Annotated in this window: 108 protein-coding genes and 1 tRNA gene (1 of these 109 running past the window's edge); 58 read left to right on the forward strand and 51 right to left on the reverse strand. The window is 64.7% G+C overall.

Annotated elements, in window-relative coordinates:
• The coding region (locus AC1DYS_RS16055; protein WP_477901900.1) for a polyprenyl synthetase family protein at positions 1 to 587 on the reverse strand (587 nt) is incomplete at its 3' end.
• 256 nt (positions 588 to 843) lie between these two features.
• Here AC1DYS_RS16055 and rplU point away from each other — a divergent pair.
• The 4 genes from rplU (at position 844) to proB (ending at position 3742) form a co-directional block, all read left to right on the forward strand.
• Complete coding sequence (gene rplU / locus AC1DYS_RS16060) at positions 844 to 1155, forward strand: 50S ribosomal protein L21 (RefSeq protein WP_047494682.1); 312 nt, start codon at positions 844 to 846, stop codon at positions 1153 to 1155.
• Positions 1156 to 1168: 13 nt separating this feature from the next.
• Positions 1169 to 1429, forward strand: coding sequence for a 50S ribosomal protein L27 (rpmA, locus tag AC1DYS_RS16065; RefSeq protein WP_047493471.1), 261 nt, complete (start codon positions 1169 to 1171; stop codon positions 1427 to 1429).
• Between the two features lie 118 nt (positions 1430 to 1547).
• On the forward strand, positions 1548 to 2627 hold the full coding sequence (gene cgtA / locus AC1DYS_RS16070; protein WP_477900861.1) for an Obg family GTPase CgtA: 1080 nt from the start codon (positions 1548 to 1550) through the stop codon (positions 2625 to 2627).
• Entirely contained in the window at positions 2624 to 3742 is a 1119-nt protein-coding gene (proB, locus tag AC1DYS_RS16075; RefSeq protein WP_477900863.1) for a glutamate 5-kinase, read from the forward strand. Before cgtA ends, proB begins: the two co-directional genes overlap by 4 nt.
• Before the next feature lie 11 nt (positions 3743 to 3753).
• Here the strand turns inward: proB and AC1DYS_RS16080 are convergent, their stop codons facing one another.
• Positions 3754 to 4350 carry an RNA pyrophosphohydrolase gene (locus AC1DYS_RS16080; RefSeq protein ID WP_477900865.1) on the reverse strand — a complete coding sequence of 199 codons (597 nt, stop codon included), beginning with the start codon at positions 4348 to 4350 and terminating at the stop codon, positions 3754 to 3756.
• A 115-nt stretch (positions 4351 to 4465) separates the two neighbouring features.
• Between AC1DYS_RS16080 and AC1DYS_RS16085 the strand changes: the two genes are divergently transcribed.
• Together AC1DYS_RS16085 and AC1DYS_RS16090 are read left to right on the forward strand one after the other, a co-directional pair.
• A complete protein-coding gene (locus AC1DYS_RS16085; protein ID WP_477900867.1) occupies positions 4466 to 6211 on the forward strand; it encodes a proline--tRNA ligase in 1746 nt (581 codons plus the stop codon).
• 71 nt (positions 6212 to 6282) lie between these two features.
• The gene (locus tag AC1DYS_RS16090; RefSeq protein WP_477900869.1) at positions 6283 to 6840 is read left to right on the forward strand and encodes a lytic transglycosylase domain-containing protein; all 558 of its coding nucleotides are present in this window, start codon (positions 6283 to 6285) and stop codon (positions 6838 to 6840) included.
• A gap of 6 nt (positions 6841 to 6846) precedes the next feature.
• On the opposite strand, the gene AC1DYS_RS16095 is transcribed toward AC1DYS_RS16090, so the two are convergent.
• The 6 genes from AC1DYS_RS16095 to hemA form a co-directional block, all read right to left on the reverse strand.
• Entirely contained in the window at positions 6847 to 7422 is a 576-nt protein-coding gene (locus AC1DYS_RS16095; RefSeq protein WP_477900871.1) for a UbiX family flavin prenyltransferase, read from the reverse strand.
• A 4-nt stretch (positions 7423 to 7426) separates the two neighbouring features.
• Complete coding sequence (gene grxD, locus AC1DYS_RS16100; RefSeq protein ID WP_477900873.1) at positions 7427 to 7744, reverse strand: Grx4 family monothiol glutaredoxin; 318 nt, start codon at positions 7742 to 7744, stop codon at positions 7427 to 7429.
• A 101-nt stretch (positions 7745 to 7845) separates the two neighbouring features.
• Positions 7846 to 8412, reverse strand: coding sequence for a hypothetical protein (locus AC1DYS_RS16105; RefSeq protein ID WP_477900875.1), 567 nt, complete (start codon positions 8410 to 8412; stop codon positions 7846 to 7848).
• Positions 8413 to 8564: 152 nt separating this feature from the next.
• A complete protein-coding gene (gene prmC / locus AC1DYS_RS16110; RefSeq protein ID WP_477900877.1) occupies positions 8565 to 9383 on the reverse strand; it encodes a peptide chain release factor N(5)-glutamine methyltransferase in 819 nt (272 codons plus the stop codon).
• The gene (prfA, locus tag AC1DYS_RS16115) at positions 9380 to 10465 is read right to left on the reverse strand and encodes a peptide chain release factor 1 (protein ID WP_477900879.1); all 1086 of its coding nucleotides are present in this window, start codon (positions 10463 to 10465) and stop codon (positions 9380 to 9382) included. The genes prmC and prfA overlap by 4 nt, the downstream gene beginning before the upstream one ends.
• 90 nt (positions 10466 to 10555) lie before the next feature.
• Positions 10556 to 11860, reverse strand: coding sequence for a glutamyl-tRNA reductase (gene hemA, locus AC1DYS_RS16120; protein ID WP_477900881.1), 1305 nt, complete (start codon positions 11858 to 11860; stop codon positions 10556 to 10558).
• Positions 11861 to 11930: 70 nt separating this feature from the next.
• Between hemA and AC1DYS_RS16125 the strand changes: the two genes are divergently transcribed.
• Entirely contained in the window at positions 11931 to 12212 is a 282-nt protein-coding gene (locus AC1DYS_RS16125) for a hypothetical protein (protein WP_477900883.1), read from the forward strand.
• A gap of 6 nt (positions 12213 to 12218) precedes the next feature.
• On the opposite strand, the gene miaB is transcribed toward AC1DYS_RS16125, so the two are convergent.
• The 3 genes from miaB to AC1DYS_RS16140 form a co-directional block, all read right to left on the reverse strand.
• Positions 12219 to 13574, reverse strand: coding sequence for a tRNA (N6-isopentenyl adenosine(37)-C2)-methylthiotransferase MiaB (miaB, locus tag AC1DYS_RS16130; RefSeq protein ID WP_477900885.1), 1356 nt, complete (start codon positions 13572 to 13574; stop codon positions 12219 to 12221).
• A 17-nt stretch (positions 13575 to 13591) separates the two neighbouring features.
• The gene (locus AC1DYS_RS16135; protein WP_477901902.1) at positions 13592 to 14008 is read right to left on the reverse strand and encodes a hypothetical protein; all 417 of its coding nucleotides are present in this window, start codon (positions 14006 to 14008) and stop codon (positions 13592 to 13594) included.
• A 52-nt stretch (positions 14009 to 14060) separates the two neighbouring features.
• A tRNA-Met gene (locus AC1DYS_RS16140) sits at positions 14061 to 14137 on the reverse strand.
• A gap of 71 nt (positions 14138 to 14208) precedes the next feature.
• On the opposite strand from AC1DYS_RS16140, the gene ftsY reads away from it, so the two are divergent.
• Entirely contained in the window at positions 14209 to 15240 is a 1032-nt protein-coding gene (gene ftsY / locus AC1DYS_RS16145) for a signal recognition particle-docking protein FtsY (RefSeq protein WP_477900887.1), read from the forward strand.
• Positions 15241 to 15265: 25 nt separating this feature from the next.
• Here the strand turns inward: ftsY and AC1DYS_RS16150 are convergent, their stop codons facing one another.
• Positions 15266 to 16030 (reverse strand): DUF2726 domain-containing protein, encoded by a 765-nt coding sequence (locus AC1DYS_RS16150; protein WP_477900889.1) that lies wholly within the window; start codon positions 16028 to 16030, stop codon positions 15266 to 15268.
• A gap of 81 nt (positions 16031 to 16111) precedes the next feature.
• Positions 16112 to 17500, reverse strand: coding sequence for a signal recognition particle protein (ffh, locus tag AC1DYS_RS16155; RefSeq protein ID WP_477900891.1), 1389 nt, complete (start codon positions 17498 to 17500; stop codon positions 16112 to 16114).
• Positions 17501 to 17596: 96 nt separating this feature from the next.
• Between ffh and AC1DYS_RS16160 the strand changes: the two genes are divergently transcribed.
• The 8 genes from AC1DYS_RS16160 (at position 17597) to AC1DYS_RS16195 (ending at position 28225) form a co-directional block, all read left to right on the forward strand.
• Positions 17597 to 18379 carry a cytochrome C assembly family protein gene (locus AC1DYS_RS16160; protein WP_477900893.1) on the forward strand — a complete coding sequence of 261 codons (783 nt, stop codon included), beginning with the start codon at positions 17597 to 17599 and terminating at the stop codon, positions 18377 to 18379.
• 10 nt (positions 18380 to 18389) lie between these two features.
• Entirely contained in the window at positions 18390 to 18635 is a 246-nt protein-coding gene (locus AC1DYS_RS16165) for a PP0621 family protein (RefSeq protein WP_477900895.1), read from the forward strand.
• Positions 18632 to 20554, forward strand: a complete 1923-nt coding sequence (locus tag AC1DYS_RS16170; protein WP_477900897.1) for an ATP-binding protein — start codon at positions 18632 to 18634, stop codon at positions 20552 to 20554. The genes AC1DYS_RS16165 and AC1DYS_RS16170 overlap by 4 nt, the downstream gene beginning before the upstream one ends.
• A gap of 70 nt (positions 20555 to 20624) precedes the next feature.
• Complete coding sequence (locus tag AC1DYS_RS16175; RefSeq protein WP_477900899.1) at positions 20625 to 22178, forward strand: sigma-54-dependent transcriptional regulator; 1554 nt, start codon at positions 20625 to 20627, stop codon at positions 22176 to 22178.
• A gap of 20 nt (positions 22179 to 22198) precedes the next feature.
• The gene (gene ampD, locus AC1DYS_RS16180) at positions 22199 to 22747 is read left to right on the forward strand and encodes a 1,6-anhydro-N-acetylmuramyl-L-alanine amidase AmpD (RefSeq protein ID WP_477900901.1); all 549 of its coding nucleotides are present in this window, start codon (positions 22199 to 22201) and stop codon (positions 22745 to 22747) included.
• 530 nt (positions 22748 to 23277) lie between these two features.
• Positions 23278 to 26190, forward strand: coding sequence for a ribonucleoside-diphosphate reductase subunit alpha (locus tag AC1DYS_RS16185; protein WP_477901904.1), 2913 nt, complete (start codon positions 23278 to 23280; stop codon positions 26188 to 26190).
• A gap of 148 nt (positions 26191 to 26338) precedes the next feature.
• Complete coding sequence (locus tag AC1DYS_RS16190) at positions 26339 to 27511, forward strand: ribonucleotide-diphosphate reductase subunit beta (protein WP_047493543.1); 1173 nt, start codon at positions 26339 to 26341, stop codon at positions 27509 to 27511.
• 219 nt (positions 27512 to 27730) lie between these two features.
• Positions 27731 to 28225, forward strand: a complete 495-nt coding sequence (locus AC1DYS_RS16195) for a histone H1-like DNA-binding protein (RefSeq protein ID WP_477900924.1) — start codon at positions 27731 to 27733, stop codon at positions 28223 to 28225.
• 78 nt (positions 28226 to 28303) lie between these two features.
• On the opposite strand, the gene AC1DYS_RS16200 is transcribed toward AC1DYS_RS16195, so the two are convergent.
• The 13 genes from AC1DYS_RS16200 to AC1DYS_RS16260 form a co-directional block, all read right to left on the reverse strand.
• Positions 28304 to 29212 carry a carbohydrate kinase family protein gene (locus AC1DYS_RS16200; RefSeq protein ID WP_477900925.1) on the reverse strand — a complete coding sequence of 303 codons (909 nt, stop codon included), beginning with the start codon at positions 29210 to 29212 and terminating at the stop codon, positions 28304 to 28306.
• Positions 29213 to 29274: 62 nt separating this feature from the next.
• Positions 29275 to 30297 (reverse strand): zinc-ribbon and DUF3426 domain-containing protein, encoded by a 1023-nt coding sequence (locus tag AC1DYS_RS16205; protein ID WP_477900926.1) that lies wholly within the window; start codon positions 30295 to 30297, stop codon positions 29275 to 29277.
• A 22-nt stretch (positions 30298 to 30319) separates the two neighbouring features.
• Positions 30320 to 31210: a 50S ribosomal protein L11 methyltransferase gene (prmA, locus tag AC1DYS_RS16210; RefSeq protein WP_477900927.1), complete on the reverse strand. Its 891-nt coding sequence runs from the start codon at positions 31208 to 31210 to the stop codon at positions 30320 to 30322.
• A 123-nt stretch (positions 31211 to 31333) separates the two neighbouring features.
• Positions 31334 to 32683: an acetyl-CoA carboxylase biotin carboxylase subunit gene (gene accC, locus AC1DYS_RS16215; protein ID WP_477900928.1), complete on the reverse strand. Its 1350-nt coding sequence runs from the start codon at positions 32681 to 32683 to the stop codon at positions 31334 to 31336.
• Between the two features lie 8 nt (positions 32684 to 32691).
• Positions 32692 to 33150, reverse strand: a complete 459-nt coding sequence (accB, locus tag AC1DYS_RS16220) for an acetyl-CoA carboxylase biotin carboxyl carrier protein (protein ID WP_477900929.1) — start codon at positions 33148 to 33150, stop codon at positions 32692 to 32694.
• 69 nt (positions 33151 to 33219) lie between these two features.
• Positions 33220 to 33678, reverse strand: a complete 459-nt coding sequence (gene aroQ, locus AC1DYS_RS16225) for a type II 3-dehydroquinate dehydratase (RefSeq protein WP_477900930.1) — start codon at positions 33676 to 33678, stop codon at positions 33220 to 33222.
• A gap of 73 nt (positions 33679 to 33751) precedes the next feature.
• Complete coding sequence (locus tag AC1DYS_RS16230) at positions 33752 to 34279, reverse strand: TlpA family protein disulfide reductase (RefSeq protein WP_477900931.1); 528 nt, start codon at positions 34277 to 34279, stop codon at positions 33752 to 33754.
• Entirely contained in the window at positions 34276 to 34872 is a 597-nt protein-coding gene (locus tag AC1DYS_RS16235; RefSeq protein WP_477900933.1) for a hypothetical protein, read from the reverse strand. Before AC1DYS_RS16235 ends, AC1DYS_RS16230 begins: the two co-directional genes overlap by 4 nt.
• A 59-nt stretch (positions 34873 to 34931) precedes the next feature.
• Positions 34932 to 35696, reverse strand: a complete 765-nt coding sequence (locus AC1DYS_RS16240) for a transglycosylase domain-containing protein (RefSeq protein ID WP_477901906.1) — start codon at positions 35694 to 35696, stop codon at positions 34932 to 34934.
• A 12-nt stretch (positions 35697 to 35708) separates the two neighbouring features.
• Positions 35709 to 36542, reverse strand: a complete 834-nt coding sequence (aroE, locus tag AC1DYS_RS16245) for a shikimate dehydrogenase (protein WP_477900934.1) — start codon at positions 36540 to 36542, stop codon at positions 35709 to 35711.
• A gap of 8 nt (positions 36543 to 36550) precedes the next feature.
• Positions 36551 to 37417 (reverse strand): energy transducer TonB, encoded by an 867-nt coding sequence (locus AC1DYS_RS16250; RefSeq protein WP_047493576.1) that lies wholly within the window; start codon positions 37415 to 37417, stop codon positions 36551 to 36553.
• Between the two features lie 7 nt (positions 37418 to 37424).
• Positions 37425 to 39476 carry a ribonuclease catalytic domain-containing protein gene (locus AC1DYS_RS16255; RefSeq protein ID WP_477900936.1) on the reverse strand — a complete coding sequence of 684 codons (2052 nt, stop codon included), beginning with the start codon at positions 39474 to 39476 and terminating at the stop codon, positions 37425 to 37427.
• Between the two features lie 32 nt (positions 39477 to 39508).
• Complete coding sequence (locus tag AC1DYS_RS16260; RefSeq protein ID WP_477900938.1) at positions 39509 to 40099, reverse strand: YqiA/YcfP family alpha/beta fold hydrolase; 591 nt, start codon at positions 40097 to 40099, stop codon at positions 39509 to 39511.
• Between the two features lie 165 nt (positions 40100 to 40264).
• Between AC1DYS_RS16260 and AC1DYS_RS16265 the strand changes: the two genes are divergently transcribed.
• A complete protein-coding gene (locus AC1DYS_RS16265; protein ID WP_477900940.1) occupies positions 40265 to 43027 on the forward strand; it encodes a zinc-dependent metalloprotease in 2763 nt (920 codons plus the stop codon).
• Between the two features lie 124 nt (positions 43028 to 43151).
• On the opposite strand, the gene mpl is transcribed toward AC1DYS_RS16265, so the two are convergent.
• Positions 43152 to 44534: a UDP-N-acetylmuramate:L-alanyl-gamma-D-glutamyl-meso-diaminopimelate ligase gene (gene mpl, locus AC1DYS_RS16270; protein WP_477900942.1), complete on the reverse strand. Its 1383-nt coding sequence runs from the start codon at positions 44532 to 44534 to the stop codon at positions 43152 to 43154.
• 35 nt (positions 44535 to 44569) lie between these two features.
• Between mpl and AC1DYS_RS16275 the strand changes: the two genes are divergently transcribed.
• Together AC1DYS_RS16275 and AC1DYS_RS16280 are read left to right on the forward strand one after the other, a co-directional pair.
• Positions 44570 to 44986, forward strand: a complete 417-nt coding sequence (locus AC1DYS_RS16275; RefSeq protein ID WP_477900944.1) for a hypothetical protein — start codon at positions 44570 to 44572, stop codon at positions 44984 to 44986.
• Positions 44987 to 44994: 8 nt separating this feature from the next.
• A complete protein-coding gene (locus AC1DYS_RS16280) occupies positions 44995 to 45465 on the forward strand; it encodes a DUF6152 family protein (RefSeq protein ID WP_477900946.1) in 471 nt (156 codons plus the stop codon).
• Here AC1DYS_RS16280 and hemL read toward each other — a convergent pair.
• Together hemL and thiD are read right to left on the reverse strand one after the other, a co-directional pair.
• The gene (gene hemL / locus AC1DYS_RS16285) at positions 45454 to 46767 is read right to left on the reverse strand and encodes a glutamate-1-semialdehyde 2,1-aminomutase (RefSeq protein WP_477900948.1); all 1314 of its coding nucleotides are present in this window, start codon (positions 46765 to 46767) and stop codon (positions 45454 to 45456) included. The genes AC1DYS_RS16280 and hemL overlap by 12 nt on opposite strands.
• Positions 46757 to 47683, reverse strand: a complete 927-nt coding sequence (thiD, locus tag AC1DYS_RS16290; RefSeq protein ID WP_477900950.1) for a bifunctional hydroxymethylpyrimidine kinase/phosphomethylpyrimidine kinase — start codon at positions 47681 to 47683, stop codon at positions 46757 to 46759. Before thiD ends, hemL begins: the two co-directional genes overlap by 11 nt.
• A 179-nt stretch (positions 47684 to 47862) precedes the next feature.
• Here thiD and AC1DYS_RS16295 point away from each other — a divergent pair, with 179 nt between their 5' ends.
• The 7 genes from AC1DYS_RS16295 to AC1DYS_RS16325 all read left to right on the forward strand — a co-directional run bounded on the left by AC1DYS_RS16295 (position 47863) and on the right by AC1DYS_RS16325 (position 59188).
• Positions 47863 to 48015 (forward strand): rubredoxin, encoded by a 153-nt coding sequence (locus AC1DYS_RS16295; RefSeq protein WP_047493600.1) that lies wholly within the window; start codon positions 47863 to 47865, stop codon positions 48013 to 48015.
• Positions 48016 to 48074: 59 nt separating this feature from the next.
• Positions 48075 to 48464, forward strand: coding sequence for a response regulator (locus tag AC1DYS_RS16300; protein ID WP_047493603.1), 390 nt, complete (start codon positions 48075 to 48077; stop codon positions 48462 to 48464).
• Positions 48465 to 48511: 47 nt separating this feature from the next.
• A complete protein-coding gene (locus tag AC1DYS_RS16305) occupies positions 48512 to 48877 on the forward strand; it encodes a response regulator transcription factor (protein ID WP_047493606.1) in 366 nt (121 codons plus the stop codon).
• A gap of 63 nt (positions 48878 to 48940) precedes the next feature.
• The gene (locus tag AC1DYS_RS16310) at positions 48941 to 49459 is read left to right on the forward strand and encodes a chemotaxis protein CheW (protein ID WP_047493609.1); all 519 of its coding nucleotides are present in this window, start codon (positions 48941 to 48943) and stop codon (positions 49457 to 49459) included.
• A gap of 60 nt (positions 49460 to 49519) precedes the next feature.
• Positions 49520 to 51838 carry a methyl-accepting chemotaxis protein gene (locus tag AC1DYS_RS16315; protein ID WP_047493613.1) on the forward strand — a complete coding sequence of 773 codons (2319 nt, stop codon included), beginning with the start codon at positions 49520 to 49522 and terminating at the stop codon, positions 51836 to 51838.
• Between the two features lie 60 nt (positions 51839 to 51898).
• Positions 51899 to 58123, forward strand: coding sequence for a hybrid sensor histidine kinase/response regulator (locus AC1DYS_RS16320; protein WP_477900954.1), 6225 nt, complete (start codon positions 51899 to 51901; stop codon positions 58121 to 58123).
• A gap of 33 nt (positions 58124 to 58156) precedes the next feature.
• On the forward strand, positions 58157 to 59188 hold the full coding sequence (locus AC1DYS_RS16325; RefSeq protein ID WP_047493619.1) for a GGDEF domain-containing protein: 1032 nt from the start codon (positions 58157 to 58159) through the stop codon (positions 59186 to 59188).
• A 143-nt stretch (positions 59189 to 59331) separates the two neighbouring features.
• On the opposite strand, the gene AC1DYS_RS16330 is transcribed toward AC1DYS_RS16325, so the two are convergent.
• Positions 59332 to 60798, reverse strand: a complete 1467-nt coding sequence (locus AC1DYS_RS16330) for a cryptochrome/photolyase family protein (protein ID WP_477901908.1) — start codon at positions 60796 to 60798, stop codon at positions 59332 to 59334.
• Positions 60799 to 60832: 34 nt separating this feature from the next.
• Here AC1DYS_RS16330 and AC1DYS_RS16335 point away from each other — a divergent pair, with 34 nt between their 5' ends.
• The 6 genes from AC1DYS_RS16335 to AC1DYS_RS16360 are packed head-to-tail and all read left to right on the forward strand — an operon-like array spanning position 60833 to position 65414.
• Entirely contained in the window at positions 60833 to 61420 is a 588-nt protein-coding gene (locus tag AC1DYS_RS16335; protein WP_477900956.1) for a YqgE/AlgH family protein, read from the forward strand.
• Positions 61421 to 61431: 11 nt separating this feature from the next.
• A complete protein-coding gene (gene ruvX, locus AC1DYS_RS16340; protein WP_477900958.1) occupies positions 61432 to 61833 on the forward strand; it encodes a Holliday junction resolvase RuvX in 402 nt (133 codons plus the stop codon).
• Positions 61830 to 62330, forward strand: coding sequence for a bifunctional pyr operon transcriptional regulator/uracil phosphoribosyltransferase PyrR (gene pyrR, locus AC1DYS_RS16345; protein ID WP_477900960.1), 501 nt, complete (start codon positions 61830 to 61832; stop codon positions 62328 to 62330). Before ruvX ends, pyrR begins: the two co-directional genes overlap by 4 nt.
• A gap of 51 nt (positions 62331 to 62381) precedes the next feature.
• Complete coding sequence (locus AC1DYS_RS16350) at positions 62382 to 63338, forward strand: aspartate carbamoyltransferase catalytic subunit (RefSeq protein ID WP_477900962.1); 957 nt, start codon at positions 62382 to 62384, stop codon at positions 63336 to 63338.
• A gap of 16 nt (positions 63339 to 63354) precedes the next feature.
• On the forward strand, positions 63355 to 64650 hold the full coding sequence (locus AC1DYS_RS16355; protein WP_477900964.1) for a dihydroorotase: 1296 nt from the start codon (positions 63355 to 63357) through the stop codon (positions 64648 to 64650).
• Positions 64647 to 65414, forward strand: coding sequence for a lysophospholipid acyltransferase family protein (locus AC1DYS_RS16360; RefSeq protein WP_477900966.1), 768 nt, complete (start codon positions 64647 to 64649; stop codon positions 65412 to 65414). The genes AC1DYS_RS16355 and AC1DYS_RS16360 overlap by 4 nt, the downstream gene beginning before the upstream one ends.
• Positions 65415 to 65418: 4 nt before the next feature.
• Here AC1DYS_RS16360 and AC1DYS_RS16365 read toward each other — a convergent pair whose 3' ends face one another.
• Complete coding sequence (locus AC1DYS_RS16365; protein WP_477900968.1) at positions 65419 to 65907, reverse strand: pilin; 489 nt, start codon at positions 65905 to 65907, stop codon at positions 65419 to 65421.
• A 115-nt stretch (positions 65908 to 66022) separates the two neighbouring features.
• On the opposite strand from AC1DYS_RS16365, the gene lhpI reads away from it, so the two are divergent.
• Positions 66023 to 66958 (forward strand): bifunctional Delta(1)-pyrroline-2-carboxylate/Delta(1)-piperideine-2-carboxylate reductase, encoded by a 936-nt coding sequence (gene lhpI / locus AC1DYS_RS16370; RefSeq protein WP_477900970.1) that lies wholly within the window; start codon positions 66023 to 66025, stop codon positions 66956 to 66958.
• 15 nt (positions 66959 to 66973) lie between these two features.
• On the opposite strand, the gene AC1DYS_RS16375 is transcribed toward lhpI, so the two are convergent.
• Both AC1DYS_RS16375 and AC1DYS_RS16380 read right to left on the reverse strand, forming a co-directional pair.
• The gene (locus AC1DYS_RS16375) at positions 66974 to 69562 is read right to left on the reverse strand and encodes a CHASE domain-containing protein (protein ID WP_477900972.1); all 2589 of its coding nucleotides are present in this window, start codon (positions 69560 to 69562) and stop codon (positions 66974 to 66976) included.
• Positions 69563 to 69581: 19 nt separating this feature from the next.
• Positions 69582 to 70370 (reverse strand): substrate-binding periplasmic protein, encoded by a 789-nt coding sequence (locus AC1DYS_RS16380; RefSeq protein WP_477900974.1) that lies wholly within the window; start codon positions 70368 to 70370, stop codon positions 69582 to 69584.
• 308 nt (positions 70371 to 70678) lie between these two features.
• Here AC1DYS_RS16380 and AC1DYS_RS16385 point away from each other — a divergent pair, with 308 nt between their 5' ends.
• Positions 70679 to 71983 (forward strand): MATE family efflux transporter, encoded by a 1305-nt coding sequence (locus tag AC1DYS_RS16385; protein WP_477900976.1) that lies wholly within the window; start codon positions 70679 to 70681, stop codon positions 71981 to 71983.
• A 10-nt stretch (positions 71984 to 71993) separates the two neighbouring features.
• Here AC1DYS_RS16385 and gpmA read toward each other — a convergent pair whose 3' ends face one another.
• Positions 71994 to 72740 carry a 2,3-diphosphoglycerate-dependent phosphoglycerate mutase gene (gene gpmA / locus AC1DYS_RS16390; protein ID WP_477900978.1) on the reverse strand — a complete coding sequence of 249 codons (747 nt, stop codon included), beginning with the start codon at positions 72738 to 72740 and terminating at the stop codon, positions 71994 to 71996.
• A gap of 86 nt (positions 72741 to 72826) precedes the next feature.
• Between gpmA and AC1DYS_RS16395 the strand changes: the two genes are divergently transcribed.
• From AC1DYS_RS16395 to AC1DYS_RS16410, 4 genes are all read left to right on the forward strand, one after another.
• Positions 72827 to 73237: a rhodanese-like domain-containing protein gene (locus tag AC1DYS_RS16395; protein WP_477900980.1), complete on the forward strand. Its 411-nt coding sequence runs from the start codon at positions 72827 to 72829 to the stop codon at positions 73235 to 73237.
• 27 nt (positions 73238 to 73264) lie between these two features.
• On the forward strand, positions 73265 to 73531 hold the full coding sequence (gene grxC, locus AC1DYS_RS16400; protein WP_477900982.1) for a glutaredoxin 3: 267 nt from the start codon (positions 73265 to 73267) through the stop codon (positions 73529 to 73531).
• Between the two features lie 131 nt (positions 73532 to 73662).
• Complete coding sequence (secB, locus tag AC1DYS_RS16405; RefSeq protein WP_047493660.1) at positions 73663 to 74130, forward strand: protein-export chaperone SecB; 468 nt, start codon at positions 73663 to 73665, stop codon at positions 74128 to 74130.
• A 16-nt stretch (positions 74131 to 74146) separates the two neighbouring features.
• Entirely contained in the window at positions 74147 to 75133 is a 987-nt protein-coding gene (locus AC1DYS_RS16410) for an NAD(P)H-dependent glycerol-3-phosphate dehydrogenase (protein ID WP_477900984.1), read from the forward strand.
• A gap of 4 nt (positions 75134 to 75137) precedes the next feature.
• On the opposite strand, the gene trmL is transcribed toward AC1DYS_RS16410, so the two are convergent.
• Together trmL and AC1DYS_RS16420 are read right to left on the reverse strand one after the other, a co-directional pair.
• A complete protein-coding gene (trmL, locus tag AC1DYS_RS16415) occupies positions 75138 to 75608 on the reverse strand; it encodes a tRNA (uridine(34)/cytosine(34)/5-carboxymethylaminomethyluridine(34)-2'-O)-methyltransferase TrmL (protein WP_477900986.1) in 471 nt (156 codons plus the stop codon).
• Positions 75609 to 75626: 18 nt separating this feature from the next.
• The gene (locus AC1DYS_RS16420) at positions 75627 to 76334 is read right to left on the reverse strand and encodes a ComFC family protein (RefSeq protein WP_477900988.1); all 708 of its coding nucleotides are present in this window, start codon (positions 76332 to 76334) and stop codon (positions 75627 to 75629) included.
• Positions 76335 to 76478: 144 nt separating this feature from the next.
• On the opposite strand from AC1DYS_RS16420, the gene AC1DYS_RS16425 reads away from it, so the two are divergent.
• The 8 genes from AC1DYS_RS16425 to AC1DYS_RS16460 all read left to right on the forward strand — a co-directional run bounded on the left by AC1DYS_RS16425 (position 76479) and on the right by AC1DYS_RS16460 (position 82733).
• Positions 76479 to 77270: a class I SAM-dependent methyltransferase gene (locus AC1DYS_RS16425; protein ID WP_477900990.1), complete on the forward strand. Its 792-nt coding sequence runs from the start codon at positions 76479 to 76481 to the stop codon at positions 77268 to 77270.
• Positions 77271 to 77415: 145 nt separating this feature from the next.
• Positions 77416 to 77973, forward strand: a complete 558-nt coding sequence (locus AC1DYS_RS16430) for a DUF2244 domain-containing protein (RefSeq protein ID WP_477900992.1) — start codon at positions 77416 to 77418, stop codon at positions 77971 to 77973.
• A gap of 24 nt (positions 77974 to 77997) precedes the next feature.
• Positions 77998 to 79182: a cytochrome c oxidase subunit II gene (gene coxB, locus AC1DYS_RS16435; RefSeq protein ID WP_477901910.1), complete on the forward strand. Its 1185-nt coding sequence runs from the start codon at positions 77998 to 78000 to the stop codon at positions 79180 to 79182.
• A gap of 23 nt (positions 79183 to 79205) precedes the next feature.
• A complete protein-coding gene (gene ctaD / locus AC1DYS_RS16440; protein WP_477900994.1) occupies positions 79206 to 80846 on the forward strand; it encodes a cytochrome c oxidase subunit I in 1641 nt (546 codons plus the stop codon).
• A 17-nt stretch (positions 80847 to 80863) separates the two neighbouring features.
• Positions 80864 to 80974 (forward strand): cytochrome oxidase small assembly protein, encoded by a 111-nt coding sequence (locus tag AC1DYS_RS16445; protein WP_477900996.1) that lies wholly within the window; start codon positions 80864 to 80866, stop codon positions 80972 to 80974.
• A gap of 10 nt (positions 80975 to 80984) precedes the next feature.
• The gene (locus AC1DYS_RS16450; protein WP_477900998.1) at positions 80985 to 81569 is read left to right on the forward strand and encodes a cytochrome c oxidase assembly protein; all 585 of its coding nucleotides are present in this window, start codon (positions 80985 to 80987) and stop codon (positions 81567 to 81569) included.
• Positions 81566 to 81796 carry a DUF2970 domain-containing protein gene (locus AC1DYS_RS16455; RefSeq protein ID WP_477901000.1) on the forward strand — a complete coding sequence of 77 codons (231 nt, stop codon included), beginning with the start codon at positions 81566 to 81568 and terminating at the stop codon, positions 81794 to 81796. Before AC1DYS_RS16450 ends, AC1DYS_RS16455 begins: the two co-directional genes overlap by 4 nt.
• A gap of 52 nt (positions 81797 to 81848) precedes the next feature.
• Positions 81849 to 82733: a cytochrome c oxidase subunit 3 gene (locus tag AC1DYS_RS16460; protein ID WP_477901002.1), complete on the forward strand. Its 885-nt coding sequence runs from the start codon at positions 81849 to 81851 to the stop codon at positions 82731 to 82733.
• A gap of 65 nt (positions 82734 to 82798) precedes the next feature.
• Here AC1DYS_RS16460 and AC1DYS_RS16465 read toward each other — a convergent pair whose 3' ends face one another.
• Positions 82799 to 83020, reverse strand: a complete 222-nt coding sequence (locus AC1DYS_RS16465; RefSeq protein ID WP_477901004.1) for a twin transmembrane helix small protein — start codon at positions 83018 to 83020, stop codon at positions 82799 to 82801.
• Between the two features lie 2 nt (positions 83021 to 83022).
• Between AC1DYS_RS16465 and AC1DYS_RS16470 the strand changes: the two genes are divergently transcribed.
• The 5 genes from AC1DYS_RS16470 to AC1DYS_RS16490 are packed head-to-tail and all read left to right on the forward strand — an operon-like array spanning position 83023 to position 87113.
• Positions 83023 to 83799: an SURF1 family protein gene (locus AC1DYS_RS16470; protein WP_477901006.1), complete on the forward strand. Its 777-nt coding sequence runs from the start codon at positions 83023 to 83025 to the stop codon at positions 83797 to 83799.
• Complete coding sequence (locus AC1DYS_RS16475) at positions 83753 to 84463, forward strand: redox-active disulfide-containing membrane protein (protein WP_477901008.1); 711 nt, start codon at positions 83753 to 83755, stop codon at positions 84461 to 84463. The genes AC1DYS_RS16470 and AC1DYS_RS16475 overlap by 47 nt, the downstream gene beginning before the upstream one ends.
• Positions 84464 to 84467: 4 nt before the next feature.
• Entirely contained in the window at positions 84468 to 85577 is a 1110-nt protein-coding gene (locus tag AC1DYS_RS16480) for a COX15/CtaA family protein (protein ID WP_477901010.1), read from the forward strand.
• Between the two features lies 1 nt (position 85578).
• Complete coding sequence (gene cyoE / locus AC1DYS_RS16485) at positions 85579 to 86511, forward strand: heme o synthase (protein WP_477901012.1); 933 nt, start codon at positions 85579 to 85581, stop codon at positions 86509 to 86511.
• On the forward strand, positions 86511 to 87113 hold the full coding sequence (locus AC1DYS_RS16490) for an SCO family protein (RefSeq protein ID WP_477901912.1): 603 nt from the start codon (positions 86511 to 86513) through the stop codon (positions 87111 to 87113). Before cyoE ends, AC1DYS_RS16490 begins: the two co-directional genes overlap by 1 nt.
• 64 nt (positions 87114 to 87177) lie before the next feature.
• Here the strand turns inward: AC1DYS_RS16490 and rpoH are convergent, their stop codons facing one another.
• The 4 genes from rpoH to AC1DYS_RS16510 form a co-directional block, all read right to left on the reverse strand.
• Positions 87178 to 88119 (reverse strand): RNA polymerase sigma factor RpoH, encoded by a 942-nt coding sequence (gene rpoH / locus AC1DYS_RS16495; RefSeq protein WP_477901014.1) that lies wholly within the window; start codon positions 88117 to 88119, stop codon positions 87178 to 87180.
• A gap of 109 nt (positions 88120 to 88228) precedes the next feature.
• Positions 88229 to 91420, reverse strand: a complete 3192-nt coding sequence (locus tag AC1DYS_RS16500; protein ID WP_477901016.1) for a CHASE domain-containing protein — start codon at positions 91418 to 91420, stop codon at positions 88229 to 88231.
• Between the two features lie 126 nt (positions 91421 to 91546).
• Complete coding sequence (gene ychF / locus AC1DYS_RS16505; protein WP_477901018.1) at positions 91547 to 92638, reverse strand: redox-regulated ATPase YchF; 1092 nt, start codon at positions 92636 to 92638, stop codon at positions 91547 to 91549.
• A 62-nt stretch (positions 92639 to 92700) separates the two neighbouring features.
• Complete coding sequence (locus AC1DYS_RS16510; protein ID WP_477901020.1) at positions 92701 to 94575, reverse strand: ATP-binding protein; 1875 nt, start codon at positions 94573 to 94575, stop codon at positions 92701 to 92703.
• A gap of 79 nt (positions 94576 to 94654) precedes the next feature.
• Between AC1DYS_RS16510 and AC1DYS_RS16515 the strand changes: the two genes are divergently transcribed.
• Positions 94655 to 95521, forward strand: a complete 867-nt coding sequence (locus AC1DYS_RS16515) for a pirin family protein (RefSeq protein WP_477901022.1) — start codon at positions 94655 to 94657, stop codon at positions 95519 to 95521.
• Between the two features lie 2 nt (positions 95522 to 95523).
• Here AC1DYS_RS16515 and AC1DYS_RS16520 read toward each other — a convergent pair whose 3' ends face one another.
• From AC1DYS_RS16520 to AC1DYS_RS16535, 4 genes are read right to left on the reverse strand one after another with little or no spacing between them, the layout of a single operon-like run.
• Positions 95524 to 96450 (reverse strand): FAD:protein FMN transferase, encoded by a 927-nt coding sequence (locus AC1DYS_RS16520; protein WP_477901024.1) that lies wholly within the window; start codon positions 96448 to 96450, stop codon positions 95524 to 95526.
• Positions 96447 to 97364 carry a DMT family transporter gene (locus AC1DYS_RS16525; RefSeq protein WP_477901026.1) on the reverse strand — a complete coding sequence of 306 codons (918 nt, stop codon included), beginning with the start codon at positions 97362 to 97364 and terminating at the stop codon, positions 96447 to 96449. Before AC1DYS_RS16525 ends, AC1DYS_RS16520 begins: the two co-directional genes overlap by 4 nt.
• A gap of 14 nt (positions 97365 to 97378) precedes the next feature.
• Positions 97379 to 98206, reverse strand: a complete 828-nt coding sequence (locus AC1DYS_RS16530; RefSeq protein WP_477901028.1) for an MOSC domain-containing protein — start codon at positions 98204 to 98206, stop codon at positions 97379 to 97381.
• Positions 98207 to 98235: 29 nt separating this feature from the next.
• A complete protein-coding gene (locus AC1DYS_RS16535) occupies positions 98236 to 100683 on the reverse strand; it encodes an AsmA family protein (RefSeq protein WP_477901030.1) in 2448 nt (815 codons plus the stop codon).
• 98 nt (positions 100684 to 100781) lie between these two features.
• Here AC1DYS_RS16535 and AC1DYS_RS16540 point away from each other — a divergent pair, with 98 nt between their 5' ends.
• The 5 genes from AC1DYS_RS16540 to AC1DYS_RS16560 all read left to right on the forward strand — a co-directional run bounded on the left by AC1DYS_RS16540 (position 100782) and on the right by AC1DYS_RS16560 (position 106367).
• The gene (locus AC1DYS_RS16540) at positions 100782 to 101888 is read left to right on the forward strand and encodes an FAD-dependent monooxygenase (protein ID WP_477901032.1); all 1107 of its coding nucleotides are present in this window, start codon (positions 100782 to 100784) and stop codon (positions 101886 to 101888) included.
• A gap of 8 nt (positions 101889 to 101896) precedes the next feature.
• Positions 101897 to 102661: a DsbC family protein gene (locus AC1DYS_RS16545; protein ID WP_477901034.1), complete on the forward strand. Its 765-nt coding sequence runs from the start codon at positions 101897 to 101899 to the stop codon at positions 102659 to 102661.
• A gap of 66 nt (positions 102662 to 102727) precedes the next feature.
• Positions 102728 to 104473 carry a M61 family metallopeptidase gene (locus AC1DYS_RS16550; protein ID WP_477901036.1) on the forward strand — a complete coding sequence of 582 codons (1746 nt, stop codon included), beginning with the start codon at positions 102728 to 102730 and terminating at the stop codon, positions 104471 to 104473.
• Entirely contained in the window at positions 104458 to 105594 is a 1137-nt protein-coding gene (locus tag AC1DYS_RS16555; RefSeq protein ID WP_477901038.1) for a DUF3108 domain-containing protein, read from the forward strand. The genes AC1DYS_RS16550 and AC1DYS_RS16555 overlap by 16 nt, the downstream gene beginning before the upstream one ends.
• Positions 105591 to 106367 carry an enoyl-CoA hydratase gene (locus AC1DYS_RS16560; protein WP_477901040.1) on the forward strand — a complete coding sequence of 259 codons (777 nt, stop codon included), beginning with the start codon at positions 105591 to 105593 and terminating at the stop codon, positions 106365 to 106367. Before AC1DYS_RS16555 ends, AC1DYS_RS16560 begins: the two co-directional genes overlap by 4 nt.
• A 695-nt stretch (positions 106368 to 107062) precedes the next feature.
• On the opposite strand, the gene ruvC is transcribed toward AC1DYS_RS16560, so the two are convergent.
• The 6 genes from ruvC to dusB are packed head-to-tail and all read right to left on the reverse strand — an operon-like array spanning position 107063 to position 112124.
• A complete protein-coding gene (gene ruvC, locus AC1DYS_RS16565; RefSeq protein ID WP_477901042.1) occupies positions 107063 to 107611 on the reverse strand; it encodes a crossover junction endodeoxyribonuclease RuvC in 549 nt (182 codons plus the stop codon).
• Positions 107608 to 108579 carry a phosphatidate cytidylyltransferase gene (locus tag AC1DYS_RS16570; RefSeq protein ID WP_477901044.1) on the reverse strand — a complete coding sequence of 324 codons (972 nt, stop codon included), beginning with the start codon at positions 108577 to 108579 and terminating at the stop codon, positions 107608 to 107610. Before AC1DYS_RS16570 ends, ruvC begins: the two co-directional genes overlap by 4 nt.
• Before the next feature lie 28 nt (positions 108580 to 108607).
• Positions 108608 to 109228: a lysophospholipid acyltransferase family protein gene (locus AC1DYS_RS16575; RefSeq protein ID WP_477901046.1), complete on the reverse strand. Its 621-nt coding sequence runs from the start codon at positions 109226 to 109228 to the stop codon at positions 108608 to 108610.
• Positions 109229 to 109270: 42 nt separating this feature from the next.
• Entirely contained in the window at positions 109271 to 110842 is a 1572-nt protein-coding gene (gene purH / locus AC1DYS_RS16580) for a bifunctional phosphoribosylaminoimidazolecarboxamide formyltransferase/IMP cyclohydrolase (RefSeq protein WP_477901048.1), read from the reverse strand.
• An 8-nt stretch (positions 110843 to 110850) separates the two neighbouring features.
• Positions 110851 to 111087 (reverse strand): Fis family transcriptional regulator, encoded by a 237-nt coding sequence (locus tag AC1DYS_RS16585; RefSeq protein ID WP_047493747.1) that lies wholly within the window; start codon positions 111085 to 111087, stop codon positions 110851 to 110853.
• Positions 111084 to 112124 (reverse strand): tRNA dihydrouridine synthase DusB, encoded by a 1041-nt coding sequence (gene dusB, locus AC1DYS_RS16590; RefSeq protein WP_477901051.1) that lies wholly within the window; start codon positions 112122 to 112124, stop codon positions 111084 to 111086. The genes AC1DYS_RS16585 and dusB overlap by 4 nt, the downstream gene beginning before the upstream one ends.
• Before the next feature lie 112 nt (positions 112125 to 112236).
• Here dusB and AC1DYS_RS16595 point away from each other — a divergent pair, with 112 nt between their 5' ends.
• A protein-coding gene (locus tag AC1DYS_RS16595; RefSeq protein ID WP_477901053.1) for a YqaA family protein crosses the window boundary here: on the forward strand, positions 112237 to 112355 show its 5' portion. 364 nt of this gene lie beyond the right edge of the window; 119 of the gene's 483 nt are visible here — the first part of the coding sequence; its start codon is at positions 112237 to 112239; its stop codon lies beyond the right edge, outside the window.

Consider the following 112355-nt stretch of genomic DNA (forward strand, 5'->3'; position numbering starts at 1 on the left):
GTTCCAAGTGAGCGGCCGTAGGCTGCACAGGCGTCTTCCACTGTTTGGCCGACGTCCGCCAGCACTGCGCCAAGTCTTGCGCTGGCTTCAAACAGCTTGGCGGTTTTGAATCGAATGACCTTCAGGTAGTCGTCGACCGCCAAATCGGGGTCGTGCATGTTCATCAGTTGCAGCACCTCACCTTCGGCGATCACGTTGGTGGCGTCAGCAAGCACGTCCAAGACTCGCATGCGATTGACGTACACCATCATCTGAAACGCGCGCGAGTAAAGAAAGTCACCGACGAGCACGCTCGCTGCATTGCCAAAAAGAGCGTTCGCTGTCTCTCGTCCGCGGCGCAGAGCCGATTCGTCAACGACGTCATCGTGCAGCAGCGTTGCCGTATGAATGAACTCGACGGTGGCCGCAAGTTCAAATCGCTCCTTGCCCTGAAACCCTAGCGCGTTCGCAAACAGCAACACTAGCATGGGGCGGATGCGCTTTCCGCCAGCGCTGATGATGTAGTGGGATATCTGATTGATCAGGGCTACATCGGAGGCCAAGCGATGCTGGATAACCGCATCGACTTCCCTCATTTCGGCTGCCATCAGCTGGATCGGGTCGGCGCTGCTGGTTGTGGGCACAGAGGGTGTCGGTTGCACGGGCGTTTCGGGTTGGTAGTCCAAATTATAGGAAGACCCTCGAGCGCTCTCTAACAAAGATGCCAGAGGGAAGCGATCGCTCGATGTGCCGAGATGAGTCGATTGTTTTGTTCGACGCCCGTGGTATACTAGAAGGCTCTGCGTTTTTCGCGGGGCTGCCAGGCCGATATCCTTGCCTGGCGGATTCATTGAAAGGGCTGATATGTACGCGGTCATAAAAACCGGCGGCAAGCAATACAAGGTTGCTGCGGGCGAAAAGATCAAAATAGAACAGATTGCTGCGGACGTTGGCCAAGAGATCACGATCGACCAGGTGTTGGCCATTGGTGCCGGCGCCGATCTGAAGGTCGGGACTCCCTTGGTATCCGGCGCGAGCGTTACCGCCACGGTTGTGGCACAAGGCAGGCATGACAAGGTGCGCATTTTCAAGATGCGCCGTCGCAAGCATTACCAAAAGCGGCAAGGTCATCGCCAAAACTTCACTGAGCTCGAAATTCGAGCAGTGAACGCCTGAAAGGAGTCAAACCATGGCACAGAAAAAAGGCGGCGGTTCCACACGGAATGGCCGCGACTCTCAACCCAAGATGCTCGGCGTGAAAGCGTTCGGCGGTCAACAGATCCCGGCCGGCTCGATCATCGTGCGCCAGCGTGGAACCAAGTTCCATGCCGGAACCAATGTCGGCATTGGCAAGGACCACACCTTGTTCGCGCTGGTCGATGGTGAAGTAAGTTTCGCTGTCAAAGGCCCGAAGAACCGCCAAACCGTCAGCGTAAAGGCGCAGGCTTAAGTCGTTTCGATTGATGCCTCGTTGCCCAAGCCCCGGCTCGCCGGGGCTTTCCTTTTTTTGCGTCCGGCGCGAGCCTGGGCTACCGTAGCGACCTGCGGCACAAAGTGAAGACATAGTCATGAAATTCGTTGACGAAGCCACCATCGACGTGGCGGCCGGAAATGGTGGCAACGGCTGCATGAGTTTTCGGCGCGAGAAGTTCATTCCCTTCGGTGGTCCGAATGGAGGCGACGGTGGCAAAGGCGGCAGTGTCTATGCCGTGGGCGATCGCAACTTGAACACGCTGATCGACTTCCGCTACGCCCGTCGGCACGAGGCACGCAACGGCGAAAACGGCCGTGGCTCCGATCAGTACGGTGCGGCTGCCGAAGACATCATCTTGCGCATGCCCATGGGCACGATCATCAAGGATGTTGAAACGGGCAACGTGATCGCCGAACTGCTGGTTCCCGACGAAAAGGTGCTGTTGGCCAAAGGCGGAGACGGCGGATTTGGCAACCTGCATTTCAAGACCAGTACCAATCGAGCGCCCCGGCAAAAGACCTCCGGGTGGCCGGGCGAGCAGCTCAAGCTCAAGCTCGAATTGCGCGTGTTAGCAGATGTGGGCCTGCTCGGAATGCCGAACGCCGGCAAGTCGACGCTGATCGCTGCGATCTCGAACGCGCGCCCGAAGATCGCCGATTACCCTTTCACTACCTTGCACCCGAATCTCGGCGTCGTGCGTGTTGCTGCTGAACAAAGCTTCGTCGTTGCTGACATCCCCGGCTTGATCGAAGGTGCGTCAGAAGGTGCTGGCTTGGGGCATCTCTTCTTGCGCCACTTGCAGCGCACACACCTCTTGCTGCACCTTGTCGACATGGCGCCGTTCGACGAAAGCGTCGACCCCGTGGCGCAGGCCAAAGCGATCGTCGGCGAACTTAAAAAGTACGACCAGGCGCTGCACGACAAGCCGCGTTGGCTGGTGTTGAACAAGCTCGACATGGTGCCGCTTGAAGAGCGCGAGAAGCGCGTCAAGGACTTCGTCAAGCGCTTCAAGTGGAAAGGGCCGGTGTTTCAGATTTCTGCCCTGACGCGTGAAGGTTGTGAGCACCTCGTTCATGCTATCTACAAGCATGTGTCCACGCTCAAGAACGTGATTCCTGACGATCCCGATCCGCGCTTCACCGACAGTCAGAACGACGCCATTTCTTCGACATGACAGACGCGCTGAAGAACGCCAAGCGGATTGTCGTCAAGGTCGGCTCAAGCCTCGTCACCGACGAAGGCCGTGGGCTGGATGCACAAGCCATCGGCACCTGGTGCCGTCAGATGGCAGCCTTGGCGGCGCAGGGGCGTGAGGTTGTGATGGTATCGAGTGGGGCGATTGCCGAAGGCATGAAGCGGCTCGGCTGGTCCGCTCGCCCCAAGGAAATTCACGAGCTCCAAGCAGCCGCTGCGGTAGGTCAGATGGGCTTGGCGCAGATGTACGAGACTCAACTGCGTAGCCACGGCATGGGCAGCGCTCAGGTCTTGCTGACGCACGCCGATCTGGCTGACCGTGAGCGCTATCTCAACGCCCGTTCGACCTTGCTCACCTTGCTCAGGTTGAAAGTAGTGCCGGTCATCAACGAAAACGACACCGTCGTCAATGACGAGATCAAGTTCGGCGACAACGACACGCTGGGCGCGCTGGTGGCCAACCTCATTGAGGCGGATGCCTTGGTGATCCTGACGGACCAGAAAGGTCTGTACTCGGCCGACCCCCGCAAGGACACCTCTGCGCGCTTTATCCACGAAGCTGAAGCCGGGACGCCTGAGCTGGAACGCATGGCCGGTGGTGCCGGCTCGAGCATCGGCCGGGGCGGCATGATCACGAAGGTGTTGGCCGCCAAGCGCGCTGCGAGCAGTGGCGCTTCGACAGTCATTGCCTGGGGACGCGAACCCGACGTGTTGATCCGTTTGGCTGCCGGCGAAGCGATCGGTACAGCGCTCACGGCGCCGACGCAGAAGCTCGCTGCGCGCAAGCAATGGATGGCCGACCATCTCCAGTTCCGCGGTGCCGTGGTGATCGATGACGGTGCGGTTGCCAAGGTGCGCGACGAAGGCAAGAGTCTGCTCCCGATCGGCGTGACCGCCGTGCAAGGTGAATTTGCGCGCGGCGACGTGATTGCCGTTCGCGATAAGGCCGGGACTGAGATTGCGCGCGGCCTGGCGAACTACGCGAGCTCCGAGGCGCGCCTCATCGCACGAAAGCCATCGAGCGAGTTCGAGCGCTTGCTCGGCTTCACCGGCGAACCCGAGATGATCCATCGCGACAACCTCGTGCTCGCCTGAGCAGAAGAGTTTCAGGCGGCAGGATCTTCAGATTCGCTTGCTGGGGCGTCGTTCAGCGGGGCAGAGTCGGTATCAGGCATGTCTTCACGGTGATGCGGTCGCATGCCGGAGCGCAAATAACGATTGTGGTGATTGTTCCGAGGCAGGAAGCGAGCCAATTCCGTCAGCGCCATTTGATAGACGTCGCGCTTGAATTCGATCACCAGATCGAGCGGGACCCAGTATTCATTCCATCGCCACGCATCGAACTCGGGGTGATCGGTCGCACGTAGGTTCATGTCAGTGTCGCGGCCGGTGAGTTGCAGCAGGAACCAGATCTGCTTTTGCCCACGATAGTGCCCACGAGCATCTCGGCGAATGAAATGGTCGGGGACCTCATAGCGCAACCAGTCTCGGGTGCGCGCGACGATGCGTACGTGGTCGGGCAACAACCCCACTTCTTCGTGGAGCTCGCGGAACATCGCCTGCTCAGGCGTTTCGCCGTATTTGATGCCCCCTTGCGGGAACTGCCAGGAGTGGGTGCGGATGCGTTTGCCCCAAAAAACCTGGTTCTTCGTATTGAGCAGGATGATGCCGACGTTGGGTCTGAACCCTTCGCGGTCGAGCATAATCAACCTCAAATTCTTTAGTTGAATTCATTATTGCACTGGCGTTGCGGGAATCAACCCCGCGGGTTTCCCCAGCCCTCGTCGTGCGTCTTCACTCCCTCCCGACCACCTGCGCATGAAAGCCTCAAAGTTTTTCATTTCCACGCTCAAGGAAGCACCCGCCGACGCCGAGGTGACAAGCCACAAGCTGATGATGCGTGCAGGGTTCATCAAACGAATCAGCGCCGGCATCTACAACTACATGCCTATGGGGCTGCGTGTCATACGCAAGGTCGAGGCCATCATCCGGGACGAGATGAATCGGGCTGGGGCCATCGAGCTCTTGATGCCGGTCGTGCAGCCGGCCGAGTTATGGCAGGAGACGGGCCGGTTCCAGAAGTACGGGGCCGAGTTGCTGCGTGTGAAAGACCGGCACGATCGCGACTTCGTGATCCAGCCGACCAGCGAAGAAGTCATGACCGACATCGCTCGCCAGGAACTGCGCAGTTATCGCGCGCTGCCGAAGAATTTCTATCACATCCAAACCAAGTTCCGCGACGAGCGGCGCCCCCGTTTTGGCGTGATGCGTGGACGCGAGTTCACGATGAAAGATGCGTATTCGTTCGATCGTGACGTCGAGGCGGCGAGCAAGAGCTACGACGTCATGTACGCGGCCTACACACGCATCTTCGAACGCATGCAGCTGAGCTTCCGTGCGGTCGCGGCCGACAACGGCTCGATCGGTGGCGTGCGCTCGCATGAATTCCAGGTGATTGCCGATACCGGGGAAGACGCGATCATCTATTGCCCGACCTCCGACTACGCGGCCAACATCGAGATGGCCGAAGCCGTGGCGCCAAGCGCCGCACGGGCTGCGGCATCCAAGGCGCTCACGAAAGCGCCTACGCCAGGCAAGAGCACCTGCGAAGACGTGGCTCAACTGTTAGGCGTGCCGCTGCAACACACCGTCAAGTCGCTGGTGCTCGCAACCGATGAACTGAACGCTGCAGGTGATGTTGCCAAGACCACTGTTTGGCTGTTGCTCGTGCGCGGCGATCATTCGCTCAACGAGATCAAGGCCGGCAAGTTACCTGGGCTCAAGACCGGTTTTCGCTTCGCTACTGCGGCCGAGATCGACGCGCATTTCGGCTGCAAGCCCGGCTACCTAGGCCCCATCGGATTAAAGCAGCCGGTCAAGGTCGTGGTTGACCGCACCGTGGCTTCGATGAGCGATTTCATCTGCGGCGCCAATGAGGTGGACTTCCACTACACGGGTGTGAACTGGGGGCGTGATGTGCCTGAGCCCGATCTGGTGGCTGATATCCGCAACGTCGTGGCTGGAGATCCTTCGCCTGATGGCAAGGGCGTGCTCGCCATCCAGCGCGGCATTGAGGTCGGGCATGTGTTCCTGCTGGGTAGCTACTACAGCCAGGCGATGAACGCGACCTACCTGGACGAGAACGGCAAGCCGCAATTGCTGCAGATGGGTTGCTATGGCATCGGCGTCACGCGCCTGCTGGGCGCAGCCATCGAGCAGAATCATGATGAGCGCGGCATCATTTGGCCGACCACCCTGGCACCGTTCGAAGTGGTGTTGTGCCCCATCGGATACGACCGCTCGACCGAGGTCAAGGCTGCTGCGGACCAATTGCACCAGGAGCTGTTGTCGCAGGGTGTCGACGTGTTGCTCGACGATCGTGGCGAGCGCCCGGGCGCCATGTTTGCCGATTGGGAGCTCATCGGCGTGCCGCATCGCGTGGTGTTGTCGGACCGTGGCCTCAAGGAGGGCAAGGTCGAGTACCAGGGGCGGCGAGAGGCCCAAGCCTCAGCCATTCCCGCTGCTGACGTCGCCGCCTTCGTGAAGGCCAAGCTCAGTTCATGAGCCCTGGCCCGGGATGTGTGCGGCGGCAGTTTCTGGCTGCTGCGGCGCTATCTCCGCTGCTGCTCAGATCAATGCCATCCTGGGCAGGTGCGCAGGTCGAAGAGCCTTTGGCCGATTCGGTCCGCTCGGCGCTGTCTGCGGCCATTGCCAACAGCGCACCACCCAAGCCGGTGTTCGGCGGCACCGAAGCCCGTCTGGGTTATTTGCAGTGGCTGGGCGAGATGAGTTCGCGTCTCCAGAAGCGCAAAGCCGAGCACGTCGCTCGCGTCGAGTTTCTGGAAACGCTCTGGTACGAAAGCGCGCGTGCGGGACTCGACCCGTCACTGGTGCTGGGTGTCGTGCAGGTGGAGAGCGGTTTTCGCAAGTACGCGATCAGCAGCGCGGGGGCGCGTGGCTACATGCAGGTGATGCCCTTCTGGGCGCGCTTGATCGGCGATGGCGACAGCGCGCGACTCTTTCACATGCAGACCAACCTGCGCTTCGGCTGCGTGATCCTGCGCCACTACCTCAACCTTGAGCGTGGCGATTTGTTCCTCACGCTGGGCCGCTACAACGGCAGCCGTGGACGGCCGGAGTATCCGAACCTTGTGTTCGGCGCTCGCAAGAGCTGGGTCTTTAAACCGGCTTGAGCTGCGTCACAGACCGTTCCACACCTGAGGCTGAGCCTCGGCTACGCCCAACAGCGTCAGCACCCGCTCTACGGTGTCGTTGATGAGTTCATCGATGGACGTGGGCCGGTGATAGAAAGCTGGCAAGGGCGGAAAGATGACGCCACCCATTTCGGTCACTGAGGTCATGTTGCGCAGGTGTGCCAGGTTGAACGGTGTCTCCCGCACCATCAGGACGAGCCTGCGGCGTTCCTTCAGCGCAACGTCTGCGGCGCGGCTGAGCAGGTTGTCCGACAGTCCATGAGCGATGGCGGCCAGCGTCTTCATCGAACACGGCGTGACCACCATCGCGTCGGTGGCGAACGAACCGCTGGCGATGGCCGCGCCCACATCCGCTGGGTTGTAGGCGGTGTGGGCCAGGGCTTCGAGCGCCTTACGATCGAGACCGAGCTCACGGTGTACGTTGAGCACACCCGCTGGGCTGGCGACCAAGTGCGTTTCGCGGCCGGCCGCCTTCAGGCGTTCCAGCAGACGCACGCCGTAGATGGCGCCTGTGGCTCCGGTGATGCCGACCACCACCCGTGCGGGTGCGGCGCTGGTCAAGATGTCAGGCCTGAACGCCCAGCACTTGCTGGAGTTCGCCTGCCTGGTACATCTCCATCATGATGTCGGAGCCGCCGACGAACTCGCCGTTCACGTAGAGCTGAGGAATGGTCGGCCAGTTGGCGTAGTCCTTGATGCCTTGGCGCACAGCCTCGTCTTCCAGTACGTTGAACGTTTTCAGGTCGCTCACGCCACAGGATTTGAGGATCTGCATCGCGCGGCCGGAGAAGCCGCACATCGGGAATTGCGCCGTGCCCTTCATGAAGAGCACCACACGGTTGTTTTTGACGAGATCGTCGATGCGTTGTTGAACGTCGCTCATGGTCGCGGGCCGCTCAGGGCGGCGTTAGGTCAATGGATAAGCGTGTTTATACGGCAAACCAGGCGCTCGCGACCAGCGCCTGGCATATGTCCCTGCGGCGCCTAGAACGCGTACGAGACACCCAGCTGCAACAGCGGGGCGAAGCGGAGTTCGCGCAGTGTCTCGTCCAGGCTCTGAGCGCCGTTGAACACCTTGCCCAAACGCACGCTCGAGCGCGGTGAAGCCATCAACCCGAGGTCGGCGGAGAGGCCCCAGCCGCCTTTGTCGGACAGACCGGTATAGCCTACACCCACGTAGGGGAGGGTGCTGCTTCCGTCGGTGTTGCCATCGGCCACTCGACGGTCTATCGCCGCGGGGCTGCTCCACAGCGAAGAGCGCGGGCCCAGCAATACCCCGCTGGTCGCGCGCAGACCGCCGGCCGTGCCTAACCAGGGTTTGCTGAGGTAGTAATCGCCCATCACGCTGAGGCTATTGATCTTTTGCGGATCGGGATCTGGGTTGCCGAACTCGTTGCGCAGCGGGGTCGTGGTGCCGAGAGACAGGCGGCCTTTCAGCCCACCCCATGCCTCGCCGTTGAGCTGTGATGGCAAGCCATCACCGGGGGCCGCATGCACGGCAGATGCCGCCAGAGCCAGGACGCCAACCCACAAACCGATGGTCTTGCGCATGGGAATCTCCCGGTGTTCGGTTCCTGAGCGTGAGCGCTCCGCCGAATTTGAAGGTCATGCTACGCCGCTTGGCGGCTGCCGGGTGGGGTGTTCCACCATTTGCAGGACGCTCGGCCCGGGGGTGTGCAGCAATGCCGCAACACCGTCCTTTTTCAGCCCCAGCGGCCGCCCGTGCACCGTGGAATCCCGGCCAAATCGTGACGCGTTGTGACAAAGCCGAAACCCTGTTGGGTCAGCATGCCTGCAACGGCCGAGGCTTGATCGTGCCCGTGCTCGAGAAGCAGCCAACCCCCGTCGTTCAGGTGCGCCGGCGCGCCGGAGACGATGTGGCGCAGCGCTCCCAAACCATCACCGCCGGGGGTCAGCGCCATCTGGGGTTCGTGTTGCAGTGCAATGAGATGCTCGTCGTCGCCCGCAACATAAGGCGGGTTGCTCACGATGAGGTTGAATCGCTGCCCAGTCACACGCTCCCACCAGTCGCTCGGCAGGAAGTGCACATCGAGTTGCAAGCGTGCTGCGTTGTCGATCGCTATCGACAAGGCGCCTGCGCTGACATCGAGCGCCGTGACATGGGCTGACGGCAAGTTGTGCTTCAACGCCAAGGCGATGGCGCCGCTGCCTGTGCCCATGTCCAACACGTTGGTCGGCGCAGGCAGGCTGCGCATCAACTCCAGAGCCCAATCCACCAAGGTTTCGGTGTCGGGACGGGGGATCAGCACGGCTGGTGAGACGCGCAGGGTGAGCCCGTAGAACTCCTTTTCGCCGACCAGATAGGCGAGGGGTTCGCCACCTGCTCGCCGATCGATGAAGGCGTGCATCAACTGCTCTTGCGTTTCATTGAGACGTGCATCGTCGTTCGCCAGCAGCCAGCTGCGCGATTGCGTCATCACGTGCGCCAATAGCAGGTGCGCATCGAGCCGATCTACCCCGCGAGCGCGGGCTGCGGCGAGCGCGTCGGCGACCGTCTTCACGCGCCGCGGCCTTCCAGTTCGGCCAGCTGCTCTGCTGCCCGCGCGGCTTGCAAGGCGGCCAGCACGTCGTCGAGGTCGCCTTCCATGATGGCCGCGAGCTTGTAGAGCGTGAGGTTGATGCGGTGATCCGTCAGCCGCCCCTGCGGAAAGTTGTAGGTGCGGATGCGGTCGCTGCGATCGCCGCTGCCGATCAGTCCCTTGCGGGTGGCAGCCTCCTTGGCGGCTCGCTCGCTGCGGTCCTTCTCTCGCAACCTGGCGGCGAGCACGGCCAATGCCTTGGCCTTGTTGCGGTGCTGCGATCGGTCATCCTGGCATTCGGCGACGATCCCAGTGGGCAGGTGCGTCACGCGGATGGCACTGTCGGTCTTGTTCACGTGTTGGCCGCCGGCGCCACTGGCGCGGAAGGTGTCGATGCGCAGCTCGGCTGGGTTGAGCTGGATCTCCTCGGCTTCATCGGGCTCGGGCATCACGGCCACCGTGCAGGCGCTGGTATGGATGCGGCCTTGTGTCTCCGTGGTGGGCACGCGCTGCACGCGGTGGCCGCCCGATTCGAACTTGAGCCGCGCGTACGCGTCGTCGCCGGCAATGCGCAACACGACTTCCTTGTAGCCGCCCAGGTCAGACATGCTTTCCGACATCACCTCGGTGCGCCAACTCTGGCGCTCGGCATAACGCAGGTACATGCGCAACAAGTCGGCAGCGAACAAGGCCGATTCGTCGCCGCCGGTCCCGGCGCGGATTTCGAGAAAAGCGTTGCGATCGTCGTCGGGGTCGCGTGGCAGCAAGGCAGTTTGCAGCTCGGCGTGAAGGCGGATGATGTCTGCCTCGGCGCTCGCAATCTCTTCCTGCGCCATCTCCGCCATGTCGGGCTCCTCGAGCATCTCGCGGGCGGCTCCAAGGTCGCGTTCGCGTTGCTCGTACTGGCGAAAGCGCTGCACCAGCGAATCGACCTCGGCGTGCTCGCGGGTGAGGCTGCGAAAGCGGTTCATGTCGCTGGCGACGCCTGGGTCGGCCAGGGTCGCATCGAGTTCGGCCAGCCGCATGGCGAGGCGTTCGAACTGTTGGCGAAGGGATTCTTTCATGCGGGCTCCGAGAAGAAGGGGCGGAGCCAGGTTCGCAATCTGCAGTGAGAGCACCCGAACGCTCCGCCAGATGCGGCGGGCGCAGCGTCGCTAGTATTTGTTGCCGGGCTTGTCGTCGGCCGGTTCGCGCGAGCTGCCGCGCAGGAAGATCCGCGACACGGTCTGCACCAGTTGCGCACGGGTTTCGCCATCGGCAGCATGCAGCTCAGCCAAGGTGCCATGCAGCATCTTTTGCGTGAGGCCGCGCGACAGCGCTTCCAACACCGCCTCGACGTCTTCACCCTTGGCGAGCAGCTTGCGGGCGCGGGTGATCTCCACCGCGCGCCAATCGTCAACCTGGGCATTCAGCGCCTGGATCAAGGGCACCGAGCCGCGCTGGCCTAGCCAGTGCACGAAGCTCTGCACACCACTTTCAATGATGGCTTCGGCTTGCTGCACGGCGGCCTGGCGTTTTTCGCCCGCGCTCTGTACCAACGCGGAGAGATCGTCGACGGTGTAGAGATAGACGTCCGACAGGCGGGCAACTTCAGGCTCGACATCACGCGGCACGGCCAGATCGACCATAAACATCGGGCGGTGCTTGCGAGCTTTCAATGCGCGCTCGACCGCGCCGAGGCCGATGATCGGGACCGAGCTGGCGGTGCATGAGATCACTGCGTCGAACTCACCCAGCCGCGCTGGGAGATCCGACAGGCGCATTGCCTCGGCGCCGAATCGGCTCGCAAGCTTCTCGCCGCGCTCCAGAGTACGGTTGGCCACGGCCATTGCACGCGGCTGACGTGCGGCAAAGTGCGTGGCGACGAGTTCGATCATCTCGCCAGCGCCGACGAACAGCACCTTGGTGTCGTGCAGGTCTTCGAACAGCTGCGACGCCAGGCGCACGGCAGCGGCGGCCATGCTGATGGAATGGGAGCCGATCTCGGTGGACGTGCGTACGTCCTTTGCCACCGAGAACGAGCGCTGGAACATCTGGTGCAGCGTGGTACCCAGCGTGCCGGCAGTGCTCGCTTCGCGGACGGCCTGTTTCATCTGGCCAAGAATCTGCGGCTCGCCCAACACCATGGAGTCGAGCCCGCTGGCGACGCGGAAGGCGTGCCGTGCCGCGGCGCCGTCTTCGAGCACATAGGCGTGGTGCATCAGCTGCTGCCTGTCCACGCCGCCGCGGCTGGCCAGCCAATCGACGGCGGGCATGACCATGCCGGGCTCGGCCGCGCAATACAGCTCAGTGCGGTTGCAGGTGGACAGCAGCGCAGCCTCTGGCTCACCGGTACGGCGGTTCACGCGGCTGCGAAACTCCTGCAAGGTGGGGCCGAGTTGCTCCAGGGTGAACGCAAACCGGCCCCGCAAATCCAGCGGTGCCGTGGTGTGGTTCAGCCCGAGGGCGAAGACGCTCATTCTCGGATTATAAAATTTCGCATCGTTCCAGGGGCAGCCGCCCGTCGGAACCCCCTAGGAGCGTGACGCAATGGGCGTGTTGGATGGACTGTGGCATCTGTTGAACTTTTTCGCGCCGGCCGTGGGGGTGGGTGTGATGGCCGCCTGGCTGGCCAAGCTGCTGTGGTGGCGTGAATTGAAAAGCGTGTCGCCTTGGCTCATGGCTCTCTGGGCGGTGGCTGCTTCGTCGCTTGCGCTGGTCGCCGGACTGCTGTGGACGGGTCATGACGGCAAGATGGCCACCTACGGCGCCATGGTCGTGGCGTGCGCGTTGGCGCTGTGGTGGGCTGGCTGGGGAAGGCGCCGCGGCTAGACGTGGTCAGGCGAGTGCGGGGCTGTCGCTGGTCACCACCTCGGCCCGCAATGAGTGCGGATAGGCCTCGGTGATGTGCACGTCGATCATCTGGCCAATTAGGCGCTGAGGACCTTTGAAGTTGACGATGCGGTTGCACTCCGTGCGGCCCATCAATTCGCTGACATCCTTGCGTGCATTGCCCTCGACCAGGATCTTCTGCACCGTGCCGACGCGCGACTGCCCGATGAGACGTTGGTTGGCTTCGATCGCCGCCTGCAGCTGCTGCAGCCGGGCGAGCTTGCGCTCTTGCGGGGTGTCGTCGTGCAGCGCTGCAGCAGGCGTGCCGGGGCGCGGGCTGAAGACAAAGCTGAAGCTGCTGTCGAAACCGATATCGTCGATCAGCTTCATCATCTTGCTGAAGTCGTCTTCGGTTTCACCCGGAAAGCCGACGATGAAGTCGCTCGACAGGCTGAGGTTCGGCCGCACCGCGCGCAGCTTGCGCACCGTGCTCTTGTATTCCATCGCTGTGTAGCCGCGTTTCATCGCCATCAGGATGCGGTCGCTGCCGTGCTGCACCGGCAGGTGAAGGTGATTCACCAACTGCGGCACGCGGGCATAAACGTCGATCAGCCGCTGAGTGAACTCGTTCGGGTGGCTCGTGGTGTAGCGGATGCGTTCGACGCCCGGAATCTCGGCGACGTATTCGATCAGCAATGCGAAGTCGGCGATGTCGGGGGTGTCGCCCATCGCGCCGCGGTAAGCGTTGACGTTCTGCCCCAGCAGGGTCACTTCCTTCACACCTTGTTCGGCCAAGCCAGCGACTTCCGCCAGCACGTCGTCGAACGGGCGCGAGACTTCCTCGCCGCGGGTGTACGGCACGACGCAGTAGCTGCAGTACTTGGAGCAACCTTCCATGATGGAGACGAAGGCCGTCGCACCTTCGACCCGTGCCGGTGGCAGGTGATCGAACTTCTCGATCTCCGGAAAGCTGATGTCCACCTGCGGGCGGCGTTCGTGTTTGCGCTGGGCCAGCATTTGCGGCAGTCGGTGCAGGGTCTGCGGACCGAACACCACGTCGACGTAAGGCGCCCGTTCGATGATGGCCGCGCCTTCCTGGCTCGCGACGCAGCCGCCCACGCCGATCAGCACGCCCTTGGCTTTCAAGTGCTTCACGCGGCCGAGGTCGCTGAAGACTTTCTCTTGTGCCTTTTCGCGCACAGAGCAGGTGTTGAAGAGGATCAGGTCGGCTTGTTCGACGTCGGTGGTCGGCTCATAACCCTCGGCGGCGGCGAGCACGTCGGCCATCTTGTCCGAGTCGTACTCGTTCATCTGGCAGCCAAAGGTCTTGATGAAGACCTTCTTGGAGGTGGAGATCGGCATGGTGCAGGCCCCTTTGACTAGGGCTTGGTCCAGGTCTGCGCTGCCGGGTCGAATTCCCAGGCTTGCGCTTGCTCCAGCGTTTCGGGCCAGGGCTTCATGGCCACTTCTTCCTTGCGCAGCAGCCACACATCCTTGACGAGGCCAGACTGATCGACGGTGTAGTTGACGACACCCTTGGCGCCGACCAACGCACCCGACATCACCAGCAGGTTGTTCTCGCCGCGAATGCGAGAGCCCGGCGATAGCTGAGTGGACTTGCCGTTGAGCAGGACCAGCGGCGGCGCGCCGAAGGTGATCGTGCCTCGCAAGGCGTTTTGCGGGAAGTTGCGCTGGACCTGGGCGGCCGCGGGCAAGGCGAAACTGATGGCTGCAGCGGCAGCAATAAGACAGCGGTACATGGTGTAGATCCAGTGGCTGTTGATGGAGCTGGGCACAAACAACAACGGCTCCAAGTCAAAGACCGGGAGCCGCAGGTAAAACATGTTCTGGTGGCGCTTCAGGGATTCGAACCCCGGACCTGCGGATTATGATTCCGTCGCTCTAACCGGCTGAGCTAAAGCGCCTGAGCCGCGCATTATAGCCATCACTTTCAGGGCACTCGCTTCGCCTCTCTTGCACGGTCGCATTCAACTGCATGTTCAGCTTCTTCAAGAAAAAGCCTGTGGCGCCGCCGGACGCTGTCACAGCGCCCGTCACACCGCCGCCGCCAGAGCCATCTCCACCCGAGCCGCCTCCGGCGGAGCGCAACTCGTGGCTCAACAAGCTGCGTGGTGGTTTGCGCAAGACGAGCTCGGGTATCGCGCGCGTTTTCACCGGCACCCAGATCGACGATGCGTTGTACGAAGATCTGGAAGCGGCATTGTTGATGGCCGATACCGGCGTGAAGGCCACCGAATTTTTGTTGACCGACCTGAAGCGCCGTGTGAAAGACGCTCGTGTCACCGATCCATCTGCAGTGAAGGGCTTGCTGGCCGAGGCTGTCGCCGAGTTGCTCAAGCCCCTGGAAAAAGCGCTGCGTGTCGGCGAGCACAAGCCGATGGTGATGATGGTCGTGGGCGTAAACGGTGCTGGCAAGACCACCAGCATCGGCAAGCTCACACGGCACTTGGCCGACGGCGGGCAGAAGGTGCTGCTCGCAGCGGCTGACACCTTCCGCGCTGCCGCGCGCGAACAACTCGCCGTGTGGGCCGAGCGCGCCGACCTGCCGGGCGGCTCGCTGCGCCAGCGGGTCGAGATCGTCAGTCAGGAAAGCGGCGACCCGGCGGCGGTGAGCTTCGACGCGGTCGTTGCCGGGCAGTCACGTGGTTGCGACGTGGTGATTGCCGACACAGCAGGTCGCCTCACCACGCAAACGCACCTGATGGACGAGTTGAAGAAAATCAAGCGAGTGATCGGCAAGGCGCAGGCTGGCGCGCCGCACGAGGTGCTGCTGGTCGTGGACGGCAACACTGGCCAAAACGCGTTGTCCCAGGTCAAGGCTTTCGACGACGCTCTGCGACTCACCGGCTTGGTAGTGACCAAGCTCGATGGCACGGCCAAGGGCGGTGTGCTCGCAGCGATTGCTCGAGAGCGGCCCATTCCGGTTTACTTCATCGGGGTGGGCGAAAAGCTCGAAGATCTGCAGACCTTCGACGCCCGAGAATTTGCGCAGGCTTTGCTGAGCTGAGGCCGCGCCGCGGTTCCGTCGACGATCAGCGAATCGACGGACCCGATCCACGTGGCGGCATCGGCGCCAGTGGAGCCGGTGCACTGTCCAGTTCGTCGAACCAGGTCGAGGAAGGCGGATCGCGCTGCTCCAGGCCGTCGTCCTCGACCATCGCCGCGGCTACCGGTTCTCGCACCGGGATGACGGCACCCACCGGCGGACGAGCCGCTGGCGTACCCATGGCGGCTGCCGGAGCCGTTGCCGCGCTCAAGGGCATGTCGGCCGGCACTTTGAGGATGGCATTGCGAGCGCCGAGAGCGTTGGGCAGAGCGTCTTCTCGCCACACATGCAGCGGAATTTCGGCGGCCTTGAGCACGCGGTCCATGCGCGCGTGGCGTTGCTTGGCGCGATCGTTTTCTTGTGCTTCCGGGGCGCGGATGTCAACCACTGCGATGACCTGAGAGACGCTGTCGCACACCACGAGGTCGGCACACATCACGCCGACGCGTCGCAGCCACTCCGAATAGGAATGGCGAGTCGGCACCTTGAGGAATCGCGCCAGCGGTACCTGCGCCAAGATGATGTGGTCGGGCAACCCGCCACGTAATGCGGCATAAGCCTTGCGCTCCGACGCAGTCATGATGCGGGTGGCTTGCGGGTGCCAGGACATCAAGGTGTCCAGCCCGTCGGCCGCCTTGGCCTTGCCGCGGCGGGAAGGCTCTTGTCGGGGAGCGCGCTGCTTCATCCAGGCCCAAACGAGGCCCACCACCAGCGCCAGACCACCGACGATCAGCAGCAATTGCATGTCCATTGACTACCTATATTCTGCAAATGCAGACCATATCCGCCCCGGGTGGAGCGGTCAACCGGAAACCCACCAACAGTTTGCGCATCAGCGCATGCCGCCGGGGCCGCCCAGGCCTTTCATTCCACCCATACCGCCCATGCGCTTCATCATCTTCATGAGGCCGCCGCCCTTCATCTTTTTCATCATGCCTTGCATCTGCTCGAACTGGTTGAGCAGGCGGTTGACCTCCTGCACCTGAACGCCCGCGCCGGCAGCGATGCGGCGCTTGCGCGTGGCCTTCAACAGCTCCGGCTTGCGACGCTCCAGCGGCGTCATCGAGTTGATGATGCCTTCCATGCGCCGAACGTCGCGCTCGGCACGGTCCATGTCGGCTTGCCCGAGGTTGGCCGCCTTGCCGGTCATTTGAGTCGGCAACTTGTCCATCAGGCCGGCCAAGCCGCCCATATTCTTCATCTGGCTGATCTGGGAGAGGAAGTCGTTGAGGTCGAAGCCGTCGCCCGACTTCAGTTTGTCGGCGAGCTTCTGTGCCGCAACAACGTCGACGCCTTTCTGCACCTCTTCGACCAGGGCGACGATGTCACCCATGCCGAGTACACGACCCGCATGGCGTTGCGCGTCGAAGACTTCCAGCCCGTCGATCTTTTCGCTGACGCCTGCGAACTTGATCGGTGCGCCGGTAACCTGCCGTACCGACAGGGCAGCCCCACCCCGTGAGTCGCCGTCGGTCTTGGTCAGGACGATGCCGGTCAGAGGCAAGGCCTCCTTGAACGCCTTGGCGGTGTTGATGGCGTCCTGGCCTTGCATCGCGTCGACGACGAAGAGCGTCTCCACAGGCTTCAATGCCGCATGCAACTCGGCGATCTCCTTCATCAGGGCTTCGTCGATCGCAAGCCGGCCGGCAGTGTCGACCAGCAGCACGTCGAAGTAGTGCTTGCGGGCGTAGTCGAGTGCGGCGTTGGCGATGTCCACCGGTTTGTCGGTCGCGCTGGATGGGAACCATTCCGCGCCAGCCTGTTTGGTGACCGTCTTCAGCTGCTCGATGGCGGCCGGGCGGTACACATCGGCTGAGACGGTCAGCACCTTCTTCTTGCGCTTCTCGATCAGGTGCTTCGCCAGCTTGGCCGTGGTGGTCGTCTTGCCGGCGCCTTGCAGGCCCGCCATCAGGATCACCACCGGCGGCTGTGCCACGAGGTTGATGTCGGCGACCCCTTCGCCCATGGTTGCGGCGAGTTCGCGGTTGACGATGCCCACCAGCGCCTGTCCCGGCGACAGCGAGCCCACGACCTCGGCGCCAAGCGCCTTCTCCTTCACGCGGGCGACGAAATCGCGCACCACGGGCAAGGCCACGTCGGCCTCGAGCAAGGCCATGCGCACTTCGCGCAGCATGTCTTGCACGTTGCTTTCGGTGATGCGGGCCTGGCCGCGCATCGTCTTGACGAGGCGGCTCAGTCGATCGGTGAGGGCAGAAGCCATTCGGGGAGGGCGGTGCACGAGAAATCGAGCACGCGAAAGTACACTGTGGCGATGATTTTATCGTCGGGCTCATCCGAGGCATTCAACGCCTCTGCCATGCTTGCGCTGTGGGTACCGAGTGCACTGGCCTTGCTGGCCTATGCCGCTGCGGTGCTGTTGCGCGAAGAGTCGTCCGGTGCATGGCCACGACGCGCGCTGTTCGTCGGTTGGCTGGCGCACGCGGTGGCGATCGTGGTCGATATGGCTGGCGTGGGCAGTCCGCTGCCCGGTGCGCGCTTCGGCTTCGCACCGGCTTTGTCGGCTACCTTGTGGTTGGTGCTGGCGGTGTACGCGGTCGAGAGCCGGTGGCTGCCCTTGCCTGGTGTGCGCCGGACGCTGGCGGGTCTTGGCATGGTGGCGGTGGCGCTGGCAGTGGCATTCCCGGGTGAGTTCAGGCCACAGGTCGTGTCGAACTGGGCCCCGCTTCATTGGGCGCTGGGCATCGCGTCGTATGGATTGTTTGGTGCAGCGGTGCTGCATGCCGCGATGCTCGACAACGCCGAGCGGCAGTTGAGGCTCAAATCGCAGGGCGGTACCGGTATGCCGCTGCTGCGCCTGGAGCGCCTGACATTCGAGTTCGTCGTCGCGGGCTTTGCCTTGCTGTCGGCCACGTTGGTGTTGGGTTGGTGGTTCTCGAGCCCGTGGCGCTGGGACTACAAGACAGTCTTCTCGGTGTTGGCATGGCTGGTGTTTGCCGGTCTGCTCGTCGGCCGGCAGACACTCGGTTGGCGCGGGCGCCGGGCTTCTCGGGGCGTGTACGCCGGGGCGTTGCTGCTGCTGTTGGCCTATGTGGGCTCGCGCTTTGTGCTCGAGGTGATCTTGCAGCGCCCGCCGTCCTGAGGTTGATGCGATGAAGTTCCTGGTCTTGCTGGTAGTGATCGTCGGTGTGTTGTGGTTGATGCGCAGCCTGCGTAAGCCGACGCTGCCGCCCACGCCAAAACCGCAGCAGCCTCCACCACTTCAGAACGAAGAGATGGTGGCGTGCGCTCAGTGTGGCGTGCACCTGCCTCGCACCGAAGCCCTGCCCGGACGTGGTGGAGTCTTCTGCGGCGAGGCTCATCGCACCGCGTTCGAGGCAGGGCGGAACGAGGGATGAGCAGCATCTCGCGCGGCAATGATCGGCGCGGTGGCGACCGACGCCGTGCGACTGCGCCGCGACCACGACCGCCGGATGAATCCTGGTTCGGTGCGTTGGGTGTCGACGGCGACACCCAGCTTCGCGAGGACCCCCACGCAGGCGAGGATGAATCCCGCTATGACGGCAGCTGGGCCGCACCCGGTGCCAACGAAACGGATTCGCGCTTCCTGACGCGCCAGGCGCGCCGCATCGTCGGGTCGGGGCAGACGGCCTTCCAGCGCATCTACAGCGCGTTCATCGCGGCACGGGCTGCGCTTGGCGTGGCGCTGATCGCCACCGTGGCCATCGCCGGTCTGTTCGGCGTGCGCCCCCCTCTAGCGGTTGTCGTGATCAGCGTCGCCTACGCGACCTTGGCGCTGGCGATGTGGACCTTGCCACGCCTTCGGCGCGAGGCAGCACCGAACGTGATGGCGCGCATGCAGAGTCCTCAATGGCTCGCAACCATCGGGGTCGACATCGTCTGCTTCACTGCGTTGCACGTGCTGTCTCCTGCAGCAAGCCTGAATTACGTGGCGCTGCTGGTACTGCCCGTGTTGATGGCGGGAGTGTTGACGCCTCGGCTGATCGCACTTGCTACGGCAGCCATCGTGACGCTGGGCCTGTTGGTCATCGCGGCATTGAGCGTCTGGGGCGGTGGCGACATCACCTTGCTGATGACGCAGGCGGCATTGGCCGGCAGCGGCTTTTTCGTCATTACCCTACTGGCGGGAGAGCTCGCCGGCCGCCTGGCGCGCGAAGAGTTAACGGCCAAGGGCAGCCTCGAGTTGGCGCGCCAGCAGGCCCAACTCAACCGGCTGGTGATTGAAGAGATGCAAGAGGGCGTGCTGGTGGTCGACCGCCGCGGTCGCGTGCGTGCTGCCAACCCGGCTGCGCGCGCGTTGCTGGCACCCGATGGCATGTGCCGCGAGGCGCCTTTTCAACTTCGCGGCGTCGAAGCGTGGGGCGCCCTGGTCAAATCTGTGGAGCGGGCGTTCGCCGAGGCGGCGTGGCCCGAGGCCGGGCGCGACGTGCTGCTCGATTTCGAGGGAGCACTCTCCCGGACCCTGCGCGTTCGCATGCGCTTCACCCGCCGCCGTGAGCCCAACGCGAGCGAGGAGTTGTGCGTACTGTTCATCGAAGACGTGCGCAGCATGCAGGCACGTACGCGGCAGGAGAAGTTGGCCGCCATGGGGCGCGTATCGGCCGGCATCGCGCACGAGATCCGCAACCCGTTGGCTGCCATCTCGCAGGCCAACGCCTTGATGGCCGAAGACGCCACCACGCCTTCCCAACGCCAGCTCACGCGCATGGTCACCGACAACGTCGAACGCCTCAAGCGCATCGTCGACGACGTGATGGAGGTGGCGCCAAGCGATGTGCAGGCGATGGGCGCCATCGACGCCAGCGCCTTGGTGGCCGCCGTCTGCGTGGAATGGGCGCGCACCGTCGGTGTGACTCTGGGCGAGCAGAGCGTGCTGCGGGTGGAACTGCCCGACGAGCCGGTTGGTGTGGTGTTCGACGGCGAGCATCTGCGGCGGGTCTTGATCAATCTGCTCGACAACGCTTACCGGCATGCCAGCAAGGTTGCCGCTGCGGTTCGATTGCGTCTGGCAGTAAGAGATGAAACCCACGCCGTGCTCAGCGTGGCGAGCGACGGCGCTCCCATCCCACCCGACGTGGAGCGTTACCTGTTCGAGCCCTTCTTCTCCACACGCAGCCGAGGCACCGGGCTCGGCCTGTATATTTGCCGAGAGTTGTGCGAGCGCTATGGTGCACGCATCGACTATCGGCTGAGAAGCGCGGCCGAACCCAACCGCAATGAGTTTTCCGTCGCGATGCGCCGCCAGATCTTGCCGGCGAACGCGGCCGGTGAAGCCCGACTCCATCTGACCTCATGAGACATCCTGTGCCAATCTGTTCTGCGCGGACCGAGTGCCGGGCTGACCCCAAGCCAGCCGAGGGGCGGTCATGACTTCACCTTCGCACTTCAGCCTGTTGGTCGTCGACGACGAGCCCGACTTGCGCACGCTCTACGAGTTGACTCTGCTGCGCGAGGGGTATGACGTTGAAACGGCAGGCACCGTCGAAGACGCTCTGCTGCACCTGAAGGACCGCACCTACAGCGCCGTCATCACCGACATGCGCTTGCCCGACGGGACGGGCCTCGACCTGTTGCGCCGGCTCGAAGAAACCGGTCGCCGCGAGAAAGCCATCGTGATCACTGCGTACGGCTCTGCCGAGAACGCCGTCGAGGCGCTCAAGGCTGGTGCCTACGACTACCTGACCAAGCCTGTCGACCTGAAGCAGTTCCGTGCGGTCGTCGCCTCGGCGCTCGGGCGCAGCGCGTCGACCGTGCCGACCATCGTGCCGTCGAGCCTGCCTTCCGAGAACGGTACGCAGCCTCGGCCCGTCGTGCCGCCTGCTGCGGTCGTTGTGTCGCCAGTGGCGGCCGTCAGCCAGGCCATGAGTCGCATGGCTGGTCAATCGGCCGCCATGCAGCAGGTGCGAGCCCTCGTTGACAAGGTGGCTCGCAGCATGGCGCCGGTGCTGGTGCATGGCGAGTCGGGCACAGGCAAGGAATTGGTGGCGCGATCGATCCACGAAGTGAGCCCGCGCGGCACGCAGCCTTTTATTGCGGTGAACTGCAGCGCGATCCCGGAGCATCTGCTCGAGGCCGAGTTCTTCGGCTACCGCAAAGGTGCGTTCACCGGCGCGGCCGATGACCGCGAAGGCTTCTTCCAGGCGGCCAACGGCGGCACCTTGTTCCTCGACGAAATCGGCGACCTGCCGCTGGCCATGCAGAGCAAGTTGCTGCGCGCCATCCAGGAGCGCTCGGTGCGGCCGGTGGGCGCTGTCAGCGAGCAGTCTGTGAACGTTCGCATCCTGAGCGCCACGCACAAGGATCTTGGTGCCGAAGTGCAGGGCGGGCGGTTCCGCCAAGACTTGTACTACCGCCTCAACGTCATCCAGATTCGCGTGCCGCCGCTGCGCGAGCGGCTTGAAGACCTGCCCGCGATCTGCGATCGAGTCCTCGACCGCATCTCGCGAGATGCGGGCGTGTCGCCCGCGCCGCGTATGACCCGCGATGCTTTGGTGCACCTCACGCGCTACGGCTTCCCTGGCAACGTGCGCGAACTCGAGAATTTGCTCCACCGAGCCGTGGCGTTTGCTGGAGGCGAGTGGATCGACGTCTCTGACCTCGGCGCGCTGGATCTGGCCTTGGGCAGTGGTGACGTGCCGTCGATGATCAGTGCACCTGTCATTGCACCCGCGCCATTGCCCCCTGCACCGGCGCAACCCGCCGCACCGGCACCGTTGCCAACCGACCTGGCCGCCTACCTCGACGAGGTCGAACGCGACGTACTCGAACGCGCGCTCGAGCGTTATCGATACAACCGCACGGCCGCGGGCGCCAGCCTCGGCTTGTCACTGCGGCAAATGCGGTACCGCATGGCGCGCCTGGGTGTGCACGTCGGCGGCGACCCCGACCCCGTCGAGATCGATCGCGGCGATGACGCTTGAATTGAGCGCGTCGATTGCACATGACGCAGTCGCCAACTTCAACTGACGCGGGTTGGATACCGGAAGCTCGGCGGGTTCCTTCGCCCAACTTCGGGCCCCGGCCTGGAGGCACTGAAGTCAGCCTGGCAGTCATCCATTCCATCAGCCTGCCGCCGGGTAAATATGGTGGAGACGAGATCGAGCGCCTGTTCACCAACCGGCTCGACTGGGACGCTCACCCGTACTACCAGCAGATCCGCGGCGCCACGGTGTCGTCCCACTTCCTCATTCGGCGCGATGGCGAGTTGCTGCAGTTCGTCTCATGCGAAGACCGCGCGTGGCATGCGGGGCGCTCGTCGTGGCAGGGCCGCGAGAACTGCAACGACTACTCCATCGGCATCGAGCTCGAAGGCCTGGAGGGTGAGCTCTTCGAAGCGGAGCAATACGCTGTGCTGGCTGCACTTCTGCAGGCCTTAGCGCAGCGCTACCCATTGCAAGCCGTGGTCGGGCACGAGCACGTGTCACCTGGCCGCAAGATCGATCCCGGGCCTGGATTCGACTGGCCGCAATTGAAGACTCTGCTCGGCTGACCTGGTCGGTATTTTCCCGAGGATGTTCAGCGAGCGGGCTGACGCGAGTCGCGACGTCGCAAGCGGCGACCCATGATTCATGCGCTCTGCCGGCCGATATGCGCCTGAATGCCGCATCCAGTGGCGCATGCATTTGACCAACGGCGCTATCACTCGCGCTCGGGGCGTTCTCCGTCGTATTCTTCTCTTGCCTCTCCTGCCGGCAAACCGTGGAGACGCTATTGGTAGTGCTTGATGACCCCCGAGCCCCCAGATATAGTGTCCCTTCGTGTTATCCTTCTGTTTCAGAAACACCCTTCCATGCCTCAGATCAGCGCCCCGTTTTCTGGGTTGCCCGCGCAAGGCGGCGTTCTTCTGCAGAGCAAGAGATGCAAGGCGCCACGACTGGCGCAACACCGTTCTCACTTGATGTTCACCCGCTCCTGGCTCGCCAGGGTCGGCTGCGGCTTTTGCGGCTGAGTTCGCAAAACGCCGTTCAATGAACGCGTGAGATTGATATCCACCGAACCGACATGACGACAGGGAACACCATGCAGCAAACCGTCTCCTCTCCCACCGCCAACCCGCTCGCCGCTCCACGTTCCGGCGCGGCGCCGACCGGCACTGCCGCGTCCGCCTACCAGGGCTACCAGATCATTCGCCGCAACGGTGCGGTGGTGTCCTTCGAGCCCAACAAGATTGCCGTGGCCTTGATGAAGGCATTCCTGGCCGTGCATGGCACCCAGGGCGCTGCATCGGCCAGCGTACGTGAGACGGTGGACGGATTGACCGAGTCGGTCGTGCGCGCCTTGCTGCGTTCGCGCCCGGGCGGCGGCACCTTTCACATTGAAGACGTGCAAGACCACGTCGAACTCGGCCTGATGCGTGGTGGCCATCATGAAGTGGCACGGGCCTATGTGCTGTACCGCGAGCGCCGCTCGCAAGAGCGCGCCAAGCAAGGCGTGCCGGCGGTGGTGGCCGAGCCTTTGCTGATGGTGACCGACCGTGGCCAGCGTGTGCCGCTCGACATGGGCCGCCTGCAGACGCTCGTCGAGTCGGCCTGTGCCGACCTGGGTGCCGATGTGAAGCCCGAACCCATCCTGGCCGAAACCAAGCGCAACCTGTACGACGGCGTGCCCATCGACGAAGTGCACAAGGCCGCCATCCTGGCGGCGCGCACGCTGATCGAGAAGGACCCTGGCTACACGCGCGCCACTGCCCGCCTGCTGCTGCACACCATCCGCAAGGAAATCGTCGGCGAAGAGCTGCTGCACGCCGAGATGCACACCCGCTATGCCGAGTACTTCCCGACCTTCATCAAGAAGGGCGTGCAGGCCGAACTGCTGGACGAAAAGCTGATGCAGTTCGACCTGGCCAAGCTGGGCGCCGCGCTCAATGCCGACCGCGACCTGCAGTTCGACTACCTCGGCCTGCAGACCCTGTACGACCGCTACTTCCTGCACATCGACGAAGTGCGCATCGAGATGCCACAGGCCTTCTACATGCGCGTGGCCATGGGCCTGGCGCTGAACGAGATCGACCGCGAAGCCCGCGCCATCGAGTTCTATGAAGTGCTGTCGACCTTCGACTTCATGAGCTCGACGCCCACGCTGTTCAACGCCGGCACGCGCCGCTCGCAGCTGTCCAGCTGCTACCTGACTACCGTGGCCGACGATCTCGACGGCATCTACGAAGCGCTGAAGGAGAACGCGCTGCTGTCCAAGTTCGCGGGCGGCCTGGGCAACGACTGGACCAACGTGCGAGCGCTCGGCTCGCACATCAAGGGCACCAACGGCAAGAGCCAGGGCGTCGTTCCCTTCCTCAAGGTCGTCAACGACACTGCTGTTGCCGTCAACCAGGGCGGCAAGCGCAAGGGCGCAGTTTGTGCCTACCTGGAAAGCTGGCACCTCGACCTCGAGGAGTTCCTGGAGCTGCGCAAGAACACCGGCGACGATCGCCGTCGCACCCACGACATGAACACGGCGAACTGGATTCCCGACCTGTTCATGCGCCGTGTGATGGAAGGCGGCAACTGGACGCTGTTCTCGCCCAGCACCTGCCCCGACCTGCACGACAAGTTCGGCAAGGCTTTCGAAGAGGCCTACACCGGCTATGAAGCCAAGGCGGCGAGCGGCGAGATCAAGCTCTTCAAGACCATGCGTGCTTCGGACCTGTGGCGCAAGATGCTCTCGATGCTGTTCGAGACCGGCCATCCCTGGATCACCTTCAAGGATGCCTGCAATGTTCGCTCGCCGCAGCAACACGTCGGTGTCGTGCACTCGAGCAACCTGTGCACCGAGATCACGCTCAACACCAACGAGAACGAGATCGCCGTCTGCAATCTCGGCTCGGTGAACCTGGTCCACCACCTGACGGACGGCGCGGATGGCGCCAAGGTAATCGACCACGCCAAGCTGAAGAAGACGGTCGCCACGGCGATGCGCATGCTCGACAACGTAATCGACATCAACTACTACGCTGTTAAGAAGGCGCGTGACTCCAACCTGCGCCATCGCCCGGTCGGCCTGGGCATCATGGGCTTCCAGGACGCGCTGTATGAACTGCGCACGCCCTACGCCTCCGATGCCGCCGTGTCGTTCGCCGACCAGTCGATGGAAGCTGTTTGCTACTACGCCTACTGGGCCTCGACCGAGCTCGCCAAGGAACGTGGCCGCTACTCCAGCTATCGCGGTTCGCTGTGGGACCGCGGCATCCTGCCGATCGACTCACTCGAGTTGCTGGCCGAGCAGCGCGGCGGCTACGTCGAAGTGGACCGCAGCACCACGCTGGACTGGGGCCTGCTGCGCGGCCGCATCAGCGAGCACGGCATGCGCAATTCCAATTGCGTGGCGATCGCACCGACCGCGACCATCTCCAACATCATCGGCGTCAGCGCATCGATCGAACCATCGTTCGGCAACCTGTCGGTCAAGTCCAACCTGTCGGGCGAGTTCACGATCGTGAACGAGTACTTGGTTCGTGACTTGAAGAAGCTCGGTCTGTGGGACGACGTGATGGTCATGGACCTCAAGCACTTCGACGGTTCGCTGCGCCGCATCGACCGCGTGCCTGAAGACCTGAAGGACTTGTACGCCACCGCATTCGAAGTCGAAACGCAGTGGCTCGTCGAAGCTGCGGCACGCCGCCAGAAGTGGATCGACCAAGCGCAGTCGCTCAACATCTACATGGCTGGCGCATCGGGCAAAAAGCTCGACGAGACCTACAAGCTCGCCTGGTTGCGTGGCCTCAAGACCACCTACTACTTGCGCACGATCAGCGCATCGCAGACTGAAAAATCGACGGTGAAAGCGGGTCAGATGAACTCGGTGTCGAGCGGAAGTTCAGCACCGGTGATGGCTGCTGTTGCAGCGGTTGCGCCGACTGGTTTGGCAGTCGATGCAGAGCCTGCGACCGACATCAAGTTCTGCGCAATCGATGACCCGACATGCGAAGCGTGTCAGTGATGAGCGTCGCTCTCTCGACGTGAATCAAGTTGCTGTGCAGCATTGATTTTCGATGCGACACAGCAACAGCGAAGCGGCCGCAAAGTCAATAAGTGCTTGGTGTTTAGACACAACACTCTCATAATTCAGACGCACAGGAAATCCACTTATGTTGGTTTGGGAAGAAGACCTTAAACCCTCGTCATCTCACAAAACGAGCCCCGCGCAGAGCATGCCCTCTCAAGCGCGCGAAGTCGCTCCGACTCCTGTCTTCGAAGCTGCAGTTGCACATGCTGCCGAATCCGTTGCAGTGGCAGTCGGCACACACCGCGTTAGAGCTGCCGACAAGCGAATCATCAACGGCAAGACCGACGTCAATCAGCTGGTGCCGTTCAAGTACAAGTGGGCTTGGGAAAAATACCTCGCCACTTGCGCCAACCACTGGATGCCGCAAGAAGTGAACATGTCGCGCGACATCGCGACATGGAAAGACCCGAACGGTTTGACCGAAGACGAGCGCCGCATCATCAAGCGCAACCTCGGCTTCTTCGTCACTGCCGATTCGCTGGCCGCCAACAACATCGTGCTGGGGACCTACCGCCACATCACGGCGCCCGAATGCCGCCAGTTCTTGTTGCGCCAAGCGTTCGAAGAGGCGATCCACACGCACGCTTATCAGTACATCGTTGAGTCGCTGGGTCTCGATGAGAGCGAGATCTTCAACGCGTACAACGAAGTCAAGTCGATCCGCGACAAGGACGAATTCCTGATCCCGTTCATCAACGCGATCATGGATCCCAACTTCGTCACCGGCACGCCGGAGAACGATCGCACGCTGCTCAAGTCGCTGATCGTTTTTGCGTGCCTGATGGAAGGCCTGTTCTTCTACGTCGGCTTCACACAGATTCTTGCGCTGGGTCGCCAGAACAAGATGACCGGTGCCGCCGAGCAGTACCAATACATCCTCCGCGACGAGTCGATGCACTGCAACTTTGGCATCGACCTCATCAACCAGATCAAGCTTGAGAACCCGCACTTGTGGACGGCCGACTTCAAGGCCGAAATCAAGGCGTTGTTCATGAAAGCGGTCGAACTGGAATATCGCTACGCTGAAGACACCATGCCTCGCGGCGTGTTGGGCCTCAACGCATCGATGTTCAAAGGCTATCTGCGCTACATCGCCAACCGGCGTGCAACGCAGATTGGTTTGGAAGAGCTCTTCCCGAACGAAGAAAATCCGTTCCCGTGGATGAGCGAAATGATTGACCTGAAGAAAGAGCGCAATTTCTTCGAGACGCGTGTCATCGAGTACCAATCCGGTGGCGCGCTCTCGTGGGATTGACGTATTTGCAAAACAGCAAATCAGGTCGTATGTGGCAGATCAAGATTCGCGGGTCGCTTGAATTCACCGACACAGAAGCGGTGATCAGCGTCTCGCAACCGTATTCATCGCACCGGAGCGCCCCTCCTGGGCAGACTTTCGGGTGGTGAATTGCCGCTGGGTGTCGACATGGCGTCGGAACACAGCGGTGTTTTTTCAACTTGATCAAGGAGAAATGTAATGGCAACTGCAAAGAAGGCTGCGGCTAAGAAACCCGCAGTGAAAAAACCGGCGGCTAAGAAGGCTGCTGTGAAGAAGGTCGCGGCGAAGAAGCCGGCAGCCAAGAAGGTCGCGGCTAAGAAGAAGCCTGCTGCCAAGAAGGCTGCTGTCAAGAAGCCAGCGGCGAAGAAGGTCGCGGCTAAGAAGCCAGCTGCCAAGAAGGCTGCTGCTAAGAAGCCGGCTGCCAAGAAGGCTGCTGCTAAGAAGCCAGCTGCCAAGAAGGCTGCTGCCAAGAAGCCGGCTAAGAAGGCTGCGGCCAAGAAAGCCGCGAAAAAGCCTGCTGCCAAGCCTGCGGCCAAGCCTGCGGCCAAAAAGCCTGCGGCAAAGAAGCCCGCTGCCAAGAAGGCTGCGCCAGCTCCTGCTGCCCCTGCTGCGAAGCCCGCAGCAGCTCCGGCTGCAAAAACCGCGCTGAGCCCTGCTGCAGCGTGGCCTTTCCCGACGGGCGCCAAGCCCTGAGTGATAAGGTTCTGAGAGTACGAAACCCGGCTTCGGCCGGGTTTTTTTATGGCCGCTGAGACAAGCGGTGCAGGTGGGTCACAGCTCCAGCACGGCCTTGTCGATGAAGTGGTTCTGCCCGCCACGGCTGGCGATCTTCAATGCGCCGACATGGTTGCCGAGCACGACGCAGCGCTCCAGGGGCCAGCCGCGCTCCAGGCCGTACAGCAACGCACCACGGAACGCATCACCGCAGCCTGTTGGGTCAAGCACCTGTTCGGCCCTGATACCAGGAACATGAGTGCACTGACCTTGTTGCCAGAGGTCGCAGCCCTCTGCGCCAAGAGTGACGATTACGCCGCGCAGGTGTGACTTCGACAGCGTCTCCAAGGTCTTGCCCGTGCGGTCGCACAGCATGCGTCCTTCGTAGTCGTTGACCGCTACCCATGTGGCTTGGCTGACGAACTTGTTCAATTCATCGCCGTTGAACATCGGCAAGCCCTGGCCCGGATCGAACACGAACGGAATGCCTGCTGCGGCGAACTGCTCGGCGTGCTGCAGCATCGCATCGCGGCCATCCGGCGCAATGATCCCCACCTTGATGTCACCGCGATCCGTGGGCACGGCCGAGCGATGGGCCAGTTGCATGGCACCGGGGTGAAAGGCCGTGATCTGGTTGTTGTCGGCGTCCGTCATGATGATGGCCTGCGCGGTGTAAGTCTCGGATTCGGCGCGCACGAACTCCGTACTCGCATCCCACGACTTCAGGCGCGCCAGATAGTCCTGCCCGTCCGAGCCGACCGCAGCCATCACCAGCGGCTCACCGCCGAGCTTGCTCAGCGTGTAGGCGATGTTGCCCGCGCAACCGCCGAACTCGCGCCGCAAGGTGGGTACAAGGAACGACACGTTGAGGATGTGCATCTGCTCCGGAAGAATCTGCTCGGCGAAGCGACCGGGAAAGTTGGTGATCGTGTCGAACGCTAGAGAACCGCAAATCAAGGCAGGCATGGGAAGCTCCAGATACTGAGGGGACCGCAGCGGGCCGCCCGTTCAGCGGCCCCGCGTTGATGTCAGGGGTAGAAAATTTCGACGGTGTAGCCGCTGATGCGCTGCCCGGTCGTGGACGCCAGCACAAGCTGCAGATTGGACTCGCTGCCGGGCGCGAGCACCGCAGGGTTGACCCGGAAGTCACTCGGCCCAAGGGCGCGGCGCGACACCAGTTGGCCGCTCGGATCGGTCAAGCTCAAGTCAACCCACGGCATGGTCAGCGACAAAGCGCCGCGGTTGCGCAATACGACGGCCAGCCGATAGCCCGTACCGCCCGGCGCAGGCGACAGCGTGCTGCTCTCCACCGCCACATCGTCGATGCGGCGGGGCGCGCCGATCTGACAGTGCAGCCACTCGCAGCCTTGCGCCAACCACGGGCGCGTCGACGGCCATTGAGCCGCCCACAGGTCGCGAAAGTGATAAGCCGTCTGCCCCACGAAGCCACCGATCAGCAGCAGGGACAACACCGACAACATGACGCGCATTGCCGGGCTGCGCCAACGCTCGCGCTGCTTGGCCTGTTGAACGAAGCCAGGCCCACGTCGTGCCGCTTCGAGTTTGGCTCGAGCCTCTTTCACGGAGGAGCGGGCGATGCCTGTGCCCTTGCTCTTGCCACTGGGCCTGCTGGGGGCGCCGTCGGCCAGCAGCGCGGTATTGAACTGCGCATCGGCGAAGTCGACCCGGTCGCGCGCCTTGAGCGCCTGCGCCGGTGTCTGCTCTACGTCGGCCTGTTCGGGCTGGAAGAAGCGGGAGTGAATGCGGTCGCCGTCGCTGAGTTGAAACACCTCGTCGTCATCGTCGGGTGGCTCGGGCTGCTGAGGATGAGATTCGAAGGCGGCCGTGATGGTGGCCGCGAGCGGTGCAGGTGGCGCAGAGGGCGGCTTCCAGTTCGGCGGTGCGTCACGCTCCAGGTCGAACAAGCCTTCGATGGCGTTGAAGACCTCATTGCACCGGCCGCACCGCACCCAGCCCTCAGAGACCTTGAGCTGGTCTTGAACGACTCGGAAGACGGTGCCGCAGGTGGTGCAACGGGTGGCCAGGCTCATGGCGAAATCATGCCATGAGGTTTCATTGCGTAAGACGTGCCGTCATGAGAATCCAGCCGTCTTCGCTGTCGCTCACCGTGAGAGCGCACCACGGCGCATAAGCCTCTTTCAACTCGTCGGCCTGGCGCTCGAGGATGCCGGCCAACACCAGATCACCGCCAGGCTGCACATGCCCGCACAGCAAAGGCGCCAGCAACTTGAGCGGCGTCGCAAGGATGTTGGCCAACACAAGGGCGTAGTTGCCTTGTGCTGCGTCGGGCAAGCCGGCGTTCAACTGCACGCCGTTGGCCTGTGCATTGGCAAAGGTCGACGTTACCGCCGCGGGGTCGATATCGACAGCGTCGATGTGCTTCGCGCCATGCAATGCCGCGCCGATGGCGAGGATGCCGGAGCCGCAACCGTAGTCGAGCACGCGCGGCCAAGGTTGGGCATGTTGCGCCGTCCAGCGAAGGCACATGCGCGTCGTCGGGTGCGTGCCGGTGCCGAAGGCCAACCCGGGATCGAGCCGGATCACCTGCTTCGCTTCTGCCGGCGGCTGATGCCAGCTCGGCACGATCCAGAAACTCGATGTCACCGCAACAGGCGCGAACTGCGACTGCGTCAACCGCACCCAGTCTTCATCAGGCAGGGCTTGCAGCGATTGCAGGTGCACACCGGCCGCCCAATCTTGCGCCAATAACAAGGTGGCGGCTTCCGTCGCCAACTCATCGTTCGCGAACAGAGCTTTCAAGATCGAACGCTGCCAGCCACCACGCGGTGCCGGCATGCCGGGTTCGCCGAACAGCGCGTGTTCAGACGCGGTATTGGCATCAGCATCTTCAACCGACACCGAAAGCGCGTCGAGCTCATCCATCAACGCGTCGGATACCGGCTCGACCAAGTCTTCCGGCACCAGCAGCAACAACTCAACCATCGCAAACGACCTCGTCGTGCAAGCGAAGCGATGCACCTATCAAGCAACGCCCGAAGGGACCGGCTTTGCCGGCCCAATGGGCGGCGCCCCTTGGGGGCAGGAGCAAAGCGACTGGGGGGGCCATCACCTCTTTCGCTCGCTCATCCAGCCTTCAAGGTAGTGAATGCTGGTACCACCCTCGATGAACTTGGCGTCGGCCATCAGCTCGCGGTGCAACGGGATGTTGGTCTGGATGCCTTCGACCACCGTCTCCGACAGTGCGATGCGCATGCGTGCCAAGGCTTGGTCGCGGGTGTCGCCATGCGTGATGATCTTGCCGATCATCGAGTCGTAGTTGGGCGGCACGAAGTAGTTCGTGTACGCATGCGAGTCGACCCGCACGCCTGGGCCTCCGGGCGCGTGCCAGGTTGTGATGCGCCCCGGCGATGGCGTGAACTTGTACGGGTCTTCCGCGTTCACCCGGCACTCGATCGCATGGCCGCGCATCTGGATTTGCCGCTGCGTGAACGGCAGCTTCTCGCCAGCGGCCACTCGGATCTGCATTTGCACGATGTCGATGCCGGTGACCAACTCGGTGACCGGGTGCTCCACCTGCACGCGGGTGTTCATCTCGATGAAGTAGAACTCGCCGTTCTCGTAAAGGAACTCAAAGGTGCCCGCGCCCCGATAGCCGATCTTGCGGCAGGCGGCGGCGCAACGGTCGCCGATGCGTTCGATCACGCGGCGCGGGATACCCGGTGCCGGCGCCTCTTCAATGATCTTCTGGTGGCGGCGCTGCATGGAGCAATCGCGCTCACCCAGCCACACCGCGTTCTTGTGCTCGTCGGCCAGCACCTGGATCTCGACGTGGCGCGGGTTCTCAAGGAACTTCTCCATGTACACGGCCGAGTTGCCGAAGGCCGCACCGGCCTCGGCACGCGTCGTCTGCACGGCATGGATCAGCGCGGCTTCGGTGTGCACAACGCGCATGCCGCGGCCACCACCACCGCCCGAAGCCTTGATGATCACCGGGTAGCCGACTGCGCGGCCCTGCTTGATGATTTCCTTCGGGTCGTCGGGCAGCGCGCCTTCAGAGCCTGGCACGCAAGGCACACCTGACTTGATCATGGCCTGCTTGGCCGAGACCTTGTCGCCCATGGTGCGGATCGACTCGGGCGTTGGCCCGATGAAGGTGAAGCCGCTTTGCTCCACGCGCTCAGCGAAGTCGGCGTTCTCCGAGAGAAAGCCGTAGCCGGGGTGGATGGCCTCGGCATCGGTCACCTCGGCAGTCGAGATGATGGCCGGCATGTTGAGGTAGCTCTGCGCCGAAGCGGCCGGGCCGATGCAGACGGCTTCGTCGGCAAGCTTCACGTACTTGGCGTCGCGGTCGGCTTCTGAATAGACAACGACCGACTTCACGCCCATTTCGCGGCATGCGCGCTGAATGCGCAGGGCAATTTCCCCGCGATTCGCGATCAGTATCTTCTTGAACATGCAGCGCCTTATTCGATGATGAACAAAGGCTGTCCGAACTCGACGGCCTGGCCGTTCTCGCAGAAAACCTTGGTCACGGTGCCCGACTTGTCGGCCTCGATCTCGTTCATGATCTTCATCGCTTCGATGATGCAGATTGGCTCGCCTTCCTTGATGGTGGAGCCCACCGTCACGAAAGGTTTCGCACCGGGGCTGGCCGCCCCATAGAAGGTGCCGACCATCGGCGACTTGACGGTGTGCCCCGTCTCGACGGGAGCGGCCACCTCGGCCACAGGGGCGGCTGCGGCTGCAACCGGCGGCGCGACGGCCACGGGCGCTGCGGCATACGTCATCTGCGGCGCAGAGACCATGGCATGCGGGTCGGCCTTGACAATGCGAACCTTGCCGTCGGCTTCGGTGATCTCAAGTTCGGAAATGTTTGATTCAGACACCAGGTCGATCAGCGTCTTGAGTTTGCGCAGGTCCATGTGTTCTCCAACTCCTGTCGTTTGTTTGTATGAAAGCTTCGGCCACCGCCCTCAGGCGGCCGGCGCAGCTCAAGCCGATTTTGTCGGCCGGTTTTTTGCGCCACGCGTTAATGCGTGGCTGAGGGCGAGACGGTAGCCATCTGCACCCAACCCAACGATCACGCCTTCGGCGAGGTCCGAAAAATAGGAATGTTGGCGGAACGGTTCCCGGCGATGCACGTTCGACAGGTGCACTTCGATGAACGGAATCGCAACACCGGCCAAGGCATCGCGCAGGCCAATGCTGGTGTGTGTAAAGGCTCCAGGGTTGATGACGATGAAAACCGTGCCGTCCTGCCGGGCCGCTTGCACGCGATCGATCAACGCGCCTTCGTGGTTGCTTTGGAAAGTCGCGAGCGTGGCGCCTGCTTCGGCGGCGATTTTCGTTAGTTCTGCGTTGATTTGATCCAAAGTCACGGCGCCATAGACCTCAGGCTCGCGTGTGCCGAGCAGGTTGAGGTTGGGGCCGTGAAGGACAAGAATCTGCATGAGCCGGGAGGCACTTCAAAAGCGAAGGCTGAACTTTACGCGTTTTGCGCGCCGTTCGGCTCAAGAAGCGAAATTAGGACAACTTCTTTACCCAGGCCCCTAGATCCTCTGGCGTGATAGTTCCCAATTTTCGAAAAGCGACAACTCCCTGCCTGTCGAAGACGGCGCTAAAGGGGAGACCGCCGCGTTCGTTGCCCAGAGATTTCGCCAAGTCGACACCCGTGAACCCGGCCAGGCCGATAGGAAAGGCCACCGGCACCTTGGTCAGAAACTCGCGCACTGGAGTCGGTCCGTCGACCGCCAAGCCGACCACCTGCCAGCCCTGTGCCTGGTGTTCGCGGTGGAAGGCGTCGAGCATCGGCATTTCCTTCACGCAGGGCGCGCACCAGGTCGCCCAGAAGTTCAGCACCAATGGTTTGCCGCGCAACGCGCCCATCGCAAGTTCACCGCCACCCGGCCGGTCGAAGCGCTGGGTCCACAAAGACTGTTCTGCATCACTTAAGGCGGAGTCGGAGCGCGCTCGCCACAAAGCCCACCCGGCGCCGCCGGCAGCAGCAACGGCGGCCACCGCACCGGTCGCTAGCATCTGACGCCGGTTCATGCACCCTCCATCCGACGACGCAAAGCGGTCAGGTCGCCCCGCTCTGACTGGCCGCGGGCGTCGGGCTTGAGCGCGCCGCGCAGATCGTCGTGGTCGAGGATGGTCAGGTGGACGGTCACCGATTCACCGAGTTCGGCGCTCATGCTGCTGACGGTCAACACGTCGATCGGCTTGCCCCGCGGTCCGTCCAGGCTGCCGACGTCGTAGTCGACACGTTTGTCGATGAGTGCCAACTCGGCCTCCTTGGAGTCATCGCAGAACAGCTGCAAGTGCACGCTGTTCAGGCGCGTGGCGGTACCGCGCCACACTGCGCCGGTGAGGTGGGGGCGAAAGGCCTGCAGCCGCTCCATCCACAGAATGGCAACTTCACGCATGGCTTTCAGTTCGGCAGGCTGGGTGTCAGCGCAGAAGAGTTCTATATAGGCGCGGACTTCGTCTTCGATCTCGTCATTGCTTGGCAGATCGACCGGGCGAACACTGTGCTTGCCGATCACCTTCGCGGCACGGCGCTTGGCTGGGCCGTATTCCATGCCCTCCTCGACGATCAGGCGCGCGGCTGCGCTGGCCAACTCGGCACTCAAGTGAGAACTCATTCGCAGATTCTAGGGAGATGCCATGCCCCCACGTCGCTATGCGACGGCGGCTGGGCGGGCTACGGTAGTTCTACCGCACTCATGCGGGCGGCGACGGTGGAGGCTCGGCCTAGCACGTAGGCCGAGCCCGGGCGTTTCTCGAAGCGCTTGGGTGCCGGCAGCATCACCGCCAGCCGGGCCGCGGCAAAGCCGCCAAGCTGGTTGGCGCTGACGTGGAAGTAGTGGCGCGAGGCCGCTTCGGCGCCGAACAGGCCCTCGCCCCATTCAACGTTGTTCAGGTAGATCTCGAGGATGCGCTGTTTGGGCAGCAAGGCTTCGAGCATGAATGTGATGACGAATTCCTGCCCTTTGCGCGCGAGGCTGCGTTCACCCGCCAGAAACAGGTTCTTGGCCAACTGCTGGGTGATGGTGGAGCCACCCACGATCTTGACGGTCGCCGGCTTCACGGCAACCGGTTTGTTGCTGCGCGTCGCTTGGCGAAGCTGCCGTTCGTTGATCTTCTCGGCCTGGGCCTCAGCGCGCTGGTTCTTTTCCCACGCCTTTTCGAGCGCATCCCACTCCACGCCGCTGTGGTCCAGGAAGCTCGCGTCTTCAGACGCAATCACCGCACGCTTGAGGTTATCGGAGATCCGTTCTTCGCCCACCCATTGCTGGCTCCACAGCAGCCGGTGCTGTTCCTTCACCAAGCGATGGATTTCCGAGCGCTGGAAGGTGGTGGACTGCGGGTCGACGACCAGCATCAGGCCGACACGCGCCAGAAAGTAGAGCTGCAACGCCAAGGCGGAAATCACCAGCAGGCTGAGGACGCGCGCGACCTGTCTCATCATGGCCGCCGCTTATTTCGCCGACAGCCGGGCGCGCAAGGCACTCAGCACCGGCGCGGTATCGGGGCGGACGCCGCGCCAAATGAAGAATGCTTCCGCTGCCTGCTCGACCAGCATGCCCAGCCCATCGCGTGAGCGTGCGTCGTGTTGCTCGGCCCAGCCCATGAAGCGGGCGGCGGCCGGGCCGTACATCATGTCGAGCGCCAGCCCGTCCGCGCGCAGCACGTCGGCTGCGACGGGAATGGCGGCGCCTTGCAGGCTGGTTGCGGTGGCGTTGATGACGACGTCGAACGCCGTGCCGCATCCGGCCAACGGCTTTGCGCTGAGAGCGGTGCCATGTTGCTCTGCCAAGAAAGCATGGCGTTCCAGCAACGTCTGGGCCTTGTCGAGGCTGCGGTTGGCGACGACCAGCTCAGCGGGGCCGGCCTCGATCAGCGGCCCGAGCGCGCCGGCGGCCGCGCCACCTGCGCCGATCAGCAGCACGCGGGTGCCGCGCAACGGGACGCCGGCATTGCGCTCGATGTCTCGGACGAGGCCGATGCCGTCGCTGTTGTGCGCGACCCAACCTGCCGCCTCGAAGCTGAGCACGTTGGCCGCTTGCGCCAAGGCGGCGCGTTCACTGTGGCGAGCTGCCAGCCTGAAGGCATCGAACTTGAACGGTACGGTGACGTTGCAGCCACGTCCGCCAGCGGCGGCGAAGGCCGTGACGCTGTCGGTAAAGCCGTCCAGCGGGCACAGCAAGCGGTCGTAGACCATGGGCTGTCCGGTCGCTTCGGCGAACTGGGCGTGGATGAACGGTGATTGGCTGTGCTCGACCGGGTTGCCGGCCACGACGTAGCGGTCCACGGAATGCTTCACTGGGTTTTCTGGGTCGGGCCGGCGACGGAGGTTTCGAAGCCTTCTTCGCGCGAGAAGCGGAAGCGCGTCGGGATCACCAACTGGTCGGCCTGCTTCTTCATCGCTGGAGAAAACGAGCCGAACGGCGCCGCGGCCTGCACGATGGAGATGGCCCGCTTGTCGAGCAGCTTGGACTGCGAAGCCTGCACGATCTCGGTCTCGACGATGCGGCCGGCGGAATCGACGGTGATGATCATCGTCAGCTCGCCGTAGAGCTTCTTGCCTTGGTATTCAGGGAAGTTGCGCGTGCCGCGGTCTTCGATTTTGCGGCGCAACTGGTCGTAGTAAATGGCGTAGACCTCTTCGCGCGTCGACGGGCTGATGTAGCGCTTCTTTGGGCGGGCGTTCTCTTCGTTGATCCGCTTTTCGATCTCGGCCAGAAGCTGCAGCAGCTGGCGGCGGCGTTCTTCCTGCGAGCGGTCTTGCGGGGTGCCGCGGTCGCGCTTCGGGTCAGGCTGCGGCAGTGTGGCGAGCTCTTTGCGCACCTGAGCCAGCAGCTGCAATTGCGTTTCTTGCAACTGCTCGATCTGCTTGCGCGCGTCTTCGGCCGATTCGCCGAGCTCGGTCAGGTCGGAGCTGGGCAGTGGCGAGGTCGCGCGGCCTCGGTCGACTTCACCGCCGCCTGCCAAGTTGCGCTGGGCAATCGCCTGCGCCTTGGACGGTGCCTCGCTGGAACGCGAGTTGACCAGGATCACCTCGAGCGGCGTGTCCTGGAAGGTGCGGTTGAAGCCTTCTGGGTCGATGGCCGGCCAAGCCAACAGCGCCGCGTGAACGGCGATGGAGGTGGTCAGCGCAATCTGCAGAACGGAAAATTTCTTCGCCATGAGCGGTTCAAACAGCGGGCGCCGATGCTACCGCGGGTTCGTCTGCGGGGGCTTCCTTGCCGTCGTCGGCCATGTCGATGGCCAGTGTCAGCGGTCCGGCTGCCTGATCTTCGCTGTCGTCGATCACGGCGTCATCGGCCTCGGTACTCGGGTCATCCAGGCGCTGCAGCACACTGGCATGCACATCGAGCGTCAGCAGGTCGGTGCCGTTGATGCGCACCCGCACCCGAGCGCCGCGTGGCAGTCGCTCTGCACCGACAGCGCGGAACACGAGCGGCAGGTCGTCGGAGCGCACCAGGCCATCCTTCATCACTGCGGCATCGATCTCCTGCAGGCCGTGCTGCGCCAAGTATTGCAGCGTCCAGTAGCGTTCGATGCCCGACTGGAAACCGTTGTACGCGGTGTAGGCCTCGTCGAAGCTCGAGATGATGGAAAACAGCGCCGCGTCCTTCGGCTTGAATGGCGCGGCCAGTGCGGCCGTGCGGCCGTGGCGCGCGCAAGCGATGATCTGCCACTGGTTCACCAGGTCGACGTAGCGGCGCAGTGGTGACGTGGCCCAGGTGTACTGCGCCACGCCCATGCCGGCATGCGGCGCGGCCTTGGTACCCATGCGCACCTTGACGCCGGGCGCCATGCTGGCCTGGCTGCGGTAGATGCCTGGCACGCCCAGCTCATTGAGCCAGCCGCCCCAGGTGCTGTTGGCGAGGATCATCGCCTCGGCCACGATCAAGTCGAGCGGTGCGCCGCGCGTGCGTGTGCTGATCAGCACCTGCTCGTCGCCTTTCGGTTCGCTGCCGTCGTTGCCTTCGAGTCGGAAGTTGTAGTCAGGCCGGTTGAACAGCTCCGGCTTGCCGCGCACCACCTCACGACCGGCCTTGAGATGGCGGGCGAGACGGAACGCAAAAGCGAGTTCGGGTGCGAAGGCATAGCCCGCCGGCGCTTCACCTGTGAGCGTGGCTTCGGTAATCACGCTGTCGAGCTGGTCGTGCCGCAGGTTGGCGGTGATGGGCACGCGCTCCAGCCGCGTTTCGCTGCTCTTCACGGCGAGCGTGGCTTCGTCGAAGCTGACGTAGAGCGACACGGCCGGGCAGTCACGGCCTTCCATCAAGGTGTAGGTCTGCACCACCTCGTCGGGCAGCATGGTCAGCTTGTAGCCGGGCATGTAGACGGTGGACAGGCGGTCACGCGCTACCTTGTCGATCGGTCCTTCCGGTGCGATGGCGAGGCCCGGCGCGGCAATGTGAACTCCGAACACCACGGTACCACTGCCCAGGCCTTGCACCGACAAGGCATCGTCGATCTCGGTGGTCTGCGAATCGTCGATCGAGAACGCCTGCACGGTCGCAAGCGGCAGTGGGTCCTTGATCGCTGGGGCCTGCAGCGCGGGGAAGCCGGTGCCTTTGGGGAAGTTCTCGAACAAGAAACGCCGCCAGTGGAACTGATACGGCGAGTCGATGGCGCCGGCTGACGTCAGCAGATCGAGCGGCGCCTTCTGCGCCAGCTTCGAGGCCTCCACCACGGCCTTGTACTCGGCGGCGTTCTTGTCTGGCTTGAAGAGGATCTTGTACAGCTGCTCGCGCACCGGTGCCGGGCAGGTGCCGGCCACCAGCTCGCGGGCCCAGGTATCGATCTGCGCGGCGATGAGTTTCTTGCGCTCGATGCCGAGCAGCGCGGCCTTCACGATCTCTTCGGGCGCCTTCTTGAACTGGCCCTTGCCGAGACGGCGAAAGTAGTGCGGCGCTTCGAACAGGCGAAACAGCGCCGCGGCCTGCTGGGCCGGCCCAGCATTCGCGCTGAAGTAATCGCGTGCCAGATCGGCGAAGCCGAAATCGCTGTCGGGTGCGAATTCCCAAGCCAGGTCGAGATCGATGTCCTTTGCCAGGCGTTGCCCTTCGGCGAGCAATTCGGCCGGGACGGGTTTGTCGAACTTGAGCAGCACGTTGGCTGCCTTGGCTTTCACGCGTTTGCCCGAGTCGAGCTCGATCTGCATCGAGCTGTCGGCCTCGGACATCACACGGCCGGCGAGAAATTTGCCGGCATCCTCAAACAATGCGTACATGGCCCAGATTGTCGCCTGAAGAGGGGCCCGCCTCAGGGCGACCGCGCGAGCCCTAGGAAGTGCAACAGGTGTGGCAAATGCGTGTCGAAATCCGACAGCGCATGGTCGCTGCCTTCGACGATGCGAAGGTGGGCGCCCCGGTAACGCCCGCTCATCTCGCGCCAGTCCAGCACCTCGTCGCCGGTGGCGATGACTGCGAAGTAGCGCGAGGGGTGGGCCAGCCGGGCAGGCGTCATGTCGCGCAGTTGATCCAGATACGCCGGCAGGAAGAAGAAGCGCTCTTCGCTGTGCCAGGCCTTGGTTTCGCCGATGTGGCGCTTCAGGTCGCGCGCCGGGTCGACGGCCGGGTTGAGCAGGCCGGCCTTGCAGCGCAGGCGCTCTGCCATCACGGTGGCATAGAAGCCGCCCAGCGAGCTGCCGACGATCACCGTGCGCCCGATCGGCCAGTCCGAGACGCCTCGCGCCAGCAGCTCGATGGCTTCGCGCGGTGAAGGCGGAAGCTGCGGGCACCACCAGGTCAGCCGCGGTTCATGTTTCTCGACCCAGTCGGCCATGCGGCGCGCCTTGGCCGATTGGGGAGACGACCGAAAACCGTGCAGGTACAGCAAGTGCGTGGGGGTCATGGAACTGGTCGGCAATAGGTCTGCTCGAAGCGTTGCGCCGTGCACGGCAAACGCCAAGGCGTGAAGTTTGCCCGACTCCGAACGGCAACACACTTAGCGATACGAGGCGATACGAGATCGACCCTAAACTGACCTCTTCGCATCGTCGCTCACAAGGACCTTCTCGTGAAAGATTCGAATCCTGGCCGCTTCGTCGGGCTGTGTTCTCCAAGGACGCTTGGCCTCACCGCTGTTCTGATCCTGCAGGCCTGCGCGACACACGCGCCAACCACGAATGCGGCCAAGGCAAAACCCACCTCTGCGGTGGCCGCCAACACGGCGGCGGTGCCGGCGCCGGTCGGCTCCGCTGCTCCGGCGAGCCCGGCATCGGCGGCTTCTGGGGCTGCTGCGAATGCGCCCAAGCCGCCCGATCCCGGTCAGCCAAAACCCTTCGACGAAGTGATCAAGGGTGCCACGCAGCAGGCCGGGTTCGTGCCTGTCTGGCGCAAGGACGACAAGATCTGGTTGGAGATCCCGGCCGAACGGCTGGACCAGCCTTTCCTGATGTCGGTGAACGTCGGCAGTTCGGTCGGCGAGCGCGGTCTCTACGCGAGCCAGATGGGCCCGTCATGGCTCGCGAGCTTCCGCAAGATCGGCACCAGCCAGATGCAGCTGATCGCGCTCAACACCAGCTACGTGAGCAGCACCCCTGGCATGAAGACGGCGGTGGAGCAGGGCTTCTCGCAGAGTTTGCTCGGCTCGGCCGCCATTGCCAGCGCGCCTCACCCGCAGCGCAAATCGGTGCTCATCGATGCGAGCTTTCTGCTGACCGACATCCCGGGCTATTCGACGCGGATCGAGCAAGCCTTCCGCATGCCGTTCTCGCTCGACCGCGGCAACTCGTTCTTCGAGAAGACCCGGGTCAGCGACGAGATCACCACCATTAACGCGCGGGTGCATTTCTCGACCAGCCGGCTGTCGGCGCCACCGCTGGTGCCGAGCCCGGTGCCGGTGCCTCCGCCACCGTCCACCACACCCGATGCGCGCAGCATGTTCGTGGGCTTCGTATACAGCTTCACCCGCCTGCCCGAGCAGCCGATGCCTGCTCGCATCACCGATCCGCGTCTGGGGCATTTCTTCGACGTCGTGACCGACCTCGGCACGGATCTCAAGGCCAACCCGCGCGTGCACTACGTCAACCGCTGGCGCCTCGAGAAGCAGGACCCGGCGGCCGAGCTGTCCGAACCCAAGGTGCCCATCGTCTACTGGCTCGACAAGAACATCCCGCCGCAGTACCGCAAGTCGGTCGAGGCAGGTGTGCTGGAGTGGAACAAGGCATTCGAGAAGATCGGCTTCAAGAATGCCATCGTCGTGCGCCAGCAGCCGGAGGATGCAGAGTGGGATGACATGGATGCGCGCCATGCGTCGATCCGCTGGTTCGTCGGTGCCGACGTCGGCTTTGCCATCGGCCCCAACCATTCCGACCCACGCACCGGCGAGATCATCGATGCCGACATCGGCATGAGCGATGTCTTCGGCCGCGGCTCGCGGCGCTTCATCGTTGAAGACGTCGGCACCAGCGCGGCGGCCACGTCGCTGAACAGAGCGGGGCCTTGGCGCGCTGCTCAGGCCGCTTATTGCAACTACGCCCAAGAGGCCGCTGCCGAGATGGACTTTGCGCTCGATCTGCTCGAAGCGCGCGGCGATCTCGCACCCGACAGCCCCGAGGCCGAGGCCTTCGTGCAATCGGTGATCAAGGACACGATCATGCATGAGGTGGGTCACACGCTGGGCCTCAAGCACAACTTCAAAGGCTCCACCGTCATCAGCCGCGCCAAGCTGCAAGACAAGGAGTTCACCGAGAAGAACGGCATCTCCGGCTCGGTGATGGACTACAACGCCTACAACCTCGCGGTGCGGGGCGAGAAGCAGGGCGCGTTCAACAACACCACCCTCGGCCCGTACGACTACTGGGCGATCGAGTACGCGTACAAGTCGGTGCCTCCTGCGGACGAGGCGGCGGAGCTGTCGCGCATTGCCGGGCGCAGCACCGATCCGCTGCTGGCCTACGCCGACGATGCCGATGCCGGTGGTGGCGCGGGCAACGATGGCATCGACCCGCTCGTCAACCGCTTCGACCTCGGCGATGACCCGTTGGCTTACTACGAGAAGCGCCTGCAGCTCTCGCGCGAGCTGTGGCAACGGGTGCAAAACCGCGCGCCGCAGCTAGGCGACGAGGCCACGCGCCAGCGCCGTGTGCTGCTCAGCGGATTCCGCCAGCTGGGCCGCGCCACCGAGCTGGTGGGCAAGTACGTCGGTGGCATGCACACCGTTCGCGATCTGCCGGGCACCACCGGGCGCGCCGCCTATGTACCGGTCGAGCCGGCCAAGCAGCGCGAGGCCTTGCAGTTCCTGGCGACCGGCGTGTTCAATGCCGACAGCTTCCGCTTCAAGCCGGAGTTCCTCTCGAGCCTCTCGCCCGACTACAACGAATGGGAGCGCGGAGGCCCGGTGAGCATCCCGTCGACGGTGCTGCAGCTGCAGACCGCCGCGATGGACCGCTTGCTGGGCCCAGGCACCGCCTCGCGTCTGCTCGACCTGCCTTCTTATGTGAGCAGTTCCAACAAGCGGAGCATCATCTCGCTGGCCGAGGTCTACACCACGCTGCAGGGCGCGGTGTGGAGCGAGCTCAAGACCGGCAAGGAAATCGACCGCCTGCGTCGCAATCTGCAACGCGAACACCTCAAGCGGATGCAAGGCCTGCTGCTTCGCAATGCCGGCTTGCCGGCTGATGCGTTGAGCCTGGTGCGCATGAATGCGACGGAACTTCAGACGCAGCTCAAGCGCGCTTCGACCAATGGCCGTCTGTCGGTGGAGAGCCGCGCTCATCTGCAGGACAGCTTGTCTCAGCTGACCGAGGCCCTGCGCGCGTCAATGCTGCGGAGTTAGTAGGGCCTCCCAGTCGCTGGCGCTCCTGCCCCCGAGGGGCGCCACCTGGCGGACCGGCAAAGCCGGATCCGCGGGCGTTGCTTGAGGTTGCGCTCGCTGTCGCTCGCTCGTGCAAGCGACAGCCTTACTGCGGTTTGAGTGAGGCCAGCAATTTTTCGTGGATGCCACCGAAGCCACCGTTGCTCATGCACAGCACGTGGTCGCCGGGGCGGGCGACCTTGCGCACGGCGGCGACCAAGGCATCGATGGTGTCGATGACGATGGCCTTGTCGCCCATCGGCGCGAGTGCTTCCTTGGCGCTCCAGCCGAGGTTGCCCTGGTGGCAGAACGACAGGTCGGCTTCTTCCAGTGCCCACGGCAGCTGGGCTTTCATCGCGCCGAGTTTCATGGTGTTGGAGCGTGGCTCGAACACCGCGAGGATGCGTTCCATGCCGACCTTGCGGCGCAGGCCGTTCACTGTGGTGCGAATGGCGGTGGGGTGGTGCGCGAAGTCGTCGTAGACCTTCACGCCGCCCGCTTCACCGCGCAGCTCGAGCCGGCGGCGCACGTTCTCGAAGCTCGACAGCGCCTTGCCGGCGACCTCGGGCGCCACGCCCACGTGCTCGGCAGCAGCGATGGCCGCAAGCGCGTTGAGCTGGTTGTGCTCACCGAGCAAATGCCAGTCGACGCGGGCGATCTTGAGGCTGCCGCGCAGCACGTCGAAGGCATGCGGTTCGCCGCGGGCGCGCAGCGCGCCGGGCGTTTCCTTGCGGGTACCGAAGCGCACCACCTCGCTCCAGCAGCCGCGCTCGAGTACGCGCTGCAATGATTCTTCTCGTGCGTTCACGACCAGCCGACCCGTCGCAGGCACGGTGCGCACGAGGTGGTGGAACTGCGTCTCGATGGCGGCGAGGTCGGGAAAGATGTCGGCGTGGTCGTACTCGAGGTTGTTGAGCACGGCGGTGCGCGGCCGGTAGTGAACGAACTTGCTCCGCTTGTCGAAGAAGGCGGTGTCGTATTCGTCGGCTTCGATGACGAACGGCTTGCCTACGCCGCCCTCGGGGGGGGCATTCACGTTCCCCAGCTTGGCCGACACGCCGAAGTTCTGCGGTACGCCGCCGACCAGGAAGCCGGGCTGCAGGCCTGCCTTCTCCAATATCCAGGCCAGCATCGACGTGGTGGTGGTCTTGCCGTGCGTGCCGGCCACGGCCAACACATGCCGACCCTGCAATACGTTCTCGGCCAGCCACAGCGGCCCACTCGTGTAGGGCCGGCCGGCATCGAGAATGGCTTCGACCAGCGGGTTGCCGCGCGAGACCACATTGCCAATGACGAAGAGATCGGGCTTCAAGGCGAGCTGGTCCGCGCTCCAACCTTCGATGAGCTCGATGTCGAGCGCGCGCAACTGGTCGCTCATCGGCGGGTAGACGCCGGCATCGCACCCTGTGACCTTGTGGCCCGCTTCGCGCGCCAACGCTGCCAAGCCGCCCATGAAGGTGCCGCAGATGCCGAGGATGTGAATGTGCATGGGGATCGATTCTAGGAGCCGATCACAATCTGCCGATGGGTTGGATCACCACGCATCCATGGGTTTATCCCGCGCTCGAGGTACTGCACATCCTCGGGATTGCGCTGTTGCTCGGCAGTCTGCTGCTGTTCGAGTTGCGGGTGTGGGGGCTCGCGCAAGAATTACCGGTGCGCCCGTTCGCAAGACTGGCGCTGCGTGTGACCTTGCTTGGCTTCGCACTGGCCGCGGCCAGCGGCAGCGTGATGCTTGCGAGCCAGTGGTCTGACCTGCTGGGCAACCGCGCGCTGTTCATCAAGATGGTGCTGCTGTTGCTCGCCGGGTTGAACGCCGTCGCGTTCCATTGGCGTGGCGGGCTGGACAAGATCGACCGCACGGCCCGCTGGCAAACCGCGCTGTCGCTGGGGCTTTGGGCGCTTGTCGTAGTCTGTGGACGTTTCATCGCCTACGCGTAGGAGGCTTCATGCAACGACGTCTGATTCTTCTGGCCGGCGCATCGAGCGTGGTGTCGGTGCCGGCGCTGGCGCACCACGGCTGGAGCAGCTTCGACGCCGACCGGCCTCTTTATCTCGAAGGACGCGCCGTCAAGGTCACTTGGCAAAACCCGCACGCCGAAGTGGAGCTGGAACTGGCTTCGCCGCTGAAGCTACCTGCGGACCTGGCGAAACGGCCTGTGCCGGCTCAAAGCGCCCAGTTGAACGGGCCTGGCATCCTGGCCAAGGCCGCCTTGCCGCAGCGCACCGATCGGCGCTGGGAACTGGAGCTCGCACCACTCACGCGCATGCAGGCGTGGCAGGTGGCCGAGATCAAACCGGGCACACCCCTCTCGGCCGTGGGTTACACGTTCGCTGGCGAAAAGGGCGACGCGGTGCTGCGCGTGGAATACCTCTTCGTTGACGGCAAGGCCTACGGCCTGCGATCGTCACCGGTCTGACAGCGAGCCCAAGACCTTCTGCGCCGTAGCCAGCGTGGCTGCGATGTCTTCAGCCGTGTGCGCCGAGCTCACAAACCCCGCTTCGTACAGCGCCGGAGCCAGGTAGACGCCTTCATCGAGCATGCCGTGGAAGAAGCGGTTGAAGCGCGCCTTGTCGGTGGCCATCACGGTGGCGTAGTTCTGGGGCAGGGGATCGGTGAAGAAGAAGCCGAACATGCCACCTTCGCTATCGACCACGAAAGGCACGCCAGCGTCTCTGGCGGCCAGCGACAGCCCTTCAACGAGTTGCCGCGTGCTGGCCGACAAGGCCTCGAAGAACCCGGGCTTCTGGATCTCTTTCAACGTGGACAAGCCGCAAGCCGTGGCCACGGGGTTGCCTGACAAGGTGCCTGCCTGATAAACCGGCCCGAGCGGCGCGAGTTTCTCCATCACCGCCCGCTTGCCGCCGAATGCCGCCAGCGGCATGCCGCCGCCAATGACTTTGCCGAACACGCTCATGTCGGGAGTGAAACCGGGGATGGCCTTGGCATAGACGCTTTGAGCGCCGCCGAGCGCCACGCGGAAGCCCGTCATCACCTCGTCGAACACCAGCAGCGCGCCGTAATGCGTGCACAGCTTGCGCAGCAGATCCATGAAGGGGACGCTGGCACGCACGAAGTTCATGTTTCCTGCGATGGGCTCGATCATCACGCAGGCCAGGTCGTGGCCGTGCAGCTCGAACGCCTCTTCGAGCAGGGCGACGTTGTTGTATTCGAGAACCAGCGTGTGCTGCACCACTTCGGCCGGCACGCCGGCGCTCGTGGGGTTGCCGAAGGTGGCCAGCCCGGAGCCGGCCTTCACGAGCAGCGCGTCGGCATGGCCGTGGTAACAGCCTTCGAACTTGATGATCTTGTTGCGACCCGTGGCGCCGCGTGCCAGGCGGATGGCGCTCATGGCCGCTTCGGTGCCGGAGCTGACCAGGCGCACCTGGTCGATGCTGGGCACGAGTTTCAGAATCTCTTCGGCCAGCTCGACCTCGCGCTCAGTGGGGGCACCGAACGAGAAGCCATCGAGCGCTGCCTTCTGCACGGCTTCGAGCACGGCCGGGTGACCATGGCCCAGGATCATCGGACCCCAGGAGCCGATGTAGTCGATGTAGCGCTTGCCCTCGGCGTCGAAGATGTAGGGCCCTTGGGCGCGGGCGATGAACCGCGGCGTGCCGCCCACGGCCTTGAAGGCGCGCACCGGCGAGTTCACGCCGCCGGGGATGACACGCTGGGCGCGTTCGAAAAGTTGGGCGTTGGTCGATCGCTCAGTGGACATGGCGCGGGTCCTTGGGCGCTTGTTCGTCGGTGCTGCCTTCAGTGCCTTCTTCACCTTCCTCGCCGGGGGGAAGGGCCCAGAAGAAGCGGTCGGGGATCACGTTGCCCATGCCCGGGCGAAAGCCGGCGTCGAGCGCCTGATCCAGGAAAGCCAGCGATTCGCCGACGGCCGTGTGCAATTCGCTGCCGGCCGCCAGCAAGGCGGCCAACGCGGCCGACAGGGTGTCGCCTGCGCCCACGAAGCTCACCTCGAAGCGCTCGAACTTCTCGCCGGTGATGGCGCCTTGGGGAGAGGCCAGCACGTTGTCAAGGAACTGGTCGGGCAGCGGCACGCTGGTCACCAGCACGAAGTGGGTGCCATGCTGCGCTGCGGCGACAGCCAGCTCGCGCGGCGAGGCCGGCCGGTCGCTGCTCCAGTCGGGGAGCAGGAAGTTGGTGAGCGTCTGGTGGCTGCCGACCAGCACCTCGGTCTGCGGAAGCACCAGTTCGCGAAATGAGTCGAGATAGGCCTGGTGGTCGTCCTCTTCGACCCATGACAGGTTGGGCATGTAGGCAACCAGGGGCACATCGGGGTAATCGGACAGCACCTCGGCCACGGCGCTCACGCCTTCGGCCGAACCCAGAAACCCCACCTTCCAGGCGGCGATGGTCACGTCTTCCAGGATGCTGCGCGCCTGCTCGACCACCACGTCGGCCTCGATCGCGCTGTGGTCGAAGACCTCAGCCGTGTCGCGCAGTACCACGGCGGTGACGACGGGGAGGGCGTGGGCGCCCATGGCGGCAATGGTGACCACATCGCCGGCCAGGCCGCCAGCTCCGCTGGGGTCGCTGGCATTGAAAGTCATCACGCAGGCCGGAGCCGGAGTGTCCTGGGGTACTTCGGCAGGAGTTTCCGTGGGGAGCACGTCGGTGGTCATGGGGGATCCGTCAGAAGGTGCCGGGTTTGTCAGCACTTCTAGAAAAATGTGAGGAATGTGGCGTATGTGCCCACAAACTAACGCCTTTTTGGGATTTTGCGTGGCTACAATCTTTTCTCATTGTAGTGAAGCAATAAAGAATAAACGTGAGCAAAGACGCCAACGCGGTACGTACTTGGATGTGCCTGATTTGCGGTTGGATCTACGACGAAGCCGTCGGCGATGCCGACCACGGCATCGCGCCTGGCACGCCTTGGGAATTGGTCCCGATGAACTGGACCTGCCCCGAGTGTGGCGCGCGCAAAGAAGATTTCGAGATGGTGCAGATCTGACCTCGGATCAACCAGGACGACCAAGTGAACCGACCCGCAGCCGTTGAGGAGACTACCCGGTGAGCAATGAAGCCTCTGCAGCCATCAAGGTGCTGGTCATCGATGACAGCAACACGATTCGCCGCAGCGCAGAGATTTTCCTGAAGCAGGGCGGTTACCAGGTGCTGTTGGCCGAGGACGGTTTTGATGCATTGTCGAAGGTGAACGACCATGCGCCCGATCTGATCTTTTGCGACATCCTGATGCCGCGCCTTGATGGCTACCAGACCTGCGCGATCATCAAGCGCAATCCCAAGTTTTCCGGCGTGCCTGTGATCATGTTGTCGTCCAAGGACGGACTGTTCGACAAGGCGCGTGGCCGCATGGTGGGCTCAGAGGCTTATCTGACGAAGCCCTTCACGAAAGACCAATTGCTGCAAGTCGTTGAGCAGCATCGTCGAACCGAATGATTCAAGTGACCGGCGCGGGTTAGCGCCGGCCTACACGGAGTAGAGCGATGGCAATCAAGAAGATTCTGTTGGTTGATGATTCGAAGACCGAACTGCATTTCCTGTCCGAATTGCTGACCAAACGCGGCTATTCGGTGCGCACCGCCGAAGATGGCGAAGACGCCATGCGCCGTCTCGGCGAAGACAAGCCCGACCTGATCCTGATGGACGTGGTGATGCCCGGCCAGAACGGCTTCCAGCTCACACGCGCCATCACCCGCGACCCGCGCTTCGTGGACGTGCCGGTGATCATGTGCACCAGCAAGAACCAGGAAACCGACAAGGTCTGGGGCATGCGCCAAGGCGCACGCGACTACATCGTCAAGCCCGTCGATGCGGACGAGCTGGTGGCCAAGATCAAGGCCTTCGACTGACTCGCCCTCATTTGAAACTGGTACGGCGAATGCAAACCCTCCACGTCCCGCAGGCAGGTGCGAATGGCCAATAAGGAAGCACTGCGCGAATTGCAGAGCCGCTTGGCTGACAAGCTGCGGGCAGCGCAATCGCAAGAACGCGGCAAGTCCTGGCTGGCCGTGGAATGTGGAGGCCACGGCTTTCTCTTCCCCTTGCAGGAAGCCGGCGAAATCTTTCCCTTTGCGCCCGCGATGCCCGTGCCGTACACCAGCCGCTGGTTCATGGGCGTGGCCAATCTGCGCGGTCGCTTGCACGGCGTGGTCGACTTGGCCGGTTTTCTTGGCATACGCGGTCACGAGACGGGCCGCGATCAGTCGTGGTTCGTGGCCTTCAACTCCGAACTGAACATCAATTGCGCCGTGATGGTGGACCGGCTTTCCGGTTTGCGCAGCCTCGAACAGCTCAAACCGCAGGCCGACGACGGCCAGGTGAGACCGCCGTTCGTTGGCGTTCACTATCGGGACGAGAGCAATCGGCTGTGGCGTGAGCTGAATCTGGCTGCGCTCGCCAACGAGTCTGCATTTCTGAAGATCGCGGGCTGACGCGCACTGCGGCGCAAAGCTTTCTGACAGTCACACTGAGTACGACGGAACGAGGAACATATGAGCTTCCTGGACAAAATCAAAGGCAAGAAGGGTCGCGATTCCAATTCGCTGGACTCCGACAGTGCGGGCATGCCGCTCGACGACGTCATGGTTCTTGACCGACCCGCTTTTGAAGGAGCCGCGAACGCGCCATCCGTCGAAGGAATGGGGCGTGCGGCCCACATGGACTCGTCGATCATCACCGAGGCGGCACCCTCGGAGATTGCCGATTTCTCCGAAACACGTCTGCCTGCCGCTGATGGCGCAGATGCTGGTGGAGCCACCGGCCTGCCGCTGGTCGGCAACCTGCCGATCGCCACGCAGCAGCGCCTCTTGCTGACGCTTGTCGGTCTCGGTCTGGTCGGCCTCGTCGGCATGACGGCTTACTCGCTGACCTCGGCGTCCAAGGGTGCAGCTCAGGTGGCTGCTTCCGGCCAGGCACTGATGCAGTCGCAACGGTTGGCGAAGTCGGTCTCCCAGGCGCTGATCGGTTCCGCACAGGCCTTCCCGGAAGTGAAGGAAAGTACCGAGGTGCTTGCACGCAGCGTGCGCGGTCTGGCCCGCGGAGAAGGTGGCCTTGATGTCGCCCCCGCATCGGTGCAGGAATCGCTCGCGCCGATGGTCCCCCTGGTGGACCGCGCCGAGAAGAACGCCAACACCGTTATGGGTCAGCAGAAGATCCTGACGCAGGTGGGCAAGGCGCTTCGCACCATCAACCGCCAGTCGTCCGACCTGCTGGAGATCGCTGAGACGGTGTCGTCGCTCAAGCTGCAGCAAGAAGCCTCGCCGGCCGAGCTGTCGGCCGTGGGTCAGCTGGTGATGTTGACCCAGCGTATCGGCAAGTCAGCCAACGAGTTCTTGACGATGGAGGGCGTGAGCCCCGAGGCCGTGTTCCTGCTCGGTAAGGACTTGAACTCCTTCCGCGAAATCGCAGACGGCTTGCTCAACGGCAACCAGGAGCTGCGCTTGCCGGGCACGAAGGACGCGCAGACCAAGGAGCGTCTGCAAGCTCTGCTGAAGCAGTACGAAGAGACACGCACGGAGGCCGGCTCGATTCTGGGCAACCTGCAAGGTCTGGTGTCTGCCCGTGAAGCGCAAGCCTCGATCATTGCCGACAGCGAACCGCTGCGAAAGGGCCTTGAAACCGTCCAGGACCGCCTCGGGAACGAAACGGGTTTCAGTCGCGTTGCCTTGGGTGCGTTGATCTTGTTTGCCTTGCTGCTCGCCGCCGGCGGTGCTGGCTTGCTGAAGTTGTACGTGAATGACCAGGCACAGCGCGCATCGCTCGCCAAGACGCAGCAGCTCGAAGCTGAAAGGCAAGAGCAGGAAGCCAAGCGCGTGAACGACGCCAACCAGGCCGCCATTTTGCGATTGATGAACGAACTGCAGACGGTGGCTGAAGGCGACTTGACGCAACAGGCCACGGTGACGGAAGACATCACGGGCGCCATCGCTGACTCGGTGAACTACACGGTGGAAGAGCTCCGCACGCTGGTGTCGCAGGTGCAAGGCACGGTAGGCCGAGTGACGGAAACGACGCAGCAGGTGGAAGCCACGTCGACCGAACTGTTGGCAGCCTCCGACGAGCAGCTGCGCGAGATTCGTGAAACCGGCGAATCGGTGCTCCAGATGGCAGGCCGAATCAACGAAGTGTCGGCACAAGCCCAGCAAACGGCTCAGGTGGCGCGTCAATCGCTGCAAGCTGCCGAATCGGGTCTGACCGCGGTGCAGAACACCATCGGCGGCATGAACTCGATCCGTGACCAGATCCAGGAAACCTCCAAGCGGATCAAGCGACTCGGCGAGTCGTCGCAGGAGATTGGTGAAATCACCGAACTGATTTCAGACATTACGGAGCAGACGAACGTGCTGGCTCTGAACGCCGCCATTCAAGCAGCATCGGCAGGTGAAGCCGGTCGAGGCTTTTCGGTGGTTGCGGAAGAAGTGCAGCGGCTGGCAGAACGCTCCGGCGACGCAACGCGGCAGATTGCGGCCCTGGTGAAGACCATTCAGACCGACACCCAGGATGCTGTGGGCGCTATGGAACGTTCTACGCAGGGTGTGGTGGAAGGTACCCGACTGTCTGACGCGGCCGGTAACGCGCTGGGTGACATTGACCGAGTTTCCCGCCAGCTGGCTGACCTGATTTCTCAGATTTCCAACCAGGCGTCGCGAGAAGCCGAGTCGGCCAACGTGGTGGCTGCCAACATCCAGCACATTTTTGCGGTGACGGAGCAAACTGGTGAAGGTACGCGTTCCACCGCACAGATGGTGCGCGAACTGTCCCGTACTGCTGAAGAACTGAAGCAGTCGGTGGCCCGGTTCAAGATCGGCTGATCACAAGAAGTAGAGCGCCTCGGCCTCGGCCGTAGCCCCTGACTCGACACAAGGCATCGGATGGACAGCCACGCGACGACGAGCGACACGATGAGCGAGATGAGCAACGACCTGAGTGCGTTGGCTTGGGTGCATGAAGAGTTGCGCCGCTCTCTGGACAACGCCCACAAGGCCCTGCGCCGCTTCGTGAAAGAGTCCGAATCGGTCAGCGGCTCCGATGTCGATGCCGTTGATCCTGCTGTGCTGCGCACGGCACGCCAGCAAATCCACCAAGGTGTCGGTGCCCTCGAGCTGGTCGGCCTGCCTGCCGTTGCGGTGGTCTTGCGCGCCAGCGAAGCTGCTGTGCAGCGCTTTGTCGCCAAGCCAGACAAATTGACGGCCGCTGATGTCGACACCATCGAGCTCGCTTCGTTCGCGTTGCTCGATTTCCTGCAGCGCATGCTGTCGGGCAAGCCGGTTTCGGCATTGGCGCTGTTCCCCCGTTACCAGGCCGTTCAGGCACTGGCAGGTGCCGATCGTATTCACCCGGCCGACTTGTGGACTGCTGACTGGCGTTGGCTCGACCTCGCCAATGAAAAGGGTGTCACGCCCCACGCGGTAGACGAGACCGCCCGCGCTGCGCTGGAAAAGAACCTCCTGCTGATGATGCGCGGCACGAACGCGCAGGCTGCTCTGTCGATGAGCGACATCTGCGCCAGCCTGGGCGTTGGTGCGTCCAGCATGCCGGCTGCCACGCTGTGGAAGCTCGCCGCGGCTTTCTTCGAGAGCCAGGCTCACGGCTTTTTGAAGCCCGATAACTTCAGCAAGCGCATCGGGTCTCGCCTGTTGGCGCAGTTCCGGGTGTTCGAGCGCGGCGAGTCGGATGTCTCCGAGCGCCTGGCACAAGACCTTCTGTTCTTCTGCGCCCAGAGCGCATCGCCTGGCGACGGCCGCAAGGCCCCGCGCTTGGCAGCGGTACGCCAGGCCTATGGCCTCGCTCAATACGCCCCGGCAGATTACGAAGTCAACCGCCTGGGTCGCTTCGATCCGGCGATGATCGCTCAGGCTCGCAAACGTGTGGCCAGCGCCAAGGATGCATGGTCGGCTGTTGCCGGCGGTGAAATGCACCGCATGACCGGCTTGTCTGAGCAGTTCTCGCTGGTCGGCGACTCGCTCAAGCGCCTGTACCCCAACGGCGACGTGTTGTCGGACGAACTGCATCAGGCCGTGGCGCAGACCCAGCATGCCGGCACGGCACCGCTGCCTTCGCTGGCCATGGAAGTGGCGACCAGCGTTCTGTACCTGGAAGCTTCGCTCGAAGACGGTGATTTCGATCATCCCGAAGAAGGCCAGCGCGTTCGCCGTCTGGCCAACCGTATTGCGTCGGTGCGCGCCGGCAACACGCCCGATCCGCTCGAAGCGTGGATGGAGGAGCTGTATCGCCGCGTCTCCGACCGCCAGACCATGGGCAGCGTCGTGCAGGAGCTTCGCACGTCGCTCTCCGAGACTGAAAAGCACATCGACCAATTCTTCCGCAACCCCGCGCAGCGCGAGCATCTCGCGCCAGTGCCGAGCCTCATGGCTTCGATGCGTGGCGTGCTGTCGGTACTCGGCATGGACCAGGCGGCCCATGCCGTGCTACGCATGCGTGACGACGTCGACGGCCTTCTCGGCACCGAAGTGGACCCGCAGCAAGTTGTGCAGTCCGGCACCTTCGACCGGCTGGCCAGCAACCTCGGCGCGCTCGGCTTCCTGATCGACATGCTCAGCGTGCAGCCGCAGGTGGCGAAGTCGCTGTTTGTGTACGACCCGCAAGCCGGCACCCTCAGCCCGTTGATGGGCCGCAGTGCGGCCGCCCGCAGCGCCACCAACCTGGTCGTACCTGCGCCGCCCGCCGTTGAACCGCGCTTGATCGAACAGGCGCAATCGCTGGCCTTTGCCGCGGTGAGCGACCGCGTGCCGCTCGACGAGGTCTCGCGCGACCTGGAGCATCTGTCTCACGAAGCGCAGATCGCCGAACAACCGGAACTGCTGGCGACTGTGGCCCAGGCGCAGAGCGCCATCGAACACGCCGCCGGCCCCGCCGCAGTCGCCGCAGCGCGCGAACAATTGTCTGAAGCGCTCGCCGACTTCGTGCACACGGCCAGCGAGCCGGTCGGCCTGGAGCCAGTGGCAGCCAAGCCCCCCCCGCCAGCGCCGCCTTTGTCTCCGACGCCCACCAGCCAGGCTACCGACCTCGGTGACGACCCCGAGATGCGCGAGATCTTCCTCGAGGAAGCTCGTGAAGTGATCGAAACGGCTCAAGGCGCGCTGGCGCAACTGGCCAACTCGCCCGCAAATCTGGAACAGCTCACCACGGTCCGTCGTGCTTTCCACACCCTCAAGGGCAGCTCGCGCATGGTCGGGCTGAAGGAATTCGGCGACGCTGGTTGGGTCTGCGAACAGGTCTACAACAGCTGGCTGGCCGAGCAAAAGGCGGCCGATCCGTCGCTGCTGGCCTTCTCCAACAACACGCTGAGCTACTTCAGCGACTGGGTTGAGGCCATCGCTGCGCAGCAGTCGGGCGCATTCAACGCTGCACCGGTCAAGGCTGCTGCAGAGTCGCTGGCAAAGGGCGAGCCGGTGAAGGCCATCGTGCCGGCGCCCGGTGCTGACTTGCCGATGATGTCGCTGTCATTCCCGGTTGATTTGCCGACGGCGCAAGACCTGGTTCTGCCGCCGCCTGCGGCTCCTGAGCAGGCTGCCGCTGCGGCACCTGCACAGGCTGCTGCGCCTGCAGTGCCGCTGCCGGAACTGTCGTTCGATCTCGACCTGGGTGCTTTCGAAGATCCGAAGCCCGCGACCGCCCCGTCGGTCGCCGCAGCCATCGATCTTCAGGCGCCCGAACTGCTCGAAGCGTTCGATGAGCCGGCTGCTGTCGAGACACACGTTCCCGAGCTGCCGCAAGAAGCGCTGCCCACCGCTGAATCGGTCGAGTTGATCGACCTGGATCTCGACGCCAGCTTCTTTGCTGCCGACACCTTGCCGGCGTCGGAAGTCGCCACGGCGGTCGAGCCCGCACCTGAGTTGCCCGAAGAGCCGGAGCCAGTGACCTCCGATGACGACCAGGTCAAGATCGTCGGTGACCTGCGCATCAGCATCCCGCTGTTCAACATCTACCTCAACGAGGCCGATGAACTCTCGCGTCGTCTGACCACCGACGTGGCCGAGTGGGCCATGGAACTGCACCGCCCGGTGGGCGAGATGCCGATCGCACATGCCCACTCGCTGGCAGGTAGCTCGGCCACCGTCGGGTTCACCGATCTGTCTCATTTGTCTCGCCTGGTGGAGCACGCGCTGATGCGCTCGCACGCCATCGGCCACGGGACGCCCGAAGAAGCCAAGCTGTTCGTCGATGCGGCCGAAGAAATTCGCCGCCTCTTGCATCAATTCGCTGCTGGGTTCCTGAAGCCTGTTTCGCCTGAGTTGCTGCAACGGCTGGCTGAGCATGAGCTCAGCTCAGCTCGCCGTCTGGAAGCCGCCAACGCAGCCGAAGCACCGGAAGTCGAAGAGCCTTATGTCGCTCCCGTGGCTGGGATCGAAGAGGTCACCGAGTTCGGCGCGGCGCCGGAGTTCGTCGCGCCGCCAGAGCGCCATTCGCGTCCTGCGCCACTGGAAGTGGCCAACTCCGAAGCGTTGGCCGCTCATGTCGACAGTTCGTTCGGCGGTCTGGACACGCACGCCGGCGCGCTGGGACAAGCCGAGTTCAAGACCTTCGCTCCATTACCCGTCGAAGCTGCGCGTTCAGCCCCCGTGCGGGCCGATGCACTCGACGGTGAAGACGACATCGACTCGGTCGATGCGGTCGATGCCGAGCTGTTCCCGATCTTCGAGGAAGAAGCCGAAGAGCTGCTGCCCCAGCTTGATTCCAAGCTGCGCGAATGGGCACGCCGCCCGACGGACAACGCTCCGGCCGCAGCCTGCATGCGCACCTTGCACACGCTGAAGGGCGGTGCCCGTCTGGCGGGTGCTATGCGCTTGGGCGAAATGGCCCACCGGCTGGAAACACTGATCGAGCACTTGCTCGCACAGCCTGCCGCCAGTGCGGCCGACGTCGAAGCCCTCCAGTCGCGCTCCGACGCCCTTTCCGGCACCTTTGAGGCCCTGCGCTCGCGCGATGCCCAGGCTTATGCCGAAGCTGAAGACTCGTTGCACGGCACGCTCGACGAACTGCCTCCGTTTGCTCCACCCATCGCTGCACCGCTTCTGCAGCCGGTCGCCGTCGTGGCGGCACCAGAGCTGGCTCCGGTCGAACCATTGGTGGTATTGCCCGCGGTTGTAGCGACATCCGCTGTTGTGCCACCGGCGCCGCAGGACGCGAGCACCTCTTCGCGTGACGTCGATTGGTCGCGTTTCGCGGCCACCGACACTGATGCACCGGTGCAGGCCGCGGCCAGCAACATCGGCGCTTCCAATGCGGCCGTGCGCGTACGCGGCCCGCTGCTCGAGCGTCTGGTCAATCAGGCCGGCGAGGTGAGCATCACCCGCTCGCGGATTGAATCCGAAGTCGGCAACATCCGCGGTTCGCTGACCGACCTGACGGACAACTTGGAACGTCTGCGCCAGCAACTGCGTGAGATCGAATTCCAGGCCGAGACGCAGATGATCTCGCGTCAGGAAGCAGCCAAGCTGGCTCACGAAGCGTTCGACCCGCTTGAGTCCGACCGCTTCACGCGCTTCCAGGAACTCACCCGCATGATGGCCGAGTCGGTCAACGACGTGGCCACGGTTCAGCGCACGCTGCACCGCACGCTGGAGACGACCGAAGACGAACTTGCTGCCCAGGCGCGCCTGACACGTGACTTGCAAGACGACCTGCTCCGTACCCGCATGGTCGAATTCGAAGGCCAGTCCGATCGTCTCTATCGCGTGGTGCGCCAGGCCGCCAAGGAAACCGGCAAGCAGGTTCGCCTCGACATCGTCGGCGGCTCGATTGAAATTGACCGTGGCGTGCTCGACCGGATGACTCCGGCCTTCGAACACTTGCTTCGCAACTGCGTGACCCACGGCATCGAGTCACCCGACAAGCGCACCGCTGCGGGCAAGGATCCGACGGGCAGCATCGTGGTGGCTGTGCACCAGGAAGGCAACGAAGTCGGTGTCGAGTTCCGCGACGACGGCGCAGGCCTCAACCTGCAGCGCATTCGCGACAAGGGTCTGGCCATGGGCCTGATCAATGCCGGTGAAGAGCACGGTGCCGGTGATCTTGCCAATCTGATCTTCACCCCCGGGTTCTCGACCGCCGAGACGGTGACCGAACTCTCAGGCCGCGGTGTCGGCATGGACGTGGTGCGCTCCGAAGTGAACGCCATGGGCGGTCGCATCGAAACCGCCACGGCCGCCGGCCAGGGCACCAGCTTCAAGCTCGTTCTGCCGCTGACCACTGCGGTGACGCAGGTGGTGATGGTGCGTTGCGGCTCGACCGTGGTGGCCTTGCCGGCCACGCTGATCGAGATCGTGCGCCGCGCCAGCGCCAAGGAACTGGACGAGGCGTACACCACCGGCAGCTATCCGCTGGGCGAGCGTTCGCTGTTGTTCTTCTGGTTCGGTTCGCTGCTGCAGGAAGGCCCGCGCAGCCAAGAAGTCGTAGGCCGCACGCGTCCCATCATCGTGGTGCGCAGCGCGCAGCAGCGCATCGCGTTGCACGTCGACGAAGTGCTGGGCACGCAGGAAGTGGTGGTCAAGAACCTCGGGCCGCAACTGTCGCGCCTGCCGGGCTTGGCTGGCATGACGCTGCTCGCTTCGGGCTCGGTTGCGCTGATCTATAACCCGGTGGCGCTGGCCACGCTCTACGGCGAAAGCGCCCGCGCCGCCACGGTGGCTGCTCTGCGCTCGCCGACGGCTATGCTGCCGGTGACGCCGACGGCTGAAGAGACGGCCGCACAGGCCTCGCCGCTTGTGCTGGTGGTCGACGACTCGCTCACCGTGCGGCGCGTCACACAGCGCCTGCTGGTGCGCGAAGGCTACCGCGTGATCCTGGCGAAGGACGGTATCGAAGCACTCGAACGCCTGGCCGAAGACCTGCCGCATGTGGTGCTCAGCGACATCGAAATGCCTCGCATGGACGGCTTCGACCTCGTGCGCAACATCCGCGGCGACGCACGCCTGCGTGCCTTGCCGGTGATCATGATCACCTCGCGGATCGCGCAGAAGCACCGCGACTACGCGGCCGAGCTGGGTGTCGATCACTACTTGGGCAAGCCGTACTCTGAAGAAGACCTGCTTGCATTGATTGGTCGGTACACGGCGGTGACAGCACCGGCCTGACGCGGCTCAGCTTCCGTCGTACCCCAGCCTGCCATGTCTGAACTCGTAGATCATCTCGCCGACCTCACCGGTTACAGAGATCGCGACATTCTTGACGTGACGCTGGTCGGCGCCTTGCGCGACATGCTGCACCCGCGTGTCGTGACCATCTACCGTTGCGTCGGCGAGGCTGGTAACGAGCGCTGGATCACCCGGGCTCGTCTCGGCGAACACGATGCAGCGGCCACGGCGGACCCGGCCTGGGCCGATGTCGAGAACCTGCCCGCGCTGGCGCTGTTCCCCGAGCGCATGCAGGCGCTGAAAGGGCAGACCACGTGGCTCACCGTGCCGGGGCGCCACAGCCTCAGCCTCTTTCCGGTGAGCACCGACCGCGAGGTCGTCGGCGTGATGGAGATCGAAACTTCCGAACCGCTGAGCGAGGAATCGCGCCGCATGGTCGGCAGCATCCTGCGCATTTACCGCAATTTCCAGGCGCTGCTCGACTACAGCGAGCGCGACACGCTGACCGGCCTGCTGAACCGCAAGACCTTCGACGAGAGCTTCCTGAAGGCCACGAGCGAATCCACTGCGCTGCCCGTCGTGACGGCCGATGGCCGGCGCCATGAAGCGACCAACCACAGGCATTGGCTGGGGTTGATCGACATCGATCATTTCAAGTCGGTCAACGACAACTACGGCCACTTGATCGGCGACGAAGTGCTGCTGCTGCTGTCGCGCCTGATGCGCAGCAGCTTTCGCTTTCACGACCGGCTGTACCGCTTTGGCGGCGAAGAGTTCGTGGTGCTGATGCGCTGCGCCAACGAACAGGACGCCGCGCTGGCGCTGGAGCGCATGCGCGGCAACACCGCCAGTTATCCGTTCCCGCAGGTGGGGCAGATCACCATCAGCATCGGCTTCACCGAGGTCTTGCCTGGCGACACGCCGAGCGGCGCTTTCGAGCGCGCCGACAAAGCCGTGTATTTCGCCAAGGCACACGGGCGCAACCAGGTGCAGAGCCACGCCGTGTTGGTGGCGCGTGGCGACCTGGAAGACGAATCGAAGATTGGGGACGTGGAGCTGTTCTGAGGCCCCCCAGTCGCTTCGCTCTTGCCCCCGAGGGGCGCCACCCAGTGGCCCGGCAAAGCCGGATCCACGGGCGTTGCTCGATAACGCTTCGCTGAGCTCGCTGTTCGCATTCCTCCGCCAATCTGAGCGAACGTCTGTACGCGCTACCTCTTCCCGAGCTTTACCACTGCATACCGCGCCAGTGTCTTGTCCCGTGCCTCGTCGTGCATGACGATCGGCAGAGGGTAGTTTTCTCCTAGGACCACTTTCCCTTCAGCGAGCTCGATCGGTCGCGCCAGCCACGGAGCGTGGATGGCCTTGTCGGACATGCCGGTCAATTGCGGCAGGTAGCGTCGGATGAACTTGCCTTCTGGGTCGAACTTTTCGCTCTGAGTCACCGGGTTGAAGATGCGGAAGTACGGCTGGGCGTCGCAGCCTGTGGACGCTGCCCATTGCCAGCCGCCGTTGTTGGCGGCGAGGTCGTAGTCGTTCAGCTTCAGCGCGAAGTAGCGTTCGCCCCAGCGCCAGTCGATGCCAAGGTCTTTCACCAGGAAGCTGGCGACAACCATGCGCAGGCGGTTGTGCATGTAGCCGCTCTGGTTGATCTGCGCCATCGCCGCGTCAACCAGCGGGTAGCCGGTGCGGCCATCGCACCAGGCGGCAAACAAGGCATCGGCCTGCTTGCCGTGCTCCCATTTGATGGCGTCGTACTCGGGCTTGAAGCTCGAGCTCACCACGTGCGGGTAGTGATGAAGCACCTGGTGGTAGAAGTCGCGCCAGATCAGTTCGGCCAGCCAGGTTGCGGCACCGGGGGAGCCCTGATGCATGCGCGCAGCGGCCTCGCGTGCGAGTTGCCGTATCGACACCGTGCCGAAGCGCAGGTGGGTCGACAGGTAACTCGGCCCCTTCACCGAAGGGAAGTTGCGCGCCTCGTCGTAGTGATCGATGCGCGGCAGGAAGTCAGCCAGCATCTCCTGCCCGCCGCTCGCGCCCAGGCCCAGTCGCATCTCGTGAAGGTTGGTGGCCTCGAATCCGATTTCCGCCAGGCGGGGCGCGCCCGCGGTCACGCCCTTGGGCAGCGGCGCCAAGCAGTCAGCGTACTTCTCGACGGGATAGGCGCTCACGTAAAAGGGTTCCAGCTTCTTCAACCACGCGTTCTTGTAGGGCGTGAACACGATGTAGGGTTTGCCGCTGGCCGTGAGCACCTCGCTGCGCTCGAAGACCACGTGGTCCTTGCTGGTGTGCAGCGCAATGCCGCGGTCGGCCAGGATGCCGCGAACGCGGTTGTCGCGGGCGATGGCGTCCGGCTCATCGTCGTGGTTGGCATACACGGCCTGCACATGCAGTTGCTCGGCCAAACGGGGCAGCTCATTGACGGCTGAACCGTGTCGAACGATCAGGCCGCCTGCCGGCTGCAAAGCACGCAAACGGGTGTCCAGCTCGGCCAGGCTGTCGCGGATGAACTCCACACGGCGATCAACGCGCGGCAGCGGGTCGAGGATGTCGGTGTCGAAGACGAAGGCGCACCACACCTTGCGAGCTGCCTTCAGCGCATGGAAGAGGGCCGCGTGGTCCTCGCCGCGCAAATCCCGCTTGAACCAGACCAAAGCGCTGTCCAAAACCTTTTCCATCGGGGGAGTGTGCCGCAGGAATAAAATCGACGGCATGTCTGGCACCGCCATCAACCTCACCAACCAATTCCTCATCGCCATGCCCGGCATGGCGGATGACACCTTCGCTGGAGCGGTGATCTACATGTGCGAGCACACCGACAAGGGTGCGCTGGGACTGGTGATCAACAAGCCGATCGACATCAAGCTGAAGAACCTGTTCGAGAAGGTCGAACTCACCCTCGACCGCGAAGACCTGGCCGAGGCGCCCGTCTACTTCGGCGGGCCGGTGCAGACCGAGCGGGGCTTCGTGCTCCATGAGCGGCTGGATGGCGATGCGGGCGAAGGCGGCCACTACAACTCCTCGCTGCAGATCCCGGGCGGGCTCGAGATGACCACCAGCAAAGACGTGCTGGAGGCGCTTTCGAACGGCGCCGGCCCGAAGAAGATCCTGGTGACGCTGGGCTACAGCGGCTGGAGCGCGGGCCAGCTCGAGGAAGAGATCGGCCGCAACGGTTGGATCAACGTCAGCGCCGAACCCGGCATCATCTTCGACACTCCTGTGGAGCAGCGCTACGACAAGGCCCTGTCGCTGCTCGGCATCGACCCCCGCATGCTGTCGCAAGAGGCGGGGCACGCATGACGGGTGCGGCGATGTCCGACCTGATTGCTCCTCCCCGTTCCTTTCTAGCTTTCGATTTCGGTACCAAGCGCGTTGGCGTTGCCAGCGGCAACACCATCACACGCACCGCCACGCCGCTGCGAACCGTGGCCGCCGAGGGCGACGCCCGTTTCACCGCATTGGGCGCCCTGATCACCGAGTGGCAGCCGGACGCCCTGGTCGTCGGCGTGCCTTTTCACCCAGACGGTGCGCCGCATGACAATACCGCCCGCGCGCAGCGCTTCGCTCGCCAACTGCATGGCCGCTTCAGGCTCCCGGTGCACGAGGTGGACGAGCGCTACACCACGACCGAGGCCCATGCGGCCGGTGCAGCCGACGTCGACGCGGCTTCCGCTGCGATCATCCTGGAGCAGTTCTTGAGAGACCTGACATGAGCACCTTGCATCTGAACGCCGAGGCCTTGTACCTCGACTTGTTATCAGGCGTGCGCGGCCTGCTGCAGCCCGATGCCGTCCTGGTCGGCATCTGGTCTGGTGGCGCCTGGTTGGCCGAACGTCTGCAACACGACTTGAAGTTGGCCGGCGAGCCTGGCGTGATCTCGAGCGCGTTGCACCGCGACGACTTCGGGTCCAAGGGACTGGCAAGCGCCGACCCGACCAAGCTGCCCTTCGAGATCGAAGGCAAGCCGATAGTGCTGATCGACGACGTGCTTTACACCGGCCGCACCACGCGCGCGGTGATCAACGAGCTGTTCGACTTCGGCCGCCCGGCGAGCGTGACGCTGGCGGTGCTGGTCGACCGAGGCGGGCGTGAATTGCCCATCCAGCCAGCGTATTCGGCGGCGCGCATTGCGCTGCCCCGAGAACACAAGCTGCGCCTCGCGCGTGACGACGAAGGCCGGTTCAGCTTCGACATCAAGGAGGGAACATGATGACCCCCAGCTTGCGCCGCCGCCGCCCCGTGGTCTTGCGAAAGATCTGACATGACACGCAACCCACAGCTGAACAAACACGGCGAGCTGATTCACCTGCTCTCCATCGAAGGCCTGCCGCGCGCAGTGCTGCACAGCATTCTCGACACCGCCGGCACCTTCCTGAGTGTCAACGATCGCGAGGTGAAGAAGGTGCCGCTGCTGCGCGGCAAGAGCGTGTTCAATCTCTTCTTCGAGAACAGCACGCGCACTCGCACCACCTTCGAGATCGCGGCCAAGCGCCTGAGTGCCGACGTGATCAACCTCGACATCGCCAAGTCGAGCGCCGCCAAGGGCGAGAGCCTGCTCGACACCATCGCGAACCTCAGCGCCATGCATGCCGACATGTTCGTCGTGCGGCACAGCGAGAGCGGCGCGCCCTACCTGATCGCGCAGCACTGCGCCCCGCACGTGCACGTGGTGAACGCCGGCGACGGCCGGCATGCGCACCCGACGCAGGGGCTGCTCGACATGTACACCATCCGCCACTACAAGCAGGACTTCACCCAGCTCACCGTGGCCATCGTTGGTGACATCGTGCACTCGCGCGTGGCGCGCTCCGACATCAATGCCCTCACCACGCTCGGCGTGCCCGAGATCCGCGCCGTCGGTCCCAAGACACTGGTGCCCGGCGACCTGAAGGAGATGGGCGTGCGCGTGTGCCACGACATGGTCGAAGGCATCAAGGGCGCCGACGTGATCATCATGCTGCGCCTGCAGAACGAGCGCATGAGCGGCGCCATGCTGCCCAGCGCCGGCGAGTTCTTCAAGAACTACGGCCTCACCCAAGAGAAACTCGCGCACGCCAAGCCCGATGCGATCGTCATGCACCCCGGCCCGATCAACCGTGGCGTCGAGATCGACTCGTCGGTGGCCGATGGCAAGCAGAGCGTGATCCTGCCGCAGGTCACCTTTGGCATCGCGGTGCGCATGGCGGTGATGTCGACGATCGCAGGCAACAACGCTTGAAGGGGCACACAACAAGATGAAACTCCTGATCAAGAACGGCCGGTTGGTCGACCCGGCCAGCGGCCGCGATGAAAGCGGTGACGTGGCGATTGCCGCCGGCCGCATCGTGTCGCTCGGCAAGGTGAACCCCGACTTCCGGCCAACACGCACCATCGACGCCGGCGGCCTCGTCGTGGCGCCCGGGCTGGTCGATCTCGCGGCGCGCTTGCGCGAGCCGGGCCACGAGCATGAAGGCATGCTCGAGTCGGAGATGGCTGCGGCCGTGGCCGGTGGCGTCACCAGCCTGGTGTGCCCGCCCGACACCGATCCGGCGCTCGACGAGCCGGGCCTGGTGGAGATGCTGAAGTTCCGCGCACGCAACCTGAACCAGTCGCACCTGTACCCGCTGGGTGCGTTGACACGCGGCCTGGCCGGCGAGGTGCTGACCGAGATGGCTGAACTCACCGAAGCCGGTTGCGTCGGGTTCTCGCAGGCCGACGTGGCGCTGGCCGACACCATGGTGCTGCAGCGCGCGCTGCAGTACGCCTCCACCTTCGGCTATACCGTGTGGCTGCGTCCGCAAGACGCTTACCTCGGCAAGGGCGTCGCCGCGAGCGGTGCTCTCGCCACCCGCCTCGGCCTCTCGGGCGTACCGGTGATCGCCGAGACGATCGCGCTGCACACCATCTTCGAATTGATGCGCGTGACCGGCGCTCGCGTGCACCTGTGCCGCCTCAGCAGCGCCGCTGGCATCGCGCTCGTGCGCGTGGCCAAGGCGGAAGGATTGCCCGTCACCTGCGACGTGAGCGTGAACCAGCTGCACCTCACCGACATGGACATCGGCTACTTCAACGCCGCGATGCGCCTGACGCCGCCGCTGAGGCAGCAGCGCGACCGCGATGCGATCCGCGCCGCACTGGCCGATGGCACGGTGGACGCGCTCGTCAGCGACCACACGCCGGTCGACGAAGACATGAAGACGCTGCCGTTCGCTGAGGCAGAACCTGGTGCGACCGGCCTCGAGCTGCTGCTCAGCCTGGCGCTCAAGTGGGGCGAAGAGCAGGGCATCGGCCTCGGCAAGACGCTGGCTGCCGTGACATCCGAGCCCGTGCGGGCGCTGGGTGACGCGCTGGGCTCGCTCTCTTCCAGCGCGGGCCGCCTGGTTGAAGGCGGCGTCGCCGACATCTGCCTGTTCGACGAGAAGGCACGCTGGACGGTGGAGCCCGCTGCGCTCAAGAGCCAGGGCAAACATTCGCCGTTCGCGGGGTACGAATTGCCCGGTCGGGTGAAGTACACGCTGGTTGCCGGCCATGTGGCCTACGAGGCCGCTTGAGCGCGCCGTTGCGCACCTTGCGCGGCCTATGGCGGCTGGCTCATTGCTGCGTGCACTTGGCCGCAGGCATGTTGCGTTGCGCGTTCATCTTCCCGTTCGTCGGGCCGGCCACGCGCATGCAGCAGGTCGGCGCCTGGTGCGCCAAGATGGCACGCGTCCTCGGCATGCACATCGAATCCGCCGGTATTTCACACGACGGGCCGGTGCTGCTGGTCGCCAATCACATGTCGTGGCTTGACATCCTCGCCATCAACGCGGTACACCCCGCGCGCTTCGTCTCGAAGGCCGACGTGCGTGCGTGGCCGTTGCTGGGCTGGCTGGTCGCGAACGGCGGCACCGTGTTCATCGAGCGTGAACGCAAGCGTGATGCCTTGCGTGTGGTGCACCAGATCGCCGACTCGCTCAAGCAGGGCCACACGATCGCGATGTTCCCCGAAGGCACCACCGGCGACGGCACGACGCTGCTGCCCTTCCATGCCAATTTGCTCCAGGCAGCGGTGTCGACCGGCACGCCGCTTCAGCCGATCGCCCTACGCTACATCGATGCCGATTCGCAGCCCAGCCGCGCCGTGGTGTGGATCGGCGACACGACCCTCGTCACCTCGCTGTGGCAGGTCGCCACAGCGCACCGCATGCGGGCCTTCGTGACGCAGCTACCGGCCTTATCGACACACGAACGCGAGCGGCGTGAGCTGGCCGAGACCGTACGCAGCCAGATCGCCGGCGCCTTGGGATTCGACGCGTCTTCGCTGGCCGGGCACTGACCCGTTAGAGGCACCTGCCCGGCAGGTAGCTGCTGGGGACATCGGTCTTGTCCGTGCCCATCGCCTTCATCTTGTCGGGCGGTTTGGCGTGGCCGCAGACCCAGGTCACAGGCACCACGGGTGCGTCTTCCACCACGGCGGGGCGCAGCGTCAAGGTCTTGCCCTTCAGGGCCCCGTTGGCACGGTTGCCGAACACGATGTGAATGGCGCCGGCCTCCACGGTGACCGATTGCACGACGTTGTTGACGATCTTGTCCGGCACCGGCAAGCCCACCGCTGCGTTGTCGTCCGGCATGCTCTTCATCACCGACCAGGCCGCCTCGATCGGCTTCTTGGCAATGTCGGCCAATGGCAAGGCCTCGGCAATCTGCTCACGGATGAACTTGCCTTGCAGGCTGGGCACGGCCATCAGCGCCAGGATGGCAATGATGGCCACCACGATCATGACCTCGATGAGGGTGAAACCGGAAGAGCGGCGGATCGATGTGTTCACGCGTGAGGGCGGCGGTGAGCCGCTTTGCCTGAGATGGGAGCATTCTGCGGCAATCGAGCCGCTGGCTCGCAGGCGAAGCACGGGTCGCTGTGTCACAGTCAGTAAGGCCCGCAGCATGAAGACGTTCGACACACTCGCCACCCGAAAAGCCCTTGGCTTCGATCGCCTCGTGCCCGCGGTCGCGCAGATGTTTTCCGTCGGCTGCGAGGTGCCGGCGCGCCACGTGCACAGCCTGCCCATCGAAGGCGGCAGTGGCGTGACCGTGCTCATCATGCCGGCCTGGCAGGCGGGCCGTTATTTCGGCGTCAAGACGGTGATGATCGCGCCCGACAACTCGCAGCAAGGGTTGCCGGGGCTGCATTCCACGTATCTGCTCTACGACGCTCGCACCGGCGTGCCGCTGGCTCAGATGGACGGCAACGAGATCACGTCGCGGCGGACGGCTGCTGCGTCTGCGCTGGCTGCTTCCTATCTGGCGCGTCGCACCTCGCGCCATCTTCTGATCGTCGGTGCCGGCCGTGTCGCCAGCCTGCTTGCGGAGGCGTACCGCAGTGTGTTGCCCATTGAGAATGTCAGTGTGTGGAGCCGAAAGCTACCGGCCGCCGCACAGCTCGCTGCGGCTGTGCGCGAGAGTGGTTTCGAAGCTGCGCCCTGCGCTGACCTGGCAAAGGCGGTCGCCGATGCCGACATCGTCAGCTGCGCCACGCTGTCCACCGATCCACTGATCCGCGGTGAATGGCTGCGCGATGGGACGCACCTCGACCTGATCGGCAGCTTCACCCCAACGATGCGGGAGGCCGACGACGACTGCTTTCGTGGCGCGAGCATCTACGTCGACACCGAAGAGGCATGGCACAAGAGCGGCGAACTGCTTGGACCGATGTCGCGCGGCGTGTTCGCATCGAGCGATGTGCGCGGCACACTGGCGCAGCTGTGCAGTGGCGCACGAGCAGGGCGTACGTCGGCCGTCGAGCGCACGCTGTTCAAGTCGGTGGGGACGGCGCTCGAAGATCTGGCCGCAGCCGTGTTGGTTTACGAATCGGCGGCCTGACGTTCTGTCATCGGTTCACTCGAGCAGCGGCGCGGCAGGCGTCAACACCTCGTGGACGATCGCGGCCAACTGCTCGAGCGTGTATTCCTTCTGGATCAGCCCGCGCACGCCGGCGTGTTTTGCTTTCTCACGCATGTCGTCGGACACATAGCCCGAGCTGATGACTAAGGGCAGGTCCGGCCGAATGCGCGCCACCGCCAAGACCAGATCCATGCCGGTGACTTCGGGCATGTTGTAGTCGGTGACGACGAGGTCGAAAGCATCGGGCTGGGTGCGAATGCGTTCAATGGCCTCTCGCGGCCGCTCAATCGCGGTGACGCGGTAGCCCGCGCGCTGGAGCAGGCTTTCGACCAGCAGCAGCATTGCGGGGTCGTCGTCGACGTACAGCACGTGCTGCCCGCTTCCCTGCGGTGCACGCGGCGGTGATGCCGCCACCTCGGCCACACTGTTCTCGGCCAGCACCAGCGGAAAGTACAGGTGGAAGGTGCTGCCGTGGCCGAGCGTGCTGTCGACGGTGATGGCCCCCTGGTGCGCGCTCACGATGCCATGCACCACCGACAACCCGAGGCCCGTGCCCTGGCCCACCGGCTTGGTCGTGAAAAAGGGCTCGAACACCCGCGAGCGGGTGAGTTCGCTCATGCCGGTGCCGGTGTCGCTAACCCACAGGTGCGCGTAGCGTCCGGGCTCGACCGTGCCCAGGCCGCGCGCGGGATCGGCGCGCAGCTCGGCGGCGTCGAGCCCGATCGTGATGCGGCCGCTGCGGCCCAGCAGCGCGTGCCAGGCGTTGGTGCAGAGGTTCGTCAAGACCTGTTGGACCTGCGTGGCGTCTGCTCCCACCAGCAGCGGCTCGTCGCTGAGATCGAGCGACAGCTCCACCGAAGCCGGCAACGTGGCGCGCAGCAAGGCGACCGATTGCTCGACCAGCGGCCGCATCGGCTGGCTCACCAGCACATGCGGCTGCATGCGGCTGAACGCGAGGATCTTCTGCACCAGGCTGCGGCCGCGCACGCCGGCCAGTTCGATCTGCTCCAGGCAGGTCTGGTCCGCAGAGTTCGCGGCGGCCTGTTGCCGTGCGAGTGCGGCGTTGCCGAGAATGGCCGCGAGGATGTTGTTGAAGTCGTGTGCAATGCCGCCAGCCAGCGTGCCGATGGCTTCCATCTTCTGCGACTCGCGAAGCTGCGATTCGAGCAGGCCGCGCTTGGCCTCGGCCTGCTTGCGTTCGGTGATGTCGGTGACCATGCCGAGCGCGCCGGCCGGTTTGCCGCTCGCATCGACGATGGGCGCCACCGACATCGCGGCCCAGAGGTCGGAGCCGTCGGGCCGGCGAAAACGCAGGTCGCGCGGCTCGCGCGGAGCTGCCTCCTGCCGTTCGATGTCGGCCAGCGCGATCGGCCGGTCGTGCTCGTGGATGAAATCGAGCAAGGGCCGGTTCTGCATGTCGCTCGCAGCGCAACCCAGCATCTGCAGCATCTTCGGGTTGGCGAAGGCAATGCGTTGCTGCGCGTCGATGAGCCAGATGCCTTCGTTCGCGGTCTCGACGATGCGCCGGTAGCGCTCTTCGCTGTCGCGCAACTCGCGTGTCATCGCATGGGCCACGCCGTAGGCGCGGGCTCGCCCCGTGATCAGCAGATAGGTGAGCAGCGTCAGCAGGAGGCTGAGCCCGACACCGGCCACGAGGATGATGCGGGTCGAATCGCGATGGTGGCGCTGTTCGAAGGCGGCGAGCGTGCGCACCGAGACCGTCCAGGTACGGCCTGCGACGCTGACGAACTCCTGCGTCTCGAAGCGCGGTGGTGTGGCGTCGTCGGTGGCGCCCGAGCGAAACACGGCCGTGTCGCTGCCGGGTTGGGCGGTGTCGTCGATGCGCACGGCCAGGCCGGGCGTGCTTTCGCCGTACAGGCTCGACATCAAATCGCCCATGCGCACGCCGGCCCACACCCAGCCTTCGAGGTTCTTGCGCCGGGCCTCGATGCTGTCGAGCGCTTGCCCCTTGGCATACAGCGGCAGCACCATCAGAAAACCGTACTGCGGTTCCCCGTCGGGCTCGGTCACCAGGCGAACTCGGCCGGTGACTGCCACGGTGCCCGAATCGCGCGCCTTCAGCAGGGCAGCGCGACGCACCGGGTCGGAGTAGATGTCGTAGCCCAGCGCCCTGAGGTTGTATCCGACGCCCGGCGCAATGTAGGTGACCGGCACATAGGTGTCGCGTTGGCCAGCGGGCGCGATGGTGTAGCTGACGACGCCACTGGCTCGCTGCATGGCGACGTGAGCGGGGGCTTGCTCGCCGGGCAGCAGCGGGCCATAGGCAAAGGCCTGCAGGCCGGCGATGTCGGTACCGGCCAGCAGCGCGTTCACGTAGGTTTCGAAACTGGCGCGGTCGACGCGTTCGTTGGCCATGAACAGGCCTTGCAGGCCGCGCAGGATCTGCTCGTAGCTGCTGGTGCGCTGCTCGATGCGGTCGGCGGTCTGGCGCACGGCGGTCTCGAAACTCGCGCGGAGGCTGCGTGCGTCGGTTTCCTTCTCGAGCCGCCACAACCAAGCGGTGATGCCGAGCGAGCCGGCGCCGACAGTCAGGGCCAGCAGGAGCGGGAGCGCGCGTTTCAAGCGGAGTTCTCGCTCGGTCTCAGTACTGCGTCATGGTGCGCGCCAGATCGGCGGGGAAGTACTTCTGGAAAATCCGCTGCACCGTGCCGTCGGCACGCATCTCTTTGATCAGTGCGCGCCAGGCTTCTTGCTGTGCCACAGGCAGGCTCTTCTTCGACATGATCAGCCCGTGCGGCACCGGCGGGTCATCGAACTCGAGGATGGAGGTCTGTGCGCGAATGGCTGCACGCTGCACCGTGGGGTAGTCGAAGGGCTCGATGATCATCCCCTGGATGCGCTTGTCGAGCAGTATTTCGTAGAGCGGGTCGAGGCTGTTGGCGAAGCTCACGCGCTGCTCACCGTCGAGTTTGTCGACCAGTTGGTTGGCGCTCGGGTTGTAGCGAAAGCTGCGTATCGCGCCCAGCCGCAGCGCGGTATTGCGCTCGAAGTCAGCGAGTGTCTTCACCTCTGCATCCTGGCGTACCAGCAGGTAGTACTTGTTGGCGAAGTACCAGGCAAAGGCGGCAAATCGGTCGCGGGATTCGTTGGTGATGCCCGAAAGGCTGAAGTCGAGGCCGCCGGATTCGATGAGCTGCCAGATGCGCGCGCGCGGCATCACCGTGATGACGAGCTTGCAGCCACTGCGTCGCGAAAGTTCATCGGCGATGTCCTTGTCGATGCCTTCGTTCGTCTGCGTGGAGTAGAGCAGGCCGTGGTCGTGAAGGGCCAGGCTCAGCGAACGGGAACAATCGGGCTTGCCATCTGCAAAGGCGGCATGCGAGCCCAGCACAAGCGTCCACATCAGCAGGAAGCAGCGGAGCAGTCGCATGTTCGTGTTCTCTTGGGACGATGGACGAGCATAGTGGGCCATCGCGCCTTGCTGCGCAACCTGCAGAGTGTCTATGAGGCTGGCCGGCACCCGCCGTGCAAAACATCACGCAGGTCACCGGCGCTTGGCGCTCGCTGGCGTGTGGATCCCGTGCCGCAAGTTGCCCAGGCGACAGCATGCCGTCCAGGGTCTGCGCTATGGTCGAGGCTCCGCTGGCCCCACACGCTTTGACTCCCGTTTCCTCACATTCCGCCCGTTTGCGCCTGGCTCGTTTTCTGGTTCGCAAATATTTCGCGCGTCCCCGTGGCGTGTGGGCCCTGGCGGGGCCGGTGCTGGTGCAGGAGCTGGCCCTTGTGCTGACCGGCGCGGTGGTGATGGCGCTGGCCAGCCACCTCGGGCCGGCGTCGGTGGCTGCCATCGGCATGATCGATGCGCTGGGCTTCCTGCTGAACGCGGTGTATGGCGGCCTCGCCATGGGTTCCATCGTCACGGTGGCTCATTGCCTGGGCGCTGGCCGCCGCGACGACCTGCGTGCTGTGGCCTTCAGCGCGTTGCTGATGGCGCTGTGCGGCGGGGTGCTGGTGGCCACGCTGCTGTGGTTCACGCGAAGTGGCTGGCTCGCGTTGCTGCTGCCAGGTGCCGAAGCGTCGGTGGTGACGCAGGCGGATCACTACTTCCGTTGGCTCATTGCCGCCGGGCTGCCCACCTCGCTGGTGATGGTGGGTTGCGGTGTGCTGCGTGGCATGGCACGCACCGATGCGGCCATGCGCGTGCAGGTTGCCATGAACCTGCTGCAGATCGTGTTCGCAGCGTTGTTCATGCGGGGCGTCGACGGCAGCGTGGGCGGTGCCGGGGTGGCCTTGCTGATCGCACGCAGTGCGGGAGCGGCACTGGCCTTGTTGGCGCTGTGGCCCACGCTGCAGCGGCGCGCTGCACACCWGCCAGGCTGGCCGGTGCGCAGCGAATTCGTCCGCGCCATCCTGCGCGTGGGCTGGCCGGCCGCGCTCGAGGCCTCGTTCTTTCATGTGGGCAAGGTGATCACGCAGACGATGGTGGTCGGCCTGGGCACCAGCGCCATGGCCGCCAATTTCGTGGCGGCCTATGTCAGTGCGCTGCTCAACGCGCCAGGCACCGCGCTGGGTGTGGCCGCGACCACACTGGTGGGGTTGAGCCTCGGTGCCGGCCGGGCATTTGCTGCACAGCGCCTGCTGCTGCGGCTGATCCGCAGCGCACGCTGGGCGCTCACCGCCTTGGCACTCGTGGTCTTGCCTTTGGCCTGGCCGTTGGCGGGCCTGTTCGGCAACGACCCCGAGGTGAGGCGGCAAGCCACCTGGTTGATCTGGCTCAGTTGCCTGTTCATGCCGGTGTGGGCGACATCGTTCGTGCTGCCGGCCGGCTTGCGGGGAGCAGGCGACACGCGCTACGCGCTGGCCGTCGGCACCGCGACGATGTGGGGGCTGCGCATCCTGGCCGGCTATGGCCTGGGCATCATGCTCGGCCTGGGCGTTGTCGGTGTGTGGTTGGGGATGTTCGGCGACTGGGTGGTTCGCGGCTGGCTTTTTCGCAAGCGCCTGCGCGGCCAGGCGTGGACGCGCCACCGCCTGCTGCGCTGAGGCGCGGCGCTCAGCCCTTCTTGCCCTGGTTGGCCACCGCCGCGGCGGCCTTGGCTGCAGCTTCGGCGTCACCCAGGTAGTAGCTCTTGATGGGCTTCAGCTGCGCATCCAGCTCATAGACCAGCGGGATGCCGTTGGGGATGTTCACGCCGACGATGTCGTCGTCGGCGATGTTGTCCAGGTACTTCACCAGTGCGCGGATGCTGTTGCCGTGCGCGGCGATCACGATGCGCTTGCCAGCCTTGATGGCGGGCGCGATGCTGTCGTTCCAAACCGGCATCACGCGGGCCACGGTGTCCTTGAGGCATTCGGTCAGCGGAACGTCTTCGGGCTTCAACTTGGCGTAACGGATGTCGCTGCGTTGGCTGAGCGGAGCGTCTGCGGCCAGCGGCGGCGGCGGGGTGTCGTAGCTGCGGCGCCAGATCAGCACCTGCTCGTCGCCGTACTGCTTGGCGGTCTCGGCCTTGTTCAGGCCTTGCAGGCCACCGTAGTGGCGTTCGTTCAAACGCCAGTGGTGCACCACCGGCAGCCAGGTGCGGTCCATCTGGTCGAGCGTGTGCCAGAGGGTCCAGATGGCGCGCTTGAGCACGGAGGTGTAGGCCACGTCGAAGTCGTACCCGTTCTCCTTCAGCAGCCGCCCGGCCTGCTGCGCTTGCGCCACGCCGGTGGGCGTGAGCTCCACGTCGACCCAGCCAGTGAATCGGTTTTCGAGGTTCCAGGTCGACTCGCCGTGGCGAATGAGCACAAGTTTGTACATGGCGTGGGTAGGCGAGGGATTGAATTCAGGCGACAGAGGCCTGAATTCTATAATTCGCGTTTGCTTCCAACACCCTGGGCCTCTTCGTGAAATTCATAGTCGACAACTGGTATCTGATCGCGGTGGCCCTGGTTTCGGGTGGATTGCTGCTGTGGCCGCGCCTGCGTGCGGGCGCGCAAGGCGGCGGGGTATCTGCTGCCGAAGCGGTGCAACTGATCAATCGCGAGCGTGCCGTTCTGATCGATGTGAGCGAGCCGGCAGAGTACGCCGCAGGCCATGCCGGTGGTTCGAAGAACGTGCCCCTGGCCAAGCTGGAATCGGCTGGCGACCTGCCCAAGAACAAGGCCTTGCCGCTGGTGGTGGTGTGCGCGACCGGCGCGCGCGCTTCGCGCGCCGTGGGTACCCTACACAAGCTCGGTTTCGCGAATGCGCGTCCTCTGGCCGGTGGCCTGAAGGCGTGGCGCGAAGCCAATCTGCCGGTCGAGAAATCGGCCTGATCTCAGCTGGACCACAGGAGGCAGTGAATGCAGGCGGTGAAGATGTACACCACCCAGGTGTGCCCGTTTTGTCAACGCGCCAAGATGCTGCTCAAGCAGCGTGGCGTTGACGAGATCGACGAAGTGCGTGTGGACCTGGACCCCTCGCAGCGCGACACCATGATCCAGATCACTGGCCGCCGTACGGTGCCGCAGATTTTCATCGGCAGCACCCATGTCGGCGGCTGCGATGACCTGGTCGCGCTCGACCAACGCGGTGGCTTGATGCCGCTGTTGAACGGCGCCGCCAACTAGGTTCACCGGGACCCATCCCCGGTATCCGAAGGTCGCGGGCCGTCATTTCCCGTCGGCCATAATTCAAGGCTCAGTCCGCAGCACCACGGGTGCGGGCCTTTTGCTTTCACCCTTTTTTCCGCGAGACCACCATGGCCGACGAAACCACTTCCACTCCCGTGTTCCAGATTCAGCGCGTCTACCTGAAGGACCTGTCGCTGGAGCAACCCAACTCACCGCAGATCCTGCTGGAGCAGGCTCAGCCCCAGGTCGACATCAACCTCAACCTGGCCGCGGCGCCGGTGGTCGACGGCATCTATGAAGTGACCGTCACGGCCACCGTCACGACCACCGTGGCCGACAAGACGCTGTTCCTGGTGGAAGCCAAGCAGGCCGGCATCTTCGAAATCCGCAACATCCCCGACGACCAGCTGCAGCCCATCATCGGCATCGCTTGCCCGCAAATCATTTACCCATACCTGCGCGCGATCGTCTCTGACGTGTGCACGCGCGCCGGCTTCCCGCCGGTGGTGCTGGCCGAAGTGAACTTCCAGGCGATGTTCGAAGCGCAACAGCAACAGGCGACCGCAGCCAACGGCGCGCCCGCCAGCCTGAACTGATCACCGCCAGGCACCGATGAATCTGACGGTGCTGGGCGCCGGCGCCTGGGGAACGGCGCTGGCAGTGAGCACGGCCGCACGCCATGCCACGCTGCTGTGGGCGCGCGATACGCAGCAGGCGCTGCTGATGCAGTCGGCACGCGAGAACCGGCGTTATCTGTCGGGGGTGGCGCTGCCCAAGGCGCTTCAAATCGACACCGATTTCGACAGGGCGGTCGCGCATGGCCGTGATGGCCTGATCGTCATCGCGACGCCGATGGCCGGGCTGCACGAGATGCTGCAGCGCCTGCCTGACACCTCTGCTGGCGTGCTCTGGCTGTGCAAGGGATTCCAGGAAGGCACCGGCCTGCTGGGCCATGAAGTGGCGCGTGCCTCGAGACCGGGCGCTGCGAACGTCGGCATCCTGTCCGGCCCGAGTTTTGCGCTCGAGGTGGCGCGCGGCCAACCCGCTGCGTTGGTAGCGGCGAGCGCCGATGAGGCGCTGTGCCAACTGGCGGTCGAGGCGTTTCACAGCGACAGCCTGCGCATCTACGCGTCGAGCGACCCGGTTGGCGTGGAAGTGGGCGGCGCGGTGAAGAACGTGATGGCCATCGCCACCGGCATTGCCGACGGCATGCAACTCGGGCTCAACGCGCGCGCTGCCCTCATCACTCGCGGCCTCGCCGAGATGACGCGCCTGGGCGTGACGCTGGGTGCGCGGGCCGAGACCTTCATGGGACTGAGCGGCCTGGGCGATCTCGTGTTGACGTCCACGGGCGACCTGTCTCGCAATCGCAAGGTCGGGCTGCTGCTCGCCCAAGGTTTGCCGCTCGCTCAGATACTGAAGGAGCTCGGCCACGTGGCCGAAGGCGTGGCCTGTGCCTCGGTGGTGCTGAGCCGCGCACAGCAGAGCGGTGTTGACATGCCCATCACCGAAGCGGTGGTGCGTGTGCTCGATGGGCGCATCAGCCCGGTGGGAGCGATCCAGGAGCTGATGTCGCGCGACGCGCGGCGCGAAAGCTAGGCGCTCAGGCTCCGCCGTCGTAGCCGTTCTGGCGCCAGGCTTCGAACACCGCCACTGCCACCGCATTGCTGAGGTTGAGGCTGCGCTGCTCTGCGCGCATGGGCAAACGCACGCGTTGCGCGGTCGGAATGGTTTCGCGCAAGTCGGCGGGCAGTCCTGCTGTTTCCGACCCGAAGACCAGCCAATCGTCTGCCTGCCACGTGACCTGCGAGAACGGCTGGCTCCCGCGCGTGGTGAAGGCGAAGAGCCGTGCCATGTCAGGCTGCGCGCTGCTCAGGAATGCAGGCCACGAGGCGTGGCGCTGCACGCGGGCGTACTCGTGATAGTCCAGCCCCGCGCGGCGCAGCAGCTTGTCGTCCATCGAGAACCCGAGTGGTTCGATCAGGTGCAGTGCGCAGCCGGTGTTGGCCGCGAGGCGGATCACGTTGCCGGTGTTAGGCGGTATTTCGGGATGGACCAGGACGATGTTGAACATGAGGCTGCGATTGTCGGCTCAGCCCAAGCCAGGGCGAGGTGTGCGCGCGAGGGCCCAGGCTTCGACCCGAGAAGCGCCGGCCTGCTTGAGCACGCGTGCGATCTCGGCGAAGGTCGCGCCGGTGGTCAGCACGTCGTCGATCACGGCCACCGATCGGCCAGCGAGGTCCGAACGCCGCAGCGGTTCCACCGCGAACGCGCCTCGCACGTTGGCCGCGCGTTGCTCGGGCGGCAATGCCAACTGGTGCGGCGTGTCTCTCACGCGCAGCAGCAAATGTGCGTCGGCCTCGGCATGCAGTGCGCGGGCCACTCGACGTGTCAGCTCCCAGGCTTGGTTGAAACCACGTTCGCGCAGTCGCTGCGTGCTCAGCGGCACGGGGAGCAAGAGTTGCGGCACAGGTGAGGCCGCGCGTTCCTGAGCCGATCGCAGCAGCGATGACAGTGCCTCGCCCAGATCCAGCATCGCGTGGAACTTGAACTGCGTGATCAGTGCCGACCAGGGATGCGCGTAGTCCACACCGGCCACTGCGCCGTCGAACGCAGGCGGGTCGACGAGACACGCGCCGCAGATGCGGACGCCATGCGGCACTCGCAACGCGCAACGCTCGCAGCGCGGCACCGGTGACGCGAACCGCTCGACGCAGGCGGTGCAAAGGGTCTGCGTGCCCCAACTCCGGCACACCGCACACAGGCTGGGGACTTGCCGGAGCAGGCGCGTGAAAAGCATCGGGTCAATATACTGCCGCTCTCCATGAGCGAGCCCTCTGCCTCCACGACACGACACCTCGATGTGATGGCGGTGCGAGCCTGTCTCAGGCGGTTGGCCCGCGCTGAGGCAGCGCCGTGGCTTCACACTGAAGTGGCGCGCCGCATGGCCGAGCGCCTGGACATCATCCGCGCCAAGCCGCAGGCCGTGCTCGATTGGTGGGGCTTTGCGGGGGCGGGCGAAGCACTGTTGACCGAGGCTTATCCGGCGGCGCAGCGTTTCGTCGTTGAACCGACCGACGCATTGCGTGAACGCAGTCGGGTTGCGGCCAAGTCGCCGTGGTGGTCGGCACGCCATTGGCGCGGGCCGGCACCGCAGGTGTTGGGTCCCGATGACGTGGCGCCGGCCAGCGTGCAACTGGTGTGGGCCAACATGATGCTGCATGCGTCGGTGGACCCGGCCGCTCTGATTGCGCGATGGCATCGCGCATTGGGCGTGGACGGGTTCGTGATGTTCTCCTGCCTCGGCCCGGGCAGTTTGCGCGGCTTGAGCGATCTCTACCGGCGCATGGGCTGGCCACCACCGATGGCCGACTTCGTCGACATGCACGACCTGGGTGACATGCTTGTTCATGCCGGCTTTGCCGACCCGGTGATGGACCAGGAGGTGCTCACGCTCACCTGGGACGACCCCGAGGCCTTGCTGCGAGAGTTGCACGGCCTCGGTGCCAACGCGTCACCCGATCGTTTTGCCGGCTTGCGCACGCCGCGCTGGCGAACGCGCCTGCTGGCCGGGCTGCGCGAAATGGCCGGCCCCGATGGGCGCATCCACCTGCAGTTCGAAGTGGCCTATGGCCACGCCTTCAAGGCCGTGCCACGCGTTCCGTTGAGCGCCGAAACCACTGTTTCGCTGGACGACATGCGCACGATGGTGCGCAACAAATCAACCCGTGGTTGAGCCCATTGGAGGGGCACAAAAGCCTGCGTTAAACTTGTGGGCTTGAAAAATGCAAGTTCACCCGGGGGTCTTGTGCGCGCCGAACAGCGTTGGTGGGGTACTTCTGGTGGATCTGCCAGCTTGAAGCCGGTGGAGTCCTGACCGCATGCTTGCAACCAGTTCGATGGCGGCGTGGCATTCGGGTTCGGCCCCCACACCCATCCGTTTGGGGCGCGAGGCGAAAGTAGGTGCCGAATCGGGCATCGACTGGCTGCTCCAGCGCACCAACTCCATTGCACCCAGGCAACTGCTGGCGTTCTATGTGTCGCTGTGCGTGTTGTCGTTTGGGATTGCAGCGGGATTCTGGGTTCAGGGGGCGCGCATGGTGATGCCTTTCGCCGGCATTGAAATGCTGGCGGTGGGTTGTGCGTTGTGGGTGGTGGCTCGCCATGCGGCTGACAGCGAGCGCATTGAATTGAGGAACGATCGGCTGACGGTGGAGCACGCCAGCGGATCGCATGTGGAACGCGTTGAGTTCCAGCCGGCGTGGGTCCGGGTGGAACCCGGTCACGGCGACCGGTCCCTGATCGAGTTGTCTGGCCAGGGGCGGCGCATTGCGGTGGGGCGCTTCGTTCGGCCCGAACAGCGCAGCCAGCTGGCGTCGGAACTGCGCTGGGCGCTGGGCCGGTGGCGTCAGGGTGGAACGCTGACCGCTTCGATGTGAATTTTGAAAACTGAAACGACCATGATGAAGATGACGAAATCTCTTTGCCAGTCTCTCTGCAGGACAGCGGGGCAGTTCAGCCTGGCATTGGGCGCTGCACTCGCCACCTCGGCTGCCATGGCCGTCAACAACCTGCCGGGCGGCCCGGCTGTGAACCAGCTCGACCTGCACCCGCCGGTCACCAAGATCGCCGCCGAGCAGCAGCACTTGCACAACTTCATGATGATCTTGTGCTTGGTGATCTTCGTCGCCGTGTTCGGCGTCATGTTCTATTCGGTCTTCAAGCACCGCAAGTCCAAGGGCCACAAGGCCTCGAACTTCCACGAGAGCGTGAAGGTCGAAATCGCCTGGACCATCGTGCCTTTCATCATCGTGATCTTCATGGCACTGCCCGCCACCAAGGCCGTGGTTGCGATGAAGGACACGAGCGCCGCCGACCTGACCATCAAGGCAACCGGCATCCAGTGGAAGTGGGGCTACGACTACCTGAAGGGCGAGGGTGAGGGCATCGGGTTCGTCTCGACGCTTGACGTCACCCAGCGTGAGATGTCCGACGCCGGCAAGCCTTCGGGCGATGACTACCTGTTGAAGGTCGACAACCCGCTGGTGGTGCCGGTCAACAAGAAGGTCCGCATCATCACGACGGCGACGGACGTAATCCATGCCTGGATGGTGCCGGCCTTCGGCGTCAAGCAGGACGCGATCCCGGGCTTCGTGCGCGACACCTGGTTCCGCGCCGAAAAGACCGGCGACTTCTACGGCCAGTGCGCCGAGCTGTGCGGCAAGGAGCACGCCTACATGCCGATCCACGTGAAGGTGGTTTCGGCCGAGGACTACAGCAAGTGGGTCGACGGCAAGAACAAGGAAGCCGCGGCCAAGGCCGACGATCCCAACAAGGTCTGGGTGCTGCCCGATCTGGTCGCCCGCGGCGAGAAGGTGTATGCCGGCAACTGCGCGGCTTGCCACCAGGCCAACGGCAAGGGCGGTGGCCCGATCAAGGCCCTCGATGGCGACCCCGTCGTGCTTGACGCCGACAAGAGCAAGCAGATCCACGTGGTGCTGAACGGCCAGAACAACGGCGCGATGCCGTCGTGGAAGCAGCTCAGCGACACCGAGATCGCCGCCGTGATCACCTACACCAAGAACAACTGGTCCAACAAGACCGGACAGATCGTGCAGCCCGCCGAAGTGGCCGCCGCTCGCAAGTAAAACCGCGCCCCAAAGGAAGACTCATGAGTGCAGTACTCCCCCCTCACGGCCACGCGGCCGGCGATCACGCCCACGACGACCACGCGCACGATGATCATCACCCTCACGGCTGGCGCCGCTGGGTGTACGCGACCAATCACAAGGACATCGGTACGCTCTACCTGCTGTTCTCGTTCACGATGTTCCTTTTCGGCGGCGTGCTCGCGCTGCTGATCCGCGCCGAACTGTTCCAGCCCGGCCTGCAGATCGTGAACCCGCAGCTGTTCAACCAGCTGACCACGATGCACGGCCTGATCATGGTGTTCGGCGCCATCATGCCGGCCTTCGTCGGCTTCGCGAACTGGATGGTGCCGCTGCAGATCGGCGCGGCCGACATGGCCTTCGCGCGCATGAACAACCTGAGCTTCTGGCTGCTCATCCCGGCCGGCATCATGCTCGTGGGCTCGTTCTTCATGCCCGGTGGCGCCCCCGCTGCGGGCTGGACGCTCTACGCGCCGCTCACGCTGCAGATGGGCCCGTCGATGGACGCCGGCATCTTCGCGATGCACATCCTCGGCGCCAGCTCGATCATGGGGTCGATCAACATCATTGTGACCATCCTCAACATGCGCGCCCCGGGCATGACGCTGATGAAGATGCCGATGTTCTGCTGGACTTGGCTGATCACCGCCTACCTCCTGATCGCCGTGATGCCGGTGCTCGCCGGTGCCATCACGATGACGCTGACCGACCGCCACTTCGGCACCAGCTTCTTCAACCCCGCCGGTGGCGGCGACCCGGTGATGTACCAGCACATCTTCTGGTTCTTCGGCCACCCCGAGGTGTACATCATGATCTTGCCGGCCTTCGGCATCGTGAGCCACATCGTGCCGGCCTTTGCCCGCAAACGCCTGTTCGGCTACACCTCGATGGTGTACGCCACCTCGTCTATCGCCATCCTGTCGTTCATCGTGTGGGCTCACCACATGTTCACGACCGGCATGCCCGTCACCGGCCAGCTGTTCTTCATGTACGCGACCATGCTGATCGCGGTACCCACCGGCGTGAAAGTGTTCAACTGGATCGCGACCATGTGGCGCGGCTCGATGACCTTCGAGACGCCGATGCTGTTCGCCGTCGGCTTCATCTTCGTGTTCACGATGGGCGGCTTCACCGGTCTCATCTTGTCGGTGGCACCGGTCGACATTCAGCTGCAAGACACCTACTACGTCGTCGCCCACTTCCACTACGTGCTGGTGGCTGGTTCGCTGTATGCGATGTTCGCCGGCTTCTACTACTGGGCGCCCAAGTGGACGGGCGTGATGTACAACGAGACGCTGGGCAAGTGGCATTTCTGGCTGTCGCTGGTCTTCTTCAATGTCACCTTCTTCCCGATGCACTTCCTCGGGCTCGCGGGCATGCCACGCCGCTATGCCGACTACCCGATGCAGTTCGCTGACTTCAACGCGCTCGCGACCGTCGGTGCGTTCGGGTTCGGGCTGTCGCAGGTGTTCTTCCTGCTCTTCATCGTGATCCCGTGCATGCGCGGCAAGGGTGCCAAGGCCCCTCAGAAGCCATGGGAAGCCGCCGAAGGCCTGGAGTGGGAAGTGCCGTCGCCGGCACCGTTCCACACCTTCGAGACGCCGCCCAAGCTGAACGCGTCGGCCACCAAGGTCATCGGCTGATCGTCGCCAGAACCGCCATGACGCCCGAGCAAAAGAAGAACAACCGCCGGCTGGGTTTGATCCTGGCTTCGGTGGCGATCATCTTCTTCATCGGGTTCATGGCGCGCGCGGTCTTGTTCGGTTTGTGAGCGAGGTGACATGACGGACCTTCGCCTGAAAACCGACAACTGGCGCATGGCGGGCAAGCTTGCCGTCGTCGCGGTCGTGATGGTCGGCTTCGGCTACGCGATGGTGCCGATGTACCGCTCGATCTGCGAGGCCTTGGGCATCAACGTGCTCTCGCTTTCGGAGCGTGATGTGCCGGGCAACTCCAAGGCGACGCCGGCCAACACGCAGATCGACACCTCGCGCACGATCACGGTCGAGTTCGATGCGAATGCCAGCGGGCCGTGGGACTTCAAGCCGGCCAAGCGCTATGTCGACGTGCACCCGGGTGAATTGACGACCGTGATGTACGAGTTCCGCAATGCGCAGAACCGCACGATGGCGGCCCAGGCGATCCCGAGTTATGCGCCCAAGCAGGCGACGCCCTATTTCAACAAGCTCGAGTGCTTCTGCTTCAACCAGTACACGCTGGCGGCGGGTGAGTCCAAGCAGTGGCCTGTGGTGTTCGTGATCGACCCCAAGCTTCCCAAGGACGTGAAGACCATCACCTTGTCGTACACCTTCTTCGAAGTGGTCGGCGGCGTGGCGGTGGCGACGCCCAAGGAGCCCCGCTCATGAGCGACGGCTTGAAAGACGCGGTCAACCGCAAAGGTTCGTTTGGCCAGACGCTTCGCGCTGTGGGTTGGTCGTTCTTCGGTGTGCGCAAGTCGGCCGAGCACGAGAAAGACGTCGCGCAGCTCAACCCGGTGCATGTGGTCATCGCGGCCGTGATCGGTGTCGCGCTGTTCATCACGGTGCTGATATTGCTCGTGCGCTGGGTGCTTTCCAGCGGCGTGGCAGGCTGATTCGTTTCAAAGATTCAAGAGATCGATTCGTAGGAATTAGGAGAACTAGAGCATGTCCGCAGCGACGCACACGGGGCAGACCCCTTACTACTTCGTCCCCGCACCTTCGCGGCACCCTGTCATGGCCTCGATCGGGCTGTTCATGGTGATCTTCGGTGCCGGCCAGTGGGTCAACGGCCATGGCTGGGCGGCCTACCTGGTCTTGTTCGGTTTGCTCTGGTGGGGGTTCATCCTCAAGCAGTGGTTCGGCGACTCCATCAAGGAAAGCGAAGGCGGCCTCTACAGCGATCGCATCGACATCTCGTACCGCTGGAGCATGAGCTGGTTCATCTTCTCTGAGGTGATGTTCTTCGGCGCGTTCTTCGGTGCCTTGTACTGGGCGCGGGTGCACTCGGTTCCCAACCTGGGCAGCTTGGAGAACGCCGTGCTCTGGCCTGACTTCAAGGCCTTCTGGCCCAGCTCGGTGGCGGGCGTCACTGGCGCACCGGCCGGCACCGTGGAGCCCTTCGCCACCATGGGCCCGTGGCCCATTCCGACCATCAACACCGCCTTGCTGCTGACCTCGGGCGTGACACTGACGATTGCCCACCACGCGCTGATCGCCGGCCAACGCGCCAAGACCATCGCATGGATGTGGATCACGGTGCTGCTGGGCATCACCTTCCTCGGCTTCCAGGCCTATGAATACCACCACGCCTACACCGAGCTGAACCTCAAGCTGTCTTCGGGCGTTTACGGTTCGACCTTCTTCATGCTGACCGGCTTCCACGGTTTCCACGTTTTCGTTGGCATGCTGATGCTGCTGTTCATCACGCTGCGTTTGATGAAGGGCCACTTCACACCACAACGCCACTTTGGTTTCGAAGGTGCAGCCTGGTACTGGCACTTCGTGGACGTGGTCTGGCTCGGTTTGTACATCGTCGTGTACTGGCTCTGAACGCCGTACTTGCCAATTAAAAGAGCGCCAACAGGCGCTCTTTTAATTTGGTCAGGCGATGAACTTCACTGGCCGACAGGAATCCCTGTCGGGCGAATCCAGCCCATCCAGTAGCTCAACAGAATGCAGATGAAGAGCAGTACCGACAAGCCCACCCGAACAGCCAGCGCACGCATCATGTTGCTGGTCTTGGGCTTGCCGTCTCGGCCGTCGCGCATCATGAAGACCCCCGCCGAAGCGAGCGCCGCAATGATGAGAACGAGGGCCGCGCCAATGAGGTACTTCATGGATGCAGATTATTCCACCCGACGGACGCCGCATGGCCGCGTGGCTGGCTGACCCGCGGCGCCGCGCGGTCATCGTGCTGGTGTCCGCGCTGGTGGGCATGGGTGTCACGGCACGCTTGGGCGTATGGCAGCTCAGCCGCGCTGCCCAGAAGGAGGCACTGCAGTCCGCGCTCGACTCGCGCAGCAGCCTGCCCGAACTCGGCATGGGCTCACTGCCGGGCAGCGAGGCGGCGGCTGAAGCACAGCACTACCGGCCCATTCGCCTGCAGGGCGAATGGAAGCAGGGTGCAACGGTGTTCCTCGACAACCGGCAGATGAACGGCCATCCGGGCTTCTTCGCGCTCACGCCCCTGTTGCTGGGGCCGAACGATGCTGTGCTCGTGCAGCGCGGCTGGTCGCCGCGCGACATGCAGGACCGAACCCATGTGCCGAGCGTGCCCACCCCGGCCGGTCGCGTCGAGGTAATGGGCCAGGTGGCCCCGGCGCCTGGCCGCTTGTACGACTTCGCAGGCGGAGCGGCGTCGGGAGTGATCCGGCAAAATCTGGCCCTTGCCGACTACTCGCGCGAGTTGGGTGTGACCCTGCGGCCCTGGACGGTGCTGCAGGTCGATTCGTCAGGTACCGCCGGTGATGGGTTGCTGCGCCAATGGCCACGCCCCGCGACCGATATCCACAAGCACTACGGCTACGCTTTTCAATGGTTTGCCTTGTGCGCCCTCATGGCAGGTTTGTATGTCTGGTTCCAACTCCTCCGCCCCCGGCTCCGACGCGGCGCCTGATGGCGCTCCCGGCCTGAGCTTCACCGTGCACTCGATGCCTCCGGCGGTGCTGGAAGAGCGCCGCACGAAACACGGCCGCCTGAAGATGCTGCTGGTGTTGCTGGTATGCGCTGCACCAGTGATCGCGTCGTACCTCACCTACTTCGTGATCCGCCCGCAGGGCCGCACGAACTACAGCGAACTGATCCAGCCGCAGCAGGCCTTGCCCGCCGACTTGCCGCTGACGGATCTGAAGGGCCAGGCGGTCAAGGCTGAAAGTCTGAAGAACCAATGGCTGCTGGTGGTGGTGTCAGGCGGCGCTTGCGCCGCCGAGTGCGAAAAGAACCTGTGGCTGCAACGCCAGCTGCGCGAATCGCTGGGCCGCGAAAAAGAGCGGCTCGACAAGGTCTGGTTGATCGACGATGGCGTGGCGCCGCGTTCGCAGACTGTCCAGGCGGTCGACATCGCCGGCGCGCCCACCACCGTGTTGCAGGTTCAGCGAGATGCCTTGGCGGCCTGGCTACAACCCGCTTCCGGGCATGCGCTCGAAGAGCACATGTACATCGTCGACACGATGGGCAACTGGATGATGCGTGTACCGCCGCAGCCTGACGCCGCCAAGCTGAAGCGCGACATCGAGAAGCTGATGCGCGGATCCGCCGGCTGGGACAAGCCGGGGCGCTGACGCAGTGGCAGCCCCTGCGCTCTACAACTTCAGCCCGCTTCTGCTGCTGGCCGCGTTGTGCCTGCTGCTCGGCGCGGTGCCGCTGGGTTGGATCTGGTTCCGTCATCGGCATGCCGCTCCTGGAGTGCGACTGCGCGCACTGACCTTCTTCACCTTGTTCCTCACCTTCGACCTGGTGGTCTTCGGTGCCTTCACGCGCCTCACCGATTCGGGTTTGGGTTGCCCTGACTGGCCGGGTTGCTACGGCAGTGCAAGCCCACTGGGTGCGCATGCAGACATCCATGCTGCGCAGACCGCCATGCCCACCGGTCCGGTGACGCACGGCAAGGCGTGGGTGGAGATGGTCCACCGGTACCTCGCCACCGTCGTTGGCTTGCTCATCACCGTGTTGGCGGTGGCCAGTTGGCGCGTCAAGCGTGGACATGCAGCCCTCTCACCGTGGTGGGCCACTGCGACCCTGGTGTGGGTTTGCCTGCAAGGTGCTTTCGGAGCGCTCACGGTCACCATGAAGTTGTACCCGGCCATCGTCACCGCGCATCTGCTCGGCGGGCTTGGCTTGCTGGTGTTGCTGGCCGTGCAGAGCCAGGCTTATGAACGCGCAGCGCTGCGTTTGCCGCGTGGCGTGCAATGGGGAGTCTGGGCGGTGTTTGGGTTGAGCGTGCTCCAGATCACTCTGGGCGGTTGGGTTAGTACGAACTACGCGGTGCTGGCTTGCACCGACTTCCCAACCTGCCAAGGCCATTGGTGGCCGGAGATGGATTTCGACCACGGCTTCACGGTGTTGCGGGAGCTGGGTGCCGGCAAGGACGGCGGCTTCTTGCCCTTCGCCGCGCTCACGGCAATCCACTACACACACCGCATCGGCGCCGCGGTGGTGTTCGCCGCCATGCTGATGTTGGCTTGGCGCCTCTACGCGAGCCATGCGCCGGCGCAGCGGCGCTGGGCTGTTGCACTCGTCGCCGTGGCGGTGTGGCAATTTGCCAGCGGCTTGAGCAATGTGGTGCTGGGCTGGCCGCTGATCGCTGCACTGGCCCACACGGCCGGGGCGGCGGCGCTGATTACCTTGCTGGCGGTGATGCTGGTGAGGGCCTGGCAGGCAAGGTCCGCCTCGTAAAATGTCGTATCCACCTGCCCCCATGTCCGAAACCCTTAGCACTCCCATTTCCGCAGCGCCGCGCATGTCGCCGGTGCGGCAGTTCTATGCGCTGACCAAGCCGCGCGTGGTGCAGCTGATCGTGTTTTGCGCGGTTATCGGCATGCTGCTGGCCGTACCGGGCGTGCCCGACTGGCGGCTGGTGTTACCCGCCACGGTCGGCATATGGTTAGTGGCTGCGGCAGCGGCTGCATTCAACTGCGTGGTCGAGCAGCACATCGACGCCAAGATGGCGCGCACCGCCTGGCGGCCCACCGCGAAGGGCGAGCTGACCAACACACAAACGCTGGCGTTCTCGGCCGTCCTGTGCGCCGCGGGCAGTGCGTTGCTGTATTTCTTCGTGAACCCGCTGACCATGTGGCTCACCTTCGCGACCTTCGTGGGTTATGCGGTGATCTACACCGTCGTGCTGAAGCCGCTGACGCCACAGAACATCGTCATCGGTGGCGCGTCGGGTGCCATGCCGCCCGTGCTGGGCTGGGCCGCGATGCGTGGCGACGTCGGGCCCGAGGCCTTGATGCTGTGCCTGATCATCTTCCTGTGGACGCCGCCGCACTTCTGGGCGCTAGCGCTCTACCGGGTGGAAGACTACCGCCGTGCGGGCCTGCCGATGCTGCCCGTCACGCATGGCGCCGAGTTCACGCGGCTGCAGGTGTTGCTCTACACCTTCGTGCTGTTTGCGGCGACCTTGCTGCCCTTCATCTTCGGCATGAGCGGCGTGATCTACCTGGCTTCGGCGGTTCTGCTGGGGGCGGGCTTCATTGCCTACGCCTGGAGGCTGTGGCGGAACTATTCGGACGCGCTGGCTCGAACCACCTTCCGATTCTCGATTCTTCACCTCTCGCTGCTGTTCGCTGCGCTGCTGGTGGACCACTACCTGGGCCCTCTGCTGTGATCAAACAACGCCGACTTCTGCTCCTGGGCGCGGCTGCTTTGCTGGCAGGTTGCGACAACAAGCCCAAGGCGTCGAGCAAGCCATTCCTCTCGGCCGTTGACATCACCGGCGCCGACTACGGAAGCAAGCTGTCCTTGCCCGACCAGAACGGCAAGATCCGCACGATGGCCGATTTCAAGGGCAAGTTCACGGTCGTCTTCTTCGGCTACACGCAATGCCCTGATGTGTGCCCGACCACCATGGCCGAACTAGCCCAGGTGAAGAAATCGCTCGGTAAGGATGGCGACCGTGTGCAGGGCGTCTTCATCACCATCGACCCTGAGCGCGACACGCCCGAACTGCTGAAGGCCTATCTCACCGCTTTCGACCCGAGCTTCATCGCCTTGCGCGGCACGCTTGAGCAAACCGCCGCGGCGGCGAAAGACTTCAAGGTGTATTACGCCAAGGTGCCAAGCAAGAGTGCCGACACCTACACGATGGACCATACCGCCGGTTCCTACGTCTTCGACGACGCCGGCAGGCTGCGGCTCTTCACCAAGTACGGCAGCGGGGCCGAGGCGCTCGCGGCCGACCTGAAGAATCTGATCTCGTCCGCGGGATAAAAAAGAAGGTCGAGCAAAGAAAACGGCCCCGAAGGGCCGTTTGTCTTTTCAGCGGCTGTGAATGTCAGGCTGCGTCTTCGGCCAACGCCTTGCGCATCTTCTTCATCGCGGCCACCTCGATCTGGCGAATTCGTTCGGCGCTGACGCCGTACTCGCCGGCCAGGTCGTGCAGCGTCATGCCGCCCGAGCTGTCGTCGTTGACCTTCAGCCAGCGCTCTTCGACGATGCGGCGGCTGCGGTCGTCCAGCGCGTCTAGTGCCTTGGCGATGCCATCGCCAGCCAGCCAGTCGCGCCGGTGCGATTCGATCACGCGTGTTGGCTCGGTGCTGTCGTCCGCCAGGTAGGCGATGGGTGCGTAGCTCTCTTCGCCGTCGTCGGTTTGCGGCTCGAGCGCAACGTCGCCACCCGACATGCGGGTTTCCATCTCCAGCACCTCTTCACGCTTGACGTTCAGCGTGCGGGCCACAGTATCGACCTCGCCTTGCGTCAGCGTTGCACGGTGCGTGTTCGCGTCGAGCGAGTCTTCCTTCAAGCTTTGCTTCATCGAGCGCAGGTTGAAGAACAGCTTGCGCTGTGCCTTGGTCGTTGCCACTTTCACCATGCGCCAATTGCGCAGGATGTATTCGTGGATTTCGGCCTTGATCCAGTGCATGGCATAGCTGACCAGGCGGACGCCCTGGTCCGGGTCGAAGCGCTTCACGGCCTTCATCAGGCCGACATTGCCTTCCTGGATCAGGTCGCCGTGGGGCAGGCCGTAGCCGAGGTATTGGCGCGAGATCGACACCACCAGGCGCAGGTGCGACAGCACCAGCTTCCCGGCGGATTCGACGTCGCTTTGTTCGCGGAGCTTTTTGGCAAAGGACAGCTCTTCCTCGTGCGTGAGCAGAGGAATGCGGTTCACTGCAGAGATGTAAGCGTCCAGATTGCCCAGCGAGGGCAACAGTTTCCAGGGGTCACGGACGGTCAGGGCAGAAGCAGATGACGTGTTCATAGTGACATCAGACATCAAGAACTCCTTTCGGTTCCCTGCATATTAGCACTCGTTGATTGAGAGTGCTGATGACCCAGTCGGCGTCGAAATATGTGAGCGCATGCACTCAGCAAGGCTCCCTGAGTCAGCCGTACCGGGTTTCTGCATCGTCCAGCAAGGAGTCCACCACCGACAGCAACTGCGACACGCTGACCGGCTTGGTGAGGTACTGGTGGGCGCCCGCCTGGAGGGCGGCCTCGATCTGGCTGGCCAGTGCGTCGGCCGACACCACGACCACCGGGATGTCGGCGGTACCCGGGTCGGCCTTCAGGTGGCGCAGCAGCTCCATGCCGTCGATGTCGGGCAGGTGCATGTCGAGCAGGATCAGGTCGGGGCGGTGCGCGCGGATGGCGGCCAGCCCATCCAGCCCGGTGATCGAGACGTCGAAGCGCACCTGCGGCCGCCGGGACAGGATGCCGCGCATCACTTCGACGTTGGTCTCGTTGTCTTCCACGTAGTGCACGCTGCGCTGGTGGTAGTCGCTGGACGTCGCCTGCGATTCGTCCAGCTCGGCAACGGCTGAATCGGGTTGGTCGGCGCGGGGCAGGCTGAGGATGAACGACGAACCTTCACCGGCGGTGCTGCGGGCCCGCAACGCGCCCCCCATCAGCTCGGCCAGGCGCTGGCTGATGACCAGCCCTATGCCGGTGCCTTCGAGCGCTGAGCGTTCGCGCCCAAGCCGGTTGAAGGGCTGGAACAGCTGCGCCAGCTGCGCTGAGGTCATGCCCAGGCCCGTGTCGGTGACCACCAGCTCGATGCTGTCGCGGTGGCTGCTGCGCGTGGCGATGTGGATGCGGCCGCCGTCGATGTTGTACTTGACGGCGTTGCTCAACAGGTTGATCAGGATCTGCTTGACGCGAGTGGAGTCACCGATCACACGCGCCATGTCGCCTGAGACGTTCTGCGTGACCACGATGCCCCGCCGCTGCACGTCTTGCTGGACCAGCGGCAGCACGGCCGAGATGATGTGGCGCAGGTCCAGTTTCTCGGGCTGCAGGTTGAGCGTGCCCGACTCGATGCGTGAGAGGTCCAGCACGTCGTTGATCATGTCCAGCAAGTGCCAGCCGGCACCCTGGATCTGCGCCACCCAGGGCCGCTGACTCGCCGGCAAGGGGTGGCTCTGGTCGAGTTCCAGCAGTTGCGCGAAACCCAGCATGGCGTTGAGCGGCGTGCGCAGCTCATGGCTCATGCGCGAAAGGAACTCGCTCTTGGCAAGGTTGGCCGCCTCGGCGATCTCCCGGGCGCGCTCTGCGTCGGCCAGGCGCAGGTGTTCGGTGATGTCTTCGACCACGCCCACGATGCGATGCGGGTCGCCATGCACATCGCGCAGCAGCGTCACGACCGACTGGACCCAGACCATGCGGTCGTCGCGCGTGAGGTAGCGGCCCTGGTGGCGGTACATCGGGATCTCGCCGCGCACCAGCTGCCCCGACAGCTCAATGTTCTGCACTCGGTCATCGGGGTGGGTGAGCGCGGCCACGTTCATGCTGACCAGCTCTTCGGCCCGGTAACCGGTGAGTTCGCAGAAGCGCGGGTTGATCTGCTTCACGTTGCCGCGCAGGTCGGTGTAGACCACGCCGATCGGCACGTTGTTGAGGATGTTGCGAAAACGCTGTTCGCTCTCGCGCAGATCGGCCTCGGTGCGTTCGCGTTCGGCGATCTCGCGCTGCAGCGCCGCGGTGCGGTCTTTCACGGCGGCTTCGATGCGGCGGGTGCGGCCCGTCACCGTCAGCAGCAGGGCGCCCAGCATGGCCGTGGCGAGCAGGCCGACGAGCGACACCAGCAGCGCATTGCGCTCGCGCGCGTCGGGCAGATCGCTGCGAGCCGCCGAGATGCGCAGGTCCCATTGGCGGCCCGCAAAGGCCATCGGCCGCACATGGAGCAGATCGGACGTGCGCGTCTCGCAGCCGGGCGCACCGGCCAGACGGCGTCGCGCTGACGCCGGATCGGTGTCGACGATGCACGCGTCAAGGTAGTGCGGCAGGCCGCTGCGGAAAGTGGCCAAGGTGGCATCCATGCGCACCGTCACGAAGACCATGCCTCGCGCTGCCGCCAGCCGCTCGCTGACCGTGGTAGGGGCGCCGTTGTAGAGCGCGTGGTAGATCACCACGGCCAGTTGGTCGCTGGTGTTGCTCTGCGTGGCACGAAAGCCTGCCGTGGCCGCAGGCGTGTCGGTGCGCAAGGCACGGTCGATCGCCGCGCGCGCTTCGGCCACTGAGCGGGTGTTGACGCCCAACGCCGCCTTGTTGCCTTGCAGCGGTTCGATGACGCGGATCACGGCCATCGCCTCGTCCGCCTGTGGCTTGAAGCCGGAATCCAGACGATCGAACACGCGGAAATCCGGGTAGTCGGTGGCCCGAGCGCGGGCTTCGAAGGCCGGCACCTCGGCGCGTGACACGAATTCCGCCCAACCCATGGCCTGCAGCTGGCCCCCCGGCGCCAACCAGGCCGCAGTGGCGCGCTGCAGCTCTGCCTGCGTCACGTCGTCCGAGCCGATGTAGATGCCACGCAGCGCCTCCAGCGCGTGCAAGGGGAACTCGAGCTGCGCCATCAGGTTCGACGATGCGTTGAACGCGTCGCGCTCGAACGCCGACACCACCCGCGCATCGACCCACTTGCCAACCTGCTTGACCCCCAGCGCCATCAGGGCCGTGGCCACGGCCAGCGACAGCCCGACGGTGAGTCGGCGCGCAGCCCACTCGCTGCGGGGCTGGCCGATGAGCGTGAGCACCATCGGGCCGGCGACCAGCACGCCCACGGTGTCGCCCAAGGCCCAGACACACCAGGTGAACCAGAGCGAGTCGACCGGCTGGTGTGCCAAAAAGTACAGAGCGGCCGTGCCAATGCTGGCGCTGCTCAGGCAGGCAGCGAGGGCGCCAAAGCCGAAGAAAACCGCGATGTCGCGCGGCTCGCTCAGGGTCAGCGGCTGGCTGGCGAAGCGCCGCACCAGTGCTCCGCCCAAGGCGGCTTGGATCACGGCACCGGCAGCAATCACTGCGGGCAGCAGGACCATGCTCGTCAGGTCGAGTGCGCCGTGGTCGACGGCGACAAGCGAATTGACGGTGAATGCGCCCAGTGCCACACCCGGCAGGACCCGCGGACCGAAGGTCAGCACACACGCGAGCGCGATGCCAGCGGAGGGATAGAGAGGCGACGCGTAGCCCGGCGGAATCGCGAGCCACAGCGCCATCCACCCGACCACTCCATATGCCAGCGCCGTGCCGGTCAGCGCGAGCGTCCAGTGAGTCGACGGGCGGGGGGGCGCGGCAGACGTCATCAAGCGGTGAATGGCGTGGAAGTTGGCGCTCTGTGCGGCGCCAACCGGATCATTCCGTGGTCGCGAGCCGAGAAGCCTACCACCCGGGGCCAGTCACGTCTTCCCGCCGCGCTGGGCGGGACCAGGTCAGACGTTGAACAGGAAGTTCAGCACGTCGCCATCCTTGACGACGTATTCCTTGCCTTCGGCGCGCATCTTGCCGTGGTCCTTGGCGCCTTGTTCACCCTTGAAGGCGATGAAGTCGTCGAAAGCGATGGTCTGGGCGCGGATGAACCCACGCTCGAAATCGGTGTGGATCACGCCCGCAGCCTGGGGTGCGGTGTCGCCCACGTGGATGGTCCAGGCGCGCACTTCCTTCACGCCGGCGGTGAAGTAGGTTTGCAGCCCGAGCAGCTTGAAGGCACTGCGGATCAAGCGGTTCAGACCTGGCTCGGTCTGGCCCATGTCGGCGAGGAATATCTCCTTGTCTTCGTCACTCATCTCCGCCATCTCGGCTTCGGTTTTGGCGCAGATGGCCACCACCGGCGCCTTCTGGCTCTCGGCATAAGCGCGCAGCTTGTCGAGGTAAGGATTGTTCTCGAAGCCGTGCTCGTCGACGTTACCGACGAACATGGCCGGCTTGGCGGTGATGAGGCACAGCGGCTTGATCAGCAGCTGCTCGTCCTTGCTCAGGCCGAGCGAGCGCACCGGCTTGGCGGCGTCGAGCGCGGCTTGCACCCTCGCCAGCACGTCCACCAGCTTGAGCGCTTCCTTGTCGCCGGCACGGCCGAGCTTTTGCGCGCGGTGCACGGCTTTCTCGACGGTGCCCAGGTCGGCCAGGCACAGCTCGGTCTGGATGACTTCGATGTCGGAGATCGGGTCGACCTTGCCGGCCACGTGGATCACGTTCTCGTCGTCGAAGCAGCGCACCACGTTGACGATGGCGTCGGTCTCGCGGATGTGCGCCAGGAACTGGTTGCCGAGCCCTTCACCCTTCGAGGCACCCGCCACCAGCCCGGCGATGTCGACGAACTCGACGATCGCCGGCACGATGCGCTCGGGCTTGACGATGGCCGACAGCGCCTGCAAACGTGGATCGGGCAACTCCACCACGCCGACGTTGGGCTCGATGGTGCAGAACGGGTAGTTTTCGGCCGCGATGCCGGCTTTCGTCAGCGCGTTGAAAAGAGTGGACTTGCCGACGTTGGGCAGGCCCACGATGCCGCATTTGAGGCTCATGGTGTGGTCACGCGAAGTGGGGTCCGCCCGGGGCGGAACAGGGTCGCAATTCTAGTGGGCCGCTACCGATCCGGCCCGGCGTCGACGAGATGCGCCTCCAGCACCCGTTGCACCGTTTGCAGCAGGCGCACGCGGCCCACCGGCTTGACCAGAACCTCGTCCATGCCGGCGGCCAGGCAGGCCTCGCGGTCTTCGGCGTAGGCGTTGGCGGTGAGACCCACCACCGGCACCGTCCGCATGGCTTCACCGGCTTCGCCTGCGCGCAGCCGGCGGGTGGCTTCGAGGCCATCCATGTCGGGCATGCGCCAGTCCATCAGCACCAGGTCGAAGCCGCCGCGTTGCAGCTGGTGCAGGGCCTCCAGCCCGGTGCCGGCGGTGTGCACCACGATGTCGGCCGTTTCCAGCATCTGCGAGGCGATCATGGTGTTGACGGCATCGTCGTCGACCAGCAGCACCTGCATGCCGGCCAGCCCGCCGCTCAGCGGCACCATCGACGATGGCTGGGCCTGCGGCGGCTCTTCGCTGAGGTGCAGTGGTAGCCGCAGCGACACGCGCGTGCCGATGCCAGGCTCGCTTTGCAGCGCCAGGCTGCCGCGCATCAGGTTGACCAGCTCGCGCGTGATGGCCAGGCCCAGGCCCGTGCCCGAATGGCGCCGCGTCACGCCGCCGTCGGCCTGGTGGAAGGCATCGAAGACCAGCGCCTGGTGCGTGCGCTCGATGCCGATACCGGTGTCTTCGATCTGGATCTGCAGCTGCCGCAGCGCCCGGTCGGAGCGAATGCCCAGCTGCACATGCCCGCGGTCGGTGAACTTGACGGCATTGCCCACCAGGTTGATCAACACCTGCTTGAGGCGGAACTCGTCGCCGCGCACCCAGCGCGGCACGCTGTCCTCGATCACCAGCCGGCAGTCGAGCGACTTGGCATCGGCCTGCGGCTGCACGGTCTCGATCACCTGCGCCACACAGGCGTGCAGGTCGAAGGGCTGGTCGAGCAGCGCCAGGCGGCCGGCTTCGATGCGCGACAGGTCGAGCACGTCGTTGATGAGGTGAAGCAGGTGCGTGCCGCCGCGGCGCACGGTCTCGACCATCTCGCGGCGGTTGGGCTCGTCCAGCGACGGGTCGCGCAGCAGGTCGGCCGCACCCAGCACGCCGTGTAGCGGCGTGCGCAGCTCGTGGCTCATCACCGCGAGAAATCTGGATTTGGCCAGCGAGGCCTGCTCGGCGTGGTCTCGCGCCAGCTCGAGCTCGCGCACGCGCCGCACCATCAGGTCGTCCACCGTCAGCGGCTGGCTGCTCGGGTCGTCCAGCTGGCTGTCGATGGGAGGCGACAGCACGGCCAGTTTCCGGAGCTGGCGCGCCATGCCGAAGAGCGCGCCGATCATCGCGCTCTGTGCGAAGAAACTGTTCACGTACAAGGGCCACAGCGTGCGCTCCCACTCCGGCGAGCCGGTGCCGCTCAGGTGGACGAATACCGCCGGCAAGGTGGACAGCACGGCCACCGCCACGCTCAAGCTCAGCGCACGCCACAGCGACCAGGTGGCGTAGGTCAGCAGGTGGGCCGCCACCAGCCAGTACGACATGGAGGCCGCATCGTAGGGCGTGACCGATTCGTCGATCAGCGTCATGTAGGCCACGCTGGCCACGAAGTAGACACTCAGGCCGAGCGAGCCGAGGCCCTGCGCCAGCCCGACTTGGCGCGGCCGCTGCCCGACCAGCACGATGAGCACCACGAACCAGGCGATCAGCAGCGGGTAGGCGTAGCGATTCGAGGCGTTGATCTGATTCAGCGCCGTCTCGGTGGCCCACACCAGTGCCACGGCCATCGCTGCGAGCGCGAACAACCACAGCATGGTGCCGCGCGTGACGAGCGTGATGGTGGGGGCCGCCTTCTCCCGCACGGCGAGCGGCTTGGGCGCCGGCTTCGATTTGTAGGTCATGGAGGGCCTGCGGCGTACGAAAAGTCGCGCTCCATTATCCTGGGCGGATCATCTTTCTGCATTTCACTGCACGCGCACCATGAACCTGCTCAGCGTGACACCCCACACCAAGGACCTCGGCGGTGGCTTCACCGTGCGCCGGTTGCTGCCGTCGTCGAAGCAGCCCGCCGTGGGACCGTTCCTGTTCTTCGACCACTTCGGGCCCATCACCGCCCAGCCCACCGACAACCATGACGTGCGCCCCCATCCGCACATCGGCCTGGCGACGGTGACCTACCTGTTCGAGGGCGCGATGATGCACCGTGACAGCACCGGGGTGGTCCAGCGCATCGAGCCCGGCGCCATCAACTGGATGACGGCCGGCCGCGGCATCGTGCACTCCGAGCGCACGCCCGACGACCTGCGCGCCGTCCCGCGGCGCAGCCACGGCTTGCAGCTGTGGGCCGGCCTGCCCGCCGAGCGTGAAGAAGATGCGCCGAGTTTTTCGCACACACCGGCGGCATCGATCCCCACGGGCGAGGTAAGCGGTGCTGCGGTGCGTGTGCTGATCGGCAGTGCCTTCGGGCTCAGCTCGCCGGTGCCTACCTTGTCGCCTACGTTGTACGTGGACATCGAACTGCCTGCAGGCGTTTCGCTCGCCGTGCCCGCTGCAGCGCAGGAGCGTGCGCTCTACGGCATCGACAACGGTTTCACACTCGATGGCGAGGTCGTGCCGCCCGGCGTGATGGTGGTCTTGCCTGAAGGCCATGAGCCGGCTCTCCAGGCAGAGCAGGGCGCGCGCGTGATGATGATCGGCGGCGCGCCGCTCGGCCATCGCTTCATGTGGTGGAACTTCGTCTCCAGCCGCAAGGAGCGCATCGTGCAGGCCGGCGACGACTGGGCAGCTCAGCGCTTCGAGCGCGTGCCTGGCGAAACCGAGTTCATCCCGCTGCCGCAGCGGCCCTGAGTTCAGGCCGCTTCCCGGTAAACCTCGCCTGTGGGGCCGACGGTCAGAAAGCCGACGCCCTCGCTGCGCAAAAAGTCGTGCGCAGCCGGCCCATGGAGCATGGCGATGGTGCTGAGCGCCCCCGCGGCCAGGCAGGCTGGCCCGAACACGCTGACCGATTGCCAGTGCTGCACCGGCCAGCCGGTGCGCGGGTCGAGGATGTGGCAATAGCGCTTGCCATCGGCCTCGAAGAAGCGTTCGTAGTCCCCGCTCGTTGCCAGACCGCCCTGCGCCAGTTCGATGCCGGCGATCACCTCGCCGTCGCGGCGCGGGTGCGCAATGCCGAACGACCAGGCGCTTCCGTCCGGCCGCGGCCCGATGACGCGGATGTCACCACCCAGGTTGACGAAGCCGCTGGCGATGCCGTGCTCGGCCAGCAGCGTGCCGGCGCGGTCGGCCGCGTACTCCTTGCCGAAGCCTCCGAAGTCAATCTCCATGCCGGTGACCGAGAGCGCAATGCCCGGGCGCTGCCAGTCGACACGCTGCCACCCCATTCGGCCGAGCACGCCGTGAACGGCCGCGGGCTCGGGGATGCGGGGGCTGCGAAAGTCCCACACGCTGCGCAGCACGCCGGTGGTGATGTCGAACAAGCCCTCGCTGTAGCCATGCAGGCCGGCAGCGAAGTCGAGCAGGCCCGCGGTCTCCTCATCGACCTCGACCACCGCACCGCTGCCGGCCGCGGCGTTGATGCGCGAAACGATGCTGTCGGCGCGGTAGCGCGAGTACTTGGCTTCGATGCGCTGCACCTCGGCGATGGCGGCGTCGGCGGCGCTGCGAGCCTTCGCTTCGCCGCAACCAGCCAGCCGCAGCCGGCACGTCGTGCCCATGGCGCGGAACTCGAAACTGAAGCCTGTGTCGCCCGCGTCAACGGTGTGGTGGGTCGCGTTCATTCCGGGACCACCGCAGCCTTCGGGACGGCGGGCGCTGCCTCACGTCGCAGCATCAGCACGTTGCCGGCCACTGCCAGCGCCGCGCCCATGAAGGTGAGCACATCCGGTCGGTAGTGCTCGAACGCCATCGACACCACCAGTGCCAGCAGCGGCGACATCACGCCGATGGTGCCGGTCGGTCCCGGGCCCACTTGCTCCAGCAGCGTGAGGTAGCAGGCGAAGGTCATCACCGAGCCGGCAAGCGACAGGTACAGCAGCGAGATCCACCACGATGCGGCGGTTGGCAGCACGATGGACTGGCCCATGGCCAGCACGACGACCAGGCTGCTGGCCGCGCCGTACAGCATGCCGAAGCCCAGTGCCGGCCACATTGGCAGGCCGCGGTTGCTGTTGCGGCTGGCGGCGAGGCTGCCCACCGTCGATAGCACGACCGAACTCGCGGTGAAGATCACGCCGAGCGTGGTGGCATCAGCCTCGCGCGCCTTGCCGAATTCGGGCCAGAAGATCAGCGCCACGCCTATGAGACCCAGCAGGCCGCCAGCGATGAAGCGCCGGGTCAGCAGCGCACCGAAAAGCAAGGTCGCGCCGAGACCGGCCACCAGCGGCGAGCCTGAGTAGCCAACTGCCACCAGGCCCGACGGCAGGTGGCGCTCCGCGTGGTACACGCAGACGTACGACACGCCGTAGAGAAACACGCCCTGCAGCACCAGCCACGCGTGCTCGCGCAGGCTGAATCGAAGCCGCTGCCCGCGCCAGGCGCACCAGCCCAGCACACAGGCGCCAGCCAACCCGAAACGCATCGCCACGCCGAATTCAGGTGTGGTGGCGCTGAGCTGGAAGGTGATGGCGTACCAGGTCGTGCCCCAGGTGAGCACGCAAATGGCAAACAGCTGCCATGGCTTGAGGCGATGCATCCCGCTGATCAGGCCTAGTCGAAGCGGTACGTCGCCCGGCCGCTCTGGCCCACGCGCAAACCGCACTCGATGCCTTCCACGATCACCGCATTCATGCCGAAGGTGATGGCACCGTCGAGCCGCGCATCGGCGCGGTAGGTGCTCAAGGTGTCGCCGGGTTCCACGCCAGGCTCGCCCGTGAGCGGGTCGACGTTGGGGATGGGGCAGCGCGCGCACGGCTTCACGAGCTTCAGGCGCACGGGGCCCCCGGGTGTGTCGATGCGGATCTCGTCGAGGTGGTCTTCGCCATGCGCGTCCAGCCCCGACAGCACGAGGTTGGGGCGGAAGCGCGCCATCGTCACCGGCACTTTCAGCTTCCGGTTGAGTTCAGCGAGCGATGCTTCGGAGATCACCAGGATCGAAAAGCCATCGTTGAACGCAACCTCTGCGTCGATGTCGCCCGTCCATGTCTTGTTCGACAGGCGCTTTTGTTCGGGGTCGAATCTGACCAGGCGCAGAGGCTGGCCGAGGAAGTCGCTGAACCATTGCGCCGCCAGGTCACCCATGTCGTAGGCCGCCACCTCGTCATTCCAGACCTTGACGCGCACCGGTTCTTCCACACCGTCAATCGCCAGATGCAGCGCGAGCATGCCGGGCGCGCGCAGCACGACTTCCAGGTGCTTGAGCGTCGGCTGGATCAGCGCCATGCGCGGCAGTTCGCGTTGCGTGACGAAGCTGCCTTGCGCATCGACCACCATCCACGCGCGGTCGAACTCCAGGCCGGTCTCGATCAGCAGCGCTTCGGTCACGCTGACACCGGCGCAGCTCTTGATCGGGTAGACGTTCAAGGCGCTGACGGTCACGCTTTGCTCATCGCTTGTCTCGTTGCTTGTCACTTGAACAGCCCCTTGAGTTTTTCTTTCAGTTTGTCTTTGGCCGCGTCTTTCATTGCGGCGCTGTCGCTGGTACCGCTCGCACCGCTGGCCGCGCTCGGCAGGCCGAGTTTTTCCTTCAGCCGGTCCTTCACCTGCGCGCCCACTTCGCTCTTGATGGCCTGTGCAGCAATTGCCGACCACTGGATGCGCCAGTCCATCGCCTCGAACGGGCCGGTCAGGTGCACGGGAATCGTCAGGCCCTTCAGCGCAGCAAGGTCGGCACCGTCCTGCCCTTTGGTGGTGGAGGCGACGGTGGCACGGGCGGTGTAGTCGATCTGGCCCTTGCCGATGTCGAGCGCGCCGTCGCCACCCAGGCGGAAGAACGGGCTCTTGGCATCGAGGTCGGTGTTGCGGGCCACGCCATCGGTGATGTTGAAGCTGGCGCTCAGCTCCGAGAAATCGGTCTTCTCGGTCAGGCTGGCCTTCTGCTTCTCGTCGGCTTGTTTCATGCCGAGCGCGGCCTTGGCCTGGCGCAGGCTCTTGGCGAGGTTCACGCCCTTGACGGCACCGTCGCGCAGCTGCAATGCCGCCGTGCCCTTCAGGCGCGACTTCAGCTCGTTGATCGTGCGGCCTGCGGTGTCCACATCGAGCGTGACGCGGCCGGTGCCTTCGAGCACGTCTTTCTTGGCCACGTCTTTCAGCAGCGTGTTGACGTTCACGCCGCTGGCTGTCGCGTTCACCGACACGCGGCTCGCGCGCGCATCGGCAAATGCCGTGGCGTTCACGTTGCCGCCCCAGGTCTTGCCGGCCAGTTGGCTCACCCGCAGCATGCCGCCTTCGAGCGTGGCCAGCAGCACGAAGTCGTTCACGCGGTAGGTCTGGTAGGCGAACTGGCCCACCCGAACGTTGAACTTGCCCTGCAACGAGCGCAGCGGCGACATGTCGACCGGCGCATCCACGGCCGGCCCTGTGTTCGTGGGCTGCGGTGCCGACGCTGTGGCCGCGGAAGGCGGCAACAAGCGGTTCAGGTCGAGCGTTGCAAAGTTCGCGGTGGCGTTCAGCGTGAGCGGTGTGGTCGCCAGGATGGCCTCGCCTTCGCTGGTGAATGGGTTGGCGTTGATCTGGCCCTTCAGCGCCCAGTGCGCCGCCTGCGCAGTCGCGTCGGCCTTGCCCTGGATGGCGACCTGCAGCGGCTGCAGCGAAGGCTCCTGCACCTGCAGTTGCGTGTCCAGGCCGTCAATCGCCACGGCGCCCTTGTCGGGCTGCAGCACCACGCTGGCCTTCACCGTGCCGCCGATCTGCCGCGGGCCGCTGCGGCCTTTGATCGTGCTCTCGATGTTCGGCACGACGATGCGCTCGAAGCTGCCGCTGGGCGCCGCGGTCTTGAAGCTGGCTTCGATGGCGGTCGGGCCTTGCAGGCTGGCCTGGCCGCTCAGCGCGCTGCCGCTCAGCGTGTCGCCCTTGACCGACAGCTCGGGCCAGTCGAGCGCGAGGCTCAGCGGGTTGCCGCCCGAGGTGCCGCCGAGCTTCACGGTCAGCTTGGACAGCTGCAGCGCCTTGTTGGCTGGGTCGTAGGCAAAACGCGCCAGGCCCAGTTTGGAGTTGGCAAGCTTGAGGGTGCCCAGCGTCGCGTCGCCGGCCAGCTCCACGTTGTCGGCCTGCACGGTGCCTTTGTCGCCGTCCAGCGCCAGCGCGCCGCGCAGCGTGGCAGACACCGCTTGCGCGCCCGGCGCATTGCCCTTCCAGGCCAGCTGCATGTCGCGCAGCTTCACGCCCTTGGCGGCCATGTCGAGCGTGAGCAAGGTGCTGCCGTTGAGCTCACCTTGCACCGCGGGTGAGGTGAGGGCGAGTTGTGCATCGAGCTTCACGGGCGACTCGGCCTGGTCGGCGAGGCGGCCGGTGCTCAGCGATTTCAGCGTCACGTCGCCGGCGAGCTTGGCCTTGTCGTCACGCAGCTTCAGCTGCAGGTCGTCGAGCTGGATGCCGCTCACGTCGAAGCGCATTGCGGCGCCGCTCGAAGTCGGCGCGGGTGCCGATGCCGATGCTGACGCGGCGGGTGTGCTCGGTGCCACCAGGTCGTCGATGTTGGCCACACCCTTGTCGTTGCGCAGGTAGCTCACGCGCAGGCCACGCGCGCTGACGCGGTCGACCACCACCTGCTTGCGCAGCAGCGGCAGCACGGCCACCGACAGCGAGGCTTCGTCCAGGGCGAGGAACTGGTCTGCCTTGCCCCTTTCGCTCAGGCTCACGCCGGATACCTGCACCGCCAGGCGCGGGAACACCGAGAGCTTGATCGGCCCGTTGATCACCAGCGTGCGGTCGCGGTTGGTCTTCATCCAGTCGATGGCCAAGCCCTTGTAGGCATTGGCGTCGAAGGTCGCGACCAGATAGGTCAGTGCGGCTGCCACCAGCAGCACGAACACGCCCACGCCGATCAGCAGTTTGCGTATCCAGGTTGATTTCATGCGGTCACTCGGCCTCTTGCGAGAGCCCTTGGAGAGAGGGAAGCCACTGATTCTGCCCTGTGCATCCTGTCACGTGCGCGTCTCTACAATGAAACGCTATGAATCGCTTCGACGTCTGCGTGCAAGGGGCTGGGACGGTCGGCCAGAGCCTCGCGCTGTCACTGGCCCGCCAGGGCCTGCAAGTGGCGCTTGTGTCGGACGCGAACAGCAGCGCGCGCGAGGACGTGCGCGCCTATGCGCTCAACGCTGCTTCGGTCGAACTGCTGCGCGGCCTCAAGGTCTGGGACGCCTTGCCGCCCCATGCTGCCACCGCGGTGTACGACATGCACATCGAAGGCGACAACCCTGTTGGCGTGCTGGAATTCTCGGCGTGGCAGCAGCATGCCAGCGAACTCGCATGGATTACCGACGCTTCCGTGCTCGAGCAATCGCTCGCGGCGGCCATTCGCTTTGCGCCTCACATCACCGTGATGAGCAGCCCGGTCGAGGCCACGCTGACCGCCCTGTGCGAAGGCAAGAATTCCGCATCGCGCGAGGCCCTGGGTGTGGTGTGGGATCGGCAGGACTACGGCCACCGCGCGATCGCGGCGCGGCTCGTGGCCGAGCGGCCTCACCGCAACACTGCGCGCCAGTGGTTCCGCCAGCCCGACGTGCTGGCCTTGCTGCCCTTCGATTCGCCGCAACCCGAACACTCCTTTGCGTTGGTGTGGTCATTGCCCGAAGGCCGTGCGCAAGAACTCATGGCCCTCGACGGGGCGTCTTTCGAGCAAGCTTTGCTGGACGCCACTGGCGGCGCCTGCGGTGGCTTGCGGCTCGCCAGCGAGCGCGCCAGCTGGCCGTTGACGCTGGCCCGCGCGCAGGCCTGGTGCGGCCCGGGGTGGGTGCTGCTGGGCGATGCGGCGCATGTCGTGCACCCGCTCGCCGGCCAAGGGCTCAACCTCGGTCTGGCCGACGTGGCGGCCCTGGCGGGGGTGATTGCCCGGCGCGAACCCTGGCGCTCGCTCGGCGACGCCCGCCTGCTGCGCCGCTACGAACGCGAACGACAAATCCCCACCGTGGCGATGGGCCAGCTCACTGACGGATTGTTGCGACTCTTTTCACACGAACAGCCCGCCTTGCGGGAACTTCGCAACCGCGGCATGACTCTGGTCAACCACCTTCCTCTGCTCAAGCGCTGGCTCACCTCGCGTGCGCTGGGCTCCTGAAAGCTCCCATGTTGTTCAAACTTGTATCCCGCACCCTGGTCGCTCTGGCGACAGGCCTCTTGCTCGCGCACGTGGCCCTGGCCGACGAAGCCCAGATTCGCAAGAACATCGCGGAGCGCTTTCCCGACTGGCCCAAGATCGACGAGCTGACCAAGACGCCGCTGGCCGGCATCTACGAGCTGCGGCTGGGCAGCCAGATCTTCTACGTCGACGAGACGGGCAACTACATCATCGAAGGCAGCCTGATCGACACCAAGACGCGCAGCAGCCTCACCGAGGCCCGCATCAACAAGCTCACCGCCGTCGACTTCAACCAGTTGCCGCTCAAGGACGCCATGGTCTGGAAGAACGGCACCGGCGCGCGCAAGATCGCCGTCTTTGCCGACCCCAACTGCGGCTATTGCAAGCGCTTCGAGGCCGACCTGCAGAAGGTCAAGGACGTGACGGTCTACACCTTCCTGATCCCGGTGCTGGGCGGGGACTCGCCGCAGAAGTCCGAAGCCATCTGGTGCGCCAAGGAGCCCGCCAAGGCGTGGCTCACATGGATGCTCGACGGCAAGATGCCGCCGCGCAACATGGGCCCGGCCTGCAAGACGCCGATCGATCGCAACATGGAATTCGCGCGCAAGTACCGCATCAACGGCACGCCGGCGATCTTCTTCGCCGACGGCACGCGCATCCCGGGTGCCATCACCGCCGAGCGGATCGAGCAACTGCTGGTGGCTGCCAGCACCGCCAAGCCGGCCTCTTCAACGTCTTCCACGACCAACTGAGCCCGCCCCTGTCTCCTGGGGAATCCCGGGGAATAATCGGGGCCGCCTCCCACCTGACGGCCTCTGATGATTTCCTATCGCATTGACATTGCCGACGCGCACGCGCACCTGTTCCGCGTGACGCTCACCGTGCCGCAACCCGCGGCGGAGCAACACGTGAGCTTGCCGGCGTGGATCCCCGGCAGCTACCTGGTGCGCGAGTTCGCGCGCCACCTCTCGGGCCTCGAGGCCACGCAGGGCAAACGCGAGGTCGCGCTGCAGCAGCTCGACAAGGCCACCTGGCTGGCGCGCTGCGACGGCCGCGGCGCGCTGACGCTCAGCTACCTCGTCTACGCGTTCGACAACTCGGTGCGCACCGCCTTTCTCGACGCCAACCGCGCGTTCTTCAACGGCACCAGCGTGTTCCTGCGCGTGCACGGCCGTGAGGCCGAGCCGCACCGTGTGGAACTGCGCTCGCTGCCCAAGGGCTGGCAGGTGGCCACGGCGCTGCCGGCGGTGAAGACCGATGGGCGCGGGCAGGGCAGCTACGAAGCGGCCGACTACGACGAGCTCGCCGACCATCCGGTGGAGATGGGCACGTTCTGGCGCGGCGAATTCAAGGCGGCGGGCGTCCCGCATGAGTTCGTGATCGCGGGTGCGCTGCCTGACTTCGACGGTGATCGGCTGCTCGCCGATGCCCGCCGCATCTGCGAGGCCGAGATCGCCTTCTGGCACGGCAAGAAGAAGACCTTCTTCAAGCGCTACGTCTTCATGCTCAACGCGGTGGACGATGGCTACGGCGGTCTCGAGCACCGCGCCAGCACCGCCCTCATCGCAGCGCGGCGCGACCTGCCGCAGCGCGGCAAGAGCGACTTGACCGACGGCTACGTGACGCTGCTGGGCCTCATCAGCCACGAGTACTTCCACACCTGGAACGTCAAGCGCCTGCGACCGGCCGAGTTCACCACCTACGACTACACGCAGGAGAACTACACCGAGCTGCTGTGGTTCTTCGAGGGCTTCACTTCGTACTACGACGACCTGCTGCTGCTGCGCGGCGGCCTGATCGATGAGGCGCGCTACCTCAAGCTGCTCGGCAAGACGCTGACCGGCGTGCTCGGCATGCCGGGCCGCAAGGTGCAGAGCGTGGCGCAGGCGAGCTTCGACGCGTGGGTCAAGTACTACCGCGGCGACGAGAACACCCCCAACGCCACCATCAGCTACTACACCAAGGGCTCGCTGGTCGCCTTGGCGATCGACCTCACGCTGCGCACCGAAGGCAAGGGCTCGCTCGACGATGTGATGCGCCTGCTGTGGGAGCGCAGCAGCGGCGGGCCGATCAGCGAAATCGACATCGCCGCGGCGCTGGAGCAGGTGGGTGGCCGGCCCTACGCCAAGGAGCTGACCGCCTGGGTGCATGGCACTGACGACGCGCCCTGGCGCGCGCTGCTCGCGAAGTTCGGCGTGGCTTGGAACCAGCAGGCACCGAACGTCGCGCAGCGTCTGGGCCTGCGTGCGTCCGAGAGCGCGCTCACCGGCATCAAGCTGAGCAACGTGTTGCGCGGCGGGGCGGCCGAGGCGGCCGGTCTGTCGGCCGGCGACGAGCTGGTGGCCGTGGACGACTGGCGCGTGCGCAGGCTCGACGACCTCACGCGTTTGATGGATGCCAAGCGCACGGCCAGGGTCTTGATCTCGCGCGACCAACGCATGCTGACGCTTGCACTCGCCTTGCCGCCCGCGCCGGACAGCGGTGCCATCACGCTCAACGCAGCGTCGGCCGACAAGACCCCGCAAGCCGCCTCGGCGCTGCGGAGGGCATGGCTGGCCAGCTGAGACACCTGAACACGCGCCGACTGGGGCTCGGCGCAGGCCTGGTGTTGGCTGTGCTTGCCGTGCACCTGTGGCTCGCCGACGGCTTGGCCCAGCATGCGCAGCGCTTGTCGGCGGTGCGGGACGCCATGCCGCCGCGCATCGAGGTCGCCTACGTGCGCGAGATGGCCATCACGGCGCCTCCACCCGCGCCTTCGCCGAGGCCGGCGCTGCCACCGGTGAAGCGGCGCGCAGCACCGCCGAAACCCGTGGTTCAGCCGGCATCGGCCCCGCCGAGTGAACCACCCGCAGAGCCGCCACTGGCGGCCGCTTCCGCGCCGGAGCCAGCGCCCGAGCCGGCGTCTGCCGCGGTGGCCATGGTGGAGCCTGCAGCGTCCGAGCCCGCCGCACCCGAGGCGGCTGCATCGGCTGCGTCCGCCCCTCCCTTCGAATGGCCCGTGTCCACGCGCATGCGCTACCTGCTGACCGGCAATGTGCGGGGCGAAGTGAACGGCCAGGCGCAGGTGGAGTGGATCCGCGTCGGCCAGCGCTACCAGGTCCACCTGGATGTGATCGTCGGCATGAAGATCGCCCCACTGGGCTCGCGCCGCATGAGCAGTGATGGCGACATCACGCCCGAAGGCCTGGCGCCGCGCCGCTACGACCAGGAGACCAAGCTCGCCTTCAACGACCCGTCCCGTGCGACGGTTCGTTTCGAAGGCGACCGCGTGCTGCTGGCCAACGGCGCCGTGGTGCCGCGCTGGCCGGGCGCGCAAGACACGGCGAGCCAGTTCGTGCAGCTCAGCTACCTGTTTGCCACGCGGCCCGATCAGCTGCGCACCGGCAACAGCGTCGAGATCCCGCTCGCGATGCCGCGCAACCTCACGAGCTGGGTCTACGACGTGCTGGGCGAAGAGACGCTTTACACGCCTTTCGGGGAGGTGCAGGCTTTCCACCTCAAGCCGCGCCGCGAACCCCGCGCCGGTGGCGACATGACCACCGACATCTGGATTGCCCCCGGCCTGCGCTATCTGCCTGTACGCTTTCTCATCCGTCCCGATCCAGAAAGTTATTTCGACCTGATGCTCGACCGCCGGCCCGAACTGGCCGGGCCCGAAGAACCACCACGAAGGAACCCACCATGAGCTACGAATGCATCCTGACCGAACAGCATGGCAAGACCGGCGTGATCCGGCTCAACCGCCCCAAACAGCTCAACGCGTTGAACGACACGCTGATGGACGAGCTGGGTGCCGCGCTCAAGGCCTATGACGCCGACGAGAACATCGGCTGCATCGTCATCACCGGCAGCGAGAAGGCCTTCGCCGCGGGCGCCGACATCGCGGCCATGGCGAAGTGGAGCTACATGGATGTCTACAAGAGCGACTACATCACCCGCAACTGGGAGACGATCCGCTCCATCCGCAAACCGGTGATCGGCGCCGTGGCCGGCTTTGCCCTCGGCGGCGGCTGCGAGCTCGCGATGATGTGCGACTTCGTCATTGCGGCCGACACCGCGAAGTTCGGCCAACCCGAAATCAAGCTCGGCGTGATCCCCGGAGCCGGCGGCACGCAGCGGCTACCGCGCGCCATCAGCAAGGCCAAGGCGATGGACATGGTGCTCACTGCTCGCATGATGGATGCGGCTGAAGCCGAGCGCGCTGGGTTGGTGTCGCGTGTGGTGCCGGCGGCCGAGCTGATGGACGTGGTGCTCGCGGCTGCACACACGATTTGTGAGTTCAGTGGGCCGAGCGTCATGATGGCCAAGGAATGCGTCAACCGGGCTTATGAAGGTGCTCTGTCCGACGGGGTTCAGTTCGAGCGGCGGATGTTCCATTCGCTGTTTGCGACTGAGGATCAGAAGGAGGGGATGGAGGCGTTTGTGAACAAGCGGAAGGCGGAGTTCAAGAATCGATGAACTTCCTCGCGCTCTGCCCGTTCAAGCTGAGTATCGAAGCCCTGTGCGTGCATTCGCATGGGGCTTCTGTCCACTGCGTGAGGCTGCTGCCGGGATGTCGCCCCGGCGGGCGACCTTCTTTCTTTGCTTCGCCAAAGAAAGAAGGCAAAGAAAGGCGACCCCGACGGGTGCGGTCCGGCTAGGGCCGGACTGCTCTGCGGTGCTCGGTGTTTGGGGCCTCGCGCCGAACTCGCTACGCGGCCTGTGGCCGCTGCGCTCAGACAGCCGCGCGAAGTCAGTTGACGAAGCGTGCTGCGCACGCGGCCCCAAACCCCTGCGCTCCTCGACGCCCCCCACGGGGCCCGAAGAGCAATGCGGTCGTTTGCTGCGCAAACATTCCCTGTCCACGCCTCGCTTCGCCTCGGCGCCAGGGCGCGCAGCAGCCCGAAGCGTCATCGAGACGATGCGCAGCGAGACGAGCGGTGGGGTACTTCGAACAGGTGTGCCGTGGTCCGGGTCTATCCGCAGGCGACAAGTCGCGGAAGGAAGCATCCGAAGCGGTACAGCAAAGTGGAGAGCGTCTTTGCTTTGGTTACTTTCATTTGACGCGACAAATGAAAGTGACACGCCCGCCGGGGCGGATTCCCGGCGCACCCGCCGGCAGGCAGAAGAAACACACACGCGAAGCGGCAAACACAACAGGCAGAGCCAAAAAATCAGTAGCTCCGCCCCCCTTTGAACTGCGCCTTCGTCGTCCGAACCCGCCCCGCCGCTTTCTCAATAGCAGCAAACGACCTCGCCGCATGCGCATGGCAAACCGCCAGCCCCAAGGCATCGGCCGCATCCTTACCCGGCAAGCCAGGCAGCTTCAGCAGCCGTTTCACCATCTCCTGCACCTGCTCCTTGCGAGCATGCCCCGCCCCCACGATGGCTTTCTTCATCTGCAAGGCGGTGTACTCCGCCACCTCGATGTCGCATGACACCAGCCCGGTGATCGCCGCGCCGCGTGCCTGGCCGAGCAGCAGCGTGCTTTGCGGGTTGACGTTGACGAACACGATCTCGATGGATGCGCAGTGCGGCTGGTAGCGCGCCGCGAGTTCGCGGATGCCGTCGTAGATCACCTTCAGGCGCAGCGGCAGTTGACCGCTGTCGACGGCATCGGTCTTGATGGTGCCGCTGGCGACGTAGTGCAGTTCGCTGCCTTCAACGTCGATGACACCGAAGCCCGTCGTGCGCAGCGCGGGGTCGATGCCGAGGACTCTCATGTGCCGAAGTACCAGTGAACGGAATGGAAGAAAACGGGCGCGGCGAAACAGAGCGGAGCCACGCGATCCAGCAACCCCACCGCGCCGGTAACCGACGCGCGGCTGCCCCAATGCCGCACGCCGGCGTCGCGCTTGAGCGCCTGCATCACCAGCGCGCCCATCGTGCCGCAGCCCCCGGCGACGAAGCCGATGAAGACGGCCTGCGGGGCCTTGAAGGGCGTGATCCAGAACAGCAGACCGCCGGCCAAGCCACCGACGAGTGAGCCGAGGAGCCAGGCTCGCCACGAGAAGCTGCGGCTGATCTGGCGTGCGGCTGGCCGAGCGCGCAGGCGCTGTGTCGCGGACTGTTGAGCGACCTGCGCGCTGACCACCACGACCACCAGGTAGAGCACGAGAAAGGCGCCGCGGTCCTCGTAGTTGGGAAACTCCAGCAGCAGCAGCGCTGGCGCATGGCTCATGCCGTAGACGCAGACCATCGTGCCCCATTGGATTTTTGCTGCGCGTTCGAGAAAGCGCGTGGGGTCGTTGCCGAACACCGCCAGGATGGGCAGGGCCGCGAACGCGTAGACCGGGATGAACACGCTGAAGAGATCGAAGTACTGCCCGCCGGCCAGGAAGTACTGCACCGGCAACACGAAGAAGAACGCCGCCAGCAGCGCGCGGTGGTCGCCGCGGCGCGTGTGGGTGAGCGTGATGAACTCGCGCAGCGCGAGGAAAGACACCACCGCGAACAGCAGCGTGGACACGAAGGCGCCGGTGGCCCACGCGATCCAGAACAGCACGGTGCCCACCCACAGCGCGCGCAGGTCGTGCCGCATGGCGTCGTAGCTGGCCTGCTTGTCTTCCGGCATCGAGCGCAGCGACTTGGCAAACGCGGCCACCGTGGCGAACGAGAGCACGCCGAACACGATGACGAACAGCAGCGCGATCTGCTGCGAGACGGTGAGGCTGCGCAACCAGCTGCCCATCACACGGCTCCCGAGGTGTGCAGTGCCATCACGCAGCCACCTTGGACAACGCGACGACGGCGTCACGCGCCCGCGCCAGGAACACGCGCTTGTCTTCGCCCGGCTCCAGCTTCAGCGGCGCACCGAAGGTCACGGTGCAGAGAATCGGCACCGGCACCACTTCGCCCTTGGGCATCACGCGCTGCACGTTGTCGATCCACGCGGGGATCAGCTGCACGTCGGGGAACTGCTCGGCCAGGTGGTACAGGCCGGCCTTGAAGGCCTGTGGCTCGCCCTTGTTGCCGCGCGTGCCTTCGGGAAAGATGACGAGCGAATCGCCGTTGCGCAGCGCATCGGCCAGGGGTTCGAGCGGGTCTTCGTCCTCCGTGCGCACGCGGCTCACGTAGACGGCATTGAACACCTCGCGCGTGAGCCAGTGCTTGAAGGGCGAAGCCGTCCAGTAATCGCGCGCCGCGATAGGCCGCGTTTGCGCGCGCAGGTCACGAGGCAGCGCCGCCCAGATCAGCACCCAGTCGAAGTGGCTCTGGTGGTTGGCGAAGTAGATGCGCTGCTCGGCCTTGGGCGGGCTGCCGTACCAGTGCCCCTGCGCGCCGGTGATCAGGCGTGCAAGGAAGGCCAGCAGCAGGCCGGCGGCCTCGGGACGCGTCATACCGGGGGCAAGAGCGAAGCGACCGGGGGGCGGTGCATCACCTCAGTGTCTGAAATGACGAACACCTGTCAGCACCATCGCGATGCCATGCTCGTTGGCCGCACCGATCACCTCTTCGTCGCGCATGCTGCCACCGGGGTGGATCACGCTGGTGGCGCCCGCCTTGACGAGCTCGTCCAGCGTGTCGCGGAACGGGAAGAAGGCGTCGCTCGCGACAGCAGAGCCCTTCAGCGACAGCCCGGCAGCCTCGGCCTTGATGCCAGCGATGCGTGCCGAGTCCAGCCGGCTCATCTGGCCAGCGCCAACGCCGAGTGTCATGCCGCCAGCACAGAACACGATGGCATTGCTCTTCACGTACTTGCCCACCGTCCAGGCGAAGAGCATGTCTTGCAGCTGCTGTGGTGTGGGCTGCGCCTTGGTGACCACCTTCAGATCGGACAGCTTCAGTTCGTGGTTGTCGGCGCTCTGGATCAAGAGGCCCGAGCCCACGCGCTTCACGTCCTGGGCGTTGCGACCTTGTTCCCACGCGCTGGCGCCGCCCTTGGGCAACGCAATCTGCAGCACGCGCACATTCTTCTTGACCGCGAAGATGGCCAGCGCCTCGGGCGTGAAGGAGGGCGCAATCATCACTTCCATGAAGAGCTGCGTGACCTGCTCCGCGGTGGCGCCGTCGACCTCGGTGTTGAAAGCGATGATGCCGCCGAACGCCGACGTCCGGTCGGTCTTCAAGGCCTTGGCATACGCCTCCGCCGCATTGGCGCCCAGGGCCACGCCGCAGGGGTTGGCGTGCTTGACGATCACGCAGGCCGGGTTGTCGAAGCTCTTCACGCACTCCCACGCCGCATCGGCATCGGCGATGTTGTTGTACGACAGCTCCTTGCCTTGCAATTGCTTGGCCGTCACGAGTGAGCCGGGCGCGGGGTGCAGGTCGCGATAGAAGGCTGCGGTCTGGTGCGGGTTCTCGCCGTAGCGCAGGTCCTGCAGCTTCACGAAGCGGGCGTTGCTCTGCGCGGGGAATTCGCTGCGCGAGCCGTCGGCTTGCAGCGACGAGAGGTAGTCGCTGATGGCTGCGTCGTAGTTCGAGATGCGGTTGAAGGCGGCCACCGACAACGCGAACTTGGTCTCCTTGCTGACGCTCTGGGTGGCCTTCAACTCGGCAAGCACCTGCCCGTACTGCGAGGCATCGGTGAGCACCGCCACGTCTTTCCAGTTCTTGGCGGCCGATCTCACCATCGCCGGGCCGCCGATGTCGATGTTCTCGATGGCGTCTTCCAGCGTGCAGCCGGGTTTGGCGACGGTGGCTTCGAAGGGGTAGAGGTTCACGCACAGGATGTCGATGGTCGAGATGCCGTGCTGCTCGATCGCCGCCATGTGCTCGGGCAGGTCTCGCCGTGCCAGCAGGCCGCCGTGGATCGTCGGGTGCAGCGTCTTCACGCGGCCGTCGAGCATCTCGGGGAAACCGGTGTGCTCGGCCACCTCGGTGACCGGCAGGCCGGCATCGGCCAGCAGCTTGGCGGTGCCGCCGGTGGACAGCAGCTTGACGCCCAGCGCATGCAGCTCGCGCGCGAAATCGAGCACGCCGGTTTTGTCGGAGACGGAGATCAGGGCTTGCATGGTGGCCTTCATTTGACGAGCTTGTGATCGAGCAGTTTGCGACGCAGCGTGTTGCGGTTGATGCCCAGCCATTCGGCGGCGCGACTCTGGTTGTTGTCGGCGTGTTTCATCACCACGTCGAGCAGCGGTTTCTCGACGACCTTCAGGATCATCTCGTACATCGCCGTCGGCTCCACGCCGCGCAAGTCCTTGAAGTAGGCCTCCAGGCTGTCGCGCACGCATTCCTCGATATGTTTTTTGCTCATGCTTCTTGTTCGATGAGATCGTCGTGAGTTGCCTGACGGGTCGTCGGCAGTCTGTGGTGTGTGTCGGCCAGTTGGTCGAACCAGTCGTTCACTGCGCGGACCTGCGTGTCACAGGTTTCCAGCGTGTTCATGAAATCGCGAAAGCTTTCGCCGCCCGGCAAGGCGCGCACTGCCCAGCCGATGTGCTTGCGCGCCGTGCGCACGCCGGCGAATTCGCCATACAGGCCGTAGTGCTCGTGCAGGTGCTCGAGCAGCCATTGCTTGGCTTGCCGCACTTCGGGCGCGGGCAGGTGTTCGCCGGTTTCGAGAAAGTGCCCAATCTCGCGAAAGATCCAGGGCCGGCCCTGTGCCGCGCGCCCAATCATGATTGCGTCGGCACCGGTTGCGGCCAGCACCTCGCGCGCTTTCTCGGGGCTGTCGATGTCGCCATTGGCCACCACCGGAATCTGCAGCGCGGCTTTGACGGCGGAGATGGTGTCGTACTCGGCGTGGCCCTTGTAGCCCTGCTCGCGCGTGCGGCCGTGCACCGTGACCATCGCCACGCCGGCCTGCTCGGCAGCGCGTGCGATGCGCACTGCGTTGCGCTCGGCCTGGCACCAGCCGGTGCGCATCTTCAAGGTGACCGGCACGCGGTGCGGCTGGCAGGCGGCGACCACGGCCCCGATGATCGCGAGCGCCAGCGGCTCGTCCTGCATCAGCGCGGAGCCGGCCCACTTGGTGCAGACCTTCTTGGCCGGGCAGCCCATGTTGATGTCGATGATCTGCGCGCCGCGCTCGATGTTGTAGGCCGCGGCCTCGGCCATCATCGCGGGCTCGGTGCCGGCGATCTGCACCGCAATGGGTGCGACCTCGCCGTCATGGTTGGCGCGGCGCGAGGTCTTCAGGCTGTTCCACAGATCCTTGCGCGAGGTGACCATCTCGCTCACCGCGTAGCCCGCGCCCAGGCGTTTGCACAGCTGGCGAAAAGGCCTGTCGGTCACGCCCGCCATCGGGGCGGCGAACAGACGGTTCGCCAGTGGAATATGGCCGATGTGCATGGCGGGCGGGGAGGGGTGGGGCCGCGAGAGGGGCTGCTCAAAAAGGAGGCAGAGTATAGCGCCGGGACAAGTCGTCGCCACCCCTAAAACGCACTGCGCATAATGCCGGCCGATGGAAGCATGGATCGACTCGCTGCTCGCTTTGCTCGCGCTGCCCAGATTCGGACTGAGCACGATCTTCGTCGTCGCTTTTATCTCAGCCACCTTGTTGCCGTTGGCCGCCGAGCCGGC

Source organism: Rhizobacter sp. P2_G4 (genome assembly GCF_056403575.1).

Coding starts and splice junctions, on each gene's coding strand:
- AC1DYS_RS16320 (WP_477900954.1), top strand. CDS start 51,899: ATGGACAGCCACGCGACGACGAGCGACACGATGAGCGAGATGAGCAAC.
- AC1DYS_RS16235 (WP_477900933.1), bottom strand. CDS start 34,872: ATGAGTTCTCACTTGAGTGCCGAGTTGGCCAGCGCAGCCGCGCGCCTG.
- AC1DYS_RS16240 (WP_477901906.1), bottom strand. CDS start 35,696: ATGAGACAGGTCGCGCGCGTCCTCAGCCTGCTGGTGATTTCCGCCTTG.
- AC1DYS_RS16325 (WP_047493619.1), top strand. CDS start 58,157: ATGTCTGAACTCGTAGATCATCTCGCCGACCTCACCGGTTACAGAGAT.
- ruvX (WP_477900958.1), top strand. CDS start 61,432: ATGTCCGACCTGATTGCTCCTCCCCGTTCCTTTCTAGCTTTCGATTTC.
- proB (WP_477900863.1), top strand. CDS start 2,624: ATGACAGACGCGCTGAAGAACGCCAAGCGGATTGTCGTCAAGGTCGGC.
- AC1DYS_RS16250 (WP_047493576.1), bottom strand. CDS start 37,417: ATGGCGAAGAAATTTTCCGTTCTGCAGATTGCGCTGACCACCTCCATC.
- AC1DYS_RS16420 (WP_477900988.1), bottom strand. CDS start 76,334: ATGCTTTTCACGCGCCTGCTCCGGCAAGTCCCCAGCCTGTGTGCGGTG.
- lhpI (WP_477900970.1), top strand. CDS start 66,023: ATGAAGACGTTCGACACACTCGCCACCCGAAAAGCCCTTGGCTTCGAT.
- AC1DYS_RS16200 (WP_477900925.1), bottom strand. CDS start 29,212: ATGCCTGCCTTGATTTGCGGTTCTCTAGCGTTCGACACGATCACCAAC.
- AC1DYS_RS16355 (WP_477900964.1), top strand. CDS start 63,355: ATGAAACTCCTGATCAAGAACGGCCGGTTGGTCGACCCGGCCAGCGGC.
- AC1DYS_RS16255 (WP_477900936.1), bottom strand. CDS start 39,476: ATGTACGCATTGTTTGAGGATGCCGGCAAATTTCTCGCCGGCCGTGTG.
- AC1DYS_RS16295 (WP_047493600.1), top strand. CDS start 47,863: ATGTGCCTGATTTGCGGTTGGATCTACGACGAAGCCGTCGGCGATGCC.
- gpmA (WP_477900978.1), bottom strand. CDS start 72,740: ATGTACAAACTTGTGCTCATTCGCCACGGCGAGTCGACCTGGAACCTC.
- AC1DYS_RS16275 (WP_477900944.1), top strand. CDS start 44,570: ATGGGTTGGATCACCACGCATCCATGGGTTTATCCCGCGCTCGAGGTA.
- AC1DYS_RS16575 (WP_477901046.1), bottom strand. CDS start 109,228: ATGACGCGTCCCGAGGCCGCCGGCCTGCTGCTGGCCTTCCTTGCACGC.
- ampD (WP_477900901.1), top strand. CDS start 22,199: ATGACGCAGTCGCCAACTTCAACTGACGCGGGTTGGATACCGGAAGCT.
- AC1DYS_RS16185 (WP_477901904.1), top strand. CDS start 23,278: ATGCAGCAAACCGTCTCCTCTCCCACCGCCAACCCGCTCGCCGCTCCA.
- AC1DYS_RS16230 (WP_477900931.1), bottom strand. CDS start 34,279: ATGAACCGGCGTCAGATGCTAGCGACCGGTGCGGTGGCCGCCGTTGCT.
- rplU (WP_047494682.1), top strand. CDS start 844: ATGTACGCGGTCATAAAAACCGGCGGCAAGCAATACAAGGTTGCTGCG.
- AC1DYS_RS16305 (WP_047493606.1), top strand. CDS start 48,512: ATGGCAATCAAGAAGATTCTGTTGGTTGATGATTCGAAGACCGAACTG.
- AC1DYS_RS16570 (WP_477901044.1), bottom strand. CDS start 108,579: ATGGGCAGCTGGTTGCGCAGCCTCACCGTCTCGCAGCAGATCGCGCTG.
- AC1DYS_RS16545 (WP_477901034.1), top strand. CDS start 101,897: ATGTTGTTCAAACTTGTATCCCGCACCCTGGTCGCTCTGGCGACAGGC.
- AC1DYS_RS16560 (WP_477901040.1), top strand. CDS start 105,591: ATGAGCTACGAATGCATCCTGACCGAACAGCATGGCAAGACCGGCGTG.
- grxC (WP_477900982.1), top strand. CDS start 73,265: ATGCAGGCGGTGAAGATGTACACCACCCAGGTGTGCCCGTTTTGTCAA.
- ftsY (WP_477900887.1), top strand. CDS start 14,209: ATGTTCAGCTTCTTCAAGAAAAAGCCTGTGGCGCCGCCGGACGCTGTC.
- AC1DYS_RS16165 (WP_477900895.1), top strand. CDS start 18,390: ATGAAGTTCCTGGTCTTGCTGGTAGTGATCGTCGGTGTGTTGTGGTTG.
- AC1DYS_RS16260 (WP_477900938.1), bottom strand. CDS start 40,099: ATGACCCCCACGCACTTGCTGTACCTGCACGGTTTTCGGTCGTCTCCC.
- AC1DYS_RS16105 (WP_477900875.1), bottom strand. CDS start 8,412: ATGCGCAAGACCATCGGTTTGTGGGTTGGCGTCCTGGCTCTGGCGGCA.
- cyoE (WP_477901012.1), top strand. CDS start 85,579: ATGTCGTATCCACCTGCCCCCATGTCCGAAACCCTTAGCACTCCCATT.
- miaB (WP_477900885.1), bottom strand. CDS start 13,574: ATGCCGATCTCCACCTCCAAGAAGGTCTTCATCAAGACCTTTGGCTGC.
- rpoH (WP_477901014.1), bottom strand. CDS start 88,119: ATGTCTGATGTCACTATGAACACGTCATCTGCTTCTGCCCTGACCGTC.
- AC1DYS_RS16170 (WP_477900897.1), top strand. CDS start 18,632: ATGAGCAGCATCTCGCGCGGCAATGATCGGCGCGGTGGCGACCGACGC.
- accC (WP_477900928.1), bottom strand. CDS start 32,683: ATGTTCAAGAAGATACTGATCGCGAATCGCGGGGAAATTGCCCTGCGC.
- prfA (WP_477900879.1), bottom strand. CDS start 10,465: ATGAAAGAATCCCTTCGCCAACAGTTCGAACGCCTCGCCATGCGGCTG.
- aroQ (WP_477900930.1), bottom strand. CDS start 33,678: ATGCAGATTCTTGTCCTTCACGGCCCCAACCTCAACCTGCTCGGCACA.
- grxD (WP_477900873.1), bottom strand. CDS start 7,744: ATGAGCGACGTTCAACAACGCATCGACGATCTCGTCAAAAACAACCGT.
- AC1DYS_RS16465 (WP_477901004.1), bottom strand. CDS start 83,020: ATGAAGTACCTCATTGGCGCGGCCCTCGTTCTCATCATTGCGGCGCTC.
- pyrR (WP_477900960.1), top strand. CDS start 61,830: ATGAGCACCTTGCATCTGAACGCCGAGGCCTTGTACCTCGACTTGTTA.
- AC1DYS_RS16190 (WP_047493543.1), top strand. CDS start 26,339: ATGTTGGTTTGGGAAGAAGACCTTAAACCCTCGTCATCTCACAAAACG.
- AC1DYS_RS16380 (WP_477900974.1), bottom strand. CDS start 70,370: ATGCGACTGCTCCGCTGCTTCCTGCTGATGTGGACGCTTGTGCTGGGC.
- AC1DYS_RS16445 (WP_477900996.1), top strand. CDS start 80,864: ATGACGCCCGAGCAAAAGAAGAACAACCGCCGGCTGGGTTTGATCCTG.
- AC1DYS_RS16175 (WP_477900899.1), top strand. CDS start 20,625: ATGACTTCACCTTCGCACTTCAGCCTGTTGGTCGTCGACGACGAGCCC.
- AC1DYS_RS16280 (WP_477900946.1), top strand. CDS start 44,995: ATGCAACGACGTCTGATTCTTCTGGCCGGCGCATCGAGCGTGGTGTCG.
- AC1DYS_RS16080 (WP_477900865.1), bottom strand. CDS start 4,350: ATGCTCGACCGCGAAGGGTTCAGACCCAACGTCGGCATCATCCTGCTC.
- AC1DYS_RS16510 (WP_477901020.1), bottom strand. CDS start 94,575: ATGACCTACAAATCGAAGCCGGCGCCCAAGCCGCTCGCCGTGCGGGAG.
- thiD (WP_477900950.1), bottom strand. CDS start 47,683: ATGACCACCGACGTGCTCCCCACGGAAACTCCTGCCGAAGTACCCCAG.
- AC1DYS_RS16090 (WP_477900869.1), top strand. CDS start 6,283: ATGCCATCCTGGGCAGGTGCGCAGGTCGAAGAGCCTTTGGCCGATTCG.
- AC1DYS_RS16330 (WP_477901908.1), bottom strand. CDS start 60,798: ATGGAAAAGGTTTTGGACAGCGCTTTGGTCTGGTTCAAGCGGGATTTG.
- prmA (WP_477900927.1), bottom strand. CDS start 31,210: ATGGTTGAGTTGTTGCTGCTGGTGCCGGAAGACTTGGTCGAGCCGGTA.
- ruvC (WP_477901042.1), bottom strand. CDS start 107,611: ATGAGAGTCCTCGGCATCGACCCCGCGCTGCGCACGACGGGCTTCGGT.
- dusB (WP_477901051.1), bottom strand. CDS start 112,124: ATGCACATCGGCCATATTCCACTGGCGAACCGTCTGTTCGCCGCCCCG.
- AC1DYS_RS16160 (WP_477900893.1), top strand. CDS start 17,597: ATGCTTGCGCTGTGGGTACCGAGTGCACTGGCCTTGCTGGCCTATGCC.
- ychF (WP_477901018.1), bottom strand. CDS start 92,638: ATGAGCCTCAAATGCGGCATCGTGGGCCTGCCCAACGTCGGCAAGTCC.
- AC1DYS_RS16350 (WP_477900962.1), top strand. CDS start 62,382: ATGACACGCAACCCACAGCTGAACAAACACGGCGAGCTGATTCACCTG.
- AC1DYS_RS16555 (WP_477901038.1), top strand. CDS start 104,458: ATGGCTGGCCAGCTGAGACACCTGAACACGCGCCGACTGGGGCTCGGC.
- AC1DYS_RS16550 (WP_477901036.1), top strand. CDS start 102,728: ATGATTTCCTATCGCATTGACATTGCCGACGCGCACGCGCACCTGTTC.
- AC1DYS_RS16460 (WP_477901002.1), top strand. CDS start 81,849: ATGTCCGCAGCGACGCACACGGGGCAGACCCCTTACTACTTCGTCCCC.
- AC1DYS_RS16585 (WP_047493747.1), bottom strand. CDS start 111,087: ATGAGCAAAAAACATATCGAGGAATGCGTGCGCGACAGCCTGGAGGCC.
- ctaD (WP_477900994.1), top strand. CDS start 79,206: ATGAGTGCAGTACTCCCCCCTCACGGCCACGCGGCCGGCGATCACGCC.
- coxB (WP_477901910.1), top strand. CDS start 77,998: ATGAAGATGACGAAATCTCTTTGCCAGTCTCTCTGCAGGACAGCGGGG.
- mpl (WP_477900942.1), bottom strand. CDS start 44,534: ATGCACATTCACATCCTCGGCATCTGCGGCACCTTCATGGGCGGCTTG.
- AC1DYS_RS16430 (WP_477900992.1), top strand. CDS start 77,416: ATGCTTGCAACCAGTTCGATGGCGGCGTGGCATTCGGGTTCGGCCCCC.
- AC1DYS_RS16310 (WP_047493609.1), top strand. CDS start 48,941: ATGGCCAATAAGGAAGCACTGCGCGAATTGCAGAGCCGCTTGGCTGAC.
- AC1DYS_RS16205 (WP_477900926.1), bottom strand. CDS start 30,297: ATGAGCCTGGCCACCCGTTGCACCACCTGCGGCACCGTCTTCCGAGTC.
- purH (WP_477901048.1), bottom strand. CDS start 110,842: ATGCAAGCCCTGATCTCCGTCTCCGACAAAACCGGCGTGCTCGATTTC.
- hemL (WP_477900948.1), bottom strand. CDS start 46,767: ATGTCCACTGAGCGATCGACCAACGCCCAACTTTTCGAACGCGCCCAG.
- AC1DYS_RS16315 (WP_047493613.1), top strand. CDS start 49,520: ATGAGCTTCCTGGACAAAATCAAAGGCAAGAAGGGTCGCGATTCCAAT.
- AC1DYS_RS16085 (WP_477900867.1), top strand. CDS start 4,466: ATGAAAGCCTCAAAGTTTTTCATTTCCACGCTCAAGGAAGCACCCGCC.
- AC1DYS_RS16520 (WP_477901024.1), bottom strand. CDS start 96,450: ATGAACGCGACCCACCACACCGTTGACGCGGGCGACACAGGCTTCAGT.
- AC1DYS_RS16515 (WP_477901022.1), top strand. CDS start 94,655: ATGAACCTGCTCAGCGTGACACCCCACACCAAGGACCTCGGCGGTGGC.
- rpmA (WP_047493471.1), top strand. CDS start 1,169: ATGGCACAGAAAAAAGGCGGCGGTTCCACACGGAATGGCCGCGACTCT.
- AC1DYS_RS16455 (WP_477901000.1), top strand. CDS start 81,566: ATGAGCGACGGCTTGAAAGACGCGGTCAACCGCAAAGGTTCGTTTGGC.
- AC1DYS_RS16500 (WP_477901016.1), bottom strand. CDS start 91,420: ATGACGTCTGCCGCGCCCCCCCGCCCGTCGACTCACTGGACGCTCGCG.
- AC1DYS_RS16425 (WP_477900990.1), top strand. CDS start 76,479: ATGGCCGAGCGCCTGGACATCATCCGCGCCAAGCCGCAGGCCGTGCTC.
- trmL (WP_477900986.1), bottom strand. CDS start 75,608: ATGTTCAACATCGTCCTGGTCCATCCCGAAATACCGCCTAACACCGGC.
- cgtA (WP_477900861.1), top strand. CDS start 1,548: ATGAAATTCGTTGACGAAGCCACCATCGACGTGGCGGCCGGAAATGGT.
- AC1DYS_RS16525 (WP_477901026.1), bottom strand. CDS start 97,364: ATGCATCGCCTCAAGCCATGGCAGCTGTTTGCCATTTGCGTGCTCACC.
- hemA (WP_477900881.1), bottom strand. CDS start 11,860: ATGAGCGTCTTCGCCCTCGGGCTGAACCACACCACGGCACCGCTGGAT.
- secB (WP_047493660.1), top strand. CDS start 73,663: ATGGCCGACGAAACCACTTCCACTCCCGTGTTCCAGATTCAGCGCGTC.
- AC1DYS_RS16125 (WP_477900883.1), top strand. CDS start 11,931: ATGGGCGTGTTGGATGGACTGTGGCATCTGTTGAACTTTTTCGCGCCG.
- AC1DYS_RS16540 (WP_477901032.1), top strand. CDS start 100,782: ATGAATCGCTTCGACGTCTGCGTGCAAGGGGCTGGGACGGTCGGCCAG.
- AC1DYS_RS16335 (WP_477900956.1), top strand. CDS start 60,833: ATGTCTGGCACCGCCATCAACCTCACCAACCAATTCCTCATCGCCATG.
- AC1DYS_RS16450 (WP_477900998.1), top strand. CDS start 80,985: ATGACGGACCTTCGCCTGAAAACCGACAACTGGCGCATGGCGGGCAAG.
- AC1DYS_RS16475 (WP_477901008.1), top strand. CDS start 83,753: ATGTCTGGTTCCAACTCCTCCGCCCCCGGCTCCGACGCGGCGCCTGAT.
- ffh (WP_477900891.1), bottom strand. CDS start 17,500: ATGGCTTCTGCCCTCACCGATCGACTGAGCCGCCTCGTCAAGACGATG.
- AC1DYS_RS16410 (WP_477900984.1), top strand. CDS start 74,147: ATGAATCTGACGGTGCTGGGCGCCGGCGCCTGGGGAACGGCGCTGGCA.
- AC1DYS_RS16195 (WP_477900924.1), top strand. CDS start 27,731: ATGGCAACTGCAAAGAAGGCTGCGGCTAAGAAACCCGCAGTGAAAAAA.
- accB (WP_477900929.1), bottom strand. CDS start 33,150: ATGGACCTGCGCAAACTCAAGACGCTGATCGACCTGGTGTCTGAATCA.
- AC1DYS_RS16535 (WP_477901030.1), bottom strand. CDS start 100,683: ATGAAATCAACCTGGATACGCAAACTGCTGATCGGCGTGGGCGTGTTC.
- AC1DYS_RS16150 (WP_477900889.1), bottom strand. CDS start 16,030: ATGGACATGCAATTGCTGCTGATCGTCGGTGGTCTGGCGCTGGTGGTG.
- AC1DYS_RS16470 (WP_477901006.1), top strand. CDS start 83,023: ATGCAGATTATTCCACCCGACGGACGCCGCATGGCCGCGTGGCTGGCT.